General features: G+C 71.2%; 93 protein-coding genes. 38 read left to right on the top strand and 55 right to left on the bottom strand.

The window, feature by feature from the left end:
- Positions 1–79 precede the first annotated feature (79 nt).
- Entirely contained in the window at positions 80–394 is a 315-nt protein-coding gene (locus EAO72_RS02065) for a DUF6332 family protein (RefSeq protein ID WP_148015438.1), read from the top strand.
- On the opposite strand, the gene EAO72_RS02060 is transcribed toward EAO72_RS02065, so the two are convergent.
- The 3 genes from EAO72_RS02060 to EAO72_RS02050 all read right to left on the bottom strand — a co-directional run bounded on the left by EAO72_RS02060 (position 355) and on the right by EAO72_RS02050 (position 3,271).
- Positions 355–1,020, bottom strand: coding sequence for a response regulator transcription factor (locus EAO72_RS02060; RefSeq protein WP_148015437.1), 666 nt, complete (start codon positions 1,018–1,020; stop codon positions 355–357). The two genes, EAO72_RS02065 and EAO72_RS02060, sit on opposite strands and share 40 nt — an antisense overlap.
- Positions 1,017–2,405: a sensor histidine kinase gene (locus EAO72_RS02055; RefSeq protein ID WP_410089944.1), complete on the bottom strand. Its 1,389-nt coding sequence runs from the start codon at positions 2,403–2,405 to the stop codon at positions 1,017–1,019. Before EAO72_RS02055 ends, EAO72_RS02060 begins: the two co-directional genes overlap by 4 nt.
- 110 nt (positions 2,406–2,515) lie before the next feature.
- Positions 2,516–3,271, bottom strand: a complete 756-nt coding sequence (locus EAO72_RS02050) for a TetR/AcrR family transcriptional regulator (protein WP_148015436.1) — start codon at positions 3,269–3,271, stop codon at positions 2,516–2,518.
- A 126-nt stretch (positions 3,272–3,397) separates the two neighbouring features.
- Here EAO72_RS02050 and EAO72_RS02045 point away from each other — a divergent pair, with 126 nt between their 5' ends.
- Positions 3,398–3,850: a nitroreductase family deazaflavin-dependent oxidoreductase gene (locus EAO72_RS02045; RefSeq protein WP_148015435.1), complete on the top strand. Its 453-nt coding sequence runs from the start codon at positions 3,398–3,400 to the stop codon at positions 3,848–3,850.
- Positions 3,851–4,143: 293 nt separating this feature from the next.
- Here EAO72_RS02045 and EAO72_RS02040 read toward each other — a convergent pair whose 3' ends face one another.
- A complete protein-coding gene (locus EAO72_RS02040) occupies positions 4,144–5,358 on the bottom strand; it encodes a geranylgeranyl reductase family protein (RefSeq protein WP_148015434.1) in 1,215 nt (404 codons plus the stop codon).
- Between the two features lie 183 nt (positions 5,359–5,541).
- On the opposite strand from EAO72_RS02040, the gene EAO72_RS02035 reads away from it, so the two are divergent.
- Both EAO72_RS02035 and EAO72_RS02030 read left to right on the top strand, forming a co-directional pair.
- A complete protein-coding gene (locus tag EAO72_RS02035; protein ID WP_148015433.1) occupies positions 5,542–6,906 on the top strand; it encodes a dipeptidase in 1,365 nt (454 codons plus the stop codon).
- A 155-nt stretch (positions 6,907–7,061) separates the two neighbouring features.
- On the top strand, positions 7,062–7,772 hold the full coding sequence (locus tag EAO72_RS02030; RefSeq protein WP_148015432.1) for an MBL fold metallo-hydrolase: 711 nt from the start codon (positions 7,062–7,064) through the stop codon (positions 7,770–7,772).
- Here the strand turns inward: EAO72_RS02030 and EAO72_RS02025 are convergent.
- Entirely contained in the window at positions 7,731–8,768 is a 1,038-nt protein-coding gene (locus EAO72_RS02025) for an NUDIX hydrolase (protein WP_148015431.1), read from the bottom strand. The genes EAO72_RS02030 and EAO72_RS02025 overlap by 42 nt on opposite strands.
- Positions 8,769–8,967: 199 nt before the next feature.
- Here EAO72_RS02025 and EAO72_RS41755 point away from each other — a divergent pair, with 199 nt between their 5' ends.
- Positions 8,968–9,144 carry a hypothetical protein gene (locus EAO72_RS41755; RefSeq protein ID WP_187284892.1) on the top strand — a complete coding sequence of 59 codons (177 nt, stop codon included), beginning with the start codon at positions 8,968–8,970 and terminating at the stop codon, positions 9,142–9,144.
- A gap of 131 nt (positions 9,145–9,275) precedes the next feature.
- Here the strand turns inward: EAO72_RS41755 and EAO72_RS02020 are convergent, their stop codons facing one another.
- Positions 9,276–9,542 (bottom strand): hypothetical protein, encoded by a 267-nt coding sequence (locus EAO72_RS02020; protein WP_148015430.1) that lies wholly within the window; start codon positions 9,540–9,542, stop codon positions 9,276–9,278.
- A 382-nt stretch (positions 9,543–9,924) separates the two neighbouring features.
- Here EAO72_RS02020 and EAO72_RS02015 point away from each other — a divergent pair, with 382 nt between their 5' ends.
- Together EAO72_RS02015 and EAO72_RS02005 are read left to right on the top strand one after the other, a co-directional pair.
- Positions 9,925–10,653 (top strand): VOC family protein, encoded by a 729-nt coding sequence (locus EAO72_RS02015; protein ID WP_148015429.1) that lies wholly within the window; start codon positions 9,925–9,927, stop codon positions 10,651–10,653.
- 572 nt (positions 10,654–11,225) lie between these two features.
- Complete coding sequence (locus EAO72_RS02005; protein ID WP_148015427.1) at positions 11,226–11,765, top strand: excalibur calcium-binding domain-containing protein; 540 nt, start codon at positions 11,226–11,228, stop codon at positions 11,763–11,765.
- Positions 11,766–12,150: 385 nt separating this feature from the next.
- Here EAO72_RS02005 and EAO72_RS02000 read toward each other — a convergent pair whose 3' ends face one another.
- Positions 12,151–12,432: a hypothetical protein gene (locus EAO72_RS02000; protein WP_261991272.1), complete on the bottom strand. Its 282-nt coding sequence runs from the start codon at positions 12,430–12,432 to the stop codon at positions 12,151–12,153.
- A gap of 196 nt (positions 12,433–12,628) precedes the next feature.
- Positions 12,629–13,207, bottom strand: a complete 579-nt coding sequence (locus EAO72_RS01995) for a TetR/AcrR family transcriptional regulator (RefSeq protein ID WP_148015426.1) — start codon at positions 13,205–13,207, stop codon at positions 12,629–12,631.
- Positions 13,208–13,288: 81 nt separating this feature from the next.
- On the opposite strand from EAO72_RS01995, the gene EAO72_RS01990 reads away from it, so the two are divergent.
- The 3 genes from EAO72_RS01990 to EAO72_RS01980 all read left to right on the top strand — a co-directional run bounded on the left by EAO72_RS01990 (position 13,289) and on the right by EAO72_RS01980 (position 15,374).
- Complete coding sequence (locus EAO72_RS01990) at positions 13,289–14,062, top strand: SDR family oxidoreductase (RefSeq protein ID WP_148015425.1); 774 nt, start codon at positions 13,289–13,291, stop codon at positions 14,060–14,062.
- Between the two features lie 31 nt (positions 14,063–14,093).
- A complete protein-coding gene (locus EAO72_RS01985) occupies positions 14,094–14,462 on the top strand; it encodes a VOC family protein (RefSeq protein WP_148015424.1) in 369 nt (122 codons plus the stop codon).
- A 273-nt stretch (positions 14,463–14,735) separates the two neighbouring features.
- Entirely contained in the window at positions 14,736–15,374 is a 639-nt protein-coding gene (locus EAO72_RS01980; RefSeq protein ID WP_187284891.1) for a PASTA domain-containing protein, read from the top strand.
- A gap of 286 nt (positions 15,375–15,660) precedes the next feature.
- On the opposite strand, the gene EAO72_RS01975 is transcribed toward EAO72_RS01980, so the two are convergent.
- From EAO72_RS01975 to EAO72_RS01965, 3 genes are read right to left on the bottom strand one after another with little or no spacing between them, the layout of a single operon-like run.
- Positions 15,661–16,575 carry a carbohydrate ABC transporter permease gene (locus tag EAO72_RS01975; RefSeq protein ID WP_148015422.1) on the bottom strand — a complete coding sequence of 305 codons (915 nt, stop codon included), beginning with the start codon at positions 16,573–16,575 and terminating at the stop codon, positions 15,661–15,663.
- Entirely contained in the window at positions 16,572–17,486 is a 915-nt protein-coding gene (locus EAO72_RS01970; protein ID WP_148015421.1) for a carbohydrate ABC transporter permease, read from the bottom strand. The genes EAO72_RS01975 and EAO72_RS01970 overlap by 4 nt, the downstream gene beginning before the upstream one ends.
- 16 nt (positions 17,487–17,502) lie before the next feature.
- A complete protein-coding gene (locus EAO72_RS01965) occupies positions 17,503–18,792 on the bottom strand; it encodes an ABC transporter substrate-binding protein (RefSeq protein ID WP_148015420.1) in 1,290 nt (429 codons plus the stop codon).
- A 263-nt stretch (positions 18,793–19,055) separates the two neighbouring features.
- On the opposite strand from EAO72_RS01965, the gene EAO72_RS01960 reads away from it, so the two are divergent.
- Positions 19,056–21,098, top strand: a complete 2,043-nt coding sequence (locus EAO72_RS01960; protein ID WP_148015419.1) for an NPCBM/NEW2 domain-containing protein — start codon at positions 19,056–19,058, stop codon at positions 21,096–21,098.
- Between the two features lie 306 nt (positions 21,099–21,404).
- Here EAO72_RS01960 and EAO72_RS01955 read toward each other — a convergent pair whose 3' ends face one another.
- Entirely contained in the window at positions 21,405–22,361 is a 957-nt protein-coding gene (locus tag EAO72_RS01955) for an ROK family protein (RefSeq protein WP_148015418.1), read from the bottom strand.
- A gap of 181 nt (positions 22,362–22,542) precedes the next feature.
- Here EAO72_RS01955 and EAO72_RS01950 point away from each other — a divergent pair, with 181 nt between their 5' ends.
- Entirely contained in the window at positions 22,543–23,571 is a 1,029-nt protein-coding gene (locus EAO72_RS01950; RefSeq protein ID WP_148015417.1) for a LacI family DNA-binding transcriptional regulator, read from the top strand.
- A 23-nt stretch (positions 23,572–23,594) separates the two neighbouring features.
- Here EAO72_RS01950 and EAO72_RS01945 read toward each other — a convergent pair whose 3' ends face one another.
- The 5 genes from EAO72_RS01945 to EAO72_RS01925 all read right to left on the bottom strand — a co-directional run bounded on the left by EAO72_RS01945 (position 23,595) and on the right by EAO72_RS01925 (position 28,312).
- Positions 23,595–24,893, bottom strand: a complete 1,299-nt coding sequence (locus EAO72_RS01945) for a DUF6986 family protein (RefSeq protein WP_148015416.1) — start codon at positions 24,891–24,893, stop codon at positions 23,595–23,597.
- A 170-nt stretch (positions 24,894–25,063) separates the two neighbouring features.
- Positions 25,064–26,026, bottom strand: a complete 963-nt coding sequence (locus EAO72_RS01940) for an electron transfer flavoprotein subunit alpha/FixB family protein (RefSeq protein WP_148015415.1) — start codon at positions 26,024–26,026, stop codon at positions 25,064–25,066.
- Positions 26,027–26,086: 60 nt separating this feature from the next.
- Positions 26,087–27,004, bottom strand: coding sequence for an electron transfer flavoprotein subunit beta/FixA family protein (locus EAO72_RS01935; RefSeq protein ID WP_410089959.1), 918 nt, complete (start codon positions 27,002–27,004; stop codon positions 26,087–26,089).
- A gap of 278 nt (positions 27,005–27,282) precedes the next feature.
- Positions 27,283–27,789, bottom strand: coding sequence for a flavin reductase family protein (locus tag EAO72_RS01930; protein WP_148015414.1), 507 nt, complete (start codon positions 27,787–27,789; stop codon positions 27,283–27,285).
- 196 nt (positions 27,790–27,985) lie between these two features.
- On the bottom strand, positions 27,986–28,312 hold the full coding sequence (locus EAO72_RS01925; RefSeq protein ID WP_148015413.1) for a TlpA family protein disulfide reductase: 327 nt from the start codon (positions 28,310–28,312) through the stop codon (positions 27,986–27,988).
- A 218-nt stretch (positions 28,313–28,530) separates the two neighbouring features.
- On the opposite strand from EAO72_RS01925, the gene EAO72_RS01920 reads away from it, so the two are divergent.
- The gene (locus EAO72_RS01920) at positions 28,531–29,253 is read left to right on the top strand and encodes a lysophospholipid acyltransferase family protein (RefSeq protein WP_148015412.1); all 723 of its coding nucleotides are present in this window, start codon (positions 28,531–28,533) and stop codon (positions 29,251–29,253) included.
- A gap of 103 nt (positions 29,254–29,356) precedes the next feature.
- Here EAO72_RS01920 and EAO72_RS01915 read toward each other — a convergent pair whose 3' ends face one another.
- The 4 genes from EAO72_RS01915 to EAO72_RS01900 form a co-directional block, all read right to left on the bottom strand.
- Positions 29,357–29,956 carry a transglutaminase domain-containing protein gene (locus tag EAO72_RS01915; protein WP_148015411.1) on the bottom strand — a complete coding sequence of 200 codons (600 nt, stop codon included), beginning with the start codon at positions 29,954–29,956 and terminating at the stop codon, positions 29,357–29,359.
- A gap of 80 nt (positions 29,957–30,036) precedes the next feature.
- A complete protein-coding gene (locus EAO72_RS01910; RefSeq protein ID WP_148015410.1) occupies positions 30,037–31,119 on the bottom strand; it encodes a threonine aldolase family protein in 1,083 nt (360 codons plus the stop codon).
- Complete coding sequence (locus EAO72_RS01905; RefSeq protein WP_148015537.1) at positions 31,098–31,865, bottom strand: SDR family NAD(P)-dependent oxidoreductase; 768 nt, start codon at positions 31,863–31,865, stop codon at positions 31,098–31,100. Before EAO72_RS01905 ends, EAO72_RS01910 begins: the two co-directional genes overlap by 22 nt.
- A 26-nt stretch (positions 31,866–31,891) precedes the next feature.
- Positions 31,892–33,289, bottom strand: a complete 1,398-nt coding sequence (locus EAO72_RS01900) for a DUF6421 family protein (RefSeq protein ID WP_148015409.1) — start codon at positions 33,287–33,289, stop codon at positions 31,892–31,894.
- 341 nt (positions 33,290–33,630) lie between these two features.
- On the opposite strand from EAO72_RS01900, the gene EAO72_RS41750 reads away from it, so the two are divergent.
- Positions 33,631–33,795, top strand: a complete 165-nt coding sequence (locus EAO72_RS41750; RefSeq protein WP_187284890.1) for a hypothetical protein — start codon at positions 33,631–33,633, stop codon at positions 33,793–33,795.
- A 38-nt stretch (positions 33,796–33,833) separates the two neighbouring features.
- Positions 33,834–34,517: a glycerophosphodiester phosphodiesterase gene (locus EAO72_RS01895; protein ID WP_148015408.1), complete on the top strand. Its 684-nt coding sequence runs from the start codon at positions 33,834–33,836 to the stop codon at positions 34,515–34,517.
- Between the two features lie 15 nt (positions 34,518–34,532).
- On the opposite strand, the gene EAO72_RS01890 is transcribed toward EAO72_RS01895, so the two are convergent.
- Complete coding sequence (locus EAO72_RS01890) at positions 34,533–35,084, bottom strand: GNAT family N-acetyltransferase (RefSeq protein WP_148015407.1); 552 nt, start codon at positions 35,082–35,084, stop codon at positions 34,533–34,535.
- A 289-nt stretch (positions 35,085–35,373) separates the two neighbouring features.
- On the opposite strand from EAO72_RS01890, the gene EAO72_RS01885 reads away from it, so the two are divergent.
- The 6 genes from EAO72_RS01885 (at position 35,374) to EAO72_RS01860 (ending at position 39,295) form a co-directional block, all read left to right on the top strand.
- Positions 35,374–35,964 (top strand): DUF5134 domain-containing protein, encoded by a 591-nt coding sequence (locus tag EAO72_RS01885; RefSeq protein WP_187284889.1) that lies wholly within the window; start codon positions 35,374–35,376, stop codon positions 35,962–35,964.
- Positions 35,965–36,050: 86 nt separating this feature from the next.
- Complete coding sequence (locus EAO72_RS01880) at positions 36,051–36,986, top strand: M56 family metallopeptidase (RefSeq protein WP_148015406.1); 936 nt, start codon at positions 36,051–36,053, stop codon at positions 36,984–36,986.
- Between the two features lie 253 nt (positions 36,987–37,239).
- Positions 37,240–37,929, top strand: a complete 690-nt coding sequence (locus EAO72_RS01875; RefSeq protein WP_148015405.1) for a phosphatase PAP2 family protein — start codon at positions 37,240–37,242, stop codon at positions 37,927–37,929.
- Between the two features lie 76 nt (positions 37,930–38,005).
- On the top strand, positions 38,006–38,707 hold the full coding sequence (locus tag EAO72_RS01870; RefSeq protein WP_148015404.1) for an HAD family hydrolase: 702 nt from the start codon (positions 38,006–38,008) through the stop codon (positions 38,705–38,707).
- 70 nt (positions 38,708–38,777) lie between these two features.
- Positions 38,778–38,957 carry a hypothetical protein gene (locus EAO72_RS01865; protein ID WP_148015403.1) on the top strand — a complete coding sequence of 60 codons (180 nt, stop codon included), beginning with the start codon at positions 38,778–38,780 and terminating at the stop codon, positions 38,955–38,957.
- A gap of 113 nt (positions 38,958–39,070) precedes the next feature.
- The gene (locus EAO72_RS01860; protein WP_148015402.1) at positions 39,071–39,295 is read left to right on the top strand and encodes a hypothetical protein; all 225 of its coding nucleotides are present in this window, start codon (positions 39,071–39,073) and stop codon (positions 39,293–39,295) included.
- A 259-nt stretch (positions 39,296–39,554) separates the two neighbouring features.
- Here EAO72_RS01860 and EAO72_RS01855 read toward each other — a convergent pair whose 3' ends face one another.
- Complete coding sequence (locus tag EAO72_RS01855; RefSeq protein ID WP_148015401.1) at positions 39,555–41,045, bottom strand: LVIVD repeat-containing protein; 1,491 nt, start codon at positions 41,043–41,045, stop codon at positions 39,555–39,557.
- 175 nt (positions 41,046–41,220) lie between these two features.
- Between EAO72_RS01855 and EAO72_RS01850 the strand changes: the two genes are divergently transcribed.
- Complete coding sequence (locus EAO72_RS01850) at positions 41,221–41,889, top strand: DUF305 domain-containing protein (RefSeq protein WP_148015400.1); 669 nt, start codon at positions 41,221–41,223, stop codon at positions 41,887–41,889.
- A 114-nt stretch (positions 41,890–42,003) separates the two neighbouring features.
- The gene (locus EAO72_RS01845; protein WP_148015399.1) at positions 42,004–43,377 is read left to right on the top strand and encodes an FAD-dependent oxidoreductase; all 1,374 of its coding nucleotides are present in this window, start codon (positions 42,004–42,006) and stop codon (positions 43,375–43,377) included.
- A gap of 48 nt (positions 43,378–43,425) precedes the next feature.
- Here the strand turns inward: EAO72_RS01845 and EAO72_RS01840 are convergent, their stop codons facing one another.
- Entirely contained in the window at positions 43,426–43,815 is a 390-nt protein-coding gene (locus tag EAO72_RS01840) for an ArsR/SmtB family transcription factor (protein ID WP_148015398.1), read from the bottom strand.
- Between the two features lie 171 nt (positions 43,816–43,986).
- On the opposite strand from EAO72_RS01840, the gene EAO72_RS01835 reads away from it, so the two are divergent.
- The gene (locus EAO72_RS01835) at positions 43,987–44,571 is read left to right on the top strand and encodes a YdeI/OmpD-associated family protein (protein ID WP_148015397.1); all 585 of its coding nucleotides are present in this window, start codon (positions 43,987–43,989) and stop codon (positions 44,569–44,571) included.
- Between the two features lie 7 nt (positions 44,572–44,578).
- On the opposite strand, the gene EAO72_RS01830 is transcribed toward EAO72_RS01835, so the two are convergent.
- The 7 genes from EAO72_RS01830 to EAO72_RS01800 all read right to left on the bottom strand — a co-directional run bounded on the left by EAO72_RS01830 (position 44,579) and on the right by EAO72_RS01800 (position 52,431).
- Positions 44,579–44,995 carry an acyl-CoA thioesterase gene (locus tag EAO72_RS01830; RefSeq protein ID WP_148015396.1) on the bottom strand — a complete coding sequence of 139 codons (417 nt, stop codon included), beginning with the start codon at positions 44,993–44,995 and terminating at the stop codon, positions 44,579–44,581.
- Positions 44,996–45,057: 62 nt separating this feature from the next.
- The gene (locus EAO72_RS01825) at positions 45,058–46,137 is read right to left on the bottom strand and encodes an aldose epimerase family protein (RefSeq protein ID WP_148015395.1); all 1,080 of its coding nucleotides are present in this window, start codon (positions 46,135–46,137) and stop codon (positions 45,058–45,060) included.
- 101 nt (positions 46,138–46,238) lie between these two features.
- Positions 46,239–47,276: a LacI family DNA-binding transcriptional regulator gene (locus tag EAO72_RS01820; RefSeq protein ID WP_148015394.1), complete on the bottom strand. Its 1,038-nt coding sequence runs from the start codon at positions 47,274–47,276 to the stop codon at positions 46,239–46,241.
- Between the two features lie 99 nt (positions 47,277–47,375).
- On the bottom strand, positions 47,376–48,419 hold the full coding sequence (locus tag EAO72_RS01815; RefSeq protein ID WP_148015393.1) for an ABC transporter permease: 1,044 nt from the start codon (positions 48,417–48,419) through the stop codon (positions 47,376–47,378).
- Positions 48,416–49,390 (bottom strand): ABC transporter permease, encoded by a 975-nt coding sequence (locus tag EAO72_RS01810; RefSeq protein WP_148015392.1) that lies wholly within the window; start codon positions 49,388–49,390, stop codon positions 48,416–48,418. The genes EAO72_RS01815 and EAO72_RS01810 overlap by 4 nt, the downstream gene beginning before the upstream one ends.
- Positions 49,387–51,165 carry a sugar ABC transporter ATP-binding protein gene (locus EAO72_RS01805; RefSeq protein ID WP_261991271.1) on the bottom strand — a complete coding sequence of 593 codons (1,779 nt, stop codon included), beginning with the start codon at positions 51,163–51,165 and terminating at the stop codon, positions 49,387–49,389. The genes EAO72_RS01810 and EAO72_RS01805 overlap by 4 nt, the downstream gene beginning before the upstream one ends.
- A gap of 180 nt (positions 51,166–51,345) precedes the next feature.
- Positions 51,346–52,431: an ABC transporter substrate-binding protein gene (locus EAO72_RS01800; protein WP_148015391.1), complete on the bottom strand. Its 1,086-nt coding sequence runs from the start codon at positions 52,429–52,431 to the stop codon at positions 51,346–51,348.
- A gap of 585 nt (positions 52,432–53,016) precedes the next feature.
- Here EAO72_RS01800 and EAO72_RS01795 point away from each other — a divergent pair.
- Complete coding sequence (locus EAO72_RS01795; protein ID WP_148015390.1) at positions 53,017–55,473, top strand: RICIN domain-containing protein; 2,457 nt, start codon at positions 53,017–53,019, stop codon at positions 55,471–55,473.
- Between the two features lie 99 nt (positions 55,474–55,572).
- On the opposite strand, the gene EAO72_RS01790 is transcribed toward EAO72_RS01795, so the two are convergent.
- The 12 genes from EAO72_RS01790 to EAO72_RS01735 form a co-directional block, all read right to left on the bottom strand.
- Positions 55,573–56,085, bottom strand: a complete 513-nt coding sequence (locus EAO72_RS01790; RefSeq protein ID WP_261991270.1) for a GNAT family N-acetyltransferase — start codon at positions 56,083–56,085, stop codon at positions 55,573–55,575.
- 163 nt (positions 56,086–56,248) lie between these two features.
- Positions 56,249–59,524, bottom strand: a complete 3,276-nt coding sequence (locus tag EAO72_RS01785; RefSeq protein ID WP_187284888.1) for a LamG-like jellyroll fold domain-containing protein — start codon at positions 59,522–59,524, stop codon at positions 56,249–56,251.
- Positions 59,525–59,740: 216 nt separating this feature from the next.
- Positions 59,741–62,179: a GH92 family glycosyl hydrolase gene (locus tag EAO72_RS01780; RefSeq protein ID WP_148015389.1), complete on the bottom strand. Its 2,439-nt coding sequence runs from the start codon at positions 62,177–62,179 to the stop codon at positions 59,741–59,743.
- Positions 62,180–62,480: 301 nt separating this feature from the next.
- On the bottom strand, positions 62,481–63,578 hold the full coding sequence (locus tag EAO72_RS01775; RefSeq protein ID WP_148015388.1) for an NADH:flavin oxidoreductase/NADH oxidase: 1,098 nt from the start codon (positions 63,576–63,578) through the stop codon (positions 62,481–62,483).
- Positions 63,579–63,700: 122 nt separating this feature from the next.
- Positions 63,701–63,973 (bottom strand): DUF1876 domain-containing protein, encoded by a 273-nt coding sequence (locus tag EAO72_RS01770; RefSeq protein ID WP_148015387.1) that lies wholly within the window; start codon positions 63,971–63,973, stop codon positions 63,701–63,703.
- Between the two features lie 80 nt (positions 63,974–64,053).
- On the bottom strand, positions 64,054–64,437 hold the full coding sequence (locus EAO72_RS01765) for a hypothetical protein (protein WP_148015386.1): 384 nt from the start codon (positions 64,435–64,437) through the stop codon (positions 64,054–64,056).
- 37 nt (positions 64,438–64,474) lie between these two features.
- A complete protein-coding gene (locus EAO72_RS01760; RefSeq protein WP_148015385.1) occupies positions 64,475–67,657 on the bottom strand; it encodes a glycosyl hydrolase 115 family protein in 3,183 nt (1,060 codons plus the stop codon).
- Positions 67,658–67,786: 129 nt separating this feature from the next.
- Positions 67,787–68,884: an endo-1,4-beta-xylanase gene (locus EAO72_RS01755; RefSeq protein WP_148015384.1), complete on the bottom strand. Its 1,098-nt coding sequence runs from the start codon at positions 68,882–68,884 to the stop codon at positions 67,787–67,789.
- Positions 68,885–69,056: 172 nt separating this feature from the next.
- Positions 69,057–71,471: a beta-xylosidase/alpha-l-arabinosidase gene (locus tag EAO72_RS01750; RefSeq protein WP_148015383.1), complete on the bottom strand. Its 2,415-nt coding sequence runs from the start codon at positions 71,469–71,471 to the stop codon at positions 69,057–69,059.
- Between the two features lie 49 nt (positions 71,472–71,520).
- Entirely contained in the window at positions 71,521–72,414 is an 894-nt protein-coding gene (locus EAO72_RS01745; RefSeq protein WP_148015382.1) for a carbohydrate ABC transporter permease, read from the bottom strand.
- A gap of 4 nt (positions 72,415–72,418) precedes the next feature.
- Entirely contained in the window at positions 72,419–73,348 is a 930-nt protein-coding gene (locus EAO72_RS01740; RefSeq protein ID WP_148015381.1) for a carbohydrate ABC transporter permease, read from the bottom strand.
- A gap of 2 nt (positions 73,349–73,350) precedes the next feature.
- Complete coding sequence (locus EAO72_RS01735) at positions 73,351–74,598, bottom strand: ABC transporter substrate-binding protein (RefSeq protein ID WP_148015532.1); 1,248 nt, start codon at positions 74,596–74,598, stop codon at positions 73,351–73,353.
- A 214-nt stretch (positions 74,599–74,812) separates the two neighbouring features.
- On the opposite strand from EAO72_RS01735, the gene EAO72_RS01730 reads away from it, so the two are divergent.
- From EAO72_RS01730 to EAO72_RS01720, 3 genes are all read left to right on the top strand, one after another.
- Positions 74,813–75,871: a LacI family DNA-binding transcriptional regulator gene (locus EAO72_RS01730; protein ID WP_187284887.1), complete on the top strand. Its 1,059-nt coding sequence runs from the start codon at positions 74,813–74,815 to the stop codon at positions 75,869–75,871.
- Between the two features lie 46 nt (positions 75,872–75,917).
- Positions 75,918–76,445, top strand: a complete 528-nt coding sequence (locus EAO72_RS01725; RefSeq protein WP_148015380.1) for a GNAT family N-acetyltransferase — start codon at positions 75,918–75,920, stop codon at positions 76,443–76,445.
- A 162-nt stretch (positions 76,446–76,607) separates the two neighbouring features.
- A complete protein-coding gene (locus EAO72_RS01720; protein ID WP_148015379.1) occupies positions 76,608–77,696 on the top strand; it encodes a WD40/YVTN/BNR-like repeat-containing protein in 1,089 nt (362 codons plus the stop codon).
- A 111-nt stretch (positions 77,697–77,807) separates the two neighbouring features.
- Here EAO72_RS01720 and EAO72_RS01715 read toward each other — a convergent pair whose 3' ends face one another.
- Positions 77,808–78,485, bottom strand: coding sequence for a uracil-DNA glycosylase (locus tag EAO72_RS01715; protein WP_148015378.1), 678 nt, complete (start codon positions 78,483–78,485; stop codon positions 77,808–77,810).
- A 157-nt stretch (positions 78,486–78,642) separates the two neighbouring features.
- Between EAO72_RS01715 and EAO72_RS01710 the strand changes: the two genes are divergently transcribed.
- Positions 78,643–79,707 (top strand): N-acetylglucosamine kinase, encoded by a 1,065-nt coding sequence (locus EAO72_RS01710; protein ID WP_148015377.1) that lies wholly within the window; start codon positions 78,643–78,645, stop codon positions 79,705–79,707.
- Positions 79,708–79,787: 80 nt separating this feature from the next.
- On the top strand, positions 79,788–80,711 hold the full coding sequence (locus EAO72_RS01705; protein ID WP_148015376.1) for a sirohydrochlorin chelatase: 924 nt from the start codon (positions 79,788–79,790) through the stop codon (positions 80,709–80,711).
- Positions 80,712–80,873: 162 nt separating this feature from the next.
- Here the strand turns inward: EAO72_RS01705 and EAO72_RS01700 are convergent, their stop codons facing one another.
- The 6 genes from EAO72_RS01700 to EAO72_RS01675 form a co-directional block, all read right to left on the bottom strand.
- Complete coding sequence (locus EAO72_RS01700) at positions 80,874–81,938, bottom strand: lactonase family protein (RefSeq protein WP_148015375.1); 1,065 nt, start codon at positions 81,936–81,938, stop codon at positions 80,874–80,876.
- A gap of 130 nt (positions 81,939–82,068) precedes the next feature.
- Positions 82,069–83,580 carry an FUSC family protein gene (locus EAO72_RS01695; RefSeq protein WP_148015374.1) on the bottom strand — a complete coding sequence of 504 codons (1,512 nt, stop codon included), beginning with the start codon at positions 83,578–83,580 and terminating at the stop codon, positions 82,069–82,071.
- A 324-nt stretch (positions 83,581–83,904) separates the two neighbouring features.
- Entirely contained in the window at positions 83,905–84,870 is a 966-nt protein-coding gene (locus EAO72_RS01690; RefSeq protein ID WP_148015373.1) for an ABC transporter ATP-binding protein, read from the bottom strand.
- On the bottom strand, positions 84,867–87,587 hold the full coding sequence (locus tag EAO72_RS01685; protein WP_261991269.1) for an FtsX-like permease family protein: 2,721 nt from the start codon (positions 87,585–87,587) through the stop codon (positions 84,867–84,869). The genes EAO72_RS01690 and EAO72_RS01685 overlap by 4 nt, the downstream gene beginning before the upstream one ends.
- Before the next feature lies 1 nt (position 87,588).
- Positions 87,589–90,912, bottom strand: coding sequence for an FtsX-like permease family protein (locus EAO72_RS01680; RefSeq protein WP_148015371.1), 3,324 nt, complete (start codon positions 90,910–90,912; stop codon positions 87,589–87,591).
- Positions 90,913–91,073: 161 nt separating this feature from the next.
- Entirely contained in the window at positions 91,074–91,808 is a 735-nt protein-coding gene (locus EAO72_RS01675) for an ABC transporter ATP-binding protein (RefSeq protein WP_148015370.1), read from the bottom strand.
- 185 nt (positions 91,809–91,993) lie between these two features.
- On the opposite strand from EAO72_RS01675, the gene EAO72_RS01670 reads away from it, so the two are divergent.
- The 5 genes from EAO72_RS01670 (at position 91,994) to EAO72_RS01650 (ending at position 96,757) form a co-directional block, all read left to right on the top strand.
- Positions 91,994–93,172, top strand: coding sequence for a PP2C family protein-serine/threonine phosphatase (locus EAO72_RS01670; protein WP_148015369.1), 1,179 nt, complete (start codon positions 91,994–91,996; stop codon positions 93,170–93,172).
- A 181-nt stretch (positions 93,173–93,353) separates the two neighbouring features.
- Positions 93,354–93,944, top strand: coding sequence for a lytic polysaccharide monooxygenase auxiliary activity family 9 protein (locus tag EAO72_RS01665; protein ID WP_148015368.1), 591 nt, complete (start codon positions 93,354–93,356; stop codon positions 93,942–93,944).
- Between the two features lie 133 nt (positions 93,945–94,077).
- Positions 94,078–94,599 carry an Lrp/AsnC family transcriptional regulator gene (locus EAO72_RS01660; RefSeq protein ID WP_148015367.1) on the top strand — a complete coding sequence of 174 codons (522 nt, stop codon included), beginning with the start codon at positions 94,078–94,080 and terminating at the stop codon, positions 94,597–94,599.
- A gap of 25 nt (positions 94,600–94,624) precedes the next feature.
- Positions 94,625–95,350, top strand: coding sequence for an HAD family hydrolase (locus EAO72_RS01655; RefSeq protein ID WP_410089933.1), 726 nt, complete (start codon positions 94,625–94,627; stop codon positions 95,348–95,350).
- Positions 95,351–95,578: 228 nt separating this feature from the next.
- Positions 95,579–96,757, top strand: a complete 1,179-nt coding sequence (locus EAO72_RS01650; RefSeq protein WP_222724060.1) for a serine/threonine-protein kinase — start codon at positions 95,579–95,581, stop codon at positions 96,755–96,757.
- A 7-nt stretch (positions 96,758–96,764) separates the two neighbouring features.
- On the opposite strand, the gene EAO72_RS01645 is transcribed toward EAO72_RS01650, so the two are convergent.
- On the bottom strand, positions 96,765–97,757 hold the full coding sequence (locus EAO72_RS01645) for an aldo/keto reductase (RefSeq protein WP_148015364.1): 993 nt from the start codon (positions 97,755–97,757) through the stop codon (positions 96,765–96,767).
- A 90-nt stretch (positions 97,758–97,847) separates the two neighbouring features.
- Positions 97,848–98,762, bottom strand: a complete 915-nt coding sequence (locus tag EAO72_RS01640; RefSeq protein ID WP_148015363.1) for an aldo/keto reductase — start codon at positions 98,760–98,762, stop codon at positions 97,848–97,850.
- Positions 98,763–99,205: 443 nt separating this feature from the next.
- On the opposite strand from EAO72_RS01640, the gene EAO72_RS01635 reads away from it, so the two are divergent.
- Positions 99,206–102,688: a M28 family peptidase gene (locus EAO72_RS01635; RefSeq protein WP_148015530.1), complete on the top strand. Its 3,483-nt coding sequence runs from the start codon at positions 99,206–99,208 to the stop codon at positions 102,686–102,688.
- Between the two features lie 57 nt (positions 102,689–102,745).
- Here EAO72_RS01635 and EAO72_RS01630 read toward each other — a convergent pair whose 3' ends face one another.
- The gene (locus tag EAO72_RS01630) at positions 102,746–104,173 is read right to left on the bottom strand and encodes a helix-turn-helix domain-containing protein (protein WP_148015362.1); all 1,428 of its coding nucleotides are present in this window, start codon (positions 104,171–104,173) and stop codon (positions 102,746–102,748) included.
- 477 nt (positions 104,174–104,650) lie between these two features.
- On the opposite strand from EAO72_RS01630, the gene EAO72_RS01625 reads away from it, so the two are divergent.
- On the top strand, positions 104,651–106,828 hold the full coding sequence (locus EAO72_RS01625) for a discoidin domain-containing protein (protein WP_148015361.1): 2,178 nt from the start codon (positions 104,651–104,653) through the stop codon (positions 106,826–106,828).
- A gap of 67 nt (positions 106,829–106,895) precedes the next feature.
- On the opposite strand, the gene EAO72_RS01620 is transcribed toward EAO72_RS01625, so the two are convergent.
- Positions 106,896–109,493: a SpoIIE family protein phosphatase gene (locus tag EAO72_RS01620; protein ID WP_187284904.1), complete on the bottom strand. Its 2,598-nt coding sequence runs from the start codon at positions 109,491–109,493 to the stop codon at positions 106,896–106,898.
- A 653-nt stretch (positions 109,494–110,146) separates the two neighbouring features.
- Here EAO72_RS01620 and EAO72_RS01615 point away from each other — a divergent pair.
- Positions 110,147–111,490 carry a geranylgeranyl reductase family protein gene (locus EAO72_RS01615; RefSeq protein ID WP_261991268.1) on the top strand — a complete coding sequence of 448 codons (1,344 nt, stop codon included), beginning with the start codon at positions 110,147–110,149 and terminating at the stop codon, positions 111,488–111,490.
- Between the two features lie 30 nt (positions 111,491–111,520).
- Here EAO72_RS01615 and EAO72_RS42440 read toward each other — a convergent pair.
- On the bottom strand, positions 111,521–111,665 hold a 145-nt coding region (locus EAO72_RS42440; RefSeq protein WP_315986282.1), incomplete at its 5' end, for a DUF6059 family protein.

Raw genomic sequence — 111,665 nt, 5'->3', positions numbered from 1 at the left:
TCCATGCCCGCAGTGTCACAGGTGCGGACGCGGGGTGGCGTGGTTGTCCGCCCGCGTCCGCACCTGTGACACTGCGGGCATGGAACACCGAAGCCAGGCGGAACGCGACGCCGTGACCGTCGAGATCGGCTTCGCCGTGCTGACCGGGGCCCTGCTGGCGGGGGCCGCGTTCGTCGTGGTCTGCGCCCCCGCCTTGCTCATGGCCTCGGGCGGCGGCGTGGGCCGCGGGCTGCTGGTGGCCGCGGCCGTCGTGGCGGGGCTGGTCTTCGTCGGACGCGTCGTCGACGTGCTGTGGCGGTTCGGCCGCCGCACCACCGAGCGCGAGGTCGACGGGCGCGTCCCGGTGCTGCCGGATCAGCCGAGCCAGCCCGGGCGCACCAGCCCCGACTCGTAGGCGAGTACGACGAGTTGGGCCCGGTCACGGGCGCCGAGTTTCACCATGGTCCGGCTCACATGGGTCTTGGCGGTGAGCGGGCTGACGACGAGACGGCGGGCGATCTCGTCGTTGGACAGGCCGATACCGACCAACGCCATCACCTCCCGCTCCCGGTCGGTCAGTTCGTTGAGGGCGGTCGCCGCGGCGGGCTCCTTGGACCGGGCCGCGAACTCGGCGATCAGGCGGCGTGTGACACCCGGCGACAGCAACGCGTCCCCGCCGACCACCGCCCGGACCGCTCGCAGCAGTTCTTCCGGTTCGGTGTCCTTGACCAGGAAACCCGAGGCTCCGGAGCGGATCGCCTCGAAGACGTACTCGTCGAGTTCGAAGGTGGTGAGCATGACCACCTTCACCGCGTCGAACTCAGGGTCCCCGGTGATGGCGCGGGTCGCCGCGAGGCCGTCGAGGCGCGGCATCCGGATGTCCATCAGCACGGCGTCCGGCCGCAGTTCACGCACCAGACGGACGGCCTCCTCGCCGTCGGCCGCCTCGCCCGCCACCTCGATGTCCGGCTGGGCGTCCAGCAGGGCCCGGAATCCCGCCCGGACCAGCAACTGGTCATCGGCGAGCAGTACGCGAATCACGGTGTCTCCTTCTGATGCGCCGGCCCGCCGGCCGGCAGCGGAAGTTCGGCCCGTACCCGGAAGCCGCCGTCGGGCCGGGTTCCGGCCTCGATCGTGCCACCCAGGGCCGCCGCCCGTTCCCGCATCCCGGCCAGCCCGTTGCCGCTGCCACCGGCGTCCGCACCGGTGGCCGGGCCCTCGTCGTCGATACGGAGCGTGATACGCCCCGGTCCGTAGCCGACCCGGACCCGCGCGGTACGCGAACCGGAGTGCCGCACCACGTTGGTCAGTGCCTCCTGCACGATCCGGAACGCCGCGAGGTCCGCGCCGGGCGGTACGGACCCGCGCTCGCCGTCCGTCTTGACGGTCACGGTCAGCCCGGCGCTCGCGGCCTGTTCCACCAGTTCGGGAAGGCGGTCGAGTCCGGGAGCAGGCGACCTGGGCGCGTCGCCGGGCGTCCGGAGGGTGTCCAGGACCTGGCGCACCTCGCCGAGCGCCTCCTTGCTGGCGTCCTTGATGGTGGTCAGCGCGGTGCGGGCCTGCTCGGGGTCGCTGTCGAGCAGGGCGAGCCCGACACCTGCCTGGACGTTGATGACGGAGATGCTGTGCGCGAGGACGTCGTGCAGCTCACGGGCCATCCGCAGCCGCTCCTCGTCGGCCCGCCGCTTCGCCGCGCGCTCCCGCTCGGCCCGCTGCGCCGCCCACTGCTCACGGCGTACGCGGACGAACTCGGCCGCAGCGATGATGGCCACCACCCAGGCGGCGACGCCCAGTTCCTGCCCCCAGGGCGCCGCGGAGTCGTCGTCCGGAGGCAGCCGGCGGTAGAGCCAGTGCGCCACGACGAGGTGCCCCACCCACACCATGGCGACCGCCGACCACGCGGCCCGCCGGTGACCGGCGACGACTGCGCTGAAGCAGCCCACCGCGACGGCGAGGAAGACCGGGCCGTACGGATAGCCGGCGCCGAGATAGACCGTCGCCGCGGCCGACGCCCCGAAGACGGCTACGACCGGGTGGCGGTGGCGCAGCAGCAGGACCGCCACCGCGGCGAGGAGGAGCAGCCGGGCGAAGAGGTCGAGCGGGGCCTTGTCGTCCAGCTGGCCGCGGGCCGCGAACCCCGAGCCGGCCATGACGAAGACACCGAGCAGGATCGTGGACGCCCAGGGCAGCCGGCCGGTGGACCGCCCCTGGGGGCCGGTCAGCCAGCGCGGCGGCTCTCCGTTGTTCCAGAAGTTCCACGGGCCCGGGGAGCCGGTCGTCCGTTCGCCCGGGGAGCCGGTCGTCCGTTCGCCCGGGGAGCCGGTCGTCCGTTCGCCCGGCCCGCCGCGCGCCCAGGGCGGTCGACGCGGCGGCCCGTCTCGCTTCCCGGGGGGCTCGCCGCCTGTGTGTGCGCGCTGCTCTTCCATGCCGGCCACGCTAGACCGCGCGCCTGCGCCCCGGCGTCCGCCGGGCGTGGTGATCACCCGTACTCCCCCGGGAGTACGACGAACGGAGCCCGCGGGCCGGATGGTCCGGCCTACCGGCGCCGGTCGAGGAGCCCGACGGTGCGGGCCAGCTCCGTCACGGCCTGCCGGAAGAAGGCCTCGCGGGCCTCCACCACACGGTTGAACTGGCCGAAGAGCTCGAAGGACAGCAGCCCGAAGAGCTGTGACCACGCGGCGACGAGCGGCACGGCGACCGCCGGGGGAAGTCCGGGGGCGAGGTCGGCGGCGATCCGCTCGGCCTCGGGACGCAGCTCCTCGGCAAGCGGCGGGAGCGCGACTCCCTCCTCGCGGTGCGCGTCCTCGACGATGGCGATGAGGACGAGGCCGACCCTGGACGCGGGGCCGATGGTGGCCTGCGGCGCGGTGTAGCCGGGCACGGGCGAGCCGTAGATCAGCGCGTACTCGTGAGGGTGGGCGAGAGCCCAGTCCCGTACGGCGCACGCGACGGCGACCCAGCGGGCGAGGTGAGCGCCGGGCCGGACGGGCGCCGGGCTCTCCGCCGCGGCGGGCCGGACCGGCGCCGGGCTCTCCGCCGCGGCGGCCCGGTGGGCGCGCTCGGCGGCCTCGCCCACGGAGTCGTACGCATCGACGATCAAGGCGGTGAGCAGTTCGTCACGGCTGGGGAAGTAGCGGTAGAGCGCCGAGGACACCATGCCGAGTTCGCGTGCCACGGCGCGCAGGGAGAGCTTCGCCGCTCCCTCGGCCGCGAGCTGCTCTCTCGCCTCGTCCTTGATGGCGGCGGTGACCTCGATGCGGGCCCGTTCCCTGGCTCCCCGAATGGCGCTCATGCGACCAGTCTGCCACGAAACGGATCACCGACCAATAACGAGAGCAGTGCTCTTGCTTTTGAGCACAAGTCGCGTGCACACTGATCTCAAGCGAGAGCACCGCTCTCTCAAACTGTGGGGGTCCTCATGTCGCAGCCGTACTACCTTCAGGGCAGCCCGTTCACCGTCCGGATGAACGGCCTCATCGGCTGGCTGGCGCGGCACGGGGTGAGCCTGCTCGGCTCGCAGGAACTGTCGGTGCGGGGCCGCAAGAGCGGGCAGTTGCAGCGCATCCCCGTGAACCTGCACACCCACGAGGGCGTGCAGTACCTCGTCTCCGCACGGGGACATTCGCAGTGGGTGCGCAATATGCGGGCCGCGGGTGGCGGCGAACTGCGGGTGGGCCGCAGGACCCGTACCTTCACAGCGGTGGAGATCGCGGACGACGAGCAGAAGATGATCGTCGTCCGCGCCTACCTGGAGCGCTGGGGCTGGGAGGTCAACCAGTACTTCAAGGGCATCACGGCCAAGTCGACGGACAGCGAACTGCTGGCGGCGTGCCCCGATCACCCCGTCTTCCGGATCACCGTCGGGAGCTGACCCGGGGCCGCCGAGCGGCGACGAGCGCCAGGCCGTGGCGGCTCGGCGGGCTCACCGGCGCGCACATGCCACGGCCGGATCGCCGTATCCGCCCGCCCGCTCCGGCCGGGCCCCGGTGCGGCAGCGGTCCCTGGGGACTGCCGTTCGGATCAGGCCGGGCGCGCGGGCTCCAGCACGCTCATCTGCGCCGTTGTCGCCGGTCGCCCCTGCTCCGCAGGGGACTTCCTCCTCCGCCTTGCGGCTGCACGCCCCGGAGCGCACTTTCTGATCCGGCCTGCCCCAAACGAAGGACCCTAACGATCCATCGCCGACAGCGCCCGCTGCGCCAGCGGATGCGAACGGACCAGTTCGGCCAGCGAGGTCGTGCCGCGGGTGATGCCCGCGAACGCGTTCCACGCCGGACGGAAGCCCGTCAGCACCGCGTGCAGCAGGCCCGGGCGGCGCTCGAAGAGCTTCAGCATGCGCCGTCCCACGCTCATCTCGACGCCGAGCCCGGCCTTGATGGCGAACGCGTAGTTGAGCGCCTGCCGGCGCGCGTCCACCGCGTCGTGCGATTCCGCCACCCGCACCGCCCATTCGCCGGCCAGGCGTCCCGAACGCAGCGCGAACGAGATGCCCTCACGGGTCCACGGTTCCAGCAGGCCCGCGGCATCCCCGCACACGAGCACCCGGCCACGCGAGAGCGGCGAGTCGTCGCTGCGGCAGCGCGTCAGATGGCCGGAGGAGATCTTCGGCTCGAACCCGGCCAGGCCGAGCCGCGCGATGAAGTCCTCCAGATACCGCTTGGTGCCGCCGCCGTCACCGCGCGCCGAGATCACACCGACCGTCAGGGTGTCCCCCTTGGGGAAGACCCAGCCGTAACTCCCCGGCATGGGGCCCCAGTCGATGAGGACCCGGCCCGCCCAGTCCTCCGCGACCGTCTCCGGCACGGGGATCTCGGCCTCCAGACCGAGATCCACCTGGTCGAGCTTCACCCCGACATGTGCTCCTATCCGCCCGGCGCTGCCGTCCGCGCCCACGACCGCACGGGCCAGGACGGTCTCGCCGCCGGACAGTACGACCGCGACCGTACGCCGGTCGGGCACCGCGGCACCGTGCTGCTCGACCCGGGACACCGTCGCCCCGGTGCGGAGTTCGGCACCGGCCTTCTGCGCCTCCTCGACCAGTCCCGCGTCGAACTCGGGGCGGTTGATGAGGCCGAAGAGCATGCGCCTGGAGCGGCGGGTGCGTGCCAGCCTGCCGTTCAGCGAGAACGTGACCGCATGGATCCGGTCCCGCAGCGGCAGTTCGAAACCGGGCGGCAGCGAATCGCGTGAATACCCGATGATTCCGCCGCCGCACGTCTTGTAGCGGGGCAGTTCCGCCTTCTCCAGGAGCAGTACCCGACGGCCGGCGACCGCCGCCGCGTATGCCGCGGAGGCTCCCGCCGGTCCGGCGCCGACTACGACGACGTCCCACACGGACGACTCTTCGTGCTCATGTCCGGCGTCTGCGTTCTCGCTGCTCACGATGTGCTTCTGCTCCCGATCCGACCAGTGGCCCCAACTGCTTCCGGCATCCTACGGCGCGCTGCGGCCGGACCCTGCTGTGGGAGGATCTGCCGAGCTCCGTCGTAGCTGCAATGCCGCACTCCTGGCCTTGCCGCTACCCGGATACGTACACATAACGTCGCACCTACGAGGAGCGTGCCCATGACCGCCCATCCGATTTCCGAGACCGTCGCCTCACTGATGCCCCGCGCCAAGGCGGAGCTGACCGAGCTGGTGGCCTTCCAGTCGGTGGCGGATCCCGCGGTGTTCCCGAAGAGCGAGTGCGAGGCGGCCGCCGCCTGGGTCGCCGACGCCCTGCGTGCCGAGGGATTCCAGGACGTCGCCCTGCTCGACACCCCGGACGGCACCCAGTCCGTCTACGGCTTCCTGCCCGGTCCGGCCGGAGCGCCCACCGTGCTGCTCTACGCGCACTACGACGTGCAGCCGCCGCTCGACGAGTCCGCCTGGATCTCCCCGCCCTTCGAACTGACGGAACGTGACGGGCGCTGGTTCGGCCGGGGAGCGGCCGACTGCAAGGGCGGCTTCGTCATGCACCTCCTCGCGTTGCGCGCCCTGAAGGCGAACGGCGGAGTCCCGGTCTCGGTCAAGGTGATCGCGGAGGGCTCGGAGGAGCAGGGCACCGGGGGCCTGGAGCAGTACGCGCAGGCGCACCCGGAGTTGCTGGCCGCGGACACCGTGGTCATCGGCGACACCGGGAACTTCCGCGTCGGGCTGCCGACCGTCACCTCGACGCTGCGCGGGATGACGATGCTGCGGGTACAGCTCGACACGCTTGAGGGAAACCTGCACTCCGGCCAGTTCGGCGGCGCCGCACCCGACGCCCTGGCCGCCATGATCCAGCTGCTCGCCTCGCTGCGCGCCGAGGACGGCACGACGACCGTCGACGGCCTCACGACGGACGCCAAGTGGGACGGTCTCCAGTACCCGGAGGACGAGTTCCGCAAGGACGCCAAGGTCCTCGACGGGGTCGAACTGATCAGCACGGGTACGGTCGCCGACCGGATCTGGGCGCGGCCCGCGGTCACGGTCATCGGGATCGACTGCCCCGCGGTGGTCGGCGCGACGCCCTCGGTCCAGGCGAGCGCCCGGGCGCAGATCAGTCTGCGGGTTCCGCCTGGCATGGATGCCGGTGACGCGACCAAGCTGCTGACCGCACATCTGCGGGCACACGCCCCGTGGGGAGCGCGGGTGTCGGTCGAGCAGGTCGGCCAGGGACAGCCGTTCCGCGCGGACATCACGAGCCCCGCGTACACCGCGATGGCCGACGCCATGCGGATCGCCTACCCCGGCCAGGAGATGCAGTCCTCGGGCATGGGCGGCTCGATCCCGCTCTGCAACGCGCTGTCGGAGCTGTATCCGGAGGCGGAGATCCTGCTGATCGGGCTGAGCGAGCCCGAGGCGCAGATCCACGCGGTCAACGAGAGCGTGTCTCCCGAGGAGCTGGAACGGCTCTCGGTCGCCGAGGCGCTGTTCCTGCGGAACTACGCCGCCTCCAAGAAGGCCTGAACCGCCCGGTGGCGGCCGACTGGAGCGGGCAGGACTTGTTCCAGTCGGCCGCTGCGCGCAGAACGGAGCTTCGCTCGGCCGCTACGCGCTGAGCGAAGCTCGCCCAGAGCGTAGATCCGCACGGCAGGCGCCCGTTCCTGCGTACGTTCGTGGGCATGGACATCGTCGAGGTGCTGCCCCAGTTGCACATGTTCCGGTTCCGGATCGGCCAGGCCTACCTCTGGCGCGACGGGACGGAACTGAGCCTGATCGACGCGGGTGACGTGAACGCGGCATCCGCCATCGAGGACGGGGTGCGCGGGCTCGGTCACGACCCCGCCCGCATCGCCCGGATCGTGATCACCCACGGCCATCGCGACCACTTCGGCGCGGCCCAGGAGCTCGCCGACCGCTACGGCGCCGAGATCCTGGCGCACCGGCTCGACGCGCCGGTGATCCGGGGCGACGAGGAGATCGGCGATCCTGTGCTGCTCGACTGGGAGCGCCCGCTGTACGAGCACGGGCTGACCGTGCCCGTGGCTCCGCCGACCCGGGTGGACACCGAGGTGTCCGACGGCACGGTACTGCCGTTCGGCGGCGGAGCGCGGGTGGTCCACTCCCCCGGCCACACCCCTGGCGCCATCGGCGTCCATCTGCCGCGTCACGGGGTGCTGTTCACCGGTGACTGCGTCGCCGAGGCGGGGCGCGTGATGCTGGGTGTTTTCAACATCGACCGCGAGCAGGCCGTGGCCTCGTTCCGGCGACTGGCCGCGCTGGAGGCGACCACGGTCTGCTTCGGTCACGGCGAGCCCCTCGTCAAGGACGCCGTCGCGGTCATGCGCGCCTCAGCCGACCGGGACTCCGGCCTCCAGGTTGAGCACGGCTGAGCGCTCGCGGGCACGCAGGGCCCAGCGCAGCCGTTCGTACCGGGTGGGGGGCAGCAAGCTGGCCGCCTCCTCCTCGGTGACGAACCGCCAGCCACGCAGTTCGGATCCGGGAAGCAGCAGCCGCTGGGCGTCCGCGCCCAGCAACGTGCCGCCGTCGAAGAGCAGCCGCAGTCCTCCGTAGCCGGGCGGCTGGGGCGCCTCCCAGTCGACGACGAGAAGCTTGGGCGTCTGCGCGAGGTGAATCCCTATCTCCTCGGCCACCTCTCTGATGCCGGCCTGCGCCGGTGCCTCGCCCGCCTCCACCACGCCCCCGGGGAACTCCCAGCCGGGCTTGTACGTGGGGTCGACGAGCAGCACCCGGTCGTGTTCGTCGAAGAGCAGTACACCGGCCGCGACGGTCTCCGCCGTGGGGTCGGGTGTCTGGACGATCTCGCAGGCCGGGGCCGCTCCGGTGCGCACCGCCTCGGCGATGTGCTCGGCCGTCTCACGAGGTGTGAGTGCGCTGTTGTCGATGGTGTGGGCGTCCCGCGTGATCCAGTCGAGCGCCGAACGGTAGGTCTCGATGCGGTCGTACGCCCATCGCCCGGACCCGTCGGTCCTCACCGGATCGTCGGGGAACTCCGCCCGATGGGCGATCCGTTGACGCAGGATCGTTTCCTCAGGTGAGAGCAGTACATGCCGCACGGCGATGCGTCTGGAGGCCAGTCCTCCGAATATCTCGTCACGATAGTCCTGTCGCAGCAGCGTCATCGGCACCACCAGCACCCCACCGACTTCCGCGAGCAGCGCTGCTGCCGTGTCCACCACCAGGCGCCGCCAGATCGACAGGTCCTGGAAGTCGTCCACTTCGGCGAACTTCTTCTGCGGCAGCAGGGAACCCAGCCCCGTGCCGGTCAGTTCCGGATCGTAGAAGGTGCTGTTCGGGATCAGATCGATCAGTTCACGCGCGGCGCTGGTCTTGCCCGCGCCGAACGCACCGTTGATCCAAACGATCACGGTTCCCCCTCTTCCGTAGCCCCCAGTGGCTTGCCCGCAACACCCTGCCGTGAAAACACGACTGTGGCGATGGCGCTGCGCGAACGCAACAGTGCGGGCCGGCCGTCGTCGACGTTACGGCCGGGCGCCGTCCGGCCGTAACGGCGACGACGGGACCGTCGTTGGAGCGGTCAGCAGAACGAACGACAGGGGGCGGACCGTGCGTCGCACCGTACTTGAGCAGTTTCCCGCCGGGGGCCCGCGGGGCAGCTGGCCCGCGGAGGAGTTCGCCGCGGCCCGTCGCGGCGAGGGCGTGGCTGCGGAGGTCGTCATGGACCTGGAACAGGACGCGTTCCTGGTGGTGGTGCCGCAGCAGTCCTCGGACCGGGGCCGCTGACCTCCGCACGCCCCAGGAGGAACCGGCCCGGCCCAGGCCGGTCCGACCCGCCGACGGGTGGCACTCCGCGCCTGTTCCCCGCCAATCCCGGCCCGGCGGGCTCCTTCTCTCCGCGGGCACATCGCGGGACGCTAAGGCGTGTCACCCCGCCAGTCCCACTTGCTCGGATCCTCCGCCCGCGGCCCGTACTCGGCCCGGCCTCCGGCTCCGTAGGCACCGATCTCGGTGATCAGGGCGGAGCCGTCCGCCAGCGCCACCTTCGTCCAGCCGGTCACGTCCAGCAGCAGGCCGTCGAGCGGGCCGCCCACCAGCTCCCGGTAGACCCGCCCCGGCCGGGGGCCCGGATCCGGGTCGTCGTGATCGGCGCCGTACACCCGTCGCCGCATGATCTCGTCCATACCCGCAGGATCGCATCGACCACTGACAACGTGCTCGGCCTGTGGGCCCGTGTGACTCGATCGGAGGCACGCGCGCCCGTCCGACCTTGATCCTTCGACGCCGTACCGCTTCCGCCTGCGGAGCTCCGAAACCGATGACGATCGGATCGGTGGGCGGCGCTTTTCGCAGACTCCGGCCGTGCGGGACTACGGCCGTGGGCCGATTGCGCGGAGAGGAGCGATCGCGGCCCTACGCGCCGAAGACCTTCGTCGCAGGGGGCGGGGGGCCGGGCTCGCGGCGCCGGAAACCCGGATGCGGGCGCCGCGCGGTCACTCCTAGGATGCGCCGGCGGGAACGTCGAGGCGCCGTGGCGTCCATCAGCGAAGCGGAGATGTCCGGGATATGACCAGCCAACTGTTCGCGATCTGCTTCAACGCAACCCGGCCGCCGGACCTGGCACGGTTCTGGTCCGGAGTCCTGGGCTGGGAGTTGGCCACCGAGCCCGATGACGGGGTCGCGATCCTGTCCCCTGATCCCGCCGGGTTCCGCATCCGGTTCCTGGCGGGGCAGGAGCCGAAGACCGGCCAGAACCGTGCGCACTTCGACCTGACGAGTGCCTCCGCGGAGGATCAGCAGCAGACGGTGGACCGGGCGCTGGAACTCGGCGGGAAGCACATCGATGTGGGTCAGACCCCGGAGGACGGGCATGTGGTGCTCGCCGATCCGGACGGCAACGAGTTCTGCGTGATCGAGCCCGGTAACAATTTCCTCGCCGGCACCGGCGTCATCGGAGCGCTGGCCTGCGACGGCACCCAGGAGGTCGGCTACTTCTGGAGCAAGGCCCTGCGGTGGCCGCTGGTCTGGGACCAGGACCAGGAGACCGCGATCCAGTCACCGCACGGCGGCACGAAGCTCACCTGGGGTGGGCCGCCGGTGGCGCCGAAGGCGGGCACGAACAGGCTGTACTTCGAACTGGCGCTTCCCGCGGACGCCGACGGGGATGCGGAGACCGACCGTCTGATCTCGCTCGGAGCGACGCGCGCCGCTGTCGGCGACGGCGCGGACGACGGCGGCAGGGTGCTGATGCTCGACCCCGACGGCAACGAGTTCGCCGTACGAAGGCCTTGTTAGCGGAAGTTGTTGCCGCACGGTCGGTGCCGCACGCGGTGCCGCAGGGGCGGTGCCGCAGGGGCGTTCGCCGCGAATCGCACGGTCCGGCTCACACGGTCCGGCTCAGTCGTCCGCCACGTACCGGCTCAACCGGTACGTGGTCGACTGCGTCAGGCGCCCGCACAGCGTGTCGATCCGGACCGTCGCCTCGTCGATCCGAGCCTGCCGCAGGCTGTGCAACCGAGCGCGAAGTTCCGCCTGGTCCCGGGTCTCGAAGACCACTTCCCACCGCCCCAGGTCCGGCGCCGTGCGAGTGGCGTTCCGCTGCCTTTCGGCCGCCTGCCGCCGCCTCCGCTTTCCCTGTCCTGGCACCGGTACAGCGTCGCAGGCCGGTGCCGGCGGCAGCAAGAGACCCGGAACGAGAACGAGCACACGTCCGCGCGAGGTAGCGCCCCGAGGGAACGACACACAGGAAGGGACCTCCACCTGTCACCCACATCTTGGTCACAACTTCATCACCACCGGAACATCACGCTCCCCCACCGCACACGGCCCGGCTAGCGTCACCTCTCCACGCACTTCCAGGGGGACGTATGTCGTACAACCCGCCGCCCAGTCAGCCGCCATGGGGGCAGCCGCCGCGGCCCGTCGGCCCCGACCCCTTCACGGGTCCGACGCCGCCCACGCGCCGACCGGGCTGGGCCCGGAAGCGGATCATCATCCCCGCGGCGATCGTCCTGCTCTTCATAGGCGTCGGGATCGGCGCGGCGGACGACGGCGCCAAGACCGAGAAGACCGTCACGGCCACGGCCTCAGCGGCCCCCACGGTGACCGTCACAGCGACCGCGACCGCCCCGTCCGAACCCGGGCCCGCAGTCACGGAGACCGTCACGGCCAAGCCCAAGCCGGTCCCCACCGTCACGAAGACGGTGACGGTCAAGGTGACCGCCGCAGCCGGTTCCGGCACCTCCGGCGGTTCCGGCGGCTCCGGGTCGGACGACGACAGCGGCGGAGCCACGTACTACGCCAACTGTTCGGCCGTCCGGGCCGCCGGTGCCGCGCCCATTCGCGCGGGGGACCCGGGCTACGGCTCGCATCTCGACCGCGACGGTGACGGCGTCGCCTGCGAATAGGACGACCGGCCGGCCGGGTGCCGTCGAGGCTCACGGCACGATCCGACGATCTCCCCGTGGGCCTGGTCAGTGCCCACCCTGATCGCGGCCTCGTGGGCCCGGTCGAAGGCGCGGACGCTGTCGACGACCGGTCGGATGGGGTGGTCCGCGACGGCGGGCACCCCCTCTTCGACCATGGCGGCGCCGACGTGTCCGAGGGCTTCGGGCCGGCTTGAACCGAGGGAAACACCGCGCACGGGGGGATGGCGGCAGGACAGGAGGGTCGAGGTCGGTGGTGGGCGTGTGCGGCCCCTCCGAACGGCCGGTATTCACGGACGTTGCCGTCCACGCGCGTGGCGGGCAGACAGGCGGTCGGCGAGGTCCGCCACCTGGGACACCGCTGTCGTCACCCGGCGCCCCGGCTGCCCCCGTCGGCTCCCTCCCGCCGGCGGACGGCGGCGCGCCGGGACACGACGGTGTAGATGTGGTCGGCTCCGTGCACCCGCTCCATGTCACACGCCAGCCGTCCCAGCTCCTCGGCGGCACCGGCCGCGTCCCCCGCCCTGCCGCGCAGATTGGCCAGGTTGTGCCGTGTGGTGAGGACCTGGGGGCGGTCCTCCGCGACAAGCGCGGCCCCCGCCGCCCCGACCGCATCCGTGATCACCCATCGCCACGACACGTCAGGCACGCCTCCTTCCCTCCACGCCGTCCGGCGCTCCTCGCACGGCCTCAGCGGTGCCGGCCCCGCCACCTCCAGGGACACCCCGACAGCCCAGGTCAGTTGCTCCGGGCCCACCACCGAGGCGGGGGGCGAGCTGACGGCGGAAGGGGGCAGGAGTGGCGGGCAGGAGCTGGCCGACGGCGCAAGGTGCGCACCCCCCGTCTCAGGACGACCGCGGGGCGCCGTATCGCAGACCGTCGAAGAGGAGGTCGGTGATCTGCCGGGCCTCGACCAGCCAGCCCTCCGTGGCGCGCATTCCGCAGATGCCGCCCAGGGCGCGCAACAGGGTGGAGCCGGTGATGTCGTCGCGGACGGTGCCGGCCGCTTTGCCGGCTTCGAGCAGCAGGGAGAGGGCGTTGGCCATACGGATGCGTGCGTCGTCGAAGACCGGTGAGTCCGTCGCCATGATGCTTTCCAGAACACTGGACATGCCCTTGCCCACCGCGGCGTGGTCCACGAGCAGCAGCAGGAAGCGTCGCAGCGCCTCCTCCGGGGCGTGTTGGTCAAGCAGGTTGCCGGGCGCGGCGCACAGGTCGTCGACCTCCTTGCGGTAGACCTCCTCGATCAGCGCTTCGCGGGTTTCGAAGTGGCGGTAGAGCGTTCCGACGGCGACTCCGGCACTACGGGCGATGTCCTCCACGTGCGCGTCGGTGTCGTCGCCGAGAAACGCATGGCGGGCCGCGGACAGCAGGGCCTCGCGGTTGCGCCGCGCGTCGGCGCGCAGCGGGCGTGATGCCGGCAAGAGAGTCTCCCTAAGGTGAGTCCGGTTCCGTTTACGTGTACCGTTTCCGGAGTCTGGTTCATATTACGGAGGAGAGACCTTATGCCCACCACGGACAACAGCCTCGACGGCCTTCGGGTACTGGTCACCGGCGGCAGCCGGGGCCTGGGCGCGGCAACCGTGCGCCGCTTCGTCGCCGCAGGCGCGACCGTGCTGACGGCCTCCCGCAGCCGGCCCGCGGAAGACAGCGGTGCCACATTCCTCGCGGCGGACCTCTCCACGCAGAAGGGGGCGGCCGAACTCGGCCGCCGCGTCGTCGAGCTGGCAGGCGGCGTGGACGTGCTCGTGAACAACGCGGGCGCGGCGAGCGCCCCTGCACCGACCCTGAGCCGGTCGGACGAATCCTGGCTGGCGGACCTGGAGATGAACCTCCTCAGCGCCGTACGCCTGGACCGGGCCCTGGTACCGGGAATGGTCGAACGGGGCTCCGGTGTCGTCGTGCACGTCTCGTCAATAGCCAGCCAACTGCCTCAGCGGTCCGAGGCGTCCTACGCCGCCGCCAAGGCCGCGCTCAACACCTACAGCCGCGAACTGGCCACCGAGGTCGGCGAGCACGGAGTGCGTGTGGTCTGCGTCCTGCCCGGCTTCGTCGTCACCGACGGCGCCACCGCCCACCTGAAGCACATGGCCGAGAAGCAGGGCATCACCACAGAAGAGGTCACGCAGCAGATCGTGGACCACCTGAAGGTCCCCCTGGGCCGCCCCGGAGATCCGGAGGACGTCGCCGAGTTGATCGCCTTCCTCGCTTCCGGCCGCGCGAAGTGGCTCACCGGAGCGCAGTTCCGCGTCGACGGCGGCATCATCCCGACCGTGTGAGCAACCACCGACAGCACGAACAGGACACACCATGCCCATCACCCTGACCTCCGTGATCATCGACGCCGCCGACATCGAGAAGGAGAGCTTCTTCTGGCACCGGCTGCTCGGCGGCTCGCTCACCCCCACGCCGACCCACCACTTCGTTCAGGCCCCCGGCCTCCCGGTGATCGTCGTCCAGTCCGCCCCCGGACACACCGCCCCGAACTGGCCGGACGGCACCTCCCAGCAGATGCACCTCGACTTCGGCGTCGAGGACCTCGCGACCGCCGACCGCACGGCCACCGACGCCGGCGCCACCCGACTGCGGCCCACCGCCGAGGTCCTTCCCGAAACCCGCACCGGAAGCCGCGTCTACGCCAGCCCGGCCGGGCATCCCTTCTGTCTGCGCTCGACCTGAGCCGGTGGACGTGCGCACAGCCACAGGCTTGAACGGGCGGCATTTGACTCATTCGCCCTCGAGCGCCGGTCGAGCTCGCGACGCCGGAAGAAGGGGGTGGCACCGCGGGTCGTGCGCCTCACTGGCGAGGTTCCCCCACCCGCACCACAAGGGTAATAGCCACAGGTTCTCCACGCCTTGGTCACAACTCCGACACCACCGGAACATTCTCCTCCCCACCCCCCATGCGCGACGCTACGGTCAGGCCCTCACGAACCACCCTTGGGGGACACCATGCGCACCCGCACGCTCACTGCCGTTCTCGGCTGCCTGATCACCGTCACGCTCGTCGGCTGCGACCCCGCCACTCCGGCAGCCGAGGCGCCCGCCACTCCGACGCCGGCCGCGACCACGGTGGACTCGACACCGTCACCAAAGGCTGATGAGCCCGGCGAGACGGGGACCGTCGCCAACTTCGTCGGCATGGGGCTCCAGTCCGCACAGGACAGGGCTCAGGCCGACGGGTTCTACCTCCTCAAGTCGCATGACAGCGCCGGCCGGGACCGGATGCAGGCGCTCGACCGAAACTGGAAGGTGTGTTCGCAGAACTACGCCGCAGGCAAGACGATCCCCACAAACACCGAGCTGGACTTCGGGGCCGTGAAGCTGGAGGAGACGTGCCCGGCGCAGGACCAGCAGGAACCGGAGGTGAAGGGCGGCAAGATGCCGAGTCTGGCCGGGAAGTCGGTGAAGGCCGCCCGGGGCGCCCTCGATCCAGGCACATCGGTCACCGTGACCGACGCCGGCGAAGGCCGCATGGTGCTGATGGAAAGCAACTGGCAGGTGTGCACCCAGTCGCCGAGCCCCGGAGCCGTTCTCAACGGTCAGCCGGTTGAGCTGACAGCTGTGAAGTTCGACGAGTCCTGCCCGTAGACGTCCAACGCCTCTCCCGGCCGGGGGCAGGAGGGCGCCGTCATCAACTTCCTCGGGCCGGGGCGGCGGTTCGACGGACAGCCTTGGTGCCGCAGGATAGCGGCCCCTCGATCCGGCCGAGGGCGCAGCCAGGTCACCGAACCGCAGCAGGTCGCGGGACTGGTCCGTCGGCACCGGGGGCGCTGAGGCAGCGCTTACTCGCTGCCTCAGCTCCCCCGACGAATCTCCGACCGGTCAGCCGGCGCCCGCCGGAGTCGGCTGACGAAGCGGTTTCACCAGGTCACCCCTAGCCCTTGCTGGACCCCAGCGTCAGCCCCGCGATGAAGTGCCGCTGGAGCAGCAGGAAGACCACGAGGGTCGGGAGCGCGACGATCACGGAGCCGGCGGCGAGCAGGTTGTAGTCGGTGAAGAACTGGCCGCGCAGGTTGTTCAGCGCCGAGGTGACCGGAAGTTTGTCGCCGTCGGAGATGAAGACCAGCGCCCAGAGGAAGTCGTTGTACATCCAGGTGAACTGGAGCGTCCCCAGGGCGGCGAGTGCGGGACGGCACAGGGGCAGGGTGATCCGCCAGTACTGGGTCCAGACGCCGGCCCCGTCCACGACGGCCGCCTCGAGGATCTCCTGCGGGAGGGTTCGCATGAAGTTGGCGAGGACGAAGACGCAGAAGCCGAGCTGAAATCCGATCTGCACCAGGATGACGGCCCAGTAGGAGTCGAACATCGTCATCGAGTCGGACATCCAGTAGGGCAGCGGGATGCGGTTGAAGACGACGTACAGCGGTGTGACGATCACCTGTTGCGGGAGCAGGTTCCCCGCGGTGAAGAGCATCAGCAGGACGAGCCCGCCGCGCATCCTCAGCCGGGCGAGCGCGAACGCCACGAACGAGGCGAGGAACAGCGTGATGATCACCCCGGGCACGGCGATGATCATGGTGTTGACGAAGTACTTCGTCATGCCGGAGTCGGTGAACGCCTGCCGGTAGTAGTCCAGTGAGAGATGGCGGGGCAGCGAGAAGTAGCCGTGCTCCGAGGTCTCGTCGTAGGGCCTGAGCGAGGCGTACACGGCGAGCAGCAAGGGGGCGAGGAAGGCGAGCGAGACCGTCATCAGGAAGGCGTGTACGCCCAGCCGGCCGGGGCGGATCCGGCGCCGGGACGTGTCGGGGACCGGCTGCGCCGGGCGGGCGGTTGGTGCGTGCGTGGTCATCGGTGCTTCTCCCCTCGGATCTCCTGGACCAGATACGTCACGACGAATCCCAGGGAGACGACCAGCAGGACGACGGCGATGGCGGAGCCGAAACCGATCCGGCTGGCCTCGCCGATGATGTTGTCGGTGACGAGCACCGAGAGCAGCTCCAGGCCGTTGCGGCCGTGGTTGACCGCGTAGACGATGTCGAAGGCGCGCAGCGACTCGATGACGGTGATGACACCGACGATGACGTTCACCGGGCGCAGGGTCGGGAAGACGATGCGGAAGAAGGTCTGGGTCTCGCTCGCCCCGTCGATCGCGGCGGCCTCCTTGAGGGAGGTGTCCACGGCCTTGAGTCCGGCGAGGTAGAGGATCATCACGTAACCGGTGTGGCGCCAGGCGGCCGCGAGCAGGACCATCCAGATGTTGAGGTCGGGATCGCCCAGCCAGTCGGTCGGTGAGGCGGTGTCGCCGACGATCGCGTTGAGTGCTCCCTGGTCGCGGGAGAAGACCAGCTGTGCGATGAAACCGACCACGGCGAGGGAGAGCACGACCGGCATGTACAGCGTCGACTGGTAGAAGCGGCTGAAGCGCACGCCCTTGTCGATGAGTACGGCGAGGAGCAGCCCGAACGGCGTGGCGACCAGGCCGAGGAAGGCGAGCCAGAGCAGGTTGTGGCGGGCGGCGGGCCAGAACTGCGGGTAGTTCGTGAACAGGTTCGTGTAGTTGCGGGTTCCGACCCACTCGATGTCGCCGATGCCGTCCCAGCTGGTGAAGGAGAGGACGACGGAGGCGAGGGTCGGCCCCCACACGATGGCGATGTCGAGCAGGACGGGTATGCCGAGCAGGGCGCCGAGCACGACGAGGTCGCGACGGGTGAACCGTCGAGAGCCCCGTCGTCCGGTGCGCCGCCCCGAGATGAACGACACGGTCGGTACTCCCGGTTCAGTCCGAGGCGAAGATGGTCTTCTTCTGCCGTTCGATGTCGTTGACCAGGCCGTCCACGTCGTTCGGACTGCTGATGAACTTCTGGATCGCCTGGATCATGACCGTGGACGCGAAGTCCGGACGGGTGTCACGGTCCAGGAACTGGGAGATCTGCTTCGCCCCCGACACCATGTCGACGGCCTTCTTCTGGATGGCGGAGTACTGGGAGGTGTCCGCCCGGTCGTTGACCGCGATGTTGTTCGGATCGCTCTTGAGGTAGATGTCCTCGGCCTTGCCGGTGGCGAGCCACTTCAGCAGGTCCTTGGCGCTCTCCAGGCTCTTGTCGTTCTTGAGGCTCTTCGACTTCTTCGCCAGCAGGAACCCGTCGATCGGTGCCTCGACGGCGTCCTGGCCGTGCTCCGGGTTGATGACCGGGAAGGGGAAGAAGTCGAGGTCGTCCTGTTCCGCCTTGGGGAACTGGGCGCCGGGGTGCGGCAGCCCGAAGACCGCCATGCCCGCGTCCCGCTTCTGGAGGCTGGTGGCCGCCTCCTGCCAGGTGCGGCCGTTGGCGCCCTGCTGGCAGTACGGGAGCAGGCGCCGCCAGGTGTCGAAGACCTCCCTGACGCGCTTGTCCGTCCAGGCTTCCTCGCCGGCCATCAGACTCTTGTGGAATTCGTATCCGTTGGTCCGCATGTTGATGTAGTCGAACGTGCCCATCGCGGGCCAGCCGTCCTTGTCGCAGAACGCGATGGGGTCGAGCTTGTCCTTCTTCATCTGCTTGGCCAGGGCCACGTACTCGTCCAGCGTCCGGGGCGCCTGGTAACCCCGTTCGGTGAAGAGGCTCTTCCGGTGGAAGACGGCCCACGGATAGTAGTAGTACGGCGTGAGGTACTGCTTGCCGTCCTCGCCGGTGGACTGGGCCTTCAGAGCGTCCGAGAACCCCTCATAGCCCTCCCAGTTGTCGCTGATGTCGTACAGCAGCCCCTTCTTGGCGAAGAACTGCATGCGGTATCCGGCGAACCACATGAAGACGTCGTCGGGCTTTCCCTGCAGATAGCGGTTGATGTTCTCCTGAAAGGTGTTGTGATCAACGGTGTTGACCTTCACCTTCCGGCCGTCCGACTGGCCGGCATAGGCCTTGAAGGCATCGGCGAAGGCCTTCTTCGGAATGGGATCGGAGGCATTCGAGCCCAGGGTGATGGTCTTGCCGTCACCGCTGGGCCCACCTCCGCACGCGGTGAGCAGTGCGGGAAGCGTGACCGCGCCGGCACCGACTGCCGCGCCACGCAGCAGAGTTCGCCGGGACATCCGATGTCCCGTGACACTGCCGGGCAGATCTGACCTGTCGTACGAGTGCGCCATGACCCCCTCCTCCGGAAGGCAACCCAACACAACCGAACGTGCGCTTGGATCTCACCCCCAACGAGCAGCTCCGTCAAGGGTTTTGACGAGATACCGAACAACCGGCACCGCCCCTCTTCCAACAGACTTCAACACGCTCTAACGTAATCGCTCGTCTTGGCGTGCACATGCCGCCACTCGATTCGGCACGAGTACGGAGGAACGTAACGATGCGTCATCTTCCAAGCCGTACAACCCGCACAAGCCGCCACAGAGTCATCGGAGCGCTGACCGCGGGCCTCCTGTGCGCGGCGGGAGTCGCCGTTCCCGCCGCCGCACAGTCCCCTGAGCCCGCCCGGGCGCAGACGGCCGACGCGCGGGCCGGCAACGGCCTCGCGCTCACTCCGCCCATGGGGTTCAACAATTGGAACTCGACCCATTGCCGGGCCGAGTTCAATGAGGAGATGGTCAAAGGCATCGCCGACATCTTCGTCGAGAAGGGACTCAGGGAGGCGGGCTACGAGTTCGTCAACCTGGACGACTGCTGGGCGAAGCCGCAGCGCAATGCGGACGGCAAGCTGGAAGCGGATCCTGTCCGATTCCCGAACGGCATCGCGGCCGTTGCGGACTACGTCCACTCGAAGGGTCTCAAGCTCGGCATCTACACCAGCGCGGGCACCAAGACCTGCGACAGCGTCGGCCTTCCCGGCGCGCTGGGGCACGAGTACAGCGACGCGCAGCAGTTCGCGGACTGGGGTGTCGACTACCTCAAGTACGACAACTGCAACAACCAGGGTGTGGACGCGAAAGAGCGCTATACGACGATGCGTGACGCGCTGGCCGCCACCGGTCGCCCGATCGTCTACAGCATCTGCGAATGGGGTCAGAACAAGCCCTGGGAATGGGCCGCCGAACTCGGCAACCTCTGGCGCACCACGGGCGACATCAACGACAGCTGGAGCAGCATGCTGTCGATCATGAAGCAGAACCTGCCGCTCGCCTCCGCCGCAGGGCCCGGCCGCTGGAACGACCCCGACATGCTGGAGGTCGGCAACGGCGGGATGACGGACACGGAGTACCGCACCCACTTCTCGATGTGGTCGGTGATGGCCGCGCCGCTGCTCATCGGTTCCGACCTGCGCACGGCGACGCCCGAGACGTACCGGATCCTCTCCAACCAGGAGGTCATCGCCGTCGATCAGGACCCGCTGGGCAAGCAGGGCGTCGTGCTCTCCTCCGAAGGCGGCCGCTGGGTCGTCGCCAAGGAGATGCAGGACGGCAGCCGGGCGGTGGCGCTGTTCAACGAGACCGGGAGCGCGCAGCGGATCTCGACGACGGCCGCGGCGGCGGGGCTTCCGCGGGCCGACGCGTACACCGTGCGCGATCTGTGGGCGCACACCACGCGCAACACCGCGGGCGGCATCTCCGCGACGGTCCCGGCCCATGGCACGGTGATGCTGCGCGTGACCGCCGACCGCCACTGGACGGCGTATCCGCCCGCGGTGGAACTGGCGCTGGACGGAAGCCCGCTGGTGGAGGCGGGTCGCACGGCCCAGCTGACGACGACGGTCACCGATCTGGGCCGGACTCCCGCCGTGCAGGCGTCGGCGGCGCTCACCGGGCCGTCCGGCTGGCGGATCGCGGCCGACTCCGCGACCACCGCGCCGGCCCTGCCGACGGGAAGGGCGCTGACCACCCGCTGGCGGGTGACCGCTCCACCGGGCACGGCCACCGGAACCTACGATCTGACGCTCACCGCGCAGTACCGCTCGCCCACCGGGCAGCGGGTACGGTCCGCCGTACCGTTCCAGGCCCATGTGGTGATGGCGCCACCGGCCGGCGGCGGCTACCTGAGCGATCTGCCGCAGCTCACCGCGTCCAACGGCTACGGACCGGTGGAGAAGGACACCAGCAACGGCGAGAGCGCGGCGGGTGACGGGCATCCGCTGACCATCGGCGGCGAGGTGTACGCCAAGGGGCTGGGGGTGCACGCGGCCAGTGCCGTCGAGTACTACGCCGGCGGCGCCTGCGCCACGGTGACGGCACGCGTCGGGGTCGACGACGAGAAGGGCGCCAAGGGAAGCGTGGCCTTCGAGATCTGGGCGGACGGCACGAAGGCGGCATCGACCGGGGTCCTGACCAACGCCATGCCGGCGCAGCCCGTCTCGGCGGACGTGAGCGGTGCCCAGGTCGTCCGGCTCGTGGTCACCGACGGGGGCGACGGCGTCGACTCCGACCACGGGGACTGGGCGGACCTCCGCATCACCTGCTGAGACCGTCCGGGGAGCTGAGGAAATCCGAGGGACCGGGTGGCGGCGTCCCGCGCCGCCACCCGGAGGCCGCACTCGGGCGGTCTGTCGTCACCCTCCCGCCGTCGCCGGAAGGGCGGCCACGCGGCGTCAGGCGCGCGCGGCGTGCCGGCCCCAGGCCCCTGTACTGGACGTATCGGGGCCCGGGGCCTGTACGGCACGTACCGGGGCGCGGGGCCTACGGGACGCACCGGGGCCCGGGACCGGAGCGGCGAGCGTGCGTGCGTGCGTACATGGCTCGCGCGGCGGACGGCAGTGTGTCGACAGGCCCTATACGGATACCGCTCCGCCCGCAGCCACGCGCGCGGCGATGGCCGCTGCCGCCGCACCCACCAGCCCCGCGTCGTTCCCCATGACGGCCGGCACCACGGTCAGCTTCTGGACGAACGACAGCGTCGCGTACCGTCGCAGGGCGCTGCGCAGCGGGGCGAACAGCACCTCGCCGGCACCGGCCACGCCGCCGCCGATCACCGCGATGTCGATCTCGACCAGGGTGGCCGTCGCGGCGATGCCCGCGGCCAGCGCCTGTGCGGCCCGCTCGAACGAGGCCACCGCGACCGGGTCCCCCGCCCTGGCCGCAGCCGCGACCGCTGCCGCGGTCGCGTCACCGTCGGGGCCGGGCCGCCAGCCGCCCTCCCGTGCGCGGCGGGCGATGTTGGGGCCGCTCGCGATGCGCTCGACACAGCCGCGCGACCCGCACGGGCACGGGTCGCCGTCGAGGTCGACGCTGATGTGCCCGATGTGGCCCGCGTTGCCGCTCGGGCCGGGGTGGAGGGCGCCGCCGAGGACGAGTCCGCCGCCGACGCCGGTCGACACGACCATGCACAGCGCGTTGTCGTGGCCACGGGCCGCGCCCAGCCAGTGCTCGGCCGCGGCGATCGCGACGCCGTCGCAGACCAGTTCGACGGGGAGACCACCGGTCGCCGCCCCCACTCGCTCCACCAGCGGGAAGTCCCGCCACCCGGGTACGTTCACCGGACTGACCGTGCCCGCGGCGGCGTCCACCGGGCCGGCGCTGCCGATACCCAGGACGGTGACCCGGCCCCACAGGGGCGACGCGGACAGCTCGGCCAGCACCTCGGCCACCGCCGCCATCACCGTCTCGCCGTCCTCGCGGGCGGGCGTCGGACGCTGTACCCGGACGCGGAGCGTGCCGTCACCGTCCACCAACGCCCCGGCGATCTTGGTGCCGCCGATGTCCAGCGCGGCGACGAGGTCGGTATGCATCGGTGTGGGCTCCGTGGGTGTGGTGGTGGGACCTGCGACTTCAGTGAAGAGTCTGCCCAGTCTCCATTCCTCTGACAACGTTGTCCAGGGCCTATGCTCGACGCCACAGCCTCCGGCCTCCTCCGCGGCACCCGCCGCGGCGTTTCCGGACAGCCCGTACCCGACGACAGGACAGCGCATCGTGGCCGAGACCACCCGTCACCCCGAGCCCCGCTACGGCAACCGGCCGACCATGAAGGACGTGGCGGCCCGTGCCGGAGTGGGCCTCAAGACGGTCTCGCGCGTGGTCAACAGCGAGCCGGGGGTCACGCCCGACACCGAGCGCCGGGTCCAGGAGGCCATCGACTCGCTGGGCTTTCGCCGCAATGACAGCGCGCGGGTGCTGCGCAAGGGCCGCACCGCGTCGATCGGCCTGGTCCTGGAGGACCTGGCGGACCCGTTCTACGGCCCGCTGAGCCGCGCCGTGGAAGAGGTGGCCCGGGCGCACGGCGCCCTGCTCATCAACGGCTCGAGCGCCGAGGACCCGGAGCGTGAGGAGGAGCTCGTGCTCGCGCTGTGCGCGCGACGGGTCGACGGACTCATCGTGATTCCGGCCGGGGACGACCACCGCTATCTGGAGCCGGAGATCAGGGCGGGCATAGCGACGGTCTTCGTGGACCGTCCGGCGGGCCGGATCGAGGCCGACATGGTGCTCTCGGACAGTTTCGGGGGCGCCCGTGAGGGTGTCGCCCACCTGATCGCGCACGGCCACCGCCGGATCGGGTTCATCGGTGACCAGCCGAGAATCCACACGGCCACCGAGCGTCTGCGCGGCTACCACACCGCCATGACGGATGCCGGGATAACGGTCGGGGAGTCCTGGGTCTCGCTCGGCTCCACGGAGCCCGAGCGGGTCCGGCTCGCCGTCGAGGCCATGCTCTCCGGCCCCGAACCCGTCACCGCGCTCTTCGCGGGCAACAACCGCGTGACGGTGACAGCGGTACGCGTACTGGCCGGCCGGGAACGGCCTGTCGCCCTGGTCGGGTTCGACGACATCGAGCTCGCGGACCTGCTCGGCATCACCGTCATCTCCCAGGACGCGGCGGCCGTCGGGCGCACCGCGGCCGAGCACCTCTTCCGGAGACTCGACGGCGCCGACCACAGCCCGGCACGCGTCGAGCTCCCGACAAAGCTGATCCCGCGCGGTTCGGGCGAGCTGCGCCCGGCCTGAGAGGCTGCCGCGCGGACCACGGACTACGGCGTGGTCACCGTCAGTCCGCCACGCCGCGGGGAGGCGAAGGCGTCCAGGTCCGCACGGGTCAGCCCGGTCAGCCGGGCCACCTCCCCGGTGTCCAGGGCGCCGCAGTCGATGCCCCGCAACAGGTACCCGCTGAGCGCCTTGGCGGTGGCGGGTTCGTCCATCACGTCGCCGCCCGCCTTCGCGACGTAGGCCGCGAGCCGGGCCGCGGCCTGCTCCAGGCCCTCGCGGTAGAAGGTGTAGACGGCCGCGTAACGGGTCGGGAGGTGCCCCGGGTGCATGTCCCAGCCCTGGTAGTAGGCGCGGGCCAGGGCGCGCCGGGTGAGGCCGTAGTGGAGCCGCCAGGCCTCGTGGACCTGAGGGGTGGGGCCCACGGGCAGGACGTTGGTGGAGCCGTCGGAAACTCGCACTCCGGTGCCCGCGGCGGCCACCTGCATCACGGCCTTCGCGTGGTCGGCCGCGGGATGGTCGCTCGCCTGGTAGGCCGCGCTGACCCCGACGCAGGCGCTGTAGTCGAACGTGCCGTAGTGCAGGCCTGTCGCCCGGCCCCGCGCGGCATCGATCATGCGGGCGACGGCGGCGGTGCCGTCGGCGGCGAGGATCGACTGGCTGGTCTCGATCTGGATCTCGAAGCCGAGCCGTCCGGAGGGCAGGGCGTGCGCCTTCTCGAAGGCTTCGAGAAGCTGGACGAAGGCGGTGACCTGTTCGGGATACGTCACCTTCGGCAGGGTGAGCACCAGCCCTTCGGGAAGGCCGCCCGCCTCCATCAGGCCCGTGAGGAAGACATCCGTGGTGCGGATGCCCCGGTCGCGTACACCGGCTTCCATGCACTTCATCCGGATGCCCATGTACGGCGCCGCCGTGTCCTTCGCGTACGCCTCGGAGATCAGCCGGGCCGCGCGGGCCGCGGCCTCGTCCTCCTCGGCGTCGGACCGGGGGCCGTAGCCGTCCTCGAAGTCGATGCGGAGGTCTTCGACGGGCTCGCGGGTCAGCTTGGCGCGTACGCGGTCGTGGACCGGTCCCGCGAGCTCCTCAGGGATGCCGAGGACCGCGGCGAACGAGGCGGCGTCGGGGGCGTGCTCGTCGAGCGCCTCCAGCGCCCGGTCGCCCCAGGAGCGGATGGTGTCCGCGGTGAAGGTGTCCCCGGGTACGTAGACCGTGTGGACGGGCTGGCGCGTTCCGGGATCGCCCGGGTAGCGGCGGGCGAGTTCGGCGTCCACCGCCGTGAGGGAGGCGCTGATCCCGTCGCTGACCGCACCGGCGAGGCTCGTCGCCACCTTCTCCTGCTGACCCATTTCCGCACCCTCCACGCTCTGGCTGTTTCCGCTTCCCGGAATCAACAATCCGTATAGTGAAGTTATAAGGCTGCCGTACCTGCGTCAATGGTGATCGGAAACGACCCGGGGCCGCGCGGTGGGTTTCACCGTGCGGCCCCGGGCCGTGGTCCGTGTGTGCCCGTCGAGAATCAGCCCTTGCGGGCGGTGATCTCGTCGGTGAGCTGCGGGACGACGTTGAAGAGGTCGCCGACGACGCCGTAGTCGACGAGGTCGAAGATCGGGGCCTCGGCGTCCTTGTTGACCGCGACGATGGTCTTGGAGGTCTGCATGCCGGCCCGGTGCTGGATCGCGCCGGAGATGCCCGAGGCGATGTACAGCTGGGGGGAGACGGACTTGCCGGTCTGGCCGACCTGGTTGGTGTGGGGGTACCAGCCCGCGTCGACCGCGGCGCGCGAGGCGCCGACGGCGGCACCCAGCGAGTCGGCGAGGGCCTCGATGATGTGGAAGTTCTCCGCACCGTTGACGCCGCGGCCGCCGGAGACGACGATCGCGGCCTCGGTCAGCTCGGGGCGGCCCGTCGACTCGCGCGGGGTACGGGAGACGACCTTGGTGCCGGTGGCCTGCGCCGAGAAGGACACTGCGAGGGCCTCGACGACGCCGGCGGCCGGGGCCGGCTCGACCGGGGCCGAGTTCGGCTTGACCGTGACGACCGGGATGCCCTTGGAGACGCGGGACTTGGTGGTGTACGAGGCGGCGAACGCCGACTGCGTGGCCACCGGACCCTGCTCGCCGGCCTCCAGGTCGACGGCGTCGGTGATGATGCCGGAGCCGATCCGGACCGCGAGACGGGCCGCGATCTCCTTGGCCTCCGCGGAGGAGGGCAGCAGCACGGCGGCGGGCGACACGGCGTCGCAGGCGGCCTGCAGCGCGTCCACCTTCGGAACGACGAGGTAGTCGGCGAACTCCGGGGCCTCGGCGGTCAGCACCTTCACCGCACCGTGCTGGGCGAGCGTGGCAGCGGTGTCAGCGGCGCCGTTGCCCAGGGCGACGGCGACGGGCTCGCCGATGCGGCGGGCGAGCGTCAGCAGCTCCAGCGTGGGCTTGCGGACGGCACCGTCCACGTGGTCGACATAGACGAGAACTTCAGCCATGGGACTTCAATCTCCTGCGTGTACGAGGGAGTGCGGGGGCGGTGGGGCGACTGCCGGGGCTCAGATGAACTTCTGGCCGGCCAGGAACTCGGCCAGAGCCTTGCCGCCCTCGCCCTCGTCCTTGACGATCGTGCCCGCGGTACGGGCCGGACGCGCGGCCGCGGAATCCACCGCGGTCCAGGCACCGGCCAGACCGACCTCGTCCGCGTCGATCCCCAGGTCGTCCAGGTCCAGCGACTCGACCGGCTTCTTCTTCGCCGCCATGATCCCCTTGAACGACGGGTAACGGGCCTCGCCCGACTGGTCGGTCACCGACACGACCGCCGGCAGCGATGCCTCCAGCTGCTCGGACGCCGTGTCACCGTCCCGGCGGCCCCGCACGACACCGCCCTCGACCGACACCTCGGACAGCAGCGTCACCTGCGGCACACCCAGCCGCTCGGCCACCAGCGCCGGAACCACACCCATTGTGCCGTCCGTCGACGCCATGCCCGAGATCACCAGGTCGTAACCCGTCTTCTCCAGCGCCTTCGCCAGCACCAACGACGTCCCCATCGCGTCCGTGCCGTGCAGATCGTCGTCCTCGACGTGAACAGCCTTGTCCGCACCCATCGACAACGCCTTGCGCAACGCGTCCTTGGCATCCTCCGGACCCACCGTCAGCACGGTGACCTCCGCATCGTCCGCCGCGTCCGCGATCTGCAACGCCTGCTCGACCGCGTACTCATCCAGCTCCGACAGCAGACCGTCGACATCCTCACGATCCAGGTCCGTGCCGTGCAGATCGTCGTCCTCGACGTGAACAGCCTTGTCCGCACCCATCGACAACGCCTTGCGCAACGCGTCCTTGGCATCCTCCGGACCCACCGTCAGCACGGTGACCTCCGCATCGTCCGCCGCGTCCGCGATCTGCAACGCCTGCTCGACCGCGTACTCATCCAGCTCCGACAGCAGACCGTCGACATCCTCACGATCCAGCGTCAGGTCATCGGCGAAATGCCGGTCACCGGTCGCGTCGGGCACGTACTTCACACAGACAACGATCCTCAAGCTCACGCCGGCTCTCCTACTGCATCGTCATTTCCGGGCTGCCTTGTTGCACGCAGCATAGGCGCCTGATGGGGCGATTTCCGGTCGGGGCGACCGGCGCTCCGACCGTAATATTACTCGTCAGTACACCCATTGGGCGCCCATTAAGCAAGCGCTTGGCACTGTGATCTGGCCTACGCCCGGCTGTCCGGCGCCACCGGATGATCTCAGTCTCGCAGAGCCGTGAACCGGCCCTGGTGATAGACGAGCGGCCTGCCGCCCCCCGCCGGATCCCCGACGACCGCCTCGGCGATCACGATCCTGTGGTCCCCCGCCGGGATCCGCGCCACGACCCGGCAGACGAGCCAGGCAACCACGCCGTCCAGCACCGGGACGCCTTCGGGTCCGCTGCGCCAATCGGTGGACGGGCCGAACCGGTCGGCGCCGCTGCGTGCGAAGGTGGCGGCCAGCTCCCGCTGATGCTCGCCGAGTATGTGCACGCCGATGTGGTCGGCTTCCGCGACGACCGGCCAGCTGGAGGACGAGATGCCGACGCCGAAGGAGATGAGCGGCGGTTCCGCGGCGACGGAGTTGAGCGAGGTGGCGGTGAAGCCGACCGGCCGTTCACCGGCCGCGGTGATCACGGCGACGCCGGCGGCGTGCTGCCGGAACACGGAGCGCAGGAGGTCGGGGGATGCCGTCCGGTGGGTGGTCGTCTCGGGTGATGCCGTCATGGAGGTGTCCTTCTGCGCGTCGGGGGTGCGGGGCCGTGGATGCTCAGGCATCCGGACAGCGCGCACTCGCGTTGCGGGCGAGGTCGACATGGACCCGGCCGTAGAGAAGGAGTTCCGGCGGCATAACGTCAGACTGACGATGCGCGGCGGGCGGAGTCAAGGCCGTCCCACCAGGTGGGAGAAGCATCACGGTCCGTCACATCGCCTGGCCCAGCGCGGCGACGACGTCGACGGTGCGCGGCTGCCCGACGGCTCGTCGGACCACCAGCCCGGAGGCGTCGAGGACCAGCACGGTCGGGGTCCGGCTGATCCCCAGCGCGCGTACGAGAGTGAGATGCGCCTCGGCGTCGATCTCCACATGCGCGACGCCCTCGACCATGCCCGCCACCTCCGCGAGGGTCCGGCGGGTGGCCCGGCAGGGCTGACAGAACGCGCTGGAGAACTGGACGAGCGTGGCCCTCTTCCCCAATTCCACGCCGAGTTGGGCGGCATCGAGCCGCTCCTCACGCGTCCGCACATCCACCTTCGGCCTCCTGTCAGAGCTCTACGCAAAGGGTCAGCACCCACGGCCGCCGGGACATTCCCCGACGTTCCACGTGACGAGAATCTCGCGCCCCGCACCCGACGGGACTGGCCACCACGACGCGCATGGGGCACGATCGGCCCAATGCCGAAAACCTACGGCTGCGTAACTTCCGCCGGGAGAACCCTCCCCAGGCGCTGAAGAAGGGTCTTCTCCAGATGGCAGAACTCGTCTATCGGCCGGTCATCGGCGCCGCTCGTACGTTTTTCAAGGCGCTCGACCTGAAGATCGACACTCAGGGTTCGGAGCACATCCCGAAGACCGGTGGCGCGGTTCTGGTGAGCAACCACATCAGCTATCTGGACTTCATCTTCACCGGGCTCGCGGCGCTGCCGCAGAAGCGGCTGGTGCGGTTCATGGCCAAGGAATCGGTGTTCCGGCACAAGGTCTCCGGCCCCCTGATGCGCGGCATGAAGCACATTCCCGTCGACCGCAAGCAGGGCGAGGACGCGTATGCGCACGCGCTGGCCTCACTGCGTTCCGGCGAGATCGTCGGAGTGTTCCCCGAGGCGACGATCTCGGAGTCCTTCACGCTGAAGAGCTTCAAGTCGGGCGCTGCGCGGCTGGCCCAGGAGGCCGGTGTGCCGCTGATTCCGATGGCGCTGTGGGGCACCCAGCGCCTGTGGACCAAGGGGCGCCCACGCAACTTCAGGCGCAGCCACATCCCGGTGACGATCCGCGTCGGTGAGCCGCTGGAGGCCCCGACCGACCAGTACGCGGGTGCGATCACCCGACGGCTGCGGGAGCGCGTGCAGGAGCTGCTCGAAGCCGCCCAGCGCGCCTACCCGGTGCGTCCGAAGGACGCCAGCGACACCTGGTGGGTGCCCTCGCACCTCGGGGGTACGGCTCCGACGGCCGCAGAGGTCCGCGAGCGCAGCTGACGCACCCGCCGGTACCCGGCGGCGGAAACGTCACTCCGGAGCACGGGCCGGCGGTCCGCGCTCTGACCGCCGGCCTCACCGGTACATCCGGTGGGACCGGCGGTCAGAGCGCCGTCGGCAGCGCACGCCAGAGTGCCGCACGGTCGGCGGACGTGCGCAGCCCCCACAGCACGGCCGGATGCGGCGCCGCATAGAGCGTCGGGTAGTCGATTTCGCCGAGCTCCGGCCGGACGGGCCAGGCCAGCTGCTCCTCGTGCAGCGAGAACCGCGCGTCCACGCCGGGCTTGTTGCCGCGCGGGTCCTGCCGGTGCCAGCGGCTGTGGCCCGGGAGCCGGAGCGCGATCAGCCCGTGCACCACCCCGGGCTCCCCGTCGTCGTCGGCGAGCCCCTGGTAGCAGAGCGCGGCCGGGATGCCCTCCGCGCGCAGCAGGGCGGCCAGGGCGTGTGCTTTCGCGTGGCAGATGCCGTTGCGGGTGGCGAGGACGTCCGAGGCGCGCCAGCTGACGCGCGTGTCGCCCGAGTCGACGGAGTGCGGGACGGTGTCGCGTACCAGGCAGTACGCCGCCTCTGCGTATGAGTACGCGTCCGTGGTCGCGGAACGCAGCCGGGTGGCCGTGTCGCGGACCAGCGGGTGTTCATGGTCGATCGCGTCGTCGGCGGCCAGGTAGGCGGAGAGGTCGGGAACCTGCTGGATGAGCTCCATGGCCGCCGAGCGTAGGGAAGCGGCCGAACGGAGTCAATAGATTTCCGATCGGCCGCATATCCATACATGACTCCTGGGTCCTACTGTGCGGCCATCTCTTCCTTGAGGGCGAGGACGAACGCGTCGACATCGTCCTCCGTGGTGTCGAAGGCGCACATCCAGCGCACATCGCCCGCCTTCTCGTCCCAGAAGTAGAACCGGAAGCGCTTCTGCAGCCGCTCGCTCACCTCGTGCGGCAGTCGCGCGAAGACGGCGTTGGCCTGGACGGGGTAGAGGATCTCCACACCGTCCACCGCCCGCACGCCCTCGGCGAGCCGCTGGGCCATGCTGTTGGCGTGCCGGGCGTTGCGCAGCCACAGGTCACCGGCGAGCAGCGCCTCCAGCTGGACGGAGACGAAGCGCATCTTGGAGGCGAGCTGCATCGAGAGCTTGCGCAGATGCTTCATCGCCCGGACGGCGTCGGGGTTCAGCACCACGACGGCCTCACCGAAGATGGCCCCGTTCTTCGTCCCGCCGAAGGAGAGCACGTCGACGCCGACGGTGTTGGTGAACGTACGCATCGGTACGTCCAGGGAGGCCGCGGCGTTGGCTATGCGGGCGCCGTCGAGGTGGACCTTCATGCCGTGCCCGTGGGCGTGCTCGCAGATCGCCCGGATCTCGTCGGGTGTGTAGACCGTGCCCAGCTCGGTGTTCTGGGTGATCGAGACGACCTGCGGCATGGCACGGTGCTCGTCGTCCCAGCCGTACGCCTGCCGGTCGATGAGCTCCGGGGTGAGCTTGCCGTCCTCGGTGGGGACGGTGAGCAGCTTGAGGCCGCCGACCCGCTCCGGCGCGCCGCCCTCGTCCACGTTGATGTGGGCGGACTCGGCGCAGATCACCGCGCCCCAGCGATCGGTCATGGCCTGGAGCGAGACCACGTTGGCGCCGGTTCCGTTGAAAACCGGAAAGGCCTCGGCGGTGGGGCCGAAGTGGCTGTGCATCACGCGCTGGAGGTGACCGGTGTAGTCGTCCTCGCCGTAGGCGATCTGATGGCCGCCGTTGGCGAGGGCGAGGGCCGCGAGGATCTCCGGGTGGGTCCCCGCGTAGTTGTCACTGGCGAATCCGCGTACCTGCGGGTCGTGATGACGACGCGCGTCGGTCCTTACGGTTGCGGGGTCAGCCACAGGCGCTTTCCGTTCACTTCCGGGGCGGGCCGGTCCCAGACGCCGGCGATGGCATCGGCCAGCTCCTTGACGTCGGTGAAGCCCGCGAACTTCGCATTCGGGCGCTCGGCGCGCATCGCGTCGTGCACCAGTGCCTTCACGACCAGGATCGCAGCAGCGGTCTTCGGGCCCTCGTCGCCCCCCGCCTTGCGGAAGGAGTCGGCGAGCGCGAGCGTCCACGCCTCCGCCGCCGCCTTCGAGGCCGCGTAGGCGGCGTTGCCCGCGGTGGGGTTGCTCGCGCCGGCCGCGCTGATCAGGAGGTAACGGCCGCGGTCGCTGCGCTGGAGACCTTCCTGGAAGGCCAGGGAGGTGCTCTGGACGGTGCGGATCAGCAGCTTCTCCAGCAGCGTCCAGTCGGCGAGGTCGGTGTCCGCGAACGTCTTGCCGCCGCGCCAGCCGCCCACGAGGTGGACCAGCCCGTCGATCCTGCCGAATTCCTTCTCGGTCTTGTCGGCCCAGTCGCGGGCGGCTCCGAGATCGAGGAGGTCCACGGTGTCGCCGGTGACGGTGGCACCGCCGTGGGCGTAGCGCGCCGCGTCCACCGCCTCGGCGAGCCGGGCCGCGTTCGCGTCCGACGCGACGACGACCGCACCTGCCTCTGCGAGCCGGAGCAGGGTCGCCCGGCCGGCCGGACCGGCCGCCCCGGCGACCGCAACAACAGCGCCTTCGAGCGCACCGCTCCCGCTGCCCTTGCCGATTCCGTTCATGGCCACCGCCTCCTCACGACGTGCGCTCACGCGGCCGCCTGCCCGGCGCCCGCGGCGGTGATCCCCTTGGTGGAGGCGATCACGTTCTTCAGTTTCTTGGAGAGCGCCTCATAGAACATGCTCAGGGGAAACTCGTCCGGAAGCACGTCGTCGACGAGCTTGCGGGGCGGCTGGGAGAGGTCCAGCGCGTCGGGGCCCTTGGCCCAGCGGGATCCTGGGTGCGGCGCGAGATACGTCGCGACCAGGTCGTACGCGGCGAACCAGTGGACGAGCTTGGGGCGGTCGATGCCGTCCCGGTACAGCTTCTCGATCTCGGCGCAGAGCTGGTTGGTGACCTGCGGGGCCCGCTCCCAGTCGATCTTCAGGGTGTTGTCCGTCCAGCGCACGACATCGTGCTTGTGGAGGTACGCGAAGAGCAGCTGACCGCCGAGACCGTCGTAGTTGCGCACGCGCTCGCCGGTGACCGGGAAGCGGAACATCCGGTCGAACAGTACGGCGTACTGCACGTCGCGGCCGTGGGCGTTGCCCTCGGACTCCAGCTTCACGGCCTCCTTGAAGGCGGTGAGGTCGCAGCGCAGCTCCTCGAGCCCGTACATCCAGAACGGCTGGCGCTGCTTGATCATGAACGGGTCGAACGGCAGGTCACCGTGGCTGTGGGTGCGGTCGTGGACCATGTCCCAGAGGACAAAGGCCTGCTCGCAGCGCTGCTGGTCGCCGACCATCTCGCGGATGTCCTCGGGCAGCTCCACACCCAGGAGCTCGACGGCGGCCTCGGTGACGCGGCGGAAGCGGGCGGCCTCGCGGTCACAGAAGATGCCGCCCCAGCTGAAGCGCTCGGGGGCCTCGCGCACGGCGATGGTCTCCGGGAAGAGCACGGCGGAGTTGGTGTCGTACCCGGAGGTGAAGTCCTCGAAGGTGATGCCGCAGAACAGCGGGTTGTCGTAGCGGGTCGCCTCCAGGTCGGCGAGCCACTCGGGCCAGACCATCCGGAGCACGACCGCTTCGAGGTTGCGGTCCGGGTTGCCGTTCTGCGTGTACATCGCGAAGACGGCGAGGTGCTGAAGCCCGTCGAGGCGGTCCTTGGCGGGCTGGAACGCCAGCAGCGAGTCGAGGAAGTCGGGCACGCCGAATCCGTCGGCGGCCCACCGACGCAGGTCCATGACAAGGGCGCGGTGGTACGCGGCGTCGTGCGGGAGCAGCGGTGAGAGCTGCTCGACCGCGGTGACCACCCGGTCCACGACCGCCTCGGCGGCTGCCGGCGCGGGCGCGCCGTCGGCCCCGAAGTCGATGGAGCCGTCCTTCGACTGCCAGGGGCGGATCTCCTCCACAGCATTCTTGAGCGCGGGCCAGGCCGGGTGCTCGACCACCCGCTGGGCGGAAGCTATGTCGCCGGCGGCGACGTCGTGCACAAGAATTTCCGTCATAACACTTCCTCCACGGGAGAACCTCGCGTCAAGCAACCGTATCTGTGTGCGGTTCCCCGAGACAAGTGGGGCCATGAAAATTATCCTGCCGACCCCCCATGGTCACCGCGATTTTTCCTGTGAGTCAGCGCTTCGGCGCACTCTTCGGTGGAAGGAAAGGCTTCACGGCAGGTCGGCGAGCAAGGACGGCCCAGCCCACCCGCCCCGTCTCCCTTCGCACGCCTGCCCGGCAAGCCCGCGAAGGACACGCCCACGCATGAGTGACGCTGCTCGCGGCAAGCTGTCCATTGCCGGTAGGACGGACAGCATCCGCCCCTCGTCCGCACTCGGAGAACCCGCGCGTGAGCATCCGTGCCGTCCTGGTCGCCGCCCTCATCACCGGATTCCTGCTCGGCGCCGCCGACGTACAGGGACACGGAGCCACTCCGCCGCACACGGCTCCCCCGCACTCCGGGGAACACCGGACAGCCGGATTCGCGGGTCATGCCGTAGCCCCGGGTGGGTAGGCACACGGGGAGAAGCCGTCGACGGAAGCGAGAGTCCCTTGTCTTTTCTCACCATCGGCCACCGCGGGGTGATGGGTGTCGAGCCGGAGAACACGCTGCGGTCGTTCATCCACGCCGAACAGACCGGGATGGACCTCATCGAGCTGGACCTTCATCTGAGCAAGGACGGCGCCCTCGCTGTCATGCATGACGCCGAGGTGGACCGGACGACCGACGGCAAGGGCCCGATCGCCGACAAGACCCTGTCGGAGCTGCGCGAACTCGACGCCGGGCAGGGAGAGCGGGTGCCGGTCTTCGAGGAGGTCCTGGACGCCGTGCGCTCCCCGCTGCAGGCGGAGATCAAGGACGTGGCCGCCGCCCGCACACTGGCGGAGGTGATGCGGCGGCGCGATCTCGTGGACCGGGTCGAGGTGATCTCGTTCCACGACGAGGCGATCGCCGAGATCGCCCAGCTGGTGCCGGGGGTACGCACGGCCCTCGTGGCCAGCCGCTGGGGCAACGACGTGGTGGACCGCGCGAAGGCGGTGGGCGCCACCCGGCTGGTGCTCAACGTCCGGCGCATCACGCTGGAACTGGTCGAGCGGGCCCATGCCGAGGGGCTGACCGTGGTGGGCTGGGTGGTCAACACCCAGGATCATCTGCGGCTGGCCCGCGGGCTCGGTCTCGACGGCGCGACCACCGACTTCCCGGAGATCCGCCGCGCGGGCCGCTTCACCGCGTAGCCCTCACGGCCACCCTCAGGCCAGGACCTTGACCAGCAGCTCGAAGGCGAGGTCGTCGCGCTGCGGAATGCCGAAGCGCTCATCGCCGTACGGGAAGGGGCTCAGCCGGCCCGTACGGCGATAGCCGCGGCGCTCGTACCAGGCGATCAGGTCGTCGCGCACCGAGATCACGGTCATGTGCATCTCGCGTGCCCCCCAGCTCTCCCGTACGGTGCGCTCGGCCTCGGTGATGATCAGCTTGCCCAGTCCCCCGCCCTGGAGCGAGGGCCGGACCGCGAACATTCCGAAGTAGGCGGCCTCACCCCGGTGTTCGAGCTGGCAGCAGGCAACCGGCTCGCCGTCGCGTTCCACGACGAGCAGCCGGCTGCCGGGAGCGTGCACCACGTCGCGCACGCCCTGCGGGTCGGTGCGCTGCCCCTCCAGGATGTCCGCCTCCGTGGTCCACCCCGCCCGGCTGGCATCGCCGCGGTACGCGGACTGGATCAGCTCCACGAGCGCGGGCACATCGGCCTCGGTCGCGTCGCGGAAGGTCAGTTCACCGGGGTTGCGGTGCGGGGCGGTGTCCATGGGGGAGGCTTCTCCGTTTCGCTGCTGTGGCTGTGCCGCAGCAGCGTAACTCCCGGTTCCGGATCCAGGTTCCGGGCCGTGGCGGTACGCACAGGAGGGTCAGCGCCCGGAGCCCGGCGACGGCGACCCATGCGCCGAGCGGCCGGGAACCCGGCGGGCGGGCGCCGTTCCCTCGCGATTCACCCCCGTCGCGCGCTCCCCCTTTGCCCCAGTGCGCCGCGTACGGGCGTCGGGCCACGGGCATCGTCTGGACGACGGCGATGTCGTTCGCCCAGGGGGAGGTTCCGCTGTGCACGGACCTGCGATGTCCGGCTGGCTGCTGATGGCGCTGTGCGCGGCGACCGGCGCGTACTGCCTGTTGCGGGCCCGCGCCAGGACCGGCGAGGAGCGCAGGGCGGCACGCGCGGAGGCACTGATGGGCTTCGGCATGGCCGCGATGGCGGTACCGGCGGCCGTCGTCGCGCCGCCCGCGTGGGGATGGCTGCTGTACGCCGTGCTGTTCGGCGTCGCCGCGTTGCGCGCGCTCTGGTTCTCCCGCCGCAGCGGCCACCATCTGCACCACCTGGTCGGCTCGTCGGCAATGGTCTACATGTCCGTCGTGATGGCGGGGCCCGGCGCGGCGGCCCACGGTTCCCACGCCTCCCATGCCATGGCCGCCGCCGGGGGTGTCCCGCTGCTGACCGGACTGCTCCTCGTCTACTACGCCGCCTACGTCCTGCGCTCCGGGGCCCGGCTGATACCGGTGACGGCGGCGCCGGCGGGGGGCGGGGCCGCGACCGGCGGACCACCGGCGGAAGGCTGGGGTGCGCGGCCGGAACTGGCGCTGGCGTGCCGGTTGACCATGGGAATAGCCATGTTCGCCATGCTGCTCACCCTGTGAGACAGGAGGTCCCGCAAACCGTGGCGTACGTCACTTGCCGAGCGCAGCCATACCCGTGCGTGCCGTACCGCTCATAGGCTGACGCCATGTTGGTCTCCCTCGTGCTGCTGCTGCTCGGTGCACTGGCCGCCGTCGTGACCCCGCGGCTGATGGCCCGGGCCGAGTGGCCCGAGCGTGAGCCCGTGGTCGCGTTGTGGGTGTGGCAGTGCGTGGTGGCCGGGGTGCTGCTGTCCTTCGCGCTGTCCATGACGTTCAGTGCCGCCGCGGCCTGGCAGGCGGTGCGCGGACATGTGTTCGCGCCTGCCCCGCACGCGGTCGTGGAGGCCTATGCGCTCGCGGCCTACGGGCCGTGGTCGGCGGTGATGGCCGTGCTGCTGGCCCTCGGCGGGGTGTGGACGGCCGCGATGCTGACCCGGGAGATCCGCCGCGTCCGCCTGGAGCGCAGGCGGCGGCGGGCCGAACTGCTGGAGCGTTCGCCGCTCCTGCCCGGCGAGGAGCCGGGCAGCGGCCGGCTGGTGGTCCTGGAAGGGGAACGCCCCGATGCCTGGTGGCTGCCGGGCACGGCGCCCCGGCTCGTCGTCACCACTGCCGCGCTGGGCCGCTTGAAAGGCCGTCAGCTCGATGCGGTGCTCGCTCACGAGCAGGGGCACGCGAACGCCCGCCACGACTGGCTGCTGAACTGCTCGACGGCGCTGGCGTCCGGCTTCCCGCAGGTTCCGGTGTTCGCGGCCTTCCGCGGCGAAATGCACCGGCTCGTCGAACTGGCCGCGGACGACACCGCCTCCCGGCGGTTCGGCCGGCTGACGATCGCCCTGGCACTGGTCGAACTCAACGAGGACCGCGGGGTGTTCGGGCCCTGCCCGACGCCGGACGCGCAGATGCCGCTGCGGGTGAACCGGCTTCTGTCGCCCGCGGGCCGGCTCACGGCGGGCCGGCGGCTGCGGCTCACCGCAGCGGCCACGCTCCTGCCGGTGATTCCGCTTCTGGTCGCGTTCGTCCCGGCGCTCAGCGCACTGGGATAGGCGGACCGGACTCCTGCCGCGGCCCGTCCAGACCCGACCGCTCCGAGCGCCCGCCGCACGGTCCGGCCGGGACCGCTAGCGGCACCTTCCACACAGTCCCGCCGCGACCACCCCCGGCACCTTCCACACGGTCCCGCCGCGACCACCCCCGGCACCTTCCACACGGTCCCGCCGCGACCGCTCGCGGCGCGCGCCGCACAGTCCCGCCGCGCCGGGATGGCCCTGTGCCCTGCCCGTCGGCGAGGATCCCCTCATGCGCTCCTCGCTCCTCTCCCCCGCCCCCCGCACCCGCACTCACTCGCCGGCACCGTGGGCGGGAGCCGTCTGCGGGGCTCTCGCGCTGGTGCTGCTGATCCTGGTCGCCGTGCGGTGGTCCCCGCTGACGCGCCTGGACCGTGTCATCGCCGAAGCCCTGCACCGGCGGGCGGTGACCGAACCCGGCCTCGTCCACCTGAACCGGATCCTGACGGACTGGCTGTGGGACCCGTGGACGATGCGTGCGCTGATCGCCGTCGCCGTGGTCGTCCTGTGGCAGCGCGGCGCCCGGGTGCTCGCCGTCTGGGTGGCGGTGACGACCCTGGTCTCCAGCCTGCTCCAGCAGGGCATGAAGGCCGCCGTCGGCCGTGAGCGCCCCCGGTGGCCCGATCCGGTGGACTCCGCCCACTACGCGTCGTTCCCCTCCGGACACGCGATGACGGCCATGGTGACCTGCGGTCTGCTGCTGTGGCTGCTGCACCGGTCCGGCTGCCGCCCCTGGATCCGGCGCGCGGCCCTGGCCGCCGCGGGGGTCTCGGTGCTCGGCGTCGGCCTCACCCGGCTCTACCTGGGCGTGCACTGGCCGTCCGACGTACTGGGCGGCTGGCTGCTCGGCGCCGCGCTGACCGCCTTCGCGGCAGCCGGGTACGACCGCTACGCCGCCCACCACCGCACAGAGAGGGATTGAACAGGCGTTCCACCCCCCTCCGCCCCCGAACAGGCATGCTTGCCCCGCCCGCACCGCCTCGGCAAGGATCGGGACCATGCCGATCAAGGGTGCTCTCTTTGACTTCTCCGGGACGTTGTTCCGGATCGAATCCGTCCGTTCCTGGCTCGCCGCCACCCTCGCGGAGCGGGGGGTGCGCGTGGACGAGGCCGATTTCGAGCGGTACGCCCGGGAGCTGGAGGTCTCCGGCGCACTGCCGGGCGGCCCGCCGCCGCAGCAGGTGCCCGACGGGCTGGCTGCGGCCTGGGCCTGTCGTGACGAGAGCGCGGACCGGCACCGCGAGGCGTATACGGGCCTGGCCCGCGAGGTGGAGCTGCCGGATCCGGGCCTCTACGACGCGCTGTACGACCGCCACCGGACCCCGGACGCCTGGTGTCCGTATCCGGACGCCGCGGAGGTGCTCGCCGCGCTGCGTGACCGGGGTGTCACGATCGGCGTGGTCAGCAACATCGGGTGGGACCTGAGGCCGGTCTTCCGGGCGCACGGGCTGGACGCCTACGTGGACGCGTATGTGCTGTCCTTCGAGCACGGCATCCAGAAGCCGGACGCACGTCTCTTCCACACCGCCTGCACACTTCTGGGACATGATCCGACCGATGTGGTGATGGTCGGCGACGACCGGCACGCGGACGCGGGGGCGTCCGCGCTGGGGTGCGAGGTCCGATTCGTCGAGCATCGGCCGGTCGACGAGCGGCCGAACGGACTGCGGGAGCTCGGACTGGCCGCCGGGGTTGCCTGAGAGACATGTGAGAGATGTCCCTGACGCGCCATGGGTCGGATTGTCACATCGGGGCCTTAGCCTGGTACGTATGTCCCCGACTCCGTGCCCGTCCGGTTCCGTGCGTTCCGCCGCAGAGGTGAATGAAGACATTCGCGACCTGTGGCAGCGCTCGGGCGGATGCCTGTCCCCGGAGGACGAGGAGGAGTACCAGCGGCTGCTGGTCGAGTGGGCTGCGGCCACCGGCGGCGGCACCAGGTCCGCCGCCTGACCCGTCCGTGGGGCGACGGCCCGCATGACCCGCGTACGCCTTCCTGATCTGCTGCCCGGACGGGTTTCCGGTTCCGCTGTGCGGCGGCCCCCGGCACGCCGCACTCTGGAGGCATGACTTCTGCGCCGATCGTGATCTTCCGGCCGTCCCCCACCGGCGGGCGGCGTGTCACCGTGCAGCGCGACGGGCGGGTCCAGATCCTCGGCCTCGCGCACTCGGATCACGATGTGATCGTGTTCCTGGAGGGTGCGGGGCTCGACGACCCCGAGCGGATCCTGGACAGCCCCGAGTGGGTCGAGTGGCGGGGCGGCCGGGCGCACCGGTACGAGGCGGCCTGAGACGTCTGATTCCGGCGATCCCCTGCGTCGCCGGAACCAGCCGGTCACCCCGGCCTGAGTGAGGGTCCGGGGACCGCGTGGCGGACCGCGCGTATCACGCCTGCCGGTGCGGGGGTACAGCATGTCCCGGCGCGGCGGATCGGTCAATGAACTTTCGGGCCGCGCGAACACCGGTCCCGCCCGGGAAGCCCGGACGGGACCGGCAGGATCAGCGAGTCCGGTGGCTCAGCGAGCCCCCCGGTTCAGCGAATCCGGTGGCTCAGCGGTCGAAGTAGTCCGGCTGCGTCTGGACGTTGAGCTCGTCCGTACGCACCCGCTTCGCCGGGTCGGTCCGCCGGTCGTCGATCTTCAGGACGTCGAAGCCCTTGGCGATGTCGTTGGAGTAGATGTAGCCGTTGTAGTAGTACGCCGACCACGGGCCGGCCGTGGTGACCTCGTCGGTGCTGACGGGACCGCGCTCGAAGAAGCCGATCTCCTTCGGGTGGGAGGAGTCGGTGAAGTCCCACACCGAGACGCCGCCCTGGTACCAGGCCTGGACCATCAGGTCGCGGCCCTTGACCGGGATGATCGAACCATTGTGGGCGACGCAGACCTCCGTGTCGGCCTGCGGGCGGTCGATCTTGAAGTAGCTGCGGAAGACGAGCTTGCGGTGGTCGCCCTTGCCGACGATGTCGTAGATGCCGTCGGCGCCGCGCTTCGGGCCGATCTCCTCGTTGCAGGTGGCCGCTCCGCCGCCGCCGAGCTCGTCGGTGAAGACGACCTTGTCGGCCCGCTGGTTGAACGTCGCGGAGTGCCAGAACGCGAAGTTCACGTTGTCCTGCACCCGGTCGATGATCTTCGGGTTCTCCGGGTCCTTGATGGAGAACAGCAGACCGTCACCCATGCAGGCACCGGCCGCCAGGTCCTTGGACGGCAGCACCGTGATGTCGTGGCAGCCCGTGGTCTTGGAGACGCCCGGGTTGGTGGGGCCGCCCGGGTTGCCGCCGTCCGGGAAGAGGACCGGGAAGTTCACGATGCGGGCGTCCTCGGGCGAACTGCGCGGCACCTTGATGACGGAGATCCCGTCGTGCGGCGGCTGGCAGTCCGGGAACGCCTCGTTCGGCGAGTACGAGGACACGTACACGTAGACGTTCTTGCGCTCGGGAACCAGCGTGTGGGTGTGCGATCCGCACGCGGTCTCGACGGCGGCGACGTACTTCGGGTTGCGCTTGTCGCTGATGTCGAAGACCTTCATGCCCTCCCAGGAGGACTTCTCCGTGGCGGGCTGGGTGGTGCTGGTGCACGAGTTGTCGCTGCGCGAGGAGTCCGTGGACAGGAACAGCAGGTTCCCGGAGACGGAGATGTCGTTCTGCGATCCGGGACACAGCACCTGGGCGACCGTGCGGGGCGCCTTCGGGTTGCTGATGTCGAAGATCCGGAACCCGTCGTAGTTCCCGGCGAAGGCGTACTTCCCCTGGAAGGCCAGGTCCGTGTTCAGTCCCTGGAGCGCGTCCTTGGGGACGTTGGCGAGGTGGCTGATGTTGCGGCTGTGGACGATCTCGTCCACGCCGGGTATCTCACCGCTTCGGATCGCGGCGGTCGCCTCCGCCTCCTGGCTCGCGGAGACATCGGTTCGGCTCGCGGCCGCGTCACCGGGATCGGGTGTCGCGGCGGCGGGCCCGGCCATCAGCAGAGTGGCGAAGAGTCCGGCGGCGGCTGCCGCCACGCCCAGACGTCTGCGCCGCACCGGGGTGGTGTGCAACGAGGTCACTGCGTCCTCCCATGGATCCATAAGTAGTTGACCGGTTCACGGACTACGGCAGTATCGTCCCTGCCATGGACATCTCAACAGATGGCAACAGAGACGTAATGAAAGTTTTTGATCAAAGCTGTGCGTTGACGTGCTAGGACAGAGCGCAACCAGTCCTGCGCCAACGGAGGTCGCTTTGTTGATTCGTCGTCAGACCTTGCGGTTCCGCCGGCTCGTGCTCGGCGCGGCCGTCGCCGCAGCTGTGCTCACGTCGGCCGGCTGCGACGCGGACGGTGGTGACAGCGGCGCGAAGTCCGAGGCGCAGAAGGCCGGTTCGGTCGTGGCACCCGGGAAACCGGGCGAGCCCGCCCGGACGCTCTCCCCCTCGGAGGCCGTCAAGGAAGCCGGGGTCGACACCCCCAACTCGGCGGACGTCCGGTACGTGCAGCTGATGATCCAGCACCACGCGCAGGCCCTGGAGCTGACCGGACTGGTCCCCACGCGCTCCCGTTCGGCCACGGTCAAGCGGCTCGCCGAACGCATCACCGCCGCCCAGCAGCCCGAGATCGGCGCGATGGAGGGGTGGCTCAGCCGTCACGGGCTGTCCGGACAGTCCGGGAAGCACGACCACGGCGCGATGCCGGGCATGGCCACCGCCGGCCAGCTGGAGCAGCTCAGGGCCACGAAGGGCACGGCCTTCGACCGGTTGTTCCTCAAGCTGATGATCACGCATCATCAGGGGGCCGTCACCATGGCGACCGACGTCCTCTCCGAGGGGAACAACGTGCAGGTCGAGGAGATGGCGGGGGACGTCGTGGCCCAGCAGACCACCGAGATCAACCGGATGCGCGCGCTCTCCTCCTGACGACGGACAGTGACCGGCGAACCCCGAACGGCCCCGAAGAGCCTGGGGCGCGCCTCTCCCCCGCCGGGCCCGCCGGTGCGATGCTGGAGACACCCTCCCGGGAAGAGGTGCGCCGTGCTTCGTGTCGCCGTCGTCGGCTCCGGCCCCAGCGGGGTCTACACCGCCCAGGCCCTGGTGACCCAGACCCTGCTGCCCGACGTGCGGGTGCACGTCCTCGACCGGCTGCCCTGCCCGTACGGACTGGTGCGGTACGGCGTCGCACCGGACCACGAGAAGATCAAGTCGCTGCAGCAGAGCCTGCGCGCCGTCCTGGAACACGAACGCGTCACCTTCGTCGGCAATGTCGCCGTGGGCGGGGACGGCGTGCCGCCCGGGCGGCTGGGCGAGCTCTACGACGCGGTCGTCTACTGCGTGGGAGCGGCTACCGACCGTCCGCTGGGCATCCCCGGCGAGGATCTGCCCGGAAGTCACTCGGCGACCGAGTTCGTCTCCTGGTACAGCGCCCACCCGGATGCGCCGACGGACCTGTTCGCACTGCGGGCCCGTTCGGCCGTGGTGATCGGCGTCGGCAATGTGGCCGTCGACGTGGCGCGGATCCTGGCCCGGGGCGCCGATGAGCTGCGGCCCACCGACGTGCCGCAGCCGGCGCTCGGCGTGCTGGCCGGGAGCCGGGTGCGCGAGGTGCACATGGCGGGCAGGCGGGGCCCCTCGCAGGCGCGGTTCACCACCAAGGAGCTCCGCGAGCTCGGCTCGCTCCCCGGGGCCCGCATGGTCGTGGACCCGGCGGAGCTGGCCCTGGACCCGGCGTACGGCGATGCGGGGCCGGGCACCCCGCCGCTGCCGGCGCTGGTGCGGCGGAACCTCGACGTCCTGCGCGGATGGGCGTCCGCTCCGCCCCGGACGGGCGACAGCCGCCCCCGGACCATCGGGCTGCGGTTCTTCCTGCGCCCGGTCGAGCTGCTGGAGCGGGACGGCCGGGTGGCCGGGGTCCGGTTCGCCCGTACCGCCCCGGACGGAAACGGCGGGGTACGCGACACCGGTGCGTACGAGGAGATCCGGGCCGAACTCGTGCTGCGGGCGGTCGGTTACCGCGGCATGCCCCTGCCCGGGCTGCCGTTCGACGCGGCGCACGGCACGGTGCCGCACCGGGCCGGGCGGGTGCTGCGGGACGGGGTGCCGTCGCCCGGGGAGTACGTGGCGGGGTGGATCAAACGCGGTCCTACCGGGGTCATCGGGTCGAACCGTTCGTGCGCCAAGGAGACGGTCGCGTCGCTGATCGAGGACGCCGCCCTCCTGGCCGGACGCACGTCGCCCCCGGACCCGCTGGCCGTGCTCCGGTCCTGGGGGCTGCGGCCGGTGGAATGGGACGGCTGGCTGTCGATCGAGCGGGCGGAGGCGACGCTGGGCCGGTCGCTCGGCCGGGGACCGGTCAAGATCCCGGACTGGCCGGGGCTGATGGGAGCGGCACACGGCGACACCCCGGCATGACGGCCCGACCGTCGTGACCGGCGCGCAGGATCCCTGAAGCGGCCGCGGTCAGCCCTCGTGGAGGCGGCCCGCCTGGAGGTTCGCCGCTTCGAGCACGCGGTCCAGCAGGCCGGGAAAGAGCGCCTCCAGGTCCTCGCGACGGAGCCCGTTCATCTTGGCCGTCCCGCGGTAGATCTGCTGGACGATGCCGCTCTCCCGGAGCACCCGGAAGTGATGGGTCGTGGTGGACTTCGTCACCGGGAGATCGAACCGGGAGCAGGTGAGCTCACCGTCGGCGGCGGCCAGTTCGCGGACCACGCGCAGGCGCACCGGGTCGGAGAGCGCGTGCAGGACCGACTCGAGCCTGATCTCGTCGCGCGCGGGATGGGCCAGCCTGCGGGCGCCGGCTGCCGGGTCGGTGGCGGTGGCAGGGGTCACGGTCGCTCCGCATCGTCGCATCGTCCGGGGACCCCCATGATACGAGACCCGTCGTAGTACGACGGGCAGGTCCTCGACGGTCACGCCCCTCGCGCCCAGCGGGTACTCATGAGGACAGGATCCGGCCTGAAGGAGGGATAGCGTGGCGTGGCAGCCGGGCACGGGCCCGGCAGCCTCAGGAGGCGCAGCCGGATGACGGACACCCTGGACACCCCGGAGAACGCGCGTCCCTTCGCGCGGATCGCCCAGCTCGAATCGTGGCTGGAGCAGCACCACGCCGACCGGACCGGGCTCTGGCTGAAGATCGCCAAGAGGGACTCAGGCGTGGAGTCGGTGAGCGCGGCCGAGGTCGTCGACTGTGTGCTCTGCTTCGGCTGGATCGACGGGCAGCGCAAGTCCTTCGACGCGGTGTACTACCTCCAGCGGATCACACCCCGCCGTCGCCGGAGCGCGTGGTCGCTGATCAACGTGGAGAAGGTCGCGGCGCTGACCGAGGCCGGGCGGATGCGCCCGGCGGGTCTCGCCGAGGTGGAGGCCGCCCGTTCCGACGGGCGGTGGGCGGTGGCGTACCCGTCGCAGAGCAGGGCCACCGTTCCGGACGACCTCACGGCGGCCCTGGACGCCGACGAGCCTGCGCGGGTGTTCTTCGACCGGCTCAGCAGGTCGGACCGCTATCTGGTGCTCCTGCGGCTCATGACGGCCACCACCCCCGAAGTCAGGGCGGCCCGCCTCCGGAAGGCGGTGGCCTCCATGGCGGCGGGCCGCCAGGTCCGCTGATGCCCGGTCAGCCGCTCAGCAGCTCCGGGTCCTTGGCGAGGGCGGCGAGCCGGCCGGCCGGGTCGGCGACCAGCCTGCGCGTCTCCAGGTCGAGGATGCCGGCCACGCCCGTGATCTCGGCGGCCACCGTGCCGTCCTCCTTGAGGATCTGCTGGGCGACCGTGAACGTCTTGCCCTGTCCGTAGTCGAACCGGCAGGACACCCGTACCCGTTCCCCACCGCGCAGTTCCCTGCGGAACTTGACCGTGACCTCCAGCGCGACCGGCCCCACTCCGTCGGCCAGCAGTTTCTCCTGGGGCAGCCCGGCGGCCCGCAGCAGCTCCCAGCGCGCGTGCTCCGCGTACTGGAGGTACACCGCCTGGTTGAGATGTCCCTGCGTATCGAGCTCGTAGCCCCGTACGGTCACGTCCACGAAAAAGGTCATGGACGTCGCAACAGCTGGGCCCATTCCCGCATTCCCGCACCGGCCGCCCCCTGGTGCGCCGGTCAGTCCGTCGCCGCGGCCAGGTGCGGGAACCGCAGCTCGGTGCGGCTGGAGAAGACGTCGTGCGGACGCAGGACGGTGCTGGGGTGGCCGGGCCGGTTGGGCGAGTCGGGCAGGTGCTGGGTCTCCAGGCAGACGGCGCTGTGGCGCTCGTGGTGCCCGCCGCCGGGGGCGGGCAGGGTGCCGTCCAGCTGGTTGGCGGTGTAGACCTGGATGCCCGGTTCGGTCGTCCACACCTCCATGATCCGCTCGGCGCCGGGCGCGGTGAGCCGGGCGGCGCGGCGCGGGCCGGCCGGTGTGCCGGAGCCGTTGAGGACCCAGCAGTGGTCGAAGCCGCCGGCCCGGCGCAGTTGCTCGTCCGGGAGCGCGATGCGGTCCGCGATGCGGTGCGGGGCGGTCAGGTCGAACGGGGTGGCGCGCACCGCCGCGGCGGGGCCTTCCGGGATGCCCTCGTCGTCGACGGGGAGGTAGTGGTCGGCGTCCACCTGAAGGGTGTGCCCGAGGATGTCGCCCTGTCCGGTGAGATCGAAGTACGCGTGATTGGTCAGGTTGACGACGGTGGGGCGGTCGGTGCCGGCGGTGTAGTCGAGGGCGAGGGTGCCCGCCGTGTCGAGCGTGTACGTCACGGCGACGTCCAGCGCGCCGGGGAAGCCCATGTCGCCGTCGGGGCTGTGCAGGGTGAGCCGGAGCGTCGCCGCGGTTTCGGTGGCCTCGCCCGCGGCCTGCCAGACGCGGGTGTGGAAGCCGTCCGGGCCGCCGTGCAGGGCATGGCCCCGGTCGGTGGCCGGGATCCGGTACGACGCCCCGTCGAGGACGAAGCGGCCGTGCGCGATGCGGTTGGCGAAGCGGCCGATGAGGGCGCCGAAGAACGGGTTCTTGCCCGTGTAGTCGTCCAGGGACACCAGGGACCGCACGACCGACGCGGACGCGCCCCGGGTGTCCGGCACGGTGAGGCGGTGCAGGATGCCGCCGTAACTGAGGATCTCCGCCCGGACTCCGGTGCCGGAGTCGAGCGTCCAGACGTCGACGTCCGTGTGCCCGTGGGCGCCGAACGGTTTGCGGTTCACGGTGGGGCGAGGCATCAGAGATCCTTGGGACGAGCGGACGGCCCGGCGGGACGAGAGCGGCGGGCCTGGACACAATCGCCGGACTCCCCGGCCGATGCGGGGGTCCGGTGCCGGATCTAGGGTCCGGCGGCCGGCTCGGCGGCCGGCCGGGGAACGGTCGATTCGCGGACGACGAGCCGGTAGCCGGGCCGGGGCCGCCGGGGTTCGGACACCGGGTCGCCGGAGAGCCGTTCGACGAGGCTGTCGACGGCGAGCCGGGCGATCGCCTCCTTGTCGGGGGCCACCGTGGTGAGCGTGGTGGCCCCGTAGAGGCTCTCCTCGATGTTGTCGAACCCGACGACGGCCACGTCCTCGGGGATGCGCAGCCCTCGTTCGGACAGCGTGCGCATCGCCCCGATGGCGATGAGGTCGTTGTACGCGAACACGGCGTCGGGCCGCTCGCCGCGGTCCAGGAGGGCGGCCATGCCGGTGGCCCCGTCCTCACGGCCGTAGCCGTCGGTGACGACCACGAGCGACTCGTCGGCCTCTATGCCCGCTGCGGCGAGCTCCTCGCGCCAGCCGCGCAGCCGCAGATGGGCCGGCTGGCGTTCGCGGCCGGTGCGCGAGCCGAGGAAGGCGATCCTGCGGTGGCCGTGGTCGATGAGATGACGCACGGCCTCGCGGGACGCCGCCACGTTGTCGATGGCGATGTGGTCGTACGGGGCCTCGTACTCACGCTCGCCGAGCAGCACCAGGGGTGCGGTCTCGGTGCGCGCCATCAGGTCCTCGGTCTCCAGATGGATCGGGCTCAGGATGAGGCCGTCGATCACATGGGACCGGAATCCCTGGCTGACCAGGAGCTCCTTCTCCCGCAGCCCGCCGGTGTGGTCGACCAGCACGGTGTAGTCGTGCCGGGCCGCCGCGTCGACGACCTCGCCGGCCAGTTCCGCGAAGTACGGGTTGCCGAACTCGGGGACGGCGAGGGCGATGATGCCGGTGCGGCCCTTGCGCAGATGGCGTGCGGTGAGGTTCGGCCGGTAGCCGAGCTCGTCGATGGCCTGCTGCACCTTGGCCCGCATCTTCGGTGTGACGTGCTGATAGTTGTTCACCACGTTCGACACGGTCTTGATGGACACGCCCGCCCGTTGTGCAACGTCCTTGAGGCTGACGCCCACGGCACTCCCTGAATCGACTGGTCGCGCGTTGACGCGCGGTGGCCCGGCTCTGCCGGTTCGGCTCTGACGGTGCCGGGGCCCGCTGGCCCCGGCACCGGTTCAGGTGGTTCTGCGGCTGCGCGAGAGATAGCGCTGGGCCACGACGACAACGATAAGGAACCCGCCGCTGACGACGGACTGGTACGAGGAGTTCAGCGATCCGATCTGGTTGATGAGGTTCTGGATGACGGCGAGAAGCAGTACGCCCCAGAGCGTGCCGCTGATCGATCCGGCGCCGCCGATCAGGAGGGTGCCGCCGATGACGACGGCGGAGATCGCGTCGAGCTCCATGCCCACGCCGACGATGGTGACGCCGGAGGAGAGCCTGGCGGCGCTCAGCGCACCGGCGAGTCCGGCCAGCAGCCCGCTGAGCGTGTAGACGAGCATCTTGGTCCGGGCGACGGGCAGGCCCATCAGCATGGCCGCGTCGCTGCTGCCGCCGACCGCGAAGAGCGTCTGTCCGAACGAGGTGCGCTGGAGGACCAGTCCGCCGATGCCGAACAGCGCCAGGGCGATCAGGATCGGGTAGCCGAAGCCCCAGACGCTGCCCTGTCCGAGTTCGGCGAACGCCGAGCCCTTGGGGATCAGATACGTGGTGGCGCCCTCGTCGGTGATCGCGAGGAGCAGTCCGCGCGCTCCCAGCAGGGTGGCGAGGGTGACGATGAACGGTGCCATCCCGGCACGGGCCACCAGGAAGCCGTTGAGCAGTCCGATCGCACCGCACACGACGAGCGGGACGAACAGGGCGGCGAGGAAGCCCCATTGCGATGCCCAGGCGGCGAGGACGCCGCCCAGGGCGAAGACGGAGCCGACGGACAGGTCGATGCCGCCGGTGATGATGACCATCGTCATACCGAGGGCGACCACGGCACCGAAGGAGGCCTGGACGGTCACGCCCCGGGCGTTGTCCAGGGTGCCGAACGTCGGGTAGACGAAGGACGCGACGATGACGACCGTGAGCAGGACGGCGAGCACGCCCTGGCGCTGGAGGAGTTCGGCGATGCGCTGCCCGGCCGCGGGGCTCGGGGCGCTGCCGACGGCCGCGGCGGGGGTCTTGCGCGGAACCGGGGCCTGGACCACCGGGGCGGGTGAGGTTTCGTTCATCGGGACCGACGCTCCCGGGCGACGTAGACGGCGGCGATGATGATGGCCGCCTGGGCGATCTGTGCGGTGGAGTCGGGCAGGTCGTGCTTGACGAGGGTGGCGCGCAGCAGCTGCATCAGCAGGGCGCCGGCGACCGTGCCGAGGACGCGGATGGAACCGCCGTTGAGCGGCGTGCCGCCGACGACGACCGCGGTGATGGCGGAGAGTTCCATCAGGGTGCCGAGCGAGGAGGGGTCGCTGGCGGTGAGCCTGGCCGTGGCGAGGATGCCGGCCAGGGCGGCCAGGACCCCGCAGAGCACGTACACACCGATGAGCACGCGGCGCACGGGCAGTCCGGCGAGGGCGGCCGCGGACCGGTTGCCGCCGATCGCGACGACCTGACGGCCGAACGTGGTGCGCTGGACCAGGAAGGCGACGGCGGCCGCGAGGACCGCGGCGATGAGCACGACCAGCGGGATGCCGAGGAAGGAGCCGGTGCCGAGCGACAGCAGGTCGGGGTTGACGATCTGCTTGAGCTGACCGTCCGCCATGACCAGGGCCAGACCCCGGCCGCCGACGAACAGGGCGAGGGTGGCGACGATCGGCTGTAGTCCTACGAGCGAGACCAGCGAGCCGTTGATCGCTCCGACGACGGCACCGGCCAGCAGCGCCATGACGAGGGCGGGCACCAGCCCGTACCCGAGGTAGAGCGGCAGCAACGCGGTGGCCAGCGCCATGGTCGAGCCGACGGAGAGGTCGACGCCCTCGGTTCCGATCACGAGCGCCATGCCGAGGGCGACGATGACGATGGGGGCGACCTGGACGAGCTGGGTGCGGAGGTTGTCCGCGGTCATGAAGTGCTCGGTGAACAGGGCGTTGAAGAGGAGGACGACCGCGACGGCGAGATAGACGCCGTACTCCTGGTACCAGGCGGGGTCGCGCAGCCGGGCGAGCGGCCGGGCTGCGGGGGTGGAGAGTGCGGCCTGGGTCATCGGGGGTCCTCCTTGGCGGCCGGGGCCTTCCCTGCGGGCGCCGGCGAGTGGTCGGCGAGCACTTCGAGCAGATGGCTCTCGGCCACCTCGTCGCCCGACAGTTCGCCCGCGACCGCGCCGCCGCGCAGGACGACGATGCGGTCGGCTCCCTCGATGAGTTCCTCGATGTCGGAGGAGATGAGCAGGACGGCGAGGCCTTCGCGGGCAAGGTCGTCGATGAGGCTCTGGACCTCGGCCTTGGCACCGACGTCGATGCCGCGGGTGGGTTCGTCGAGCAGCAGGACCTTGGGCTCCAGGCAGAGCCAGCGGGCCAGCAGGACCTTCTGCTGGTTGCCGCCGGAGAGCTCGCCGACCTTCTGCTCGGGGCTCGCGGCCTTGATCCGCAGCCGCTTCATGAAGATGTCGACGACGCGGTCCTGCTTGGCGCGCGAGACGATGCCGGCGCGGGAGAGACGGGGCATCGCGGCCAGCACGATGTTCTCGCGGACCGAGAGGCCGGGCACGATGCCTTCGGCCTTGCGGTCCTCGGGCAGCAGGCTGATGCCCGCCCGGATGGCGCCCGCCGAGGTGAGGCGGCGCAGCGTGCGTCCGCCGATGCTCAGTTGGCCGGAGTCCAGGCTCAGCGCGCCGGCCAGGGCCTTGGCGGTCTCGCTGCGGCCGGAGCCGAGGAGCCCGCCGAGGCCCAGCACCTCACCCGCGTACAACGACAGGGATATGTCGTGGAGCTGATGGTCGCGGGAGAGGCCGGTGGCGGTGAGCACGGGTGTACGGGAGGCGTCGTGGCCCTCGGAGCCGAAGCTGGTGACTCCGTCGCGGCGGACCTCGGCCATGTCGCGGCCGAGCATCATCGAGACGAGTTGCATGCGGTCGAGGTCGGCGAGGTTCCCGGTGTGGATGTGCCGGCCGTCGCGGAGGACGGTGACGCGGTCGCAGATCCGGTAGAGCTCGTCCATGCGATGGCTGACGTAGAGCACGGCGATGCCCCGTGCGCGCAGGTCCTCGATGACACGGAAGAGGGTCTCGACCTCGCGCGGCTCCAGCGAGGAGGTGGGCTCGTCCATGATGACGACCTGGGCGTTGACCGAGACGGCGCGGGCCAGCGCGACCATCTGCTGCGTGCCGATGCCCAGGGTGTGCAGGGGCCTCTTCGGGTCGACGCGTACGCCGAAGCCGTCGAGGAGTTCGGTGGTCTCGCGGTGCATCCGGGCGAAGTCGATCAGGCCGAGACGGTTCTTGGGCTCACGGCCGAGGAAGATGTTGCGCGCCACGCTCATCAGCGGGACGAGGTTCACCTCCTGGTAGATCGTGGAGATGCCGGCCTGCTGCGCCTCGAACGGCCGGGCGAAGGCGATCTGTTCGCCGGCCAGCCGCAGTTCGCCCTCGTCGGGCCGGTAGACGCCGGTCAGCACCTTGATCAGGGTGGACTTGCCGGCCCCGTTCTCCCCCACGAGTGCGTGGGTCTCCCCGGCGCGCAGGGTGAAGGAGACGTCGTCGAGGGCGACGACGCCCGGGAAACGCTTGCTCACCGAGCGGGCTTCGAGGACGGACGCGTCCGGTGCGGGCGCCTGCGCCCGGCCGGCGGCCGACTCGGACTTCTTGTTCTTCAGGTCGGCGGCCGGCTCGGAGGTCTCCGTCGTCTCAGGGGCCGGCGCGGGCGACTGCGCCACGTCGGCGGCCGGCACGGACGTCTCCGTCATCTCACCGGCCGGCGCGGATGCCTCCTTCGCGTCGGCGGCCGGCTGCGGCGGCTGCGGTACTGCTTCGGGTGGTGCCATGGCTGTTCTCGGCCTTCCGCTCTTCCAAGGGTGTGGGCCCGGGGCCGCCGTGACGGGTGGCGGCGTCACGGCGGCAGGTGGTCCGGCGGGTCCGGTACGGGCCGGGGGCCGCGTACGGATCGGTACGCGGCCCGGCCGGCCGGGCCCGCCGGCGCTACGGGCGGGTGGGGCGAGCCCCGGTCAGAACGCGCCGCCGAGCGAGGCCTTGGCGTTGGACTCGTCGTAGGCGCGGTCGGTGATGATGACGTTCTCCGGGATCTCCTCGCCGGCGTAGAACTTCTGGGCGGTCGCGAAGGCCAGCGGGCCGAAGCGCGGGTTCGACTCGATGACGGCGTTGTACTCGCCGTTGACCAGGGCCTGGACGGCGTTGCGGGTGCCGTCGACGGAGACGATCTTGACGTCCTTGCCGGGCTTCTTGCCCGCGGCCTTCAGCGCGGTGACCGCGCCGAGGCCCATCTCGTCGTTCTCCGCGTAGACGGCGGTGATGTCGGGCTTGGACTGGATCAGCTGCTCCATCACCTGCTGGCCCTTGTCGCGGGCGAACTCACCGGTCTGCTGGGCGACGATCTCCAGGCCGGGGGCCTTGGCCTTCAGCTGGTCGACGAAGCCCTTGGTGCGGTCGGTGGTGACGTTGTTGCCCGAGGCGCCGAGGAGGATGGCGACCTTGCCCTTGCCGCCGGTCGTCTTGATCATCGCGTCCGCCGCGCGCTTGCCCTGCTCCACGAAGTCGGAGCCGAGGAACGCCACATAGTCCTTGCAGGCGGTGGCGTTGACCTTGCGGTCGATGGTGAGGACCGGGACCTTCTTGGCGGCGGCGGCCTTGAGAGCCGGCTCCAGTCCGTCGGAGTTCAGCGGGGCGACGATGAGGAACTGGGCGCCCTGCGACAGCATGTCCTGGATGTCGCTGATCTGCTTGGACAGCTGCGACTGGGCGTTGGTGGTGAGCAGCTTCTTGACGCCGACCTTCTTCGCCTCGTCCTTGATGGACTGGGTCTCGGCGATACGGAAGGGGTTGGCTTCCTTCTCCGACTGGGAGAAGCCCACCACGGCGTTCTTCAGGTCCAGCTTCGGCGCGCCGTAGGTCTGCAGCGAGCAGCCCGCACCGGAGGAGGACTCAGGGGTCTTTGCCGCCTGGGCGCCCTGGCTGCTGTCGGTGGTCGCGGTGTCCGAGCTCTCCGACTTGGAGCAGCCGGAGGCGGCCAGCGTGGCGGTGGCGGCGAGGAGGCAGGCCACGGCGAGGATACGGGTTCGACGCTGGATCATCATGCGCGGGAGCTCCTTGGCGGGATGACGGCACGCCGATGGGCGTGCGGTCGGGCATGGCTGGACGATGGATCGGCTGCCACTCGGCGGCTGATGTCACTGCATTCCTCACGACCCCACTGGGTCCTGTCGACAAACCGCCACGGGGCTGGCGGGAGTTCGACGGCAGGGCCCAGCTGGACGAACTGCGGTCGTGAGAGTCTGCGCGGCCTCTCGGCGGCTCGGTTTACAACGTTATATAGGCGCCGTGGCACGGGCGGCAAGAGCGTGGCCGATGCGTTTCCAAAATGTGTCGGAGCCACCCGGCACCGACCGCGACTCCCACCGCACCGGTTGCCGCCACACCCCTGGACACCGGCCCGGCGCCGTGCTGTCATACCGCCGGTACCCAGTTTTCCAACGTTGCAAGAACGGTGCCGCGCCACCCCTCCGGTCGCGACGGCGCGCCTTGCCGTGCGCGCGTCCGGGATCCGCACCCGGGCCCGGTGGGCGGCCCGGCGAGGCCCGCGGTGTCCGGCAAGTCCCGCAGTGTCATGTGCCGTTTCCGAGCCGGTGCTCCGCACGGCCGGCCGAGAGCAGGAGCCCTCCATGCCCATGAACCGCAGACAACTCATGGCCGGCGCGCTGGCCGCCGTCGCCGCCACCACGGCCGCGTCCGGCCGCTGGGCCACCACCGCGACGGCGGCCGGGCACCGGGCGAAACCGGCCCACGGCGGCCACTACTCCCCCAACGCCGCCCCCCTGCACCCGACCGCGTTCCTGAAGCTCCCGCCCGGCAAGGTCACCGCGCGCGGCTGGCTGGCCGGACAGCTGAAGCTCCAGCTGGACGGATTGTGCGGCCGCTACGAGGAGTTCTCGCACTTCCTCGACTTCACCGCCACCGGCTGGGTCCGCCCCGAACTCGGCGGCTGGGAGGAAGTCCCGTACTGGCTGCGGGGATACACGGACCTCGCGATCGTCACCGGCGACTCCAAGGCCCTGGCTGCCGTGCGGCGCTGGTTCGACGCGATCCTCACCACCCAGCAGCCCGACGGCTTCTTCGGCCCGAAGGCGCTGCGTACGTCCCTGAACGGCGGCCCGGACTTCTGGCCCTTCCTGCCGCTGATCCAGGCCCTGCGCTCGTGGCAGGAGTACGCGGGCGACACCCGGATCATCCCCTTCCTCAGCCGGTTCTTCCGCTACATGAACGCCCAGGGGCCCGGAGCCTTCAACACCAGCTGGATCGCCCTGCGCTGGGGCGACGGCCTGGACAGCGTCTTCTGGCTCTTCAACCGCACCGGCGACACCTTCCTGCTGGAGCTCGCCGACAAGATCCACGCGAACGGCGCCGACTGGGGCGACAACCTGGTCAACCCGCACAACGTCAACATCGCGCAAGGCTTCCGCGAGCCCGCCCAGTACGCGCTGCGCAGCGGTTCGGCCGAGGACACCCGGAACACGTACGGGACGTACGGCAAGGCCATGGACCAGTACGGGCAGTTCCCCGGCGGCGGCTTCGCCGGGGACGAGAACGCGCGGCCCGGGCACGGCGACCCCCGGCAGGGCTTCGAGACGTGCGGAATCGTCGAGTTCATGGCCAGCCACCAGCTGCTCACCCGGATCACCGGCGACCCGCTGTGGGCCGACCGCTGCGAGGAGCTGGCGTTCAACTCGCTGCCCGCCTCGCTCGACCCGTCCGGCAGGGCGGTCCACTACATCACCAGCGCCAACAGCGTGGACCTGGACAACGTGCCGAAGAACGGCCGGCAGTTCCAGAACGGCTTCGCCATGCAGGCGTACCTGCCCGGCGTCGACCAGTACCGCTGCTGCCCGCACAACTACGGCATGGGCTGGCCGTACTTCGTCGAGGAACTGTGGCTCGCCACCCCGGACGGAGGTCTCGCCGCCGCGATGTACGCGAGCTGCGAGGTCACCGCGAAGGTCGCCGACGGCACCGAGGTCACCTTCGCCGAGGAGACCGGCTACCCCTTCACGGACAGGGTCACCCTGACGCTGAAGGCGCCGAAGAGGCTGTCGTTCCCCTTGGTCCTGCGCGTGCCCGCCTGGTGCGACAGCCCGGAGATCGAGGTCAACGGGCGTCCGGTCGACGCCCCCGCGGGACCGGCGTTCACCCGCGTCGACCGTACGTGGGCCGACGGCGACCGGGTGACCCTCCGCTTCCCGCAGAAGACCACGGTCCGCACCTGGGAGCACAATCACGATGCCGTGAGCGTGGACCGCGGGCCGCTCACGTACTCCTTGCGGATCGACGAGGAGTACGAGCGCATCGGCGGCACCGACCGGTTCCCGGAGTACGCGGTGCACGCCACGAGTCCGTGGAACTACGGGCTCGTCCTCGACGCACGCAAGCCGGCGGCCTCGCTGCGCCACCACACCGCCCACCACGTCGAGAACGCCAACCCCTTCACGCTCGATGGCACCCCGCTGACCATGACGGCGAGGGCCCGGCGGATCCCGGAATGGACGGCGGACGGCGAGCACGTCGTCGCCCCGCTCCAGGACGGCCCGGCCGGCAGTTCCGAACCGGTGGAGGAGATCACGCTCGTCCCGATGGGGGCGGCGCGGCTGCGCATCACCTCGTTCCCCACCACCGATCCGGAAGCGGAGCCCTGGCTCTCCGACGGCTGGTACCGGATCCGCAACCGCCACTCCGGCAAGGTCCTCGGCGTCGACACCATGTCCACCGCCAACAGCGCCCACGTCGTCCAGTTCGACGACAACGGCACCGACGACCACGACTGGCAGCTGGTCCCGGAGGGCGACGGCTGGTACCGGATCCGCAACCGCCACTCCGGCAAAGTCCTCGGCGTCGACACCATGTCCACCGCCGACAGCGCCCACGTCGTCCAGTTCGACGACAACGGCACCGATGACCACCTCTGGCAGCTGGTCCCGGAGGGCGACGGCTGGTACCGGATCCGCAACCGCCACTCCGGCAAGGTCCTCGGCGTCGACACCATGTCCACCGCCAACAGCGCCCACGTCGTCCAGTTCGACGACAACGGCACCGACGACCACCTCTGGCAGCTGGTCCGGCCCTCCTGACGCGTTCCGGGCGCGGTGATCCGACTCCGCCCGCTTCCTCCTGTGCGGGCCACGGCCCGGATGCGACGCCGACCGCGTCGTGTCCGGGCCGTCGGCCGTCTACCGCGGCCCCGCGCCCGGGGCGACGTAGGTGTGCAACAGCGCCGTCCGGCCGTCGGCCGTCGTCCAGTCACCGGAGCGGCTGCCCACATGACGCCACCCCGCGCGTTCGTAGAGGGCCACGGCGGCCTCGCCGCCGTCCTCCACCTCCAGGACCGCCCGCAGTCCGCCGTCCGCCGCAGCCGCCGTCACGGTGGCGAGCAGGGCGCTCCCCACGCCACGCCGGCGCGCCGACGCCGTCGCGAACAGCCGGGCCACCGAGGCAAGTTCCTCGGACGGAAGACCCACGTCCGCCGCCAGCACGTCGTCCGTGCCGGTCAGGGCCACATGGCCCACGACGTCCGGTCCGTCCACCGCCACCCAGGCGCCGAGCATGCCGTCCGGTGTCAGCCAGCCTCCCGGATCGGCGGGCCACTCCGCCGGATAGCGGTCCGCGTCGTGCACGGTGGCCAGCGCCTCGACACAGCCCTTCAGGTCGTCGTCGCGGCGGCGGCGGATCTCCGTCTCTCCCATTTCCCGATCCTCACACGGCGCCGCCCCGGCCGGTTCGCCGGGGCGGGGCATGCCGCTGCCTGCCGCCGCACGGGTGCGGCAGCAGGCAGCTTTCAGTGGTGCGTTGATTCAGCGGTCCGTCTCTTCACTGGTTCGCTGGTTCAGTGCTTCGCGAACACCCGGGCTACGGCCGCACGCCGTCGTGCAGCGCGCTCACCTCGTCCGCGGTCAGGGCCTTGTCGTACACCGCGACCTGGTCGACGGAACCGTTCCAGAAGTCGGTGTTGCCGCCCGACCACTTGGCGCGGCCCACGGACAGGGCGCCGGTGCTGACATCGGCGGTTCCGGCTGCCGAGGTGGCAGCGAGCTTACCGTCGACGTACAGCTTGATCTCGTCACCGCTGCGGACGCCGACCACGTGGTACCACCGGCCGAGCTCGGGCGTCATCTCCAGCCGGGCACGGTGGGCGCCCGGGGTGGAGAAGGCGAAGCCGCCCTGACCGTACTGGAGGTAGAACGGGTTCTCCTGACGCCGGCCGTCCTGGCTGACGATGGTCGCGTAGTTGCCGGGCAGTGCGTCCAGCGACGCCCAGGCCGACACGGTGTAGTCACCGGTGGTGTCGAGGACCGGGCCGTCGGTCTCGGCGTACTGGCCCTGGCCGTTGAACTTCAGCGCCGATCCCTGCACGCCGGGCGCCCAGGACGTTCCCTCGGTGAGGGTGAGGTCCTTGTGGTTCGGTCCGCTGTCGGCGGCCTCGGTGCCCTTGTTCTCGTCGAGGGACCAGGCGCCGCCGCCCTTGACCTCGTCCCGCTCACCGGCGGCGGCGCCGGCGGCGATGACCTCCTGGTTGATCTTGCGCACCGGGGCCGGGTCGACCTTGATCTCACGGCGGTCGTACGTCCAGAGGCCGTTGAGCTCGTTCTCCAGGTCGGTCACCTGGGTGTAGATGGAGCCGGAGAGTTCGGCGCCGGCCGCTTCCAGGTAGTACTTACGGGTGTTCTCGACGTACTTGGCGGTCAGCGCGGCCTTGTCGGCGACACCGCTGTAGATCGCGGTGGGCGCACCGGGCCACATGTGTCCGGGCGACCGCAGGGTGAAGCCGCCGTGCTCACCGTCCATCGCCGCACGGTTGGCGTCCGGGAAGGCCGGGTCGGTGTTGTTGTAGTCGTGGTGGTCGATGATGTCGCCCTTGCCCGAATCACCCTTGGAATTGCAGCAGTTGACACCGCTGTGGGCGTTCACGACGCGGGAGGGGTCGGCGGCCTGGACCTTCTCCGTGATCTTGCCGGTCTCGGTGCGGTCCCACTCGCCCCAGCCTTCGTTGAAGACGATCCAGGCGCCGATCGACGGGTAGTTGTGCAGCTGCTTCATCATCTCGGCACCCTGGTCGAGGAAGGCCTTCTGGCCCTTCTCCCCGGTGATGTTGCCGGAGACGAAGTCCTGCCAGACCAGCAGCCCGAGCTGGTCGGCGTGGTAGTACCAGCGGGCCGGCTCCACCTTGATGTGCTTGCGCACCGAGTTGAAGCCGAGGTCCTTCTGCGCCTTCAGGTCGAAGAGCAGCGCGGAGTCGCTGGGTGCCGTGTTCAGGCCGTCCGGGTAGAAGCCCTGGTCGAGCTGGGCGAGGGAGAAGAACGGCTTTCCGTTGAGGACCAGCTTCTGGTAGCCGCCGACCTTCGCGACGCCGAAGGACCGCATGCCGAAGTAGCTGTCGACGGTGTCCTTGGAGCGGCCGTCGTCGAGGGTGACCTTCAGGTCGTAGAGGTACGGGTCGTCGGGCGTCCACAGGTGCTGCTTCGCGACCGGCAGGCTCAGCTCGCGGTTGGCCGGGCCGGTGACCCGGCCGACGACCTTGCCCTTCTTGTCACGGGCGACGGCGGTGATCCGGGCGGACTTCGAGGCGTCCGCGGAGTTCACCGTCAGGGCGAGCCGGCCCTTGTCGATGTCCGGGGTGGTCGTCAGGGAGTCGACGGCGGCCGGGGCGACGGGCTCCATCCAGACGGTCTGCCAGATGCCGGACGAGGCGGTGTAGAAGATTCCGCCGGGGTTGGCCGACTGCTTGCCCGTGGGCTGGTCGGCACCGGTGGTGTCGGTGACCGCGACGACGATCTCCTGCGGGCCGGTGCCCTTGACCGCGTCGGTGATGTCGGCGCTGAAGGCGGTGTAGCCGCCGGTGTGCTGGGCGACCTGCTTGCCGTTGACCCAGACGCGGGACTCGTAGTCCACGGCGCCGAAGTTGAGCTTCAGCCGGTTGGCCTTGCCGCTCTTGTCGCCCTTCACGGACCAGTTCTTCGGGACGGTGACGAGCTTGCGGTAGAACATGTGGTCTTCGTGGCGCTCAAGACCGGAGAGCTGCGACTCGACCGGGTACGGGACGGTGATCCGCTCGCCCAGCTTCTTCCCGAAGACGGGCTGCTCGCCCGCGGCGGCTCCGGCGAACTCCCAGGACCCGTTGAGGTTCTTCCAGTCGTCGCGTACCTGCTGCGGCCGGGGGTACTCCGGCAGCGGGTGGTCGCGGTCGACCTTGTCGCCGAAGGCCGTGGTCAGCCGGTGCGTGGACAGGTTCCCGGCGCTTCGGCTGATCTGCGGAACGGTCTCGCCGGCCACCCGGAGGCCCGCTTCTCCGTCGTAGGCGACCCGGACCTGCTGGCCCTTCAGTACGGGCGCGGTCAGGGTGACGGTCAGCGCGTGGGGGTTGCCGGGCGTGCGGGCGACGGACTTCACCGGCATCGGCGAGGTGTCCGCCTCGATGGTGAGGTGGTCCTTCAGCGTGGCGTAGTCGCTGACCTCGTCCTCGAACACCGCCTGGAGCTTCAGGCCGTCGTCGGCGACGCTCAGGCCGACCGGGTAGACCTCGAAGTCCGCCGGCGGGGTGAACGCGGACTCGGGCACGATCTGCCGAGCCAGCGTCGCACTGGACCAGCGCAGGAACATGTTCGCGCCACCCGTGTCCTGGAACATCTCCAGCTTGAACGTGTGGGCCTCACCGGCCTTCAGCGCGACCGGCTTGCTGGTCTGCTCGTTGTCCCAGTCCGGCTCCCAGTGGTCGATGACCACCTCGCCGTCGATGAAGAGCCGGAAGCCGTTGTCGCCACTCGCGGCGAAGGTGTAGTCGCCGTCCTCGGGAGCCGTGATGTCGCCGGTCCAGCGGGCGGTGGTGTTCTCGGTCCGGCCGGTGGTGGACTCGAACGTTCCGGTGAGGCCGGGGAAGTTGATCTGCGGCTCCAGGGCGACACCGCCGAGCGTGGCGAAGTCCCGCGCACCGGGCGCGGACATGCTGTAGTACTCGCCCTTCAGCCCGTGCACGGCCGTCGCCGGGTCGCCGGCCGCGAAGGTGGCCGGCGTGGCGGAGGCGGCCGTGGCCGGGGTGGCCGCCGCGGCCGGGACCAGCGTGGCACCGACGGGTATCAGGAGTGCGGCGGCGCAGGCCACCGTTCTCAACACAGTGCGGGATCGGGGCATTTGTCGTCTCAAGGCGTCGTCCTGTCGAGAGGGCTGAAGTGCCTCGAACCTGTGAGGCACAGCACATAATCGAACATTGAGCCACAGCACCAAACGCAAAACAACAGTCGTGCACGGAGAATTTTCAACGATATAAATCGAGTGGGTCCAGCGGCCGACGTCCGCGCCGGATCCCCGCGTACGGACGCGGGGATCCGGCGCGGCGTCGTGCCGCGCCTACTGCGGGAGCCCCGAAGGGTCCGTGGCCCAGGAGGTACTGGGCTGCCCGGACAGCCGGTAGGCCAGCTCGCCTCCCCGGGCCGGCAGGCTCGCGTCCGTCCACGACCGGTCGTGGGCACGGCCATTGACCGTCACCGCGTCGACGTACGGATGCGCCGCGTCGGCCGCCGGTGCGGTGATCGTGATGTCCCTGCCGTGCGGCCGGTCGATCACCGCCTTCGGGAACAGCGGGGCGCCCAGCAGCAGTTCACCGCCACCCGGTGCCTGCGGGTACAGACCCAGCGCGGAGAAGACGTACCAGGCGGACATGGTGCCCAGGTCGTCGTTCCCGGGCAGGCCCCGCGGCCCCGTCCCGTAGACCGTGTTCAGGATCTCGCGCACCGTCTCCTGGGTCTTCCACGGCTGCCCGAGCGCGTTGTAGAGCCAGGGGGCGTGGATGCCGGGCTCGTTGGTCGGGTCGTAGCGGACCGCGTCACCGCCCTTGACCGACCAGGAGCCGTCCGCCTTGTGGAAGAACCCGTCCAGGCGCCGCGCCGCGACGTCCCGGCCGCCCATCGCCTCGGCGAGGCCCTGGACGTCCTGCGGAACCATCCAGGTGTACGTGGCACTGGTGCCCTGCGCGAAGCCGCGGTCGCTGCCCGGGCTGAACGGCGTGACCCAGGAACCGTCGAGATTGCGGGCCTGGATGTAGCCGGTGGTACCGGCGCCGTCCGTGGCGTCGGGGTTGTACACGTTGCGCCACCAGCCGCCGCGCTCCTTGAACGCCGCGGCCTCCTCGTCACGTCCGAGCAGTTCCGCCCAGCGTCCGAGTGCGGCGTCGGCGACCGCGTCCTCCAGCGTCTCGGCGGCGCCGCCCCAGCAGTGGCAGACGTCCTGCGGCGCGTAGTGCGACTCCAGGTACTGGGCCAGATTGGGCCGCTGACCGGTGCACTGGCCCGGGCAGCCGGCGTCCGAGAGCCCGTCGTCCACGGGAACGGTCGCCTGGCGCGCCAGCGACTCGTACGCGCCCTCGTAGTCGAAGTTCCGCACGCCCATGGCGTAGAACGTGGCGAGGGTGGCCGCGGTGGGGTCGCCGGTCATGACGTGGGTGGCCCCGTTGATGTGCACCCAGCGGTCCCACACCCCGCCGTTCTGCCGGGCGAAGTTGTACAATGACTGGGCGAAGTCCCCGGCGATCTCCGGTTTGAGGAGGGCCAGCAGTTGTATCTGGGCCCGGTACTGGTCCCAGCCCGAGAAGTTGCTGTACTGCGCGCCCTGCCCGCGCTCGATCCGGTGGCCCCGGCCGTCCATGCCGGGGTAGCGGCCGTCGGTGTCGCTGATGAGGTTGGGCTGCATCAGCGCGTGGTAGAGCGCGGTGTAGAACGTGGTCCGCTGGGCCTCGGTCCCGCCGCCCGTGCGTACGGAGTCCAGCTCGCGGTCCCACGTCCGGCTCGCGGCGGCCGCGACATCGTCCACGGCCGCGTGCGGGGCGATCTCCTTCCGCAGGTTGGCCTCGGCACCCGCCTGGCTGACGTAGGAGATGCCGATCCGCATGTGGACATCGTTGTCCGCGCTGGTGTCGAAGCCGACCCAGCCACCCGATCCGCGGCCCGCCCGGTCCGCGCCCGTGGCGTACCCCTCACCACCGCTGCCCTCGGTCGAGCCGGGGGCGAGCGTGCCGTCCTTCCAGGTGCCGGTGGAGGAGAAGGCGCGGTCGAAGGAGGCGGTGAAGTAGAGGCGGTAGTAGCTCTTGCGGTTGTTGGTGCCGCCGTTGGCACGCCGCCCGCAGAAGGCACCGGTGAGCACGGAGCCCGTGACCTTGCGGTGCGCGGTGTCGATCCGGACCTGGGCGTCCTCGCTGCCGTTCAGCGAATTGGAGACCCGGAACAGGAGATTGGCCGGCTTGCCGGCCGGGAACGCGAAGTCGGCCACGCCGGCGCGGCGGCTCACCGCGAGGTCTGCGGTGGCTCCCGAGTCGAGGCCGAGGGTGTAGCGGCCCGGGACCGCGCGCTCGTTGTCGTGCGAGAAGTCAGCTGCGTAGACGGCGTCCTTGGTGTCGGCGGACGGTGACGACGTGACGTCCCCGACGAACGGCATGATCGGGATGTCACCGGCCGCTCCGGGATTGCATCCGGCGCCGTTGACATGGGTGAGGCTCAGTCCGCGCAGTCGCGTGGCGCCGTACTCGTAGCCGTTCGCGGCGCCGGTGCTGGTCTGGTCGCCCGTGGTGCTCGTCGGCGACCAGGCGATCATGCCGTACGGGAGGGTCGCGCCGGGAAAGGTGTTGCCGCCGTTGGCGCTGCCGATCAGCGGGTCCACGTAGGCGGTCGGACGGGTGACGAGCGCGGCGGCCTCTGCGGTGGCGGGCAGCACGGCGGCGGCCAGGGCGCCGGTGACGACGACGGCGGCCGTTCGCGCGGCGAGGCGCCGGGGCGCGGTCAGCGGTCTGGGGGGCATGTCGCGTACCTTCCAGGAAGTTCGGACAACGTTGTCAGCGACCGGCTCGCGGCCGTGACCACGTGATCGATGCGCGGCCGAGCGTAGGGCCCCGTGGCGCGGGAGGGAATGCGTCGGCCGTCATCCCGGATGAATGCACGGTGAACGGATGCCGCGATCCGGACGGCGGGTACGCAATCGCCCCCGTCATGCCCCGGCCCGGCGTCGGGAGACGGCGGGGCAGGGCGCGACGAGGGCGGAGCCGGCCGGGGCGCAGGGGGGCGGAGCCGGCCGGGGCGCGACGGCGGCGGAACGGGCGTGGTCAGATCGCGTACGCGTACTGCTCGGGGGCGTGCGCGCGCCCGTTCAGTTCGCGCGCCGCGTGCTGTGCCCAGGACGGGCTGCGGAGCAGTTCGCGCCCGAGGAGCACGGCGTCCGCGCTGCCTTCGGTGAGGATCTTCTCGGCGTGCTGCGGGTCGGTGATCAGCCCGACGGCGGCGACGGGCAGCGAGGTCTCCCGCTTCACGCGCTCGGCGAAGGGAACCTGATAGCCGGGGCCGGTCGCGATCCGTGCGCGGGGGGCGTTACCGCCGGTGGAGACGTCGAGCAGGTCGACACCGTGCGCCCGGAGTTCCCCGGCCAGGCGTACCGTCTCGTCGGCGGTCCAGCCCTCGCGCTCGTCGTCGGCGTTCTCGGTGAGCCAGTCCGTGGCGGAGATCCGGAAGAAGACGGGCAGCTCCTCGGGCCACACCTCCCGGACCGCGTCGACGACCTGGAGGGCGAAGCGGACGCGGTTCTCGTAGCTGCCGCCGTACGCGTCGGTACGGTGGTTGCTGTGCGGGGACAGGAACTGGCCGATGAGATAGCCGTGCGCGCCGTGCACCTCGACGACCTGGAAGCCCGCTTCGAGAGCACGGAGCGCGGCCTCACGGAAGTCCGCGACGACCGCCTGGATCTCCTCGACGGTCAGCTCGTGCGGCACCGGGTAGCCGGTGTCGAAGGGCAGCGGGCTCGGGGCGACGGGGGTCCAGCCGTGCGCCTCGGGCCCGACGGGTCCGCCCCCCGTCCAGGGGGCCGCGGTGGATGCCTTGCGGCCGGCATGGGCGAGCTGGATCCCGATGGCGGATCCCTGCTTCCTGACGAAGTCCGTGATGCGGCGGAAGGCGGCGACCTGGGTGTCGTTCCAGATACCGAGGTCGGCCGGACTGATGCGCCCCTCGGGGCTGACGGCCGTCGCCTCGGTGAGGATCAGCCCGGTACCGCCGGTGGCGCGGGCGGCGAGGTGCGCGAAGTGCCAGTCGGTGGGCACACCCGTTCCGGGCCCCTCCACCGCGGCGCAGTACTGGCACATGGGTGCCATCCATACCCGGTTGGGCACGACTAGCGACCTGAGGGTGATGGGGTCGAAAAGGGCACTCACGACGGACTCCGTTTCGCCGGGTACGGAAGGATCGCTAGTACGATACATCCCGTACTACGACGTCCGTCAAATTACGACGCCTCTCGTACAAGGCGGCGGAACGGAGTCCGGCGCGGTGTGCGTCAGGTCAGCGGGTAGGACGTGCGGCCGGACGCCTCGTCGATCTCGTCGTGGGCCTTGGTCAACAGCTTCATCGCCAGTTCGTTGAGTGCGCGGGCCCCCGCGATCTCCTCGCCCACCCTGGGCTGTTCGGAGTCGGAGGGGTGGCGGCTGGCATAGCCGTGGGCACGGACCTCGTTCCCGTCGGAGAGCCGCACCAGAGCGGCCGCCCGGGTGCGGTGGGTGTCTTCCTCGAATTCCAGCTCGATGTGCCATCCGACAGCCGTCTGTGTCATGGCGCTCACCTCCGGAGTCTCCTCTCCAGGGTGCGCCTCACCCCGCGGCTGTGCGCGGCGGGGCGGGGCCGCGGACCGGCTTACCGCCCGCGGCGGCGCAGCGTGATGCGGGCGTCGGCGTCGTACTGCTGGTTCCAGCTGCGTCCGGCGCCCGACTTCCAGGTGATGTGGGCGGTGGCCCCGTCGGTCCGGACGGAGTCCACGGTCATGGCGCGGTCGCCGTCGCGTACGTCCCCCCGGCGCAGCTCGTCCGCCCTGACGGTGACCGGGTGCGCGGACCCCGCCCTCTCGGCCTCGTCCGCCGCGAGGCCGAGAGCGGTGGCCAGTTCCCGGGCCCGCGCCGGGGTGCAGATCAGCGAGAGCTCTCCCGACGGTGTGCCGACCCTGATCTCGACGTCCTCACCGGCGGGTGCCGCCTCCAGGCGGCCGGCCCGCGCACCGGTGTCGTCGCTGCCACTCGTCATTCGCTCTGCTCTCTCCCTCACCCGGACCCCGGGCTGCTCAGCGCAGCCGGAGGCTCTCCGGCGGGCCCAGGTAGCTGGGCTTGAGGCCGCCGGTGTCGACCACCAGGTTCTGCAGCACCACTGTCGGGTCGACCATCCAGAATTTCAGCACATGCACTCCGGCGGCGGCGATGCGGTGCTCCGTGCTGGTGACGTTGACGTTGTCGGAGGTGTGGCGGGCCCACTGCGCGTTCATGGTTCCGTCATCGGCCCCCGTCACCCTCGTGACGTTCACCGACTGCGGTGCGGCGTCGTCGAAGGAGACCGCGTACGTCAGCCCGTCGGTCGGCAGCGGATTGTTGCGGGGCGACAGATAGGCGTGGACGGTGACCGGGCCGGTGGTGAACAGGCTGACGCGGTACTCCAGCCGGGGGCTGCCGCCACCGGGTGTCCGCCGGGCCGCGGTGACCGGGAAGGGTTCCATCCCGGCGCCGGTCCGTCCGATGTCCGGGATGCGCTGCCAGGTGATCCCGCCGCCGTCGACGGCCCGGCTGTAGTGGTCGGCCTCGATGGAGACGTACCCGTTGGCCTCGACGAAGCCGTCGAGGCGCGAGCGGGACAGTGCGGGACGGTCGACGACCGCCGTGACGACGACCTCGGCCCCGTCCGGCCCGCTGACGGTGACCGGCACCTCGGTGACCCCCTTCGGGGCCCTGGTCCAGTCGACGCGCAGGGTGATCCGGTCCTGCTGTTCGACGCGGCCCCGCACCCGGTCCGCGGTCAGCCAGGAGACGCCCGTGCGCACGCGGTAGTCGAACGGGGCGCGGCCCCGGTTGAACACCTCGATGTACTGGGCGGGCTGGCTCTGGTACGGGCTGAAGACCGGGAGTACGGCCGGGCCCCGCTCGTGCGGCCACCACGCGGCCGAGCCGTCGACGGCGACGCCCATCTCGGCTCCGGCGGGCAGGTCGATGCGCTTGACGGCCGGGAAGAGGACGTCCTCGATCGCGACGTTGTCGATCTCGGGCTGCTGCCAGGGGGCGTTCGGGCCGTACCGGGCCACGTCGCCGTAGTCGATGTGCGGCTGGGTCTGGAAGCCCTGCCACTTGCCGTCGGCGATCCGGGTGTTGAAGCGGTCGGCCAGGGCCAGGTCGTCGGCGAGCCGGGCCTCGGCGGCGTCCGCCAGATCATTGGTGCGAGCCCGGCCCTGGGCGGCGTAGTGCAGGTTGGTGAACTCCGCCTCGCGCAGGGCGTACAGATTGGCGGTGGCCCGCACCTCGTAGCCGACCAGTTCGTACCAGGCGTCCTGGGCGGCGGCCGGCAGCCGGCGTCCGACCCGCTCGGCCTCCGCGCCGAGCTGTCGCCATTCCTCCGTGACGCGCTCCAGCTCGCGGTAGTCGACGATGCTGAACGGTGTCGCCTCGTCGTCGTACACGATCGCCGAACTGTCCCGCGAGGGGTCCTTGGCCGGGTCCAGGGTGATCTTCCGGTTGAGGAGTTCGGGCTTGCGCCGCGACTGGAGCCGGGCGTAGGCCCGCAGGACGGAGGCGATCGCGGCGGCCTGCTTCTCGCCGAAGTTCTGCCGGGCGTAGCGCTCCTCCCACTCGGGCAGCCGGTCGAGTGTCCACCGCTCCGGGTTCCAGGCGTACTCCAGGAAGAACTGCGTGGGCAGTTCGTTGCCCTTGAGGTCGCCGGCGTTGGCGATCCACAGTCCGTGGTTCCCGTAGGCGGCGGACTGGTGGAGCTGGTCCCACATGTTGGGCAGGGAGGCGGTGTCCACCCACTTGTAGTTGCGGCCGACGCCGACGTAGTCGAAGTGGTAGTAGAGCCCGTATCCGCCCTCGCGGGCGTCGTTCTTCAGATCGGGCAGCTTGCGGATGTTGGCCCAGTTGTCGTCGGTGAGCACCACCGTGACGTCGTCGGGGACCCGCAGTCCGCGGTCCCAGTAGTGCTGGACCTCCTTGTAGAGCGTCCAGACCTGCGGAATGGTGGTGACGTCCTTGCCGGAGATCTCGGCCAGGAGGGCCCGCTGGGTGGCGATGATCTCGGTCATGAGCTCGATGCCGTCGCCGTCGGGCAGGCTGACGTCGCCGTTGCCGCGCATACCGAGGGTGACGACGCCCTCGAAGTCCTCGTCCCTCATCCGGCGGATGCCGTCGGCCCAGTAGGCCTTGATGGCCTCGGCGTTGCGGCGGAAGGACCACTCGCCGGTGCCGCCGTAGGGGTCGTGGCCGGGCGTGGTGATGGTGCCCGCGCTGTCGCGTACCGCCGCGACCGCGTGGCGGTTCCACTCCTCGATGCCGCGCATCATGGGGGCCTCGTGCGAGGTGCCCATGACGACGCCGTACGCCTTGGCGGTGGCGTGGTTGAGCGGGTCGTCCTCGGCGAAGGCGCGTCCCCAGACGGCGGGCCAGAGGTAGTTGGCCTTGAGGCGCAGCATGACCTCGAAGATCCTGGCGTAGAAGTCGGCGTTGAAGCCGCCCTCGAAGCCGGGCGCCTTGCCGGGGCCGAAGTGGGCGGGGGCCCAGGTGCCGAGGGCCGGGTTCTCGTCGTTGATGAAGAAGCCGCGGTACTTGACGGCCGGGGTGCCCTGGGTGTGCCGGCCGGGCAGTACGTGGATCTCGTCCCGGTGTACGGGGGTGACGTCGTCCCACCAGTACCAGGGCGAGACACCGATACCGCGCGAGACGTCGTACGTACCGAAGATCGTGCCGCGCTGGTCGCTGCCCGCGATCACGAGTGCGCGCTCCACCCCGGGCAGCGGCTGTTCGACGACGGTCTGGAGGCTGGTCTCCCACTTGCCCCGGATCGCGGAGACGTCGAGTTTGCCCCGGGCGACGAGTCCGTCGACCAGCGGGCTGCGGCCCACGGTTCCGATGATGGTGATCTCACGGCCCCTGGGCACCGCGCCGTGCGAGAGGACGGGCCGGACGCCGGTGACCCGTTCGATGTCGCTCTGGAGGTCTCCGGCCACCCGGACGACGCCGGCCCAGTCGCGGTCGCTGACCAGGATCGGGGCCGCGCGCCCGTTCCTGACGAGCGGGAAGCTGCCGCGCCGGGGCGTGAACGAGATGTACGCGCCGGGGTCGGTCGGCCGCGCCGCCGGGCCGTGCCCCTGCGCGGACGCCTCGGCGGACAGACCGAGGAGGGAGCCGAGGGGGGTCGCGGTGAGTGCGGTGAGGCCGAGTCCGAGCCCCAGGACCGCTCTGCGGCCTGCGTACTGCGGGACCTTGTCGTCCATACTGCTCTCCTATTTGTTCACGTTCTTGACAAATTGGATGGATGAGTGCCCGAACATGGGCCCGGTACGGGGCCGGGCCCCTCACGGTGGCCACCGGGCCGACGATGCCGCCCCGCACCCCGCGAGCGGTCAGTCCCGGCCGGCGGCGAGCTTCAGGTCCTGGGTCAGGGCCTTGTACGCGGGCTTGGCCGTGTAGTTCTCGTCGAAGAGGTTGGCCGCACCCTCGCCCTCGAAGGTGTCGGGCACCCAGGAGTACTTGTCGGTGAAGCCCCACACGGTGAAGTCGGTGCAGTGACGGGTGAGCAGGCAGCCCCGCAGCAGCACGTCGTACCCCTCCGCCTGCGCCTCCCGCTTGGTGCTGTCGGAGGGCATCGGAATGCGTACGTCGGCCTCGGTGATCGCGGTCTCCAGACCGAGGTCGTCGAACCGCTTCATGTTGTCGGCGATGTCGTGCGGGGCGTCGTACTGGACGGAGAGGTGGCCCTGGATGCCGACGCCGTCGATCGGTACGTGCTGCTTGCGCAGCTCCACGACGAGGTCGTAGAGCGCCGTGCTCTTCGCGTTGACGCCTTCGATGTTGTAGTCGTTGATGAACAGCTTGGCCTTGGGGTCGGCCTGGTGCGCCCAGCGGAAGGCGTCCGCGATGTAGCCGGGGCCGAGCTTCCGCAGCCAGATGCTGTCGCGCAGGGTGCCGTCGTCGTTGAAGGCCTCGTTGACGACGTCCCACTGCCAGATCCGGCCCTTGAAGTGGCCGGCCTCGTCGGTGATGTGCTTGCGCAGGATGGCGCGCAGCTCGCCGGCACTGAAGTCGCCCCCGGTGAGCCAGGCCGGCAGCTGGTTGTGCCAGAGCAGGGTGTGCCCGCGCACCAGCTGTCCATTGGCTCTGGCGAAGTCGACCAGTTCGTCGGCGGCGGCCCAGTCGTGGATGCCCCGCTCCTTCTCGACGACTTCCCACTTCATGACGTTCTCCGGGGTGACCGAGGTGAACTCGCTCGCCGCCTTGGCCCGGTAGGGCGCGTCCGCGGCCAGGGCCGCCATGTCGACCGCGGTACCGATGCGCAGGTCGGCCCGCTCGCCGAGACCGCCCAGGGTGTCGACGGCGGGGGGCTTCGGCTTCCCGTGCGAGGCGGAGTGCTCGGGGGCCGCCGAGGCGCTGAGGGTGAAGGAGGAGACGAGCAGGGCCGCGGCGGCGGTACCGATCATGGCGGCCTGTGTTGTCTTGCGCATGACATATCCCTTTCGGTGGGCACGGCTCCCCCGGAATCTGGATGCCGGGATCGACGCACGTTCGATGAAGACACTTCGAAAGTTTCGTGAACCTCCCCGCAGCCGGCAGGAGGACCGCTCGGTGGCGGGGAGGTTCACGAAGAGGATGGTGCGGGTCCGAGGGCAGGACCGGTCAGTGCGCGGCCGGCTCCGGTACGGGTGCGGGCTCGACCGAGGTACCGCAGACGAGCTCCCGCCGGTGGTCGACGACGCGTTCGGGGCCGGTGAGCCGGAGCCGCAGGGTCCGGCGGACGTCGGCCTCGTCGCTGGAGGCGGCGAGCCGCAGTTCGAGCTCGCCGGGTTCGACGACGCGGCGGCCGCCTATGCCGGTGAAGGACGCCAGGTCGGCATGGAAGCGGAACCGGACCCTGGCCGCCGCGCCGACGGCGAGCGGGACCCTGGCGTAGCCGATCAGCCGCGCCTGCGGCCGGGTGGTCTGGGCCACCGGGTCGTGGAGGTAGAGCTGCACCACTTCGGCCCCGTCCCGCTCCCCGGTGTTGCGGACCGTGACCTCGACTTCGGCGGAGCCGTCGGTGGGGATCTCCTGCGGGGCGGGATCGCCCTGCCCCCACGCGAACGTCGTGTACGACAGGCCGTGCCCGAAGGCGTAGAGCGGTGTCGGATCCACGTTGCTGACCCCGCTCAACAGCCCCAGCGGCGGCTGCAGATACGTCCACGGCTGACCGCCCGGCCCCTGCGGAACGCTCACCGGCAGCCGGCCGGAGGGGTTGACCCGGCCGGAGAGCACCCCGGCCAGCGCCGGACCGCCCTCCTCGCCCGGGAAGAAGGCCTGCACGATCGCCGCCGTACGGTCCGCCCAGCGTCCCAGCGCGTACGGGCGGCCCGTCAGCAGGATCAGGACCACCGGCGTTCCGGTCGCCAGCAGGGCGTCGAGGAGCTCGCCCTGCACGCCGGGCAGTGCGAGATCGGTCGCGTCGCAACCCTCGCCGGAGGTGCCGCGGCCGAAGAGACCGGCCCGGTCGCCGAGCACGGCCACGCAGACATCGGAGTCCCGGGCCAGCCGGACGGCCTCCGCGATCCGGGAGGTGTCCGTGCCGTCCACCTCGCAGCCGGCCGCGAAGTCCACCCCGGCACCGGGGAACTCCCCGCGCACCGACTCCAGCACCGTCGGCACGTCGATGCCCCTCTCGAACTCGGGGTGCGAGACGCCGACGTGGCTGGGGAAGGAGTAGCAGCCGAGCATGGCCAGCGCGTCGTCCGCGCGGGGCCCGACCACGGCGATGCGCCCGGCGTTCCGCAGCGGCAGCGTGCCGCCGGGGTTGGCGAGCAGCACACAGGCCTGTTCGGCGAGCTCCCGGGCCAGGGCCCGGTTCTCGGGCGGGTCGAGGTCGACGGTGTCACGGGCCTTCTCGGGGTCCGCGCCCTTCAGCGCGGTGGGCAGCGGCGACCAGTCCGGGTCGAGCAGTCCGAGCTCGCACTTCTGGAGCAGGACGCGGCGCAGGGCGCGGTCGACGAGCGCCTCGTCCACCGCCCCGTCCCGGACAGCGGCGACGAGGACGTCGCCGTAGCTGCGGACGGTGGGCAGTTCCACGTCGACGCCGGCGCTCAGGGCGAGTCGGGCGGCGCCGGCGCGGTCGGCGGCGACCTTGTGCAGGGTCTCCAGGAAGCCGATGCCGAAGTAGTCGGCGACGACGGTCCCGGTGAACCCCCAGGAGTCCCGCAGGACCCCGGTGAGCAGGGCCGGGTCGGCGGCCGCGGGCACGCCGTCGATCTCGGCGTACGAGTGCATCACCGAACGCGCCCCGCCCTCCCGCAGGGCCATCTCGAACGGCGGAAGGATCACGTCCGCCACCTCACGGGCCCCGGCCCGCACCGGGGCGAGGTTGCGGGCGCCGGCGGAGGCCGCGTATCCGGCGAAGTGCTTGAGCGTGGAGACGATTCCGGCGGACTCCAGCCCCCGCACATAGGCCGTGCCGATGGTGGCCACCAGATAGGGGTCTTCCCCGATGGTCTCCTCGACCCGGCCCCACCGCAGGTCGCGCACCACGTCCAGGACCGGCGCCAGCCCCTGGTGGACCCCGACGGCCCTCATGTCGGCGCCGATCCGCCGGGCCATCTCGGCGACCAGGTCCGGGTTCCATGCCGCGCCCCACGAGAGCGGGACGGGGTAGGCGGTCGCGCCCCAGGCGGTGAAGCCGGCCAGGCACTCCTCGTGGGCGAGGGCGGGGATGCCGAAGCGGCCGGCCTCCGCGATCCGTTCCTGGGCGCGGGCCAGGGCGAGGGCTCCGACTCCGGGGTCGACGGGAGCGGTGCCGAACGGCCGGGTGAGCTGGCCGAGACCGCGGGCCGTCAGGTCGTCCCAGTCGACCGGATCGACCATGTCGTTCTGGTGCGGGGCGACCCCGTCGCCCTCGGCGTCGGCGCCCACCCAGATTCCGTACAGCTGGGCGGTCTTCTCCTCCAGGGTCATCCGGGGGATCAGGTCGGCCACCCGCTCCTCCGGGGTGAGGGAGGGGTCGCGCCAGGCGCCGTCGACGGGCGGGGCCGCTCCGGTGCTGCGGGCGTGCGGGACAGCGGGGATTGCCATGGGGGCAGGGTTCCTCTCGTGAGTGCGGTGGTACGGGCGGCGTGAAGTACTACTTGCCGCCCACCCCCATCAGTCCGTTGACCAGTGCCTTGCGCGCCACGAGGTACACGGCGAAGATCGGCACGACGGAGAGCACGATCGCGGCCAGCACGGCGGGGATGTTCATCCCGAACTGGGACATGAAGTTGAAGAGGCCCAGCGTCAGGACACGGTTCTCCTCCGACTGGGTCAGGATCAGCGGGAACAGGAAGCCGTTCCACGCCTGGAGCGCCGTGTAGATCGCCACCGTGCTGATGCCGCCCTTGGACATCGGGATCGCCAGCTGCCACAGCATCCGCAGGGGCGTCGCGCCGTCGAGGGCCATCGCCTCGTACATCTCCTCGGAGACGTCACGCATGGTGCCGCTGAGGATCAGCACCGCCACCGGCATCGCGAACGCCGCGGTCGGCAGGATGATCGCCGGCAGGCTGTCGTACAGACCCAGCTTGCTGATCAGCAGGTACAGCGGCACGATCACCGCCTGAGCGGGGATCGCGACGCCGAGCAGGAAGGTCCGGAAGGCGAGCGAGGAAAGCCGGCTGCGGGTGCGTACCGCGACATAGGCGACCGGCACCGCGAGCAGCAGGACGATGGCGACGGTGGCCACGGCGACGATCGCCGTGTTGGTGAGCATCGTGGAGAAGCCGCTGTCCAGCACGGTGCGGTAGTTCTCGAGCGTGGGGTTGGTCGGGACGGCCAGCGGGTCGCCGTTGAGCGCCTCGTCCTGGTGCATGAGCGACGAGGAGATCAGCGTGTAGAGCGGGACGACCACGATGAGCAGCCAGACCAGTGAGCCCAGGCCGGCCAGGGGGTTGCCCCACTTCCTGCGGCGCCGGGCGGAAGCCGGCCGGCTCCGGGTCACGGGCTGCGTGGGGCCTGCCACGGGGCGGGTGTCGATTGACATCGCGTCACATACCTTCCCGGGTGGACCGCATGTTCCCGAAGCCGCTGAAGCGGACCAGGATCAGCGACAGGGCGGTGGCCACCACGACCAGGGCCGTGGCGATCGCCGCGGCGTAGCCGAGGTCGTAGGTCTGGAAGCCGGTCCGGTACATGAGGTACGGGAGCACGGTGGTGTCCGTGCCCGGGCCGCCCCTGGTCATGATCAGTACGGTGTCGAAGTAGGTCAGCGAGCCGACGATCATCAGGACCGAGGAGGTCGTGATGGTATGGCGCAGCTGCGGCAGGGTGATGTGGAAGAACTGGCGGAGCATGCCCGCCCCGTCGATCTCCGCCGCCTGGTACAGGACCTGCGGGATCTGCCGGGTGCCGCCCTGGTAGATCAGAGTGTGGAACGGCATGAACTGCCAGCCGCCGACGAACGCCACGGTGAGCAGGGCGCCGGTCGAGGAGCCCATGATGTTCGGGTCGATGCCGAACCACGGGCCGATCGTCCTGATGACGCCGAAGTTGGGGTCGAGCAGCGCGTGGAACAGCATCGCGATGGCGGTGGTGGAGAGCAGCAGCGGAATGAAGAAGACCGCCGAAAGCACGGCCCGGCTGCGCTGTCTGCCCGCTGCCCAGACACCCAGGAGCAGGGCGACGGGGGTCTGGAAGAGCCAGCTGATCGACGTGAGCAGCAGGCTGAGCCAGGCGGCCTGCCGGAACTCCGGATCCTTGAAGAGCCGGGTCCAGTTGCCCATGCCGATCGGGGTCGGGGAGTTCAGCCCGTCCCAGCGGCAGAAGGAGAGATAGACGGCGATCGCCAGCGGGACGATCGCGAAGAGGGCGAAGAAGACGATGCCGGGCACGGCCCAGGCGACCGAGGGGCGGCCGACGTTGCCGGCGGCCGCCTTCCTTCCTCCGCGCACCTTTTTGTACGAAGAGACGTGGGACATTGTTACTTGACGGCCTTCATCGCGGCGACGAACTGCTCGGGCGTGGACTTGCCGGCGAACAGCTTGCTGATCTCGGTGAGCAGCGGGGTGGCGACATCGGACTCCAGCGCCTGGTCCCACGAGAGGGTGAAGCTCGGCGCCTTCTGGACCATGTCGTACTGGTCCTTCGCGAACTGCGGGTTGGGCGATCCGCTCAGCATCGCGGAGGCGTTGGACGTGGTCGGTACGTCACCGTTGTCGACCAGGGCCTGGGCGTAGGACTTGGAGGCCATGGTCTTGAGGAAGGCTATGGCCTCCTCCTTGTGCTTGGTGCGGGAGTTGATCGACCAGTAGTTGGTGGGGTTGCCGACCACGTTGGCCGGGTCACCGACACCGCCGGCCACAGTCGGGAAGTTGGCCCATGCGAGGTCGTTCTTGGCGAACTCCGGTGCCTTGCCGAGCTGGGTCGAGTACTCCCACGAACCCATCAGGTGCATGGCCGCCTTGCCCTTGCTGAGCAGGGTGGGGGCTGCGCCGCTGCCGTAGTCGACGGAGTTGAAGTTCTTGCCGAAGGCTCCGCCGTCGACCAGTTCCTTCACGGTCTGGGCCGACTTGAGGACCGCGGGGTCGGCCCAGGCGGACGCGTCCCCGCTCTGGATCTTGTTGAAGACCTCGGGGCCGCCGATCCGGTCGAGCAGGTACTCCAGCCACATCAGCTCGGGCCACTTCTCCTGGCCGCCGAGCGCGAAGGGGGTGATGCCCTTGTCCTTGAACGTGGTGATGGCGTGCTGGAGCTCCTCCCAGGTCTTGGGGGCCTCCAGCTTGTTCTCGGCGAAGAGCTTCTTGTTGTAGAAGAGCATCACGGGCTGCATGCCGCGCATGGGCACCCCGTAGATCTTTCCGTCCAGGCTGCCCGCCTCGATGATGGACGGGAGGAAGCCGTCCTTGAGGGTGGCGTCGTTCTTCACGGTCGAGGTCAGGTCCACCAACTGGCCGGCGTCGCGGTAGGGCTTGATGGAGCCGCTGCCCCAGTTGTAGAAGATGTCCGGGGCGCTGGGCGAGCCCATGGCGCTGCGGAGCTTGTTGACGTACTCCGTGCCCGGGACCGGGATCAGCTTGACCTTGACCTTCGAGGTCTTGTTGAACTCCTTGACCGCGGCTTCCTGCACCTTGACCGCGTCGTCGCCGTAGACGTACGCGGTGAGCGTGCCGCCGTCACCGCCACTGCCGCCGTCCGACCCGCAGCCCGCCAGCACGCCGGCCATGACCATGGCCGCACCGGCAGCGGTCCATCTCGCCACACGCGTACTCTGAGTGAAAATTCCCGACCCCATGACCGCACCTCTGTCGAATGTTTCGGCCCTGCTTGCGAATGTTGCCGGAACCGTACGGTCGTGTTTCGAGCCAGTCAAGAGGGCCGGTCGAGGGAATTTTCCTTGGGGGCCCACCCCTCCGTCCTGGCGGCGGGCAGTTACGATTCCCTGTATGAGCCCCGCAAACGTCCAGTCACATCAGGAGAATGCGCCTGCCGGCGAGTCGTCGGACGGCGCCGCCACCTTGGCGGAAATCGCCCGAGCGGCCGGAGTCTCGGCTCCGACAGTTTCGAAGGTGCTGAACGGACGGGCCGATGTCGCCCCCGGTACACGCACCAAGGTCGAGGAGCTGTTGCTGTTGCACGGCTACCGCCGCAGACGCGGCTCCACGACGCAGTCGCAGTTGATCGATCTGGTCTTCCACGAGCTGGACAGCGCGTGGGCCATGGAGGTCGTGCGCGGCGTGGAGAACGTCGCGCGCGAGGAGGGCCTGAGTCTGGTCCTGTCGGAGAGTGCGGGCCGCCTCACCCCCGGGCAGACCTGGGTGGACGGCGTGCTGGCCCGCCGGCCGGTCGGGGTGATCCTGGTCCTGTCGGACCTCACCGCAGCTCAGCGCGCCCAGCTCACCAGCCGGAACATCCCGTACGCGGTGGTCGACCCGGCCGGCGACCCCGGCGACGACGTCCCGTCGGTCGGGACGACGAACTGGCAGGGCGGACTCGCCGCCACCCGCCACCTCACCGGGCTCGGGCACCGCAGGATCGGGGTGATCAGCGGTCCGTCGCGCATGATGTGCAGCCGTGCCCGGGTGGACGGCTACCGTGCCGCCCTGGAGACCGCGGGCCTGCCGATCGACCCCGCCCTGGTCCGCGAGGGCGAGTTCCAGCACGAGGCCGGATACACCACGGGCATGGAACTGCTGCGCATGGCGGACCGGCCGACCGCCATCTTTGCCGGGAACGACCTTCAGGCGCTCGGTGTGTACGAGGCCGCGCGCGAGCTCGGACTGCGGATCCCCGAGGACCTCAGCGTCGTCGGCTTCGACGACCTGCCGCTCACCCGCTGGATCGGGCCGCCGCTGACCACGGTGCGCCAGCCGCTCATAGAGATGGCGGAGACCGCGGCCCGGCTGGTTCTCGACCTCGGCCGGGGCCGGCAGCCCGCGACCACCCGTGTCGACCTGGCCACCAACCTGGTCGTACGCAGCAGCACGGCGGCCCCCGGACGTTGATCCACTCGGTTGCGGGCCCGTTCGGCCGCCGGTACCGTCGCGCGGCATGAAGACCCCTGTCCTGCGCACGCGGCGGCTGCTGCTGGAGCCGTACGCGCCCTCCGACGAGGAAGACTTCGTCGCGCTCTTCCAGGACGCCCGGGTGGGGCGCTGGATGGGCGACGGCGTGGACGAGGAGGCCGAGGACCGGGCGCTCTTCGGGCGGCTCTTCACGAAGGTGTACGCACAGGACCTGTTCGGCGTCTGGGTGGTGCGGCACGACGGGCGGGCGGTCGGGCACGCGGAGATCAAGCCGTCCCCCACCGCCGGCGTGGACGGCCACGAGATCGTCTACGCCGTGACCCCCACGGCGTGGGGGCAGGGGCTGGGAACCGAGATCGCCGAGACGCTGGTCGCCCATGGCTTCGGCACCCTCGGCCTGACCGAGGTGCACGCGACGGTGGACGCCGCCAACGAGGCGTCGCTCGCCCTGCTGAACCGGATCGGCTTCCGTCACGTCCGTGACCTCACCGAGGACGACGGAAGCACGACCCGCCTCCTCACCCGCCCCAGGGTGCCCGGCCCGGGGTGCTGAGGGCCGGGGTGCTGAGGGTCCAAAGCGCTGAAGGGCCGGGCCTTCGGAACCCGTCGCCGGCCGTGCGTGCTGCGTTGTCCGGAGCTGTCCTGCGCGCCACTGTCAGTGGCTGGGTGCAGACTGGCGCGTATCCGGCACAACGGCGTTTCGGGAGGTTCGGTCATGACCGATGTTCTGCTCACCGTAGGCACCCGCAAGGGGCTCTTCATCGGCCGCAGGAGCGGCGGGAGATGGGAGTTCGGCGATCCGCATTTCAACGCTCAGGCGATCTACTCCATCGCCATCGACAAGCGCGGTGACGTTCCGCGCCTGCTCGTGGGCGGCGACAGCGCACACTGGGGTCCGTCCGTCTTCCACTCCGACGACCTGGGCGCGAGCTGGGTCGAGCCGGCGCAACCGGCGGTGAAGTTCCCGGAGTTCACCGGGACCTCGCTGGAACGGGTCTGGCAGCTGCACCCGGCGGGCCCCGAGGCGCCCGATGTCGTGTACGCGGGCACCGAGCCGGCCGCGCTGTTCCGCTCGCGGGACAGGGGCGAGTCGTTCGAGCTGGTGCGCCCGCTCTGGGAGCATCCGACGCGCTCGAAGTGGGTGCCGGGCGGAGGCGGCGAGGGACTGCACACGGTGCTGACGGACGAGCGGGACCCGCGATCGGTCACGGTCGCCGTCTCCACTGCCGGGGTGTTCAGGACGGCGGACGGCGGCGAGAGCTGGACCCCGGCGAACAGGGGGGTGTCGGCGGTCTTCCTGCCCGATCCCGATCCGGAGTTCGGCCAGTGCGTCCACAAGGTCAGCCGGGACGCCGTCGATCCCGACCGGCTGTATCTCCAGAACCACTGGGGGGTGTTCCGCAGCGACGACGCCGGGGGCAGCTGGACGGACATCGGCGCGGGCCTGCCCTCCGACTTCGGCTTCGCGGTGGCGGCGCACCCGCACCGCGCCGACACGGCGTACCTCTTCCCGATCAACGCCGACGCCGACCGCGTGCCGGCCGGCCACCGCTGCCGCGTCTTCCGGACCACCGACGCGGGCGACAGCTGGGAGCCGCTGTCCTCGGGGCTCCCCGACGGCGCCCACTACGGCACGGTGCTGCGCGACGCGCTCTGTACGGACGACGCCGATCCGGCCGGTGTGTACTTCGGCAACCGCAACGGAGAGGTCTACGCGAGCGCGGACGACGGGGACAGCTGGCAGCAGCTCGCCTCGCACCTGCCGGACGTCCTGTGCGTCAGGGCGGCCACGATCGGCGGCTGACCGGGACCGGCGAGCATCGCGCGCCGCCGCCGGCGGGCTTGGATCCGGGGGACCGGACCCGGGGAGCGGCGGCGCGTGGCCAGGGCCGGGCGGCGGAAGCCCGGCCCTCGGCTACGGGAGGCGCCAGTCCACCGGCTGCGCTCCCTGGCGTTCCAGGAGCTCGTTGGCCTTGCTGAAGGGTCGCGACCCGAAGAAGCCGCGGTCGGCCGACATGGGGGACGGATGGGCGGACTCGATCGCCGGGAAGTCCCCCAGCGACGGCCGGAGATTGCGGGCGTCGCGGCCCCACAGGATGGACACCAGCGGGGTGCCCCGCGCGACGAGCGCCCGGATAGCCTGCTCCGTGACCTCTTCCCAGCCCTTGCCCCGGTGGGCGGCCGGCTTACGGGGGGCGGTCGTCAGCGCCCTGTTCAGCAGCAGCACGCCCTGCCGCGTCCACGGGGTCAGATCGCCGTTTGACGGGCGGGGCAGCCCCAGGTCCGTGTGCAGTTCGCGGTAGATGTTCTCCAGGCTGCCCGGAAGCTGACGGACCTCGGGTGCCACCGCGAAGCTCAGGCCGATGGCCATCCCGGGTGTGGGGTAGGGGTCCTGACCGACGATCAGCACTCGTACCTCGTCGAAGGGCTGCTGGAACGCGCGCAGCACGTTCGCTCCCGACGGCAGATACGTACGGCCCGCCGCGACCTCCGCCCGCAGGAAGTCGCCCATCTCGGCGATGCGTCCCGCCACGGGGGCCAACGCCCGGGCCCAGCCGGGCTCCACAACTTCGTTCAACGGTCGCGCTGTCACAGGCTCACCCTACCGGCGTAACGACCGGTCTCCCGCCCCTCCCCCACCTGCGGTGACCGTGCGGCACGGGGGCGGTCCGCCGCGACGCCCCCGGCTCGTCGCGGAGGACCTGGAGATAGGCTGCCGCCGTCATTCCTCTGCTGACGGGAGCCGCGCCATGGAGTCACACGGGCATGCGGCCGGGGAGTACGTCCTCGGCGTCGACTCGGGCGGTTCCGGGCTGAGGGTGGCGCTGGGCACCGTGGCCGGGGAAGAGCCCCTGGCCACGTCGGTGTGCGCCGAACCGGTGCGGACCGGCCCCGCCGGCATCGACGCCGCCCACCTCCTCGATCAGCTGCTGCCCACCGTCCGGCACCTGCTCGCCCGGCACGGCGGAGGCGACCGGATCGCCACCGCGGCGATCGGGGCGGCCGGCATGGCCACCCTGGGCGGCCAGCTGCGCGCCGAACTGCCCACGGCCCTGGCGGACGCGTTCGGCCTGCGGCAGCTGGCCCTGGCCGCCGACGCGGTGACCGCGTACGCCGGAGCGGTCGGGCAACGGCCCGGCGCGGTCGTGGCGGCCGGGACCGGCCTGATCGCGCTGGGAACGGATCTCACGCAGTGGCGAAGGGCCGACGGCTGGGGGCATCTGCTGGGCGACAGCGGGGGCGGCGCCTGGATCGGGCGGGCCGGACTCGACGCGGCCATGCGCGCCCACGACGGGCGGCGCGGGGGCTCCCCGGCACTGCTGGCCAGGCTGGAGGCGGTGTTCGGACCGGCGCCGGAACTGCCGGGCCTGCTCTATCCGCGTACCGACCGGCCCGCGGTCCTGGCCTCGTTCGCTCCCGAGGTGGCCGCGTGCGCCGCGGCCCACGATCCCGTCGCCGAAGGCATCCTCCGCGACGCCGCAGGCCACATCGCCGAGGCCGCCACCGCGGTGTGCCCGAAGGCGGGCACACCGGACGCGGAGTGCGAAGTGGCGCTGACCGGTGGCCTGTTCCGGATGGGCGAGCCGCTGCTCGTACCGCTGCGCGAGGAGCTGGCGCGACAGCTGCCGCGGGCACGGGCGGTCCCCGGTTCGGGTGATCCGCTGCTCGGTGCGCTGCGCATCGCACAGGCGCTCGCCACCGACGGGCTCCGGCTGCCGCTCCATCCCACCCTGCTCCGGGTCACGGTGTCCCCGCAGGAATCCGGCACCTCCCGGGGGGCGACAGAGCAGGGCAGTCGACCGGTAAGCCACTGATCGGATAAATGCGGACAGACAACGCTCGACCGGCCCCTCCCCGAGCAGCGGGGTACCCAAAACCAGTAGCATGCGGCGCCATGAGCACCCCCACTGGGCCCGCTTCCGGCCTGCCTGTACGAATGCCGCGACCTCGCCAGTCCGGACGGCACCGCCGCCCGGAGCCCGTGGTCGCACCTGAGGGCGCTTCCGCGCTCGTTCTCGCCGTTCCCGGTACCCCGTCCCCGGCCAGCCGCAGCCTGGCCGAAGAGGTCATCAGCATCGCCCGTTCCGAGCTGCCCGGTCTGAACGCCCTGATCGGCTACCTCGACGGCGACGACGCCGAGTACCCCACCCTTGCCTCCGTTCTCGCGCACGCCGCCGCCGAGCGCATCGCGCGCTTCGAGCAGGCGAAGGCCGTCGGCCGTGACGTCGCCGAGCCCGAGGGCCCGGCCGCCGTCGTGGTGCCGCTGCTCGCGGGACCCGACAACACGCTGGTCCAGCGGATACGCCGCGCGATCGAGGACAGTCAGGCTCCGGCCGAGCTGACCGATGTGCTCGGCCCGCACCCGCTGCTCGCCGAGGCGCTGCACGTACGCCTCTCCGAGGCCGGCCTGGCCCGCGCGGACCGCGCACGGCTGTTCACCGTGGCCACGGCCGCCGACGGCATCGTGCTGGCCACGGTGGGCGGCGAGGAGGCCGTGCAGGCGGCGGGGATCACCGGCATGCTGCTGGCCGCGCGGCTCGCGGTACCGGTGATGGCCGCAGCACTCGATGTCGAGGGCTCGGTCGCCGCGATCGCCGAGCAGCTGAAGGGCTCCGGCTCGCTGCAGCTGGCCGTGGCGCCCTACCTGGTCGGCCCCGAGGTGGCCGACGGGATGCTGGACGCCGCGCTGAAGGAGGCCGGCTGCGCGAGCGCCGAGCSGCTCGGCGCGTATCCGGCGATCGGCAAGCTGGTGCTGTCGATGTACATGTCCTCGCTCGGCATCGCTCCGGCGTTGGCGCAGGGGGCCCAGGCCCACTGATCCGGGCCGGGGCAGGGGTGTGCCGACCGTCGCGGGAGCGGGACGGACGGCACACCCCGGCCCGCCCGTGACACACGTACGCCCCGGGACCCGCTTGCGGATCCCGGGGCGTACGCCGTTCCTCGGCCCTTGAGCTCCTCGGCTCCGCGATTCCTCGGCTCCTCAGCCGAAGATCACACAGGAGGCTGCGGGGACCTCCAGGGACCCTCCCAGGGCCGGGACACCCGTCTCCTGGTCCACGGAGAACCAGCTGACGTCCCCCGACCGCTCGTTGGCGGCGTACAGCCGCCGGCCGGTGGGGTCGAGGGCGAGGTCGCGCGGCCAGTGGCCGCCACAGCTCACGGTCGTGACCAGGGACATCTGCTCGCCCGTGGCGTCGAGGGCGAGCACCGAGATGCTGTCGTGGCCCCGGTTGGCCACCCAGAGGAACCGGCCGTCGTGCGCGACGACGGCCTCGGACGCATAGCTCGCCGGGCCCGCGCCACCGATCGCCTCCTCGGGCAGTACGGGCGTCTCGCCGACCGCCTCCAGGACCCCGGCGGCCGGGTCCCACCGGCACACCGTGACCGTGGGCTCCAGCTCGTTCAGCACATAGGCGTGACCGCCCGCGGGGTGGAACGCGAGATGGCGCGGGCCGGTACCGGGCCGCAGCGCCGTCTCGCCGTGCGGCCGCAGTTGCCCGGTGGCCGGGTCGAGCACACAGATCCGTACGGAGTCGGTGCCGAGGTCGACGCTGAGCACCCAGTTCCCCGAGGGGTCGGGAAGGACCTGATGCGCGTGCGGCCCCTCCTGGCGTTCGACGACCGGACCACCGCCCTCGTGCGCGAGTACGCAGGAGGCCGCGCCGAGCGAACCGTCGGCGAGCACGGGCAGGGTGGTGACGCTGCCGGAACCGTAGTTGGCGGTGACCACATGACCGCGCACGAGCGCGAGATGGGTGGGGCCGTCGCCGTCCACCGGCCGGAGCTCTCCGAGCGGCCTCGGAACATCGTGGCCGGCATCGAGGGCCGCCGCCGCACCCTTCTCCGTCTCGCTCACCGCGTAGAGGACCGCGCCTTCGGGGCCCCGGCCGAGCGCGAGGTACGAAGGATCGGGTACGACGTCCGTCGTGCCGAGGACACTGAGCGCCCCGGTCTCCTCGTCCACGGCGGCGACGGTGACGCCGCGCCCGCCCGCCGAGGTGAAGGACCCGATGAATGCCCGTCCGGCACCGTTACTGCTGTCCACCGCACTGCCTCTCTCCGCCGACTGATCGCGACGACGACGGCCGCCGCGATCTTCCGCGGCGACCGTAGCAGTGCGGCCTTCTGGTCTGGACCAGGGGTGCGGACTCCGGGCCACGGAGCCGGGCGCGGGATCAGGCCGCCAGGAGCGGCCCCCGGGGCGTGGCGTGGAGGGGGGCGGCCAGTTCGGCCAGCGCGCGCTCCAGGCCGTGCAGGTGGGCGAGGGCGGGTTCCGTGGCCGCCGCGTGCACCGGGACGCCGCCGGTCACCGTGGCGCGGGCCGGGCGCTCGGGCGCGGTGAGCGCCTCCACGGCGGTCTCGACGCGCCAGCACGCCGCGGCGAGCCGGGCGTCGTGGGAGGCTTCCGGGTCCGCCGCCACGGAGGCCAGTCCGCGCACTTCCCGCGCGCAGTCGTCGAGCAGGGCGAGCACGTGCCGCGCCCGTTGCTTGCGGGCCCTCATCGGGTTGAGCGGGTGCACCAGCGGCGCGAGCGACAGGCGCACCCGGCCGAGGATCGCCTCCAGTTCACCGACGCGCCGCGGCGGGTCGGCTTCCTCGCTCCCGGCGAGCCGTGCGGCGGCCTCCGCCGTGCATGTGTGCACGCACCGCAGCGCGCGTTCCACCCACGCCTCGGTCACCGCGTGCGTGGTGACCGGCAGCACGAACAGCACCGCCAGTGCGGCACCGAGCGCCCCGACCCCCGTCTCGGTCACCCGCAGCATGAGCAGGTCCGCGTCGAGCACACCGAGCAGCCCGTACAGCATGCTCGCCATCACGGTCACGGCCAGCATCATCCAGGTGTAGGAGACGGCGGCGGAGTAGAAGATCCCGAACACGCCGATCGCCACGACCACGGCGGCCGCGACCGGCTCGTGGTGCAGCGGCACGGCCACGGCGAAGCCCAGGCCGATCCCGAGCACGGTCCCCAGAAAGCGCCGGAACCCGCGCACGACGGTCTCACCCCGTGAGGTCGTGGCCACGAACACCCACCAGGTGGCGCCGACCGCCCAGTACCAGCGCTGATCGGAGAGCACCTGCCCCACGGCCAGTGCGAACCCCGAGCCCAGCGTCGCCTGTACGGCCTGCCGTGTCGTGATCCTCGCGAGCCCCGCTCCCCCGGTCGGCGGGGCGACCGCCACGGGTACGGCGAGCCGCCGTTCGTAGCACCACACCCCGAACCGCACCACCGACGACGCGGCGAGCGACAACAGCACGGCCACGGACAACTCGGGCAGCCGGCCGGGGACGGTGTGCAGGAACTGGGCGGAGAAGTAGGCCATGAAGCCGAACACGCCCAGCGCGTGCCCGCGAGGCCCCCACCGCCGGGCGTACACCCCCGCCCCCACGACTGCGAGGAACGCCAGGTCACGSGCGACGGGAACATCGTGCAGCACGGCCGCGAGCGTGAGCACCGGGAGGCCGACGACGGGAAGCAGCGCCGTAGTCAGCGCCTGGCCGCGCACCGTCGGATCGGTCACCGTGAACAGGGCGAGCAGCGCGGCCAGACCACCGGTGATGGCGGCCGCCAGTGAGTGACCGGCCGCCCCGCACAGCGCCACGGCGAGCCCGATACCGAGCACGGCCCGGGACGCGAACCGCAGCCGGATCCGCCCCGGATCGTGTGCGACGAACGCCCTCTTCAGCACGTAGCCCCGCCCCTTTCGCGCATCGATCAGCGCAGACATGAAAAAGGCGCCACAGAGATCCCGGAGGGACCCGCAGCGCCATTGATAGAGCTATTGCAGCACCTGAAGAGCTAATGGTTCAACTTGGACCAGCCACTATGGACCAATGGCCCACGATCTCCCTCCCATGCCGGGCCACCGCAGAGCCAACGGACCACCCTGCCGCGACGCCCTCACTCACCGGGCACTCCTCGGGGGACAAGCCGAAAGGCTCAGCAGGCGCGCCCAGGACATCGTGCGCACGGCCGGCCGCGCCCTGATCCGGCCCGGCCCCGGCCAACGGCCCTACTGCCCGGCCGTGTCGTCGGGCCAGATGCCGATGTGATCGGCTTCCAGCTCCAGCATCACCCGGTCACGCATGCCCAGGGCATCGGTGTGATCGGCGGGCAGCTGGAGGCGGCCCGCGCGGTCCAGCATCGCGTACTCCCTGGCCACCACCGATTCCTGGCCCGTCGTCGCGTCGACCTCCGTGCGCCGCAGGGTCTCGGTGGAGGTGCGACCGTCACGAATGGCCACCGTGCGGCTGACCTCGGAGGCCACCGACTGGTCGTGGGTGACGATCAGGATCGTCGTGCCGAGTTCCTGGTTCGCCATGCGCAGCGCGGCGAAGACCTGCTCGGCCGTCTGGGAGTCGAGCTCTCCCGTCGGTTCGTCGGCGAGCAGCACCGACGGTTCGTTCGCCAGTGCCACCGCGATGGAGACACGCTGCTGCTGGCCACCGGACATCTGGTGCGGACGGCGGTCGCGGCAGTCGGCCACCTCCAGCAGGGAGAGCAGTGATTCGGCGCGCGCGGCCCGTTCGGCCTTCTTCCTCGTACGGCCGGCCAGCTGCATCGGCAGCGTCACGTTCTGCACGGCGCTCAGATACGGCAGGAGATTGCGCGCCGTCTGCTGCCAGACGAAGCCCACCACCTCACGCCGGTAGCGCAGCCGGTCCTTCGCGCTCATGGTCAGCAGATCGCACCCGGCCACCTTCGCGGCGCCCGCCGTCGGCTCGTCCAGACCCGCCAGGACGTTCATCAGGGTCGACTTGCCGCTGCCGGACGCGCCCACCAGGGCTATCAGCTCCCCCTCGCGGACCAGCAGGTCGAGCCCTTGCAGCGCCTGCACCTCGACTCCGTCCGTGGAGAAGATGCGGACCAGCCGGTCGCAGGTGATCAGCGCGTCGTGTCCGTACTCGGGCCGGTCGCGCCGGGCGGCCGCCCGGCGTTCCAGCTCGCCGAGGGTGACGCCTGTGGAGGCCTCGGTCATCGCGTGTCTCCTACCCTGAGTTCGGTCGTTGTCGTACGGCGGGTGATCACCCAGGCCTGCGCGGCGGCCACCGCCGTCGCGATCGCCACCACGCCGAGCGCGGGCAGCAGCAGACTCACCGGATCGACGCGCAGCTGTACCCGGCCGAGCGATGCCGCATGCCCGGCCAGAGCGAGCCGGCCGAGATCGATGCCGGGAGCCAGCAGCAGGATCGCCACCCAGCCGACCAGCGCGCCGCCCACGGCGGCCAGCAGAGCCTGCGGGAGGTTCTCCAGGATCAGCAGACGGCGCCCCTGCCGGCGGGTCAGGCCCATGGTGCGCAGCCGGGCCAGCATCGCGGTTCGCTCGGCGGAGGTCTGGAGCAGTGAGAGCACCAGCGCGAGTACCGCGTACCCGGCTCCTGCCGCGGCGGCCACCGCGTAGATCTGTTCGGCACCGCTCTGCACGGGTGACGCCGTGAACTTGTCCCGTTCGGCGGTGCGCAGCTTCACGGTGGCGGAGCCCGCCGCGCGGGCCGCCGACTCGAGGTCGGCACGGGCTACGGAGGGTCCGGAGATCAGCAGCGTGGAGGCGGGGTGCCTGCCCGGCAGTCCTGCCGCGTCGACCACCAGGAAGTCGCCTTCGGTGACGGCGGGAGTGCTGGTGCGCACCATGTCCACGCGGACCGAGAACGGGCCGCCCGCCTCACCGATCTCCGTCGTCCCGCCGCGCAGCCGTTCGGCGACGGCGGGGGAGGCGAGCGCGGGCAGTGCTCCGGAGGACTTCCGCAGATCGCCGGCCCGGAACGAACCGAGGCCGGTGCGGCCGGCGAGCCGCGCGTACGAATCGGGGTCGACGCCGAGCAGCGTGACGCGGTCGAGCCGGCCGTCCCGCAGGTCCAGGTCGAACTCTTGGTAGACGGGCGCGACATCGCTCACCCCGGCCATCTTCCGTACCGTCCCCGCCAGCTCGTCCGGCAGCCCCTGAGCCGCATCGATCCGGGCGTCGGCGCCGATCGCGGCCAAGGACGCCCGGTCCCGGGCATCGGCGACACCGGAGAGTACCGAGCCGCCGAACGCCACCGTCGTCAGCGCCACGAGCAGCGCCAGCAGCGGGAGCACGGTGGTGGCGGAGGAGGAACGGCCCGCACGGGCGAGCGACAGAAAGCCGACCGCGCCGCGCCGTCGCGCCACCGGCAACGCCGCGAGCCGCAGGGGCAGCGGATAGAGCCGTACGAGCAGCAGCGCGGCGATCACCCCCACCAGTACCGGGGCGGCACTGATCAGTGCGTCCGCGTCACCGCCCGAGGTGCCCCGCCGCCGCAGTGCGGTGACCGCTGCCACGGCCAGCACCAGCAGCGTCAGTTCGGCCACGGTCCGGCGGCGCGACGGCCTGGCCCGTACGAGATCGTCCCGGTCGCTGTGCAGGCGCGGCCGCCGGTGCAGGAACGCCGCCCTCAGCGGCAGTGTGGCGCAGGCGAACAGTGCGACTGCGGCCGAGGCGAGCAGCGCCGGAAGCATCCGGCTCCCGGGAACGACGACGAGCGCGAGCGCGCAGCCGAGTGCCGCACCGGCCGGCACGGGAACGGCGACCTCGGCGAGCAGCCGCCCCGCGATGCCGCGGACGGAAGCGCCCCGCGAGCGGAGAAGCGACAGCTCGCCGTGCCGGCGCGAGGCGGCCAGGCCGCCGCTCATCAGCAGGACGACGCCCGCGACGCTGCCGACGCCGAAGGCCGCGACGGCGACCACCGGGTTGATGGCGGCGCGGATGCCTTCGAACTCGATGAGGACGTCGTCCAGGCCGGTGCTGATCTCCAGCTGCGGCGCGACCTGGGTGCGCAGCGCGCTCAGCAGCGGGCCTTGTTCGAGGGAGGCGATGGTCTGCGTGATCCGGGGCAGACCGGCGATGTCCAGCCCTGCCGGGTCGGGGGCGACCCGCCAGTAGGCCTCGGTGTTCACTTCCATCGACAGCAGGACGGGTGCCGCTTCGGGGGCCAGCAGCAGTGCGCCGTGCCAGTACGGCAGAGGGGGCTGATCCGGCGTGTGGAGGAGCGTCGGCGTGCGCAGCACGGATTCGACGGACCAGTAGCTCTGCTGCGGCCGGAGCGGTTCGACGATGCCGGTGACAAGCACGGCGAGGGGCGTGCCGTCGGCCCGCGGCACGTGGACGGTCGAGCCGGCCTTGATGCGCAGGGACCTGGCGGTGGCGGAGGTCACCGCTGCCTCGACGGTGTCGGTGGCCGGGGTGACGGACGCCGCGGTCGCCCGGGGCAGTCGTCCCGAGGCCAGTGTGGAGTGCCCCGCGACTGCGGTCTGGGCGGACAGGGTGAATACCGGGCGGCCGCCGTTCAGCTCGGGCAGCCACGCGTCGGTGGCCGCCACCGGCTTGAGGGTGCGTGCTCCGTAGGCGGACTGGCCGGTGTCGACGCGCAGGGAGTCCGGCAGGGCCGCCAGGACCTTCCGGTAGTTCTCGGTCAGCCGGGGGACCCGCAGCGCGTCGGTGCTCTTCTCCGGTCCGCCGTCCACGTCCTGCCAGGGATCGCTGCTCAGCTGGATGACGCTGCCGTCCGGTGTGGTGGCGCTCACCTCGTGGCGCAGGCCCCGGCTTTCGTACGCGGCCACCGCGCCCGGGAACGCCGCGGCGAGGAAGGAGGTGACCAGGACGAGGAGCAGCAGGGCGACGGCGGACCCCGGCGCCGTACGCAGCCGGGTCCGGACCCAGGGGGCTGTGGCCTTCACATCACTCGCCTCCCTGGACACGCAGCGCCGCGGCGGGATCGCCCCGGCGCATCGCCAGCGCCGCCACGATGAGCACGGGGGCGGCGGCGACTCCCGCGACCAGCAGCGCCACGCGCCCGAGCGGCAGCTCCACCAGCACACTCGGAGCAGGCTGTGTGGCCTGTCCGGTCAGCACGATCAGCGGTACGACGGCCCGGGTGAGCACCGCGCCGAGGGCCAGCCCGATCAGCAGCCCGAGACCGATCAGCAGTGACTGCTCGACGGCGAGCAGCCGGGCCAGTTGGCGCCGCGGCGCGCCGAGCGCGCGGAGCACCGCGAACTCGGCCGCGCGTTCCCGCAGCGTTCCCACCGCGCCCACCGCGAAGCCGACCGCGGCCAGGGCCGCGGCGACGAGAGCCACCGCGAGCAGCGCCGACTGCGGGCCCGCGCCGAGCGGATCGTCGTGCAGGTCCTCGGCGATCTCGTCACGCACCTGAATCTGGGTCGGGTCGATCTCGGCCCTGTCGCGCAGGGCCGCCGCGACCTGTTCCGCGGCCCCGCGCTCGGTGAACAGCCACCACTCGGTGGGCGGGAACGACGAGTCGGGACGGGTGGCGAGCACCCGGTTGACGGCTGGCAGATCGATCAGCAGCGCGCCGCCGTCGGTCGCGGGCGAGGCGGCGGGGGCGACGGCGCCCGCGCCGGGCCCGGTGGTCGGAATCCCGCGGAGGGCGCCCACGATCTTCACCTTGACGGGGCCTCCGGGCATCGGGATGTCGATCACTGATCCGGTCTGCGCACCACTGGACTCGAGGAAGCGGTCGGTGGCGAGCGCGGCGGGCAGGGCCGGCTCTCCGCGCTCGGCCGTGACCCGGACGGTGACCATGCGCTTCGGGCCCCATTGGTCCTCGAACACCACTCTGCCCGTGTGGTAGGAGATGTCGAGGGGTGTCCGGGGCGACGAGCCCACGGCGGTGATCGCGGGGCCACGCTCTTTCCTGGTCGGGTCGGGCTCGACGCTCACCGTGGCCTTCGCCTCCCACGCCAGGTCCTCGGGCACAGTGACCTCACGGGTGGAGCCGTCCGCGGTGACCGAGCGCATCGCGCCGATCGTGAGCCGCTTGGCGGCGATCCGGTCCGGATAGCCCGCCTCGTCGAACTCCATCCCGGTCAGCGCCAGCGGACCCGCCGGCCTTCCCGCCGGGGCGTCCGCGGCCTTGGCGAAGTCGACGGTCACCGCGTGCGGCTTGCCGTCCGCCGGGAGTGTGTCCGACTCCAGCCGGTAGGGCACTCCGAAGCGGTCCTCGAAGGTGAACGCGATGGTCGTGCCCTCTCCCGCGTGCGGGCCGTCCTCCGCGGCGCGCAGGGTGACATCGAGGACCAGGCGCGCCGTGTCACCGGGCAGCACCACACCCGTGGGCGCGGTCCTTTCCGGACGCAGGGCCCTCAGCAGCTTGCCCGGGTCGGTGTCGGCCAGGTCGTCCCGCAGCCGGAGTTCCGTGCCCGCGAGCCCGGTGTCGAGCGCGAGCACGGTGGCCTGGCGTCCGCCCGAGAGACCGAGACCGGTACGGGCGGCCGGCACCGCTGCCCGTACGCCCGGCATCCCGTCGTACACGCCGCCCTGGCCGAACCGGGAGGTGCCGCTGCCCAGTACGCGTACCGGGGCGCCGGACCGGAAGTCCGCCTGGTCGTCCTGCGAGCGGTCCCAGGACGCGCCCTGGCCGATGGCCAGCATGCCCATGGCGACAGCGAGCACCAGCAGCAGCACCGGTCCCGCGCCGCGCAGGGGTCTGCGGCTGATCTGCCAGCCCGCCAGCGGGACGGTCAGGCCCCGGCCCGCGGTCGCCCGCCGTTCGGCGAGCTTCGCCGTCGGCGGCAGCAGTCGCAGGGTGAGGACGGTCCCGGCCAGCAGCGCCAACGCGGGCGCCACGACGAGCAGCGGGTCGATGCCCAGCTCGCCCGCGCGGTCACCGCTGAGGGCGCCGCCGCCGGAGGTACTCCGGTCCAGCTGCCAGAAGGCGACGGCGGCGACGGCCACGAGCGCGATGTCCGCGCCCGTCCGCAGCGGGGCGGGCAGCGTGCGGCCGCGCCCGCGTGCCGCCACGGCCGCGGTGAGCGCCGGGGCCACCACCGCCGCGGCGCAGGCCAGCGCCGCCACCACGCCGACCAGCCAGACCTCCGCGGTCGGACCGGTGTCGACGCGCAGCCCGATTCTGGCCAGCAGCCCCTGGCCGGCGAGCAGCCGGGTGAGCGGACCCGCGAGCAGCGGCGCGCACACGGCGGCGGGCAGCGCGAGGAGCAGCGCCTCGAGGGCGGAGAGCCCGGCGAGACGGCCACGCGACGCACCGCGGGCCAGCAGTACCTGGGTCTCGCCCGCGCGTTCCGTGCTCAGCAGCCGGGCCACCAGCAGCAGCGTGTACGCGGCGAGCAGCACCAGTTGCAACGAGATGATCAGCAGGGTCGCCCTGGACACGAGCAGCGCCCGCTCCAACGCGTCGAGGACGTCGGGCAGCGAGGTACGCGTGGTCACGCCGCTCTCCAGCCCGGGCTGGGCGGCGACGAGCTTCTGGCTGTTCTTCGCGGCCGTGCGCAGTGAGTCGACCCGGCCGGCGCCGAACGTGGTGAAGTCGGCCGTGGCCAGCCAGGCGGCGCCGCCGCGCGTGATCCGGGCGGACCCGAAGGCCGCGGTGTCGGTCAGCAGCGGCCCGTACGTCAGGAACGAGTCCTTGTGCACGCCGCGGCCGCCCAGCTCGTCCAGCTGCCAGTACGGATCGTTCCGGTCGACGGGACGGTAGACGCCGGTGACGCGTATGCGCACGGCGGGACCACCGAGCCGGTCGGTGAGGGTCAGGACCCGCGGCCCCGGCCGCAGTTTCAGCTGCGTCGCGGCGACCTCGGGCACGGCGACGCCGACCACGTCGCCCTGTCCCGCCGACGGCCAGGCGCCCTTCGACAGGCGGACCTGCGAGCGGTCCGCCAGGGCGAACGTGGTGAGGTCGGGCTCGCCCTCGCGGGCAGCCGGTGTCTGCAGACCTCGCGGCAGCGCGTACGGCCCCGAGCGGTCGAACTGCCGCAGGGTCACCGGCAGCCCGTCGAAGGACTGCCGGGCCCCGCGCCGGACCTGGGCGGCCGTGACACGGTCCGCCTCGGGGCTCTCCGCCTTGATGATCAGCGAGGCGGCGGCCGCGTCCCTGGTCTGCAGGGCGTGCCGCAGCCCGGCGTCCCCGACGGAACCCGAGAACGCGGCGAGGGTGGCCAGGACGGCGGTGGTCAGGAGGACGGCCAGCAGCGCCGCCGTGACCAGCAACCGGTGTGCGCGGACGCGCAAGAACACAAATCCCGTCACCGGTCTCCCCCGAAACGCCCCGCGCACATCCCCCGAAAACTCTTTCGAAGGGAATGTTTACAGAGACGGCGCCCGGAGAACAGCGCTCTCACCCACGACTTGATCGAATTGTGACCGCATTTCGGTGTGTGAACACCGAAATGCGGCGCTCCGGCCGCGCGTCAGACGTGCTCGACGATATGGCCGTCGTTGAGTTCGAGCACCCGGTCGGCCAGGCCCAGCAGCGTGGCGTCGTGCGTGGCGACCAGCGCCGTCACGCCTTCGGCCCGCACCACGGCCCGCAGCAGCTCCATCACCGCGAGACCGGTCTCCGCGTCCAGCTGACCCGTCGGTTCGTCGGCGATCAGCAGGGCGGGCCGGTTGGCGAGTGCGCGGGCGATGGCGACACGTTGCTGCTGGCCGCCGGAGAGCTCACCGGGCCGCTGCTCCGCGTGGTCGGCGAGTCCGACCAGCGCGAGGAGCAGCTCGACCCTCTCGTCGCGCTCCTTCGGATCGGTCCGGCGCAGGCGCATCGGCACACCGACGTTCTCGGCGGCCGTCAGGATCGGGATCAGACCGAAGGACTGGAAGATGAACCCGATCCGGTCGCGGCGCAGCTCCAGCAGGCCGTCCTCACCGAGGTCCGACAGATCGGTGCCGCCCACGGTGACGCGACCCTCGTCGGGGGCGTCGAACCCGCCGACCAGGTTGAGGAGTGTCGTCTTGCCGGAGCCCGACCGGCCCTTGAGCGCGACCAGCTCACCGCGCGCGACCTCGAAGGAGACGCCGCGCAGGGCGTGGACGGCGGCGGCCCCGGAGCCGTAGGAACGGTGCAGGTTCTCCACCCGCACCATGGGTTCCCCGTCCCTGTCCGCCACGACGGAGGTGCCGGAGTGCGCGCTGATGTTCTCTGTCATGAAGGGTCCCCCGTACGGAATCGGTCCGGCCAAGTATGTGCAGGGGCCTGCGCCCGGGCAATGGCGGGTGGCCGCCACGGCCCTCCGCAGCTCCGGAACGGGAGCGCCCGCCGTGCGTGAGGCACGCGCCCGGGCGAGACTACCCACGTGGGACGGGCAGGCGACGTGACGGGAGAGGCGGAGGAATGGCGGCGTCCGCGAGCGATGACCTTCTGGGCGACTTTCTGGCCGACCCGGCAAATTCGGCCCTCGACCTGACGACAGCCGTGGACCGCTGCTCCAAGGCCCTCGGTCTGCAGCATTCAGTGGTCTATCTGACCGATGTGCAGCAGCACGTCCTGATCCCCTTGACGGGCCACGGCCCCGACCTCGACATCGACGGCTCGCTGGCGGGCTGGGCGTATCGCACCCAGTCGTTGCGGGTGGAGGAAGCGGACATGGGCGGCCTGACAGCGCGGCTGCCTCTGGTGGACGGTGCGGAACGCCTGGGCGTCGTGGCGGTGCTGACCACGACGCTGGACGCCGTGCTGTTGCGCCGCGCCCGGGTCCTCGCCTCCCTCCTCGCCATGATGATCACCTCCAAACGGTCCTACAAGGATTCGTTCGTCTCCCGGACCCGCACGGAACCCATGAAGTTGCCCACCGAACTGCTCCGGGCCTTCCTGCCGCCCCGCACGATCGGTACGGCGCACGTCGTGTCCACGGCCGTCCTGGAGCCTGCGTACGAGATCGCCGGGGACGGGTTCGACCACGCCCTCACGCCTACGACCCTGCACGCCTCGATCCTCGACTCGATGGGGCACGACCTGGCCTCGGGCCTCGCCACCTCCGTCACTCTGGCCGCCTGCCGCAACGCGCGTCGCACGGGAGCCGATCTGCCCCAGCTCGTCGAGAGTGTCGACGCGGCACTCACACGGTGGCTTCCCGAACAGTTCTGTACGGGGATCCTGGCCCAGCTGGACCTGGCCTCCGGCGTCCTGCGCTGGAGCAACTGCGGTCATCCGGCGCCGCTGCTCATCCGGAACCGTGCCCTGGTCCCGCACGCGATGGAGAAGGAGGCGGACCCGCCCATGGGCTCCCCCTTCGCTTTCGCGTCCGAACCGCGCACGGTCCACCGGATCGCACTGGAGCGGGGGGACCGCGTGCTGATGTACACGGACGGCGCGACCGAGTCCCGGATGCGCAACGGCACGGAGTTCGGCCTCGAACGATTCGTCGACTACGTCGTACGCGCCGCCGCTGCCGGAGAACTCGCACCGGAGACCTTGCGCCGGCTCATCCATTCCCTGCTGGACTCGGAGAGCACCGGCCTCCGCGACGACGCGACGATTCTGATGTTCGAATGGAAGGGCCCGCAGTCGTGAGTGCCGGGCGATGCCCCGCAGCCCCTCCGTCCCCGGGCCGGGCCGCGTGATCCAGGCAGTCGCCCCCTCCGCACCGCCCGCTTCCGACGGTATGGACACACGGAGTTGACATCACTACGCTCACCCTTGGTCTAGACCGCAGAACTCTCCGGACATCACCCCACATCTCCAGGAGCGACGTATGCGCAGAAAGATCACTTCCTTACTGGCCGGGCTCGGCCTGGCCGGTGTGGCGCTGTTCGCCACATCCAGCAGCGCGCAGAGCCACGGCTACACCGACTCGCCGATCAGCCGCCAGCAACTCTGCGGGATCGGCACCGTCAAGCACTGCGGCCAGATCCAGTGGGAGCCGCCGAGCGTCGAGGGGCCCAAGGGATTCCCCACCCGCGGACCGGCCGACGGCCACATCTGCTCGGGCGGCATCGGCCGCTTCTCCGAACTCGACGACCCTCGGGGCGGCGCCTGGCCCGCCACCCAGGTGTCGGCCGGACAGAACTACACCTTCCGCTGGCGGATCGAGGCCCGTCACGCGACGACCGACTTCCGGTACTACATCACCCGGGACGGCTACGACCCGTCCCGGCCGCTCACCCGCGCCGACCTCGAACCGCAGCCCTTCCTCACCGTTCCCTTCGGCGGCAGGCAGCCGGGCTCGACCGTGACCCACTCGGGTGTGCTGCCGCAGAAGTCCGGCAAGCACCTGATCCTCGGCGTCTGGACCATCTCGGACACGGGCAACGCGTTCTACGCCTGTTCCGACGTGAACTTCTGACGTCCCCACCGCCCCCGGCCCCGTGCCCGCCGGCGCGAGGGGCCGGGGGCGGACCTCCGGCACTGCGGACCGGCAGTGCGCCATTGGTACAGTCGCTGCCCCGGACGACGTACCAGGGAAAGGCCGGCGGACCATGGCGGTGGACGCGCTCGACACGCGGATCCTGCGGCTTCTCATCGAGCAGCCGCAGACGAGCGTGCGCGAGTACGCGCGGATCCTGTCGATCGCCCGGGGCACCCTCCAGGCCCGGATCGACCGCCTCGAACGAGACGGTGTGATCACCGGCAGCGGCCCGTTCCTCTCCCCCGCCGCCCTCGGCCATCCGGTGCTCGCCTTCGTGCACCTGGAAGTGACGCAGGGGCATCTCGACGCCGTCGGCGAGGCTCTTGCCGCCGTGCCGGAGATCATCGAGGCGTTCTCCACCACGGGCGGCGGCGATCTGCTGACCCGGGTGGTGGCGCGGGACAACGGCCATCTGGAGGACGTGATCCAGCGGCTGATCCAGCTGCCGGGCGTCGTCAGGACCCGGACCGAGGTGGCGCTGCGCGAACGGGTGGCGCACCGCTTGCTGCCGCTGGTGGAGTCGGTGGGCCGGACGGCCTCGCCCGGACGCGGCCAGGGCGCGCCCGATGCCGGTCCGCCGGAACGGACCTGACCGCCCGGCTCAGACCATGGCCACCATGAACTCAGAACGAGCAGGCGCCCTTTCGGTCATCTTCGACCTGGACGGCACCCTGGTGGACAGTGAGCCGAACGCCTACGAGTCGATGCGCCTGCTCCTCGAGCGGTACGGCGTGCCCGGCTTCACCTGGGAGCAGAACGCCCGCTTCATCGGGATCAGCAACCTGGAGGCGCTGACGGTCCTGCGCACCGAGTACGGCATCGCCGCCTCCGCCGGCGAGCTGGTGGCCGGTCAGGACGCGATCTATCTGGAGCTGGCGCGGAAGTCGACCGAAGTCTTCCCCCGGATGCGGGAGTTCGTCGAGCTGCTGCACGGCCGGGGCGTCCCCGTGGCCGTGGCGTCCGGCTCGACCCCGGCCGCGATCGAGACCGTGCTGACGAGCACCGGCCTGGACGCCTTCTTCACCACGTATGTCTCGGCCGCCGAGGTGCCACGCGGGAAGCCGGAGCCGGACGTGTTCCTGGAGGCCGCCCGCCGTCTGGGGGCCGCGCCCGCCGACTGTGTGGTGGTGGAGGACGCGGTACCGGGCGCGCGGGCCGCGCACGCGGCGGGAATGCGCTGCATCGCGGTTCCCTATGTACCGGCGTGCGCCACCGACCCGGCGTTCGCCACGGCAGGGCTCCTCTTCCCCGGCGGGCAGGACGAGTTCACCGCTCAGGCCGCGTACGCCTGGCTGTTTCCCGCAACCGCCCCGGCGCCGAACGGGCCCGGTCCGGCTTCCTGAGCGCGGCCCGGCGCCGGCTGCGGGGCGGGCCTGCCGGGCCGTCACGGCCGGAGCGGCCGGGGTGCGACGGCGGCCGGTCGCCCCGGGCTCCCGCGCCGGATATCCTGATCTTGCCGCGTGCCCCCACCCCGTCCCTCGTTCCCGGCGAGGTCGCCGCCGCGGCAGCCGGAGCGGTCCTCGGCCCGAGCTGTTCGAGACACGCGAGCTATTCGAGATAGGTGTGCACAGGTGCTGGTTGCTGGGCGGTACCGATTGATATCCGCCATCGGCCGTGGCGGAATGGGTGAGGTCTGGCGGGCCACGGACGAGGTCCTCGGCCGGTCCGTCGCCGTGAAGCTGCTGCTCGGTGAACACGCCGACGAGTCGGCGACCGCGCGGTTCCGGCTGGAGGCCCAGACCGCCGCCCGGCTGAGCCATCCGCATCTGGTGGCCGTCTTCGACTTCGGGTCCTGGGAGGACCGGCTCTTCCTGGTGATGGAACTCGTCGAGGGCAGGAGCCTCTCCGACCTGCTCCTGTCGCAGGAGCGGCTGGGGCCGGAACAGGTCGCCCGGATCGCCGGCCAGGCGGCCGCCGGGCTGGCGGCGGCCCACCGGCAGGGAATCGTCCACCGGGATATCAAGCCGGGGAACCTGATGCTGGACGCGGAAGGCTCTGTCAAGATCGGCGACTTCGGCATCGCCCAGTTCGTCGACGACCCCTCGGCCGCTCTCACCACGACGGGGCATATCGTCGGCACGAGCCTCTACCTCGCTCCGGAACGGGCCCTCGGCCGGACCGCCGGTGCCGCCTCGGACATGTACTCCCTCGGCTGTGTCATCTACCAACTGCTGCTCGGCCAGCCGCCGTTCCGCTCGGACACTCCGACCGCGACCCTGTACCAGCACGTGGACACGCCTCCTGTGCCGCTGCGACAGCGCGGCGTGGACATGTCCGCGGCCTTCGACTCGTACCTGCTGGGCCTGCTCGCGAAGCAGCCTGAGGACCGGCCCACCGCGCAGCAGGTCGCCGACTGGTTCCAAAGCGAGGCCTGGCGGGGGCGGCCGGAACCGCTGCCGCGGCACCGGCCCGCGCCTCCGCGAGCTCCGGCCGCCGTCCACGCGCCGACGCCCTCGCCGGTCGCTCAGCGCCCGGCTGCGGACCCCGGCGCTCCGACGACGTACCGGCTGCCCCAGGCGCACGGCCGTGGACGGCGGGCGGCGGCCCGGCCCCGGAACAGCCGGCGGCGCAGCACCCGCGAAGCCATCAGACGCCGGCCCAGAGTGGCCAGCGCCATCGCGGGAACGGTGGCCTTCCTCGCCGCCGTCTACCTGGGGATGAGCCTGTTCTCCCCCGATTCCAGCTCGGCCACCACCCCGGAGGACGGCACCACGCAGAGCGGGCCGCCCTCCCCCGGGCCCGGCCGCTGATACCGCGTCACCAGCGGTCGTGGACCGCCGCGCGGATCCTGCGGTCGTACAGGTCGCGCACCGCGTCGAGCGTGTTCTGCGGCAGCGGCTCCAGCGCCGCCGCGGCCGCGTTGGCGCGGGTCTGCTCCACCGAACGGGCTCCGGGGATGACGCTGGTGACACCGCGCTGCTGGATGATCCAGCGCAGCGCCGTCTGCGCGGGCGTCGCCCCGTCGGGAGCGAGTCCGGCGAACTCGGCCGCCGCCGCCAGCCCGGTGCCGTACTCGATCCCGGAGAAGGTCTCGCCCTGGTCGAACGCCTCCCCGTGCCGGTTGTACGCGCGGTGGTCCTCGGGTGCGAAGACGGTGTCCGCGGTGTACTTCCCGGACAGCAGACCGGAGGCGAGCGGCACGCGGGCGATGATGCCGACGCCGGCCGCGCGCGCGGCCGGCAGGACCTCGTCCAGCGGCTTGAGACGGAACGGGTTGAGGATGATCTGCACGCTCGCGACACCGGGGCGGGCGATGGCCGTCAGCGCCTCGGCACAGGTTTCGACGCTCACCCCGTATGCGGCGATCCGCTGCTCGGCCACGAGCGTGTCCAGGGCGTCATAGACCTCGTCCGAGGAGTAGACCGCCGTGGGCGGGCAGTGCAACTGCACGAGGTCGAGGGTGTCGACCCCGAGGTTGGCCCGTGAGCGGTCGTTCCAGGCACGGAAGTTGTCCAGGACGTAGTTCTCCGGCACCTGGTCGGCGCGACGGCCCATCTTGGTCGCGACCAGGACGCCCGCGTCGGGGCGCTCCTTCAGATAGCGGCCGATGAGCTGTTCGCTGCGTCCGTCCCCGTACACGTCCGCGGTGTCGAAGAAAGTGACGCCCGCCCCGACGGCGGCGTCGAGGACGTCGAAGGCATCGGCTTCGCGCACCTCGCCCCAGTCCCCGCCGAGCTGCCATGTGCCCTGTCCTACGACCGATACGTTCCGCCCGGTCCTGCCCAGTTCTCGCTGTTCCATGGCGATCATGCTACGTCCGCCGGGTGGCCGGTCCGGGGCTCCGCCGCAGCGGCCGCAGGCTCCGGGGCGGGACGCCTCGCTCCCCGCCCCGGTCGGCGGTCAGCCGGCTTCCTGCCCCAGGGCGGTGAGCCGGCCGGCCTCCGCGTCGGTGAGCCGCAGGGCGCCCGCCGCCACGTTGGCCTCCAGATGAGCGGGGTTGCCCGTGCCCGGGATCGCCAGGACGTGCGGGCCCCTGCGCAGCGTCCAGGCGAGCCTGACCTGGGCGGGGGACGCGTCGTGGGCCCGGGCGATGTCGAGCAGCACCTCGTGCTCGGCGGTGAGGTCCGCACCCGCCTCGCGGCCTCCGGCGGCGATCGCGTAGAACGGCACGAATGCGATGCCGAGTTCGCCGCAGGTTCGCAGGATGTCCTCGGAGTCCGCCCGCCGTTCGCCGATGCCGTACCTGTTCTGCACACAGACGACGGGCGCGATGGCCCGGGCCTCGGCGATCTGGTCCGGGCCGACGTTGGAGAGGCCCAGATGACGGATGAGTCCCTCCTTGCGCAGTTCGGCCAGCGCACCGAACTGTTCGCCGACCGGGCCGGGCCCGTTCGCCCTCAGGTTCACCACGTCGAGGTGGTCGCGGCCCAGCTGGCGGATGTTCTCCTGGACCTGTCCGCGCAGTTGCCCGGGGCGCGCCCAGTTCAGCCAGTCGCCCGAGGGGCCGCGTCCCGGGCCGACCTTGGTCGTGATGACCAGGTCGTCGCCGTACGGAGCCAGTGCCCGGTTGATCAGCTCGTTGGCGGAGCGCAGGGGCGAGAAGTAGAAGGCCGCGGTGTCGATGTGGTTCACGCCGAGCTCAACGGCACGGCGGAGCACGGAAATCGCCCGGTCCCGGTCGTGCGGGCCGCGTTCGTCACTGAACGCGGCACCGTTCTGCGTCAGGCGCATGGCGCCGAAGCCGATCCGGTTGACGGTCAGATCGCCGAGCCGCCATGTGCCGGCAGCCGCTGCGTCGGGGGTTTCCGAGGTCAAGAGTGATGCCTTCCATGAAACGGTGAGCTGATAGGGCACATAACGGCACGTCAGAAAGATTGCCTGATTCAATGATTCGTGGTAAGTTTGCGCCAACGCGTCTGTCGCCAACGCTACTTGCTGCGTGTGCAGGATAGATCCACGCCATCATCCTGTCCAGCCCCCTTCCGGGCCCGGCACCGCTCGACATCCCTCCCGGCTCCTTCGCCCTCACCGCTCCCTGTGAGCCGTCTGTGCGATCGCACCATGCCGACTTGACCAGACTTGCCAAGCCTTCTCCGCGCACCCGTAGTTCGTTGACGGGGTCATGCCCACGTGTGAGTGTTCGGTCGCCCGATCACGGACACCACCTGGGCGGAAGGCCCGTGCCGACGGGTCCGCCCACGCCGCTGCCCGTGACCGAGGTCCCCACGAACCGAGGAGCCTCGATGAAACGCAGACCGATGACGGCCGGGACAACCCTGGCCGTCCTCGCCGGAATGCTGGTCGCCACGAGCAGCCAGTCAGCTTCTGCAGAACCGTCTCCGCCGCCTGCCCCGACCGCGCTATCGGCCGCCGTGTCGGCCGCCGACCGGGCGGCGGCCAGTGGTCTCGACGCCCTGGCCAAGGGGCCCGAAGAGCGGTACGAGCGGCAGATGGTGACCCCCTGGGTCAACGGGCTCTACTCCATCGCCTACGAACGCACCTACCGCGGCCTGCCGGTCGTCGGCGGCGACGCCGTCGTGGTGGCCGACTCCAAGGGACGCGTCCGCGGATCCCAGTCGGCGGTCTCCCGGCGCATCAACGTGCCGGTCACCGCGACCGTCTCCGCCAAGGCCGCCGAGGCCACGTCACGCGGGGAACTGCGCACGGTGGAACGGGTCGACAGCCACCGGCTGGTCGTCCGGGCCACGGGCACCAAGTCCCGGCTGGCCTGGGAGACCGTGCTCACCGGCCGGACCGCGAAGGCGCCGAGCCGGCTGCACGTCTTCGTCGACGCGGGCACCGGCAAGGTGCTCGACAGCTACGACGACGTCAAGGCCGGGACCGGCAACAGCCAGTGGAACGGCCCGTCCCCCCTTTCCATCAACACCACTTCCTCGGGCGGCAGTTACTCGCTCCGCGACCCGGCCCGCCCCGGGCTGAGCTGCGCCGACTACAGCACCGGGAGCGTCTTCACCAAGTCGAGCGACTCCTGGGGAACCGGCAGCGCCTCCAGCAAGGAGACCGGCTGCGTCGACGTCATGTGGGCGGCCCAGCACGAGTGGGACATGCTGCGCGACTGGCTCGGACGCAACGGCCATGACGGGAACGGCCGCAGCTGGCCGGTCAAGGTCGGGCTCAACGACGTGAACGCGTACTGGGACGGCTCCACCGTCTCCATCGGCCACAACAACGCCAACCAGTGGATCGCGGCCATGGACGTCGTGGGCCACGAGTTCGGCCACGGCATCGACCAGTACACCCCCGGCGGCGCCAACAACGAGTCCGGTCTCGGTGAGGCCACCGGCGACATCATGGGCGCGCTGACCGAGGCGTACACCAACGAGCCGGCACCGTACGACGACCCGGACTACACCGTCGGCGAGAAGATCAACCTGGTGGGCAACGGGCCGATCCGGATCATGTACAACCCCGGGCAGATCGGCGACCCGAACTGCTACAGCTCCTCCATACCCAGCACCGAGGAGCACGCGGCGGCCGGCCCCCTGAACCACTGGTTCTATTTGCTGGCCGAGGGCTCGAACCCCGGTGGCGGCAAGCCCTCCAGCCCCACCTGCAACAACTCCTCGGTCACCGGCGTGGGCATCCAGAGCGCCGGCAAGGTCTTCTACGGCGGCATGCTGCTCAAGACCAGCGGCATGACGTACAAGCGCTACCGCACCGCCACGCTGACCTCGGCCAAGAATCTCGACGCCACCTGTGTGCTGTTCAACCGGGCGAAGGCGGCCTGGGACGCGGTGAGCGTCCCCGCCCAGAGCGGCGATCCGACCTGTGCCCCGAGCGGCAACAACGACTTCTCCCTGTCGCTCGACCCGGCCTCCGGCTCGGTGAAGCAGGGCAGCTCGGTGACGGCCACGGTCAGGACTACCGTGTCATCCGGCAGCGCGCAGACGGTGAACCTGTCGGCGACCGGTCAGCCGAGCGGCGTGACCGTCTCCTTCAGCCCGCCCTCGGTGCAGTCCGGCGCGACCTCGGCCATGACCGTGTCGACCACGTCGGCCGCCGCGCCCGGTACGTACACCCTCACCGTGAAGGGTGCGGGCACCCAGGAGCACACCGCGCAGTACACCCTGACCATCGGTGACGGCGGGAACCCGGGCGGCACGGCCCCCGACATCAGTGTCGCCAACGTGCAGACGCATCTGACCCAGTTCAACACCATCGCCTCGCAGAACGGCGGCAACCGCCGGGCCGGCAGCAGCGGATACACCGCCTCGCTCGCCTATGTGAAGGGCAAGCTCCAGGCGGCCGGCTACACCGTCAGCGAGCAGACCTGCACCACCTGCACCTACCGCGGGAACAACCTGATCGCGGACTGGCCGGGCGGACCGGCCGACCGGACCGTGATGTTCGGTGCCCATCTCGACGGCGTGGCCGCCGGTCCCGGAATCAATGACAACGGCTCCGGTTCCGCCACGCTGCTGGAGAACGCGCTCGCCCTGGCGCAGCAGAACCCGACGATGACCAAGCATGTCCGCTTCGCCTGGTGGAACGGCGAGGAGCAGGGCCTGGAAGGCTCCGAGTACTACGTCGGCCAGCTCTCCGCCGCCCAGCGGTCGGCCATCTCCGCCTACTACAACTTCGACATGGTCGCCTCCACCAACGGCGGCTACTTCATCAACAACCTGAACTCCGCCGCATCGGCCCCGATGAAGGAGTACTGGACCTCGCTGGGCCTGGCCCCGGAGGAGAACGTCGAGGGCCAGGGCCGCTCCGACGACTACTCGTTCCAGCAGGGCGGCATCGCCACCTCGGGCTACGCGACCGGTGCCAGTGCCACCAAGTCGTCCGCCCAGGCGACCAAGTGGGGCGGCACCGCCGGCCGTTCGTACGATCCGTGCTACCACCAGTCGTGCGACACGACGGCGAACATCAACGCGACCGCGCTCAACCGCAGCGCGGACGGGATCGCCTACACGGTGTGGAAGACGGCCGTCGGCACCACCGCGCCGGCCGACGACTTCTCCGTCTCGGTGAACCCGGTGTCCGGCAGTGTCCAGCCGGGCGCCTCCGTCACCGCGACCGTGTCCACGGCCACCACAGGCGGCTCCGCGCAGAGCGTGCGGCTCACCGCCTCCGGTGCGCCGAGCGGGGTCACCGTCTCGTTCGCCCCGTCCTCCGTGCAGTCGGGCTCCTCGTCCACGATGACCGTCTCCGCCGGGGCTCAGGTCACCGCGGGCACGTACACCCTCACCGTGACCGGGACGGGCACCGCCACCCACACCACCACGTACTCGCTGGTCGTCGGGGGCGGCGGAACCTGCCAGGCACGGCAGGTCGTCGCCAACGGCGGCTTCGAGAACGGCACCACGCCGTGGACCCAGACGGACGGGATCATCAACAACCGGACCTCCGAGAAGCCCGCGCACAGCGGTGCGTACCAGGCGTGGTTCGGCGGCTGGGGCAGCACCCACAGCGACACGGCCACACAGTCGGTCACCGTTCCGACGGGCTGCTCGACCTACCGGCTGTCGTTCTACCTGAGCACCGACACGGACGAGTCGGCGGGTGATCCGACCGCGTACGACACGTTCACCGTGAAACTGGGATCCCGGACACTGGCGACGTACTCGAATCTCGATGCGAGCAGCGGCTATGTCCAGCAGTCCTTCGACGTCGGCTCCGCCGCGGGGCAGACGGTGACGCTGGGGTTCACCAGTAAGGAGGACGCCTACCTCCAGACCAGCTTCGTCCTGGACGACGTGGCCCTGGACGTGAGCTGATCCACCGCCGGGGGAACCGGGGGCGGGGCGTGATCCACACGCCCCGCCTTCGGCGTGTCAGCGGACCGCCGCCGCCAGCCTCCTGACGAAGTCGTCGGTCTCCGGGCGGCGCCCCGGGGCCGCCAGCCTCGCGTGGAGGCCGCGCAGTTCCTGGCCGAGCAGCGTCGCCGGATTGATCTCGGTGGTGTCCAGGACCGGGCCCGCCACGGACTGCGCCGCCGCCGGGTCGCCGGCGCACGCATGGGCGTCGGCCATCCGGGCCAGGAACAGCATCCGCGCCGAATGCATACCGGGCGGCAGCAGCCCGAGCGCGGTGCCGGCCGCCCCGATCGCGCGGAGCGCGAACCGGCGGTCACCGGTGGCCGCGGCGAGATCGCGCAGCGCGCCGGCCGCACCCGACTCCACCCGCAGACGCACGGAGGCGACCGAGAGCCAGGGCGCCTCCGTCTCGTCGTGCTCGCCGGCGCGGTCCATCTGTGACCAGGCCCGGTCGATGTGCCGCAGTGTCCGGGCGGCGTCGCCGCGGACGGCGTGTCCGCGCGCCTGGTACAGGTCGCTCATGGCACCCGCCCAGTGCCGGCCCGCGGCGGCCTCGCCGATCGCCCCGCCGTAGGCGAGCGCCGACGGGCCGTCACCCTCCAGCCGGGCCAGGGTGCTCATGTCGCTGAGCGCAGCGACCTGGGTTCCGACGCGTCCGGCGATGGCGGCCCACTGCAGTGAGCGGTCGAGCCAGGCCATCGCGGTCCCGTTGCGGCCCCACAGCAGTCGCAGACAGCCCGCCGACTGCGCGTACTCGGCTGCCAGTGGGGCCAGTTGGGCCTGGTACGAAGCGGCGGGAAGCGCCATCCAGCGGAGCATGGCGTGCAGCGTGCCCTCGACCACGGCGGTCGCCCCGGGCCAGGCCCGTTCCTCGTCGGCGCGCAGACAGACCGCGAGCAGGGCGGTGAGCGCGTGCACGGTATCGTGGTCCAGGGCGGGGCGTGACCGCGCGTCGGGGCCCAGCGCGCAGAAGGCCGCGTGCAGTTCGATGACGTCCGCGAGGACGGGGACCGCGCAGCCGTCGCGGCCGTGCAGCGGGCAGACGAGTCCGTAGGCGGGCAGGCTCGCGGGCAGGACGGTACCCGGCGGAAGCATCGAGCGCAGTGCACCACCGGCGGGCTCCCCGGGCAAGGGGCCGCTGCGTACGGGCGTCGGCGCGCCGGGCAGGCCTCCCGCACGCTCCTGCTCCTCGGCCGCCTCGCAGGAGGACACCAACTCGCCCTCAGCCGATAGCAGTTCATCCAGCTTTCGGGCCAGCGGCAATGGCGTCCGCCGACTGCCGTGCTCCAGTTTGCTGATGGCGGTGTGGTCGTACCCGACCCGGGCACCCACCTGGGCCTGGGTGAACCCGGCCCGTCTGCGCCACTGGCGTAACCGGGCTCCGAACGACCGCCACGCCTCCGCGGTACGGGCGTCCGCCGGAACAGGACCCATCGCCTCGTTCACCCGGAACCCCGTCGCGCCTGGTCAGCGGCGCCACGCGTGCCACGCTCACGGCTCATGACCCGGAGGATAGCGAGCAGCCGGGTCCACTGTCCCCCAGGCGTCGGCAAGATGTCCGGTAACAGGCGCGGCGGTTGCCGGTACACGCCACTCACGGCCCGTTCCTCCGGACCCCCTGCCACCGTCAGGCCATGCGAGCAACACCGAGAAGCCCCGCCCTCATTGAGCCTTCCCGCAACATCATCACCTGAATCAACGACCCGTCAGGAGAGTAGCCGGGACAGCGCCAAGGAGTAGGCAATCGGGGCAATCAGGAGGTAACCGTCGTCAATTCTTGTTCTCAACAGCGCCTGGAGAAGGACGTGTTGCACACCTATTGACGTGTGGGGACGCAAGGGAGAAGTATCCCCATCGGCCGGAGAGAGCGCTCTCCGGCTTCGTGTCGTGCACCCGCTACCGCGACTCAGGAGACAAGCCCCCATGTACACACCCCCCTTGTTCCGCAGACCCGCGCCCGCGGCCGGAAGAAGACGCACCGGCGTGCTGACCGCTGTCGCCGGTCTCGTCGTCTCGCTGCTGGCGTTCGTGCCGTCCACCTCCGCCAGTGCGGCGCCCTCGCTTCTCTCGCAGGGCAGGACGGTGACCACCTCCAGCCAGGAGAACGGCGGCACCCCCGCCACCGCCGCCGTCGACGGCGACAACGGCACCCGCTGGTCCAGCGCGTTCTCCGATCCCCAGTGGATCAAGGTCGACCTGGGCTCCACCGCCTCCGTCAGCCAGATCGCCCTGAAGTGGGAGAACGCCTACGCCAAGAGCTACCGGATCGAGTTCTCCACGGACGACAGCACCTGGAGCACCGCCTACTCGACCACCACGAGCCCCGGCGGCACCGAGACGCTCAACGTCTCCGGCAACGCCCGCTACGTCCGGCTGACCGGCACCACCAGGGCCACCCAGTACGGGTACTCGCTCTGGGAGTTCCAGGTGTTCGGCACCACCGGCGGCGGCCCCCAGATCCCGGGCGGCGGCGACCTCGGCCCGAACGTCCTGGTCTTCGACCCGTCGACGCCGAACATCCAGGCCAAGGTCGACGAGGTCTTCAAGCAGCAGGAGTCGGCGCAGTTCGGCACCGGCCGCTACGCGCTGATGTTCAAGCCGGGCACGTACAACAACATCAATGCCCAGATCGGCTTCTACACCCAGATCGCCGGTCTCGGGCTCAAACCGGACGACACCACGTTCAACGGTGATGTGACCGTCGACGCGGGCTGGTTCAACGGCAACGCCACCCAGAACTTCTGGCGCTCGGCGGAGAACCTCGCGCTCAACCCGGTGAGCGGCACCGACCGTTGGGCCGTCTCCCAGGCCGCGCCCTTCCGCCGCATGCACGTCAAGGGCGGACTGAACCTCGCGCCGAACGGCTACGGCTGGGCGAGCGGCGGGTACATCGCCGACAGCAAGATCGACGGCCAGGTCGGCCCGTACTCGCAGCAGCAGTGGTACACCCGCGACAGCTCGATCGGCAGCTGGGGCAACGGCGTCTGGAACATGACGTTCTCCGGCGTCGAGGGCGCACCCGCCCAGAGCTTCCCGAACCCCCCGTACACCACCCTGGAGAACACCCCCGTCTCCCGGGAGAAGCCGTTCCTCTACCTCGACGGCAACGACTACAAGGTCTTCGTCCCCGCCAAGCGCACCAACGCGCGCGGCGTCTCGTGGAACGGCACGCCGCAGGGCGAGTCCATCCCGCTGAGCCAGTTCTACGTGGTCAAGCCGGGGGCCTCCGCCGCCACGATCAACGCGGCGGTGCAGCAGGGTCTGCACCTGCTGTTCACGCCCGGGATCTACCACGTCGACCGGACGATCGACATCGACCGCGCCAACACGGTCGTGCTGGGGCTCGGTCTGGCCACGATCATCCCGGACAACGGGGTCACGGCCATCAAGGTCGGTGACGTGGACGGTGTGAAGCTCGCCGGACTGCTCGTCGACGCCGGTCCGCAGAACTCCCAGGTGCTCGTCCAGGTCGGCCCCGACGGTGCCTCCGCCGACCACGCGGCCAACCCCACGACCGTCCAGGACGTGTTCGTCCGGGTCGGCGGCGCGGGGGCCGGCAAGGCCACGACCGGCATGGTCATCAACAACGACGACACGATCATCGACCACACCTGGCTGTGGCGCGCGGACCACGGCGACGGGGTCGGCTGGGAGACCAACCGGGCCGACTACGGCCTCCAGGTCAACGGCGACGACGTCCTCGCGACCGGTCTGTTCGTGGAGCACTTCAACAAGTACGACGTCCGCTGGTCCGGCGAGAGGGGGAAGACGGTCTTCTTCCAGAACGAGAAGGCGTACGACGCCCCGAACCAGGCCGCCATCCAGAACGGTGCCACCAAGGGGTACGCGGCCTACAAGGTCGACGACTCCGTCACCACCCACGAAGGCTGGGGCCTGGGCAGCTACTGCTACTTCAACGTCGACCCCACCATCCGCCAGGACCACGGATTCCAGGCACCGGTGAAGCCCGGCGTGAAGTTCCACGACCTGCTCGTCGTCTCCCTCGGCGGCCAGGGCCAGTACGAACACGTCATCAACAACACCGGATCACCCACCTCCGGCACCTCGACCGTTCCCTCCAACGTGGTGTCCTTCCCCTGACGCCACGCGTGAGGTGATCCGGCCGATCGGCGGGGCCCGGCAGTCGCTGCCGGGCCCCGTCGGCCTTCTACCCCTCTCCGGGCGGCGGCCCGTCGAGCGTCTGCTCGGACCAGATGACCTTGCCGCGCTCGGTGTAGCGGGTGCCCCAGCGCTCGGCGAACTGGGCGACGAGGAACAGCCCACGGCCGCCCTCGTCCGTCGTCGCGGCATAGCGCAGGTGCGGGGAGGTGCTACTGCAGTCCGACACCTCGCAGATCAGCGCCCGGTCGTACAGCAGCCGGACGCTGATCGGCTCGGAGCCGTAGCGGATGGCGTTGGTGACGAGTTCGCTCAGGATCAGTTCGGTGACGAACCCCTCCTCGTCCAGGCCCCGGTCCGTGAGCCAGCGGGTGGCTTCCCTGCGCACACCGGCGACGGCCGCGGGGTCCGGGTCCACCTGCCACTGGACGCGGCGGGCCGGGTCCAGGATGCGGGTGCGCGCCACCAGCAGGGCCACGTCGTCGCCCGGGCGGCTGGGCAGCAGCGCCTCCAGCACGTCGTCGCAGGTCTCCTCCGGTGTGCGTTCGCGGCCGGCCAGAGCGCTCCGCAGCTGTTCCAGGCCGTCGTCGATGTCCCGGTCGCGACGCTCGATCAGTCCGTCCGTGTACAGCACCAGACGGCTGCCCTCGGGCACCTCCAGCTCGGTCGCCTCGAAGGGCATGCCGCCGATGCCGAGCGGCAGACCGGCCGGGATCTCGGGGAACTCCACGGTGCCGTCGGGCAGGACGAGCGCGGGCCCGGGGTGGCCGGCCCGGGCCACCGAGCAGCGCCCGGAGACCGCGTCGTAGATCGCGTACAGACAGGTGGCCCCGGTGATCCCCCCGCCGCCGGCCTCCTCGTCCTGGTCCATCCGGCCGACGAGTTCGTCGAGGTGGCCGAGGAGTTCGTCCGGCGGCAGGTCCAGCGTGGAGAAGTTGTGCACCGTGGTGCGCAGCCGGCCCATGGTGGCCGCGGCGTGCAGGCCGTGCCCGACGACGTCGCCGACGACGAGGGCGACCCGGGCGCCGGACAGCGGGATCACGTCGAACCAGTCCCCGCCCACTCCCGCCTGCGCCGGCAGGTAGCGGTAGGCGACGTCCAGGGCGTTCTGTTCCGGAAGGCCGCTCGGGAGCAGACTGCGCTGCAGGGTCACGGCCATCTCGTGCTCGCGGGTGTAGCGGCGGGCGTTGTCGACGCTGACCGCCGCGCGGGCCACCAGTTCCTCGGCGAAGGACAGGTCCTCGGTGTCGAAAGGGGCCTCGTTCTGCGCGCGCCAGAAGTTGGCCATGCCGAGGATGACCCCGCGCGCGTGCAGGGGCACGGAGAGCAGCGAGTGGAATCCGTACTCCAGGATCCGTGCCGCCTGGTCGGGGTCGGGCAGGCGCCACTGCTGGGAGGCGGCGAGATCGGGCACGACCCAGGTGTGGCCGCTGCTGCTGCCGATGCCTTCGGCGCTGGTCGGCACGAAGCCGATCACGCGGCCCAGCGGGTAGAGGGGGTGGTCGGGCCCGACACCGCTCACGGCGGTGCGCCGCATGTCCATCACGTTCCCGGAGGGCGGTTCCGGTTCTTCTCCGCGCAGTACGGAGTCGGCGAGGTCGACCGTCGCGCAGTCGGCGAATCCGGGCGCGGCGACCTCCGCCAGTTCGCGCGCGGTCGTGGTGACGTCGAGGGTCGTCCCGATGCGGGCTCCCGCACGGTACAGAAGCAGCAGGCGTTCGCGTACGGTCTGCGCCCGGCCGGTGACGGCCTGCAGTTCCGTGGTGTCCCGCAGGGTGGCGACCGTGCCGGGCTGTCCGCCGCGTTCGCCCGTGGGGCGGAGGTTGACGGCCAGCAGCCGGTTCCCCGCGGGCCGCAGTTCGTCCGTGGCCGTCCGGCCGGAGGCCAGCAGCTCCGCGGTGCGGGGGTCCAGCCCCAGGTCCGTCACGGAGCGGCCCTCGGCGTCGGCGGGAAGCCCCAGGAGACGGCGGGCCTCGTCGTTGGCCAGGGCCAGCCGGCCGTCGGCGGTGAGGATGAGGACGCCTTCACGGACGGCGTGGAGCACCGCGTCGTGGTGTTCGTACATCCGGGTCATCTCGGCGGGTCCCAGGCCGCGCGTCTGCCGGCCCAGGCGCCGGCTGACCAGGCCCGCGCCACCGGCGGTGAGAGCGAGGGCGACCACCGCGGCGCCGAGAGCGAGCGGGAGGCTCGGATAGGCGAGTCGGTTGATGGTGTCGACCTTGATGCCCACGGACACCAGGCCCGCGGACGTGCCGTCGCGCCGTTCCACGGGCACCACCGAGTTGACCGCGAGGCCCCGGCTGGCGGTGACGGTACGCGTGAAGGCGTCGCCCTCCAGCGCCTCCTTGTACGGGCCGAGGATGCGCTTGCCGATCAGTGCGATGTCGGGGTGGGTGTAGCGGATGCCGTTGGTCCCGGCCACGACGACGTACTCGACGCCCGTGCTGCGCCGGATCTCCTCGGCGCGGGGCTGCAGTACGGCCGTGGGGTCCCTGCTGTCGAGGGCGGCCGCGACTCCGGGCGCGTGGGCGAAGGTCTCCGCGACGCTCAGCGACCGGGTCCGCGCCTCCTTCATGCTGTCCCGTCTGCCCTGCACCACCAGGGCGACGACGGCCGCCACGACGAGCAGCGTCACGATTCCCAGCATGAGGACGAACACCTGGCCGGCCACCGTGTGGACGCTGAAGAGGGTGCGCAGCCTGCGGAGCGGTGCGGGCCGGCGGGTGCCCGGGCCGGACGGCGTGGGCTCGTCACCGCCCGGGCGTCCGTCATCGTGTCGATGCGGCTGCCGGGCGGAGTGGCGAAACCGCGTGCCGAACCGACCTGTACCACCCACATCTTCAGGTGTAACACGATTCGCCGGGGCCGCCCGCCGGGCCCGGGCGTCGTGGATGACCGCTGGACGTGTGAACGGCACACCGTCAGGGCATAGGACGGATTACCGACAGGAGGTGGTGTCAGTGGGCCGCATCAGGATCGTCCGACGTCCCCAGCTTCCCTCCCGGCCGCCGCCGCTCGATCTGCGCACGCCGTCCGGACGCCCGCTGCCGTACTGACTCCTTCGCCTTCTCCCCCACTCATCCGTCACTCCTCCGGGGCCGCACGCCGTGCGGCCCCGGGGCGCGTTCCGGAGCGGTCCGCCGGAGGCCGGGCACTGCGTGAACGGGCGGCCGCGGTCCCGCAGGCGCGCGCGGGGGCGTCGACCGCCCTGCCGCGCGGCGGCGCGACCCGGCAGGATGTCGGTGTACGAGGGCCGCCGTCCGCGGGCGGTGGTGCCGGCCGTCCCAGGAAAGGGTTCCCATGCGGGAAGCGCACGCAGACCAGTCCGCTCCTTCCGCTCTGTCCGCCGCGGACGGAGCCGTGGCCTCCAGCCGGTCCGAGGAGGCACAGGTGATCGTGGTGGGTGCGGGACCGGCCGGGTCGTCCGCCGCCTTCCACCTCGCGAGAGCGGGCGTCGACGTGCTGCTGCTGGAGAAGTCCGTGTTCCCGCGGGAGAAGGTGTGCGGGGACGGCCTGACCCCGCGCGCGGTGCACCAGCTCATCCGCATGGGCGTCGACATCAAGGCCCCCGGCTGGACCCGGTCCCGCGGGATGCGCTGGGTGGCCGGCGAACGGCAGGTTCGGATCGACTGGCCGGCGCTGGGCGGCTATCCGGATTTCGGTCTCACGCGCAGCCGACACGACTTCGACGACATCCTGGCCCGTCACGCGGTGGCGGCCGGGGCCCGGCTGCGTACCGGTGTGAAGGTGACGGATCCCGTGACCGACCGGGCCGGCCGCGTCACCGGGGTCACGGCGGTGTCCGGTGCGGGAGATCCGGTGGTGCACCGGGCCCCGGTCGTCATCGCCGCGGACGGTGCCTCGGCACGGCTCGCGCTCGCGATGGGACTGCAGCGGGACACGAAGCGGCAGATCGCCACGGCGGCCCGCCGCTACTACCGGAGTCCCGGGCGTTCCCGCGAGGAGTACCTGGAGCTCTGGGCCGACCTCCGGTATCCGCGGAGCGACCGCTATCTGCCCGGCTACGGCTGGATCTTCCCGATGGGCGACGGCCGCGTCAACGTGGGTCTCGGCGCCATCCCCCACCGCCGCCACGGCAAGGCCGACCTCCGGGCCACCCTGGACCGGTGGCTGGCCCGGACCCCCGAGGCATGGGGGCTGTGCGAGGAGAACGCGGAGGGGCCGGTCCGCAGCGCCGCCCTGCCGCTGGGCTTCAACCGTCATCCGCTGTACACCAGGGGCCTTCTCCTCGTCGGCGACTCGGGCGGCATGATCAGCCCCTGGAACGGTGAGGGCATCGGCCAGGCGCTGGAGGCCGGGGAGGTCGCGGCCGAGACCGCGGCACTCGCGCTGGCGCTGCCGGCGGGCCCCCGGCGGGAGAGGGCGCTGCACCACTATCCGGTGGAGATGAACCGCCGCTGGGGCAGCTACTACCGGCTCGGCAACACGGCCGCCGACCTGGTCTTCAGCCGGTCGGGTTTCCAGCCCGTGCTCAACCGTTACGTGATGGGCTCGCCGTTCCTCCTCAACACGCTGGCCCGGCTGCTCACCAACCTCACGGACAAGCCCTCGCGCGATGTGATCGATCATGTCCTGAACACCGCGGTGCGCCTTGTCCCCGCTCCGCACGCCCGCCGGCACTGACCGGTTCCGTAGCCTCGCCGGCTCGGACCGTCAGCGTTCGTACGGGTCCGGGCCGGGGGCCCCGAGCAGCTGTCGCCCCCATGTCATCTCCGCCTCGCTGAGCGGGACTTCGGGGCACAGTCGTTCGGGGTGGCCGGGGGGTGGCCCGGCGGGGGCCTCGTCGGTGGTCCCGTGC

The sequence above is a fragment of the Streptomyces sp. OR43 genome (assembly GCF_008042275.1).
In the GTDB taxonomy this organism is placed as follows: Bacteria; Actinomycetota; Actinomycetes; order Streptomycetales; family Streptomycetaceae; genus Streptomyces.
Note: the sequence above shows the minus strand (reverse complement) of the source record. Positions and strands in the feature narration are given on the sequence as shown.

Excerpts from the sequence above, each read along its gene's own strand:
- EAO72_RS01825 (WP_148015395.1), bottom strand. The coding sequence starts at position 46,137 with ATGCCTCGCCCCACCGTGAACCGCAAACCGTTCGGCGCCCACGGGCAC.
- EAO72_RS02030 (WP_148015432.1), top strand. The coding sequence starts at position 7,062 with ATGGACATCGTCGAGGTGCTGCCCCAGTTGCACATGTTCCGGTTCCGG.
- EAO72_RS01805 (WP_261991271.1), bottom strand. The coding sequence starts at position 51,165 with ATGGCACCACCCGAAGCAGTACCGCAGCCGCCGCAGCCGGCCGCCGAC.
- EAO72_RS01980 (WP_187284891.1), top strand. The coding sequence starts at position 14,736 with ATGCGCACCCGCACGCTCACTGCCGTTCTCGGCTGCCTGATCACCGTC.
- EAO72_RS01670 (WP_148015369.1), top strand. The coding sequence starts at position 91,994 with ATGGCGGCGTCCGCGAGCGATGACCTTCTGGGCGACTTTCTGGCCGAC.
- EAO72_RS01840 (WP_148015398.1), bottom strand. The coding sequence starts at position 43,815 with ATGCGACGATGCGGAGCGACCGTGACCCCTGCCACCGCCACCGACCCG.
- EAO72_RS01725 (WP_148015380.1), top strand. The coding sequence starts at position 75,918 with ATGAAGACCCCTGTCCTGCGCACGCGGCGGCTGCTGCTGGAGCCGTAC.
- EAO72_RS01830 (WP_148015396.1), bottom strand. The coding sequence starts at position 44,995 with ATGACCTTTTTCGTGGACGTGACCGTACGGGGCTACGAGCTCGATACG.
- EAO72_RS01745 (WP_148015382.1), bottom strand. The coding sequence starts at position 72,414 with ATGTCAATCGACACCCGCCCCGTGGCAGGCCCCACGCAGCCCGTGACC.
- EAO72_RS01710 (WP_148015377.1), top strand. The coding sequence starts at position 78,643 with ATGGAGTCACACGGGCATGCGGCCGGGGAGTACGTCCTCGGCGTCGAC.
- EAO72_RS01985 (WP_148015424.1), top strand. The coding sequence starts at position 14,094 with ATGCCCATCACCCTGACCTCCGTGATCATCGACGCCGCCGACATCGAG.
- EAO72_RS01815 (WP_148015393.1), bottom strand. The coding sequence starts at position 48,419 with ATGAACGAAACCTCACCCGCCCCGGTGGTCCAGGCCCCGGTTCCGCGC.
- EAO72_RS02035 (WP_148015433.1), top strand. The coding sequence starts at position 5,542 with ATGACCGCCCATCCGATTTCCGAGACCGTCGCCTCACTGATGCCCCGC.
- EAO72_RS01865 (WP_148015403.1), top strand. The coding sequence starts at position 38,778 with ATGTCCCCGACTCCGTGCCCGTCCGGTTCCGTGCGTTCCGCCGCAGAG.
- EAO72_RS02015 (WP_148015429.1), top strand. The coding sequence starts at position 9,925 with ATGACCAGCCAACTGTTCGCGATCTGCTTCAACGCAACCCGGCCGCCG.
- EAO72_RS01780 (WP_148015389.1), bottom strand. The coding sequence starts at position 62,179 with ATGCCCCCCAGACCGCTGACCGCGCCCCGGCGCCTCGCCGCGCGAACG.
- EAO72_RS01795 (WP_148015390.1), top strand. The coding sequence starts at position 53,017 with ATGCCCATGAACCGCAGACAACTCATGGCCGGCGCGCTGGCCGCCGTC.
- EAO72_RS01835 (WP_148015397.1), top strand. The coding sequence starts at position 43,987 with ATGACGGACACCCTGGACACCCCGGAGAACGCGCGTCCCTTCGCGCGG.
- EAO72_RS01730 (WP_187284887.1), top strand. The coding sequence starts at position 74,813 with ATGAGCCCCGCAAACGTCCAGTCACATCAGGAGAATGCGCCTGCCGGC.
- EAO72_RS01735 (WP_148015532.1), bottom strand. The coding sequence starts at position 74,598 with ATGGTCATGGCCGGCGTGCTGGCGGGCTGCGGGTCGGACGGCGGCAGT.
- EAO72_RS01800 (WP_148015391.1), bottom strand. The coding sequence starts at position 52,431 with ATGATGATCCAGCGTCGAACCCGTATCCTCGCCGTGGCCTGCCTCCTC.
- EAO72_RS01900 (WP_148015409.1), bottom strand. The coding sequence starts at position 33,289 with ATGACGGAAATTCTTGTGCACGACGTCGCCGCCGGCGACATAGCTTCC.
- EAO72_RS01875 (WP_148015405.1), top strand. The coding sequence starts at position 37,240 with ATGCGCTCCTCGCTCCTCTCCCCCGCCCCCCGCACCCGCACTCACTCG.
- EAO72_RS02005 (WP_148015427.1), top strand. The coding sequence starts at position 11,226 with ATGTCGTACAACCCGCCGCCCAGTCAGCCGCCATGGGGGCAGCCGCCG.
- EAO72_RS01905 (WP_148015537.1), bottom strand. The coding sequence starts at position 31,865 with ATGAACGGAATCGGCAAGGGCAGCGGGAGCGGTGCGCTCGAAGGCGCT.
- EAO72_RS01920 (WP_148015412.1), top strand. The coding sequence starts at position 28,531 with ATGGCAGAACTCGTCTATCGGCCGGTCATCGGCGCCGCTCGTACGTTT.
- EAO72_RS01720 (WP_148015379.1), top strand. The coding sequence starts at position 76,608 with ATGACCGATGTTCTGCTCACCGTAGGCACCCGCAAGGGGCTCTTCATC.
- EAO72_RS01655 (WP_410089933.1), top strand. The coding sequence starts at position 94,625 with ATGAACTCAGAACGAGCAGGCGCCCTTTCGGTCATCTTCGACCTGGAC.
- EAO72_RS01790 (WP_261991270.1), bottom strand. The coding sequence starts at position 56,085 with ATGGGAGAGACGGAGATCCGCCGCCGCCGCGACGACGACCTGAAGGGC.
- EAO72_RS01620 (WP_187284904.1), bottom strand. The coding sequence starts at position 109,493 with ATGCTGGGAATCGTGACGCTGCTCGTCGTGGCGGCCGTCGTCGCCCTG.
- EAO72_RS01760 (WP_148015385.1), bottom strand. The coding sequence starts at position 67,657 with ATGGACGACAAGGTCCCGCAGTACGCAGGCCGCAGAGCGGTCCTGGGG.
- EAO72_RS01750 (WP_148015383.1), bottom strand. The coding sequence starts at position 71,471 with ATGGCAATCCCCGCTGTCCCGCACGCCCGCAGCACCGGAGCGGCCCCG.
- EAO72_RS01990 (WP_148015425.1), top strand. The coding sequence starts at position 13,289 with ATGCCCACCACGGACAACAGCCTCGACGGCCTTCGGGTACTGGTCACC.
- EAO72_RS02045 (WP_148015435.1), top strand. The coding sequence starts at position 3,398 with ATGTCGCAGCCGTACTACCTTCAGGGCAGCCCGTTCACCGTCCGGATG.
- EAO72_RS01635 (WP_148015530.1), top strand. The coding sequence starts at position 99,206 with ATGACGGCCGGGACAACCCTGGCCGTCCTCGCCGGAATGCTGGTCGCC.
- EAO72_RS01785 (WP_187284888.1), bottom strand. The coding sequence starts at position 59,524 with ATGCCCCGATCCCGCACTGTGTTGAGAACGGTGGCCTGCGCCGCCGCA.
- EAO72_RS01665 (WP_148015368.1), top strand. The coding sequence starts at position 93,354 with ATGCGCAGAAAGATCACTTCCTTACTGGCCGGGCTCGGCCTGGCCGGT.
- EAO72_RS01615 (WP_261991268.1), top strand. The coding sequence starts at position 110,147 with ATGCGGGAAGCGCACGCAGACCAGTCCGCTCCTTCCGCTCTGTCCGCC.
- EAO72_RS02050 (WP_148015436.1), bottom strand. The coding sequence starts at position 3,271 with ATGAGCGCCATTCGGGGAGCCAGGGAACGGGCCCGCATCGAGGTCACC.
- EAO72_RS01955 (WP_148015418.1), bottom strand. The coding sequence starts at position 22,361 with ATGCATACCGACCTCGTCGCCGCGCTGGACATCGGCGGCACCAAGATC.
- EAO72_RS01625 (WP_148015361.1), top strand. The coding sequence starts at position 104,651 with ATGTACACACCCCCCTTGTTCCGCAGACCCGCGCCCGCGGCCGGAAGA.
- EAO72_RS01740 (WP_148015381.1), bottom strand. The coding sequence starts at position 73,348 with ATGTCCCACGTCTCTTCGTACAAAAAGGTGCGCGGAGGAAGGAAGGCG.
- EAO72_RS01860 (WP_148015402.1), top strand. The coding sequence starts at position 39,071 with ATGACTTCTGCGCCGATCGTGATCTTCCGGCCGTCCCCCACCGGCGGG.
- EAO72_RS01690 (WP_148015373.1), bottom strand. The coding sequence starts at position 84,870 with ATGACCGAGGCCTCCACAGGCGTCACCCTCGGCGAGCTGGAACGCCGG.
- EAO72_RS01770 (WP_148015387.1), bottom strand. The coding sequence starts at position 63,973 with ATGACACAGACGGCTGTCGGATGGCACATCGAGCTGGAATTCGAGGAA.
- EAO72_RS01765 (WP_148015386.1), bottom strand. The coding sequence starts at position 64,437 with ATGACGAGTGGCAGCGACGACACCGGTGCGCGGGCCGGCCGCCTGGAG.
- EAO72_RS01945 (WP_148015416.1), bottom strand. The coding sequence starts at position 24,893 with ATGGGTCAGCAGGAGAAGGTGGCGACGAGCCTCGCCGGTGCGGTCAGC.
- EAO72_RS01870 (WP_148015404.1), top strand. The coding sequence starts at position 38,006 with ATGCCGATCAAGGGTGCTCTCTTTGACTTCTCCGGGACGTTGTTCCGG.
- EAO72_RS01755 (WP_148015384.1), bottom strand. The coding sequence starts at position 68,884 with ATGCGCAAGACAACACAGGCCGCCATGATCGGTACCGCCGCCGCGGCC.
- EAO72_RS01960 (WP_148015419.1), top strand. The coding sequence starts at position 19,056 with ATGCGTCATCTTCCAAGCCGTACAACCCGCACAAGCCGCCACAGAGTC.
- EAO72_RS01930 (WP_148015414.1), bottom strand. The coding sequence starts at position 27,789 with ATGACGGCATCACCCGAGACGACCACCCACCGGACGGCATCCCCCGAC.
- EAO72_RS01975 (WP_148015422.1), bottom strand. The coding sequence starts at position 16,575 with ATGACCACGCACGCACCAACCGCCCGCCCGGCGCAGCCGGTCCCCGAC.
- EAO72_RS01645 (WP_148015364.1), bottom strand. The coding sequence starts at position 97,757 with ATGATCGCCATGGAACAGCGAGAACTGGGCAGGACCGGGCGGAACGTA.
- EAO72_RS01880 (WP_148015406.1), top strand. The coding sequence starts at position 36,051 with ATGTTGGTCTCCCTCGTGCTGCTGCTGCTCGGTGCACTGGCCGCCGTC.
- EAO72_RS01675 (WP_148015370.1), bottom strand. The coding sequence starts at position 91,808 with ATGACAGAGAACATCAGCGCGCACTCCGGCACCTCCGTCGTGGCGGAC.
- EAO72_RS01915 (WP_148015411.1), bottom strand. The coding sequence starts at position 29,956 with ATGGAGCTCATCCAGCAGGTTCCCGACCTCTCCGCCTACCTGGCCGCC.
- EAO72_RS01810 (WP_148015392.1), bottom strand. The coding sequence starts at position 49,390 with ATGACCCAGGCCGCACTCTCCACCCCCGCAGCCCGGCCGCTCGCCCGG.
- EAO72_RS02020 (WP_148015430.1), bottom strand. The coding sequence starts at position 9,542 with ATGGACGAGATCATGCGGCGACGGGTGTACGGCGCCGATCACGACGAC.
- EAO72_RS01660 (WP_148015367.1), top strand. The coding sequence starts at position 94,078 with ATGGCGGTGGACGCGCTCGACACGCGGATCCTGCGGCTTCTCATCGAG.
- EAO72_RS01890 (WP_148015407.1), bottom strand. The coding sequence starts at position 35,084 with ATGGACACCGCCCCGCACCGCAACCCCGGTGAACTGACCTTCCGCGAC.
- EAO72_RS02065 (WP_148015438.1), top strand. The coding sequence starts at position 80 with ATGGAACACCGAAGCCAGGCGGAACGCGACGCCGTGACCGTCGAGATC.
- EAO72_RS02055 (WP_410089944.1), bottom strand. The coding sequence starts at position 2,405 with ATGGAAGAGCAGCGCGCACACACAGGCGGCGAGCCCCCCGGGAAGCGA.
- EAO72_RS01940 (WP_148015415.1), bottom strand. The coding sequence starts at position 26,026 with ATGGCTGAAGTTCTCGTCTATGTCGACCACGTGGACGGTGCCGTCCGC.
- EAO72_RS01965 (WP_148015420.1), bottom strand. The coding sequence starts at position 18,792 with ATGTCCCGGCGAACTCTGCTGCGTGGCGCGGCAGTCGGTGCCGGCGCG.